Origin of the sequence: Pectobacterium odoriferum, assembly GCF_009931295.1 — a bacterium.
GTDB classification, from domain to species: Bacteria; Pseudomonadota; Gammaproteobacteria; order Enterobacterales; family Enterobacteriaceae; genus Pectobacterium; species Pectobacterium odoriferum.
The window spans coordinates 288357-403699 of record NZ_CP034938.1 but is presented as its reverse complement, the minus strand read 5'-3'; the positions used below and the strand labels follow the sequence as shown (position 1 = coordinate 403699).

The following is a 115343-nucleotide window of genomic DNA, read 5'->3' as shown; positions in this document are numbered from 1 at the left end:
ACAGCGCACGGATAGCAACGCGGCTAGCCATCTTTTCCATAGATACCAATTACGTGGCGAGCCTGAAACATCACAATCTGGCCGCACCGCACGCAGTCACTTCCCGTGGGGTCATTATCTAAAACACCTTCGTAAAACGCGTGATGCTTTTTCGTCACTCTGACCCACATCCTTTCCACCGATAGCTCATCCGCGCCTGCGGTTTTTTCCATACGGAAAATCAATTTAACAAAATCGTCGGGTGCTAATGATTCACGCACCGCATTGTCTGGAATCCAGAATGAGTCCGGGTACTCGCGGTTAAGCGCTTCGCCATCGTCCAGCTCGTAGCAGTCAGTTTCGTAAGTCGGTAATTTCATTACGCCTCATTGATACATCGCGCATACACCGCCGCGTCAGTATTGATAGCACACATACCGTTTCATTAAGAATTATTCATCATCGTTGCAACAACAAATGATAATGCTTAGCATATTGATAATAATTATCATTTCCACATGATAATTAATGTTATTCGACGCCTTGCATTTCCTTTGCAGACGTTAGCTACCAGCACGCCATGTTTCCCCCAACGCCGCTGGCCAGAACAACCCTTATAGCAGAGTATCATTATGTTAATTAACAAGAATTTAAATAAAATTCTTCTCACCGGCATCTTGACTGGCGTCGCGCTGAACAGCATGGCAGCGGATAGCACCACGGGCAACAACGCACTCAGCGGGAAGAATCCAGACAGTTCGGCGGCAAAAACGGGACAGACCGACGACGTGATGATAGTTAACTCGCCGAAAATCGAGAAAAAAGCGGGTTCAAGTACGACGCTAACAGCCGCAGACATGCAAAAAGAAGGCGGCAACAATTTTGGCACCATCATGCGTTATCAACCTCTGGTGAGCGCAACAGGTTCCAGCGGCGGCAGCAATACAGGGAAAAGCGGCTTCGACCGCGGCGGTTACACGGGCTATAACATTCGCGGCATTGAAAGCAACCGTGTGGCGATCGATACCGATGGCATCGCCCTGCCCAATGCCACGGGCCGTAGCTACGCTAGCCGTGCCGGATTCAATACGTTCGGTATGGGACGCGACTATATCGATCCTTACCTGTACAGCAGCGTCGATATTGAGTCAGGCGTCACCTCCGCAGAAAGTACTGTCAACGCACTCGGAGGCAGCGTCTCCTTTCGACCAAAATCTGCCGATAATTATCTGAAAGCAGGCAAGCAGGACTACTTTGGTTTCCAGAGTGACTACGATTCCGCCAACCATGGTTGGCATAATGGCATCACCGCTGCAGGCGGTGATGACGAACTGCGCGGCATTGTGGTGCTCAGCCGCCGCGACGGCCAGCAAACGCGTAATAACAGCGACGAGATCGCCGCTTACCCCGCCAACTGGCACTCTAACGCCATTTTGGCGTCCGGTATTTGGCAGGCCAACGACGAACATCAGCTCACTGGTACGCTGGATTATTACCATAAAACCAATCATACCCATTATGACTACTGGGGGAATCTGCCAAGCGGTAACAACACCATTTACGGCACGGCGCAACAGAGCAGCGAGACACGCCGCTGGACCGCCAGCCTGAAAGATCGCTGGACGCCCGTCAACAACACGCTGGTCGATTTGGTTGATAGCCGCATTTACTTCCAAAACAGCGAATCACACGACAATACCTGGCTGCCAGCAACCACGGGGATGGCGGCGGCAGATAGCCACCGGGTCTATTCCGACTACAATGTCACCACCTACGGATTCGATACCCATATGGTGAAAAGCTGGGATCGCCACGAGTTCAGTTGGGGTCTGAATGCCAGCCAAAGCAAAACAGAGCGTCCGTTCAGGCAATCGCCTAACCAAACGGGTGCGAATAACATCATGCAGCCAGAAGCCGATAGCAACAGCTACACCGTTGGCGGCTTCGTGCAGGATACCGTGACGTGGGATCTGGCGGGGCACGCTTTCTCGGTTGTTCCTGCCGTACGCGCCATTCATCAACGCACCAAACCGACCAATACGGTTCGTCTGAGCGGTGACGGCAGCGTCATCAATGAATCCGATGTCAACAAGCTGTACGGCAAAGCCAACAGTGATACGCAAATCCTGCCTTCTCTGAGCTTCCTCTATGACATCACCCCGACGCTGACAACCTATGTGCAGTACCGTCGCGGCGCGCAGTTCCCGGATGCCAGCCAGCTTTATGGCAGCACCAACCTTGACGCCAACTATGCCGGGCCGTCCCAGTATGCCTTTATCGGCAATAGCGACCTCAAAACGGAAACCAGCAACAACGTAGAATGGGGCTTAAAAGGTGAAGCGACGGAGGGAATCACCTTCCGTACCGCGCTGTTCTACAACACGTATAAGAATTTTATCGCCAACACCCGCTACCGTCGTAGCGCTAACCCCGATAAATTTACCAATGTTCCAAGTAACATCAGTACGATATATCAGGCGGAAAACCGCGATAAGGCTTATATCTACGGCGGCGAAGTCAGCAGTAAAATACAGCTAGGTACCTGGTTCCCGGCTGTTGATGGGCTCAGCACCACGCTGGCCTTTGGCTACACCAAAGGCCAATCGCAATCCCGCTACCTCGGCGACCGCTATGTCGACCTCGACAGCGTTGCCCCAATGAAAGCCGTGGTAGGTATCGCCTATGACGATCCTTCCCAACGCTACGGTGCTGCCCTGACCTCCACCTTCCAGAAAGGGAAACAGGCCAAGGATACCAGCCGCGAAAGCTATACCAATGCGGGTAATGCGATCCCCACTTCTAACACAGAGTATATGCGGATTCCCGGCTATGGCATGGTTGACCTGACGGCTTACTATCGCATCAGCAAGAACGTGAAAGTTAACGGTGGCGTGTATAACCTGACTGACCGGAAATATTGGGATTATCTCAGCAGTCGCCAGATTGAAACCAACGATCGGCAGGGACAGTATGACCGCGCACTCTCCGTGCAGCCTGGCCGTTCCTTCCAACTGGGTGTGAATGTAGATTTCTAATCCGCATCACTCACGCTGTCATTGAACAGGCGATGCCTCATTCGGGCATCGCCACCACTCAGACAAGAATGCGTACCATAATGCCAAGCGTTTAAGCATCGAGATACTCGGGGTGACCACAGGGGTGAGGCGTCCCTACTGGGAACCTCCCCCTGTGTTTCCCCTAATAACGGGCTTAAGTGAACAGCATCAAGAACGCACACCACGGCTTTCTTGCCTTTTTATTTTCCTCGATACGCTTATCCCGCCGCATTATTTCAATATGGTGTCTTCTTACCCTTGATTATTGATATTCAGTCAACAGTGTTATGCGCTAGCGCACATTTTTCTGCACCGCTCTCTCCTCTAGACTACGCCCAACATCTTCGTTGATAACCGATTCGAGAGCAGACCTATGCAGAACATTTTGCTAATTAATGCAGGCAAATCATTCGCCCACTCCAAAGGGGAGTTGAACCATACCCTTACCGATACCGCAGCCAGTTTTCTGCGCGATAAAGGCCACGACGTCCGTGTGACAGTCGTGGACAACGGCTATGATATTGAACAGGAAATTCAGAACTACCTGTGGGCAGATACTATCATTTACCAGATGCCGGGATGGTGGATGGATACGCCGTGGATCCTGAAGAAATATATCGATGAGGTGTTTACCGCCGGTCACGGTTCACTTTACGCCAGCGATGGCCGCAGCCGTTCGGATGCCAGCAAGAAATACGGTTCTGGGGGATTGTTGCAGGGTCGGAAATACATGCTGTCTCTGACGTGGAATGCGCCGCTGGAGGCCTTCGAGGATCCTGAACAGTTCTTCCACGGCGTGGGTGTGGACGGCGTGTATCTGCCGTTCCATAAAGCGAACCAGTTCATCGGGTTATCCCCACTGCCGACCTTCATCTGCAATGATGTGATGAAAGCACCGGACGTCCCCACTTATCTTGCAAATTATCGCCAGCACCTGGACGAACACGTTTCCTGATCGGCGTATTACTCGCCTCTCTACCGCTGTGGGTCACGCCTCACAGCGGATTTTCCGTGAGCTTTTCGCTCATAAAATCGAGAAAACAGGTAATACGCGCCGCCAGTTGGCTATTGCGATAATACACCGCGTAAACCGGCAGGCTGGCTTCCAGCGTTTCCCCAGTAAGGATCGGCACCAGCCGCCCCGCCGCCAGGTCGTCACGGATCAGGAAGTGAGACATACGCACAATCCCTTCGCCTTGCAGCGCAAGCTGACGCAATATCTCACCGTTTGATGCCAACAGCACCGGCGTGATGGGGTAGAAATCCTGCAGGCCATGCCGCAGCGGCCAGTGGTTCAGCGACTCCGACTGAGTAAACCCCAGACAACGATGACCGGCCAATGACTCGACCGTCGCAGGTGTACCATGCTGTTCTAAGTAGTCAGGGCTGGCGACGATGTGCAGCTTGCTTGCACCAAGCGGGCGGGCATGAATGGTAGAGTCTTTGAGCATGCCGATGCGAATCGCGATATCGGTATGTTGCTCCAGCAAATCAATAATGAAATCGTTGGTATTGAGTTCAAGAACGATCTTGGGATAACGGCGGCGAAATTCCGGCACCAGAGGCACAATCACATGCTGCATAAACGCCGAGCCCGAATTAACCCGCAGCCGTCCACTCGGTTGCTCATGGCGCAGCAGCACCTGCTCTTCGGCATGTTCCACCGCGTGAATCACGTCACGGGCGTGCTCAAGAAACATCATGCCTTCTTCGGAAAGCGAGAGACGTCGCGTTGTACGATGCAACAACGTCGTACCCAGCTTATCCTCCAAGCGCCGCAGCGCCCGGCTAATGCCCGACGTGGTTTGCCCAAGCTGTTCCGCGGCTGCTGTGATCGAACCGGTGTCGATCACCACCACAAAAGCCTGAAGTTCCTCAAGCGTGACTTTCATAAGCGAATATACCTGCTATGGTGAAGTCTGTTTATTCAGACGCTACACCCGTCATACGTCAAGCTGCATGTGTGTTGGCTGCACTGACTCACCCGAATCATTTACTTAAAATAACGCCATTCTTGTAAACCAATAGGCTTCATTCAATTTCAGCGTAAAACATTCAAAGGCCACCATAAATACGTGGCCTGAATCAGGAGAGCGATAACTACAAAAGGAAAAATCGGTAATACTCTCACTCACTTTCATCGTGAAAGGATGTTCAACATGTACGGGGATAAATCCGCACCATGCCTTTTTACATTTCTAGCGCTGCCATTTCGGCTTTGGCGGAATATAGGATAACGCTTTCTGAAGAAGGTCTTCGGGATCATGCGAAACAATCAGCATTTCAGAGTACTCCCGCTTCATGAAACCCTTACTGATCATCTTATCAATGAAGGCTAACAATTCATCGTAATAGCCGTTTATATTAAGAAAAGCACAGGGTTTATTGTGCAAACCAAGTTGTGCCCATGTCCAAACCTCAAAAATCTCCTCTAGCGTACCCGCTCCCCCAGGTAAAGCGATAAAGATATCAGCATGCTCTGCCATTAATGACTTTCTGGCATGCATATCTTTAACGACTTTAAGCTCATGCACTTCACGGTGGGCCAGCTCATGATCAACTAAGGATTGGGGCATGACGCCGATAACATGAACACCTGAAGATATCGCGGCGTCAGCGAGTGTTCCCATCAATCCAACTCGCCCACCGCCATAAACCAGGTCAACCTTTTCCCGAGCCATTGCTAAAACCAGGCTTTCAGTTTTTCTTACATATTCAGGATCTGTTCCGTGACTAGAACCGCAGAAAACAGCTGCTCGCATATTTGACCTTATTTCATCGTAATTATCGTTCTGTTAACAATAGTATTTATTAACATATCCAATTTATTTTTATGCCTTATAAATCAACTAGTTTTTAGATTAACGCATAATACCCCAGCTAAAACTAATAATACGCCGACCAGTCGCATTGGTGCAATGTCTCGTATAGGCAGTCCAAGAAGCCCGAATTTATCCAACAGTAAAGACATCGATATCTGTCCAAAAATGACCAGTGAAATCATGGCGGCGATGCCCAACCGGGGTGCAAGGAATGTTGTGCCAAAGACGAAAAATGCCCCCAAAAGCCCTCCTGATAGTAACCCTATACTGCTATGACGTAATTGAATCAATTGATTCCAACGTTCTCCCGATGCCGCGCATAGAAAGAAAAGACATAGAGTGCCAACAATAAATGAAACTAATGAGGCAAGCATCGTACTGCCGCCCAGTATAGATTTCAGTTGATTATTAACAGCCGATTGGGTCGCTATAGCAATACCTACGCTTACCGCTAAAAAGTAATAAATAAAGTTCAAGTTAGCTCCTATTAATTATGTTAGATATTTATTCCATCCTCGATCATAGCGTTAAGTTTAAAATAAGCAGTTATAACAAGGTGCTTAGGCGAAATGGGTGAAACCCGTCATTAGCTATCCTGGTTGGGTAAAGGCAATACCCCTTACCCAACCGAATAGGCTTTCTACTGGTAACACGGCTTTCCAGAATGATTCTTGTAATATGTTCAGATAAATAGTTAGCATTATCTGTATTCGATTATCGCCGATTTTTAACCCATTAAAGCTCGATATCGTAAATTCTGAAATTCCTTTTCAGAATATCAACACGTAGCACCATATTTATTGAGGTAGATCTGGATAGCATCGATTTTTTCTTGCTCTTGACCATTTTGCTGTAAACAACGGATAACGTGTTGAATGGTAGTGATAGAAAAAATAGTCAACCCTAAGCGTTCCATAGCAGCTTGTAATGCGGATTTCTCCGTATCCAGAGCGTATTCCTGACGATCTAATGCAACGAGATAAGCCAAAGGCTGTCCGCCTTGCGAACGGATTATCTCTATTGTGTCATCGATCGTCATTCCAGAGGTTATGACATCATCAACAATCATTACACTGGCGTTTGACAATTTCTCACCCACCAGAAGACCACCATCACCATATGACTTCACTTCTTTTCTATTAAAGGAATACTTAACTTCATAGTCGAAGTCACGTTGTAAAGCCAGAGCCGTCGCGACGCCCAACGGAATGCCTTTATACGCAGGCCCAAAAATTATATCGGGGCTCAAATTATTTTCCATAATAAATCGCGCATAAAAATGAGCGGTTTTATTTAACAGGCTAGCGCTGGATAATTTCCCAAAGTTAAAAAAGTAAGGGCTGATTCTAGATGACTTAAGCTTAAACTCACCGAATTCTATTACCTGACTATCAATTAAAAATTGCGCAAACTCATCCTGAGTGTTTTTCATAATATGAACCTATTACTTGACTGATCGTTTGGAATCCATCCTGCTTCATAAGATGCTCAATTTCAGATAGCATCTTCGGCAAAATGGCTGGACCTTCATAGATGAAGGCGGTGTATATTTGGCAAAGGCTTGCGCCTAAACAAAGACGTCTATAAGCTTCCGTACCACTATCAATGCCACCTGAAGCGATAATAGGTTTGTTGTGACCAATCGCATTAAAGACCCTCATAAGCATATCACGCGATCTTTCCTGTAACGGCTTACCAGACATACCGCCAGTTTGTAACTGTGGAGGGACCGCTGAAAAGTTATGCCTGCTAACGGTTGTATTACTCACAATGAGCCCATCAACTAAAGAGCTAGCCAGATAAGTAAGCAAGTTGGCTTCATCATGCGGATTCATATCGGGAGAAAGTTTGATGAGAATCGGACAGTCTATCCTTCTACCCAACCTCAACTGGTGTAATCTTTCTAACAGTGGATCAATGGTTTCAGCATGCTGTAAATCCCTTAATCCTGGGGTATTAGGCGAAGACAGGTTAATCGTTAAATAGTCGGCATAGTCTATTAACGTCTCCGCAGCGCACATGAAATCGTCAAGATAGTCTACAGAGTCCTTATTTTTTCCAATATTAACACCTAAAATAACGTCTTTTTTATGCTTGGCTAAACGCTGCTGGGCATATAACATGCCTTTAGAATTAAAGCCATAACGGTTGATGATGGCGCCCATATCTTTCAAGCGAAATAAACGTGGGCGGGGATTACCTGGCTGGGGTTTCGGCGTTATTGAGCCAACCTCAACAAAACTAAAGCCTAATTTACCCAGAGAATTATAAACCTCCGCATCTTTATCAAAGCCGGCACCAATACCTAAAGGATGAGCGAATTTTTTATTCCATATTGTCTGAGAAACTCCATCAGGTATAGTGATACGGCTTTCACATGGAAAATGACTCAAGCTAAAAACAGCAAGATGATGCGCAGTTTCTGGTGGAAGTCGGAGTAATGTTTTTCGACAGAATTCAAGAATCATTTTTCGGTTACCAGATTATCCTGAAATTCATTCAAGCTGATTTTTATTTGATTTTTTAATTGTTCAGCTGTCAGCAATTTTACATTTTTAGCTTCAAGCCAAGAATCATCATAAAATTGCTCAAGATAATTCACACCAGAGTCTGGTGCAATTGCCATGACCGAATTAAATTCAGGAAGCTGTAAAGCCATCAATGCTGAAAATATAACCACACCAGAAGAACCACCCAGCATAAGTCCGACATCTTTTGCGAGTAATCGACATAATGATATTGCATTTTGATCGCTAACGCTGTGGAGAAAATCAAATAAATCGAGGTCGGTGTTATCCGCTCGCCAGCTTAATCCCAGTCCGTTTAATAAGTAAGGATGGAAAGGTTTCCCAAAGATTGCCGATCCTGCAACATCACATGCCATAAATCGAACATGAGAGTGAACAGCCTTTACTCCCCTGGTAATTCCACCAAAATGTCCTCCCGTACTCACTGAACCAACTAACATGTCTACAGGGATTTCAAGGAATTCTCTTGCCGTGACTGCTTCATGAAATTCAGGATTATCTGGATTATCATACTGGTTGGTCCAATATGCACCGGGATGCTGATTCAGTAATGCTTTAACTCTCTCAATTCTAGCCTTTTGATATCCGCCAGAGGCATCAGGAGTCTCTACCACTTCCACTTCAGCGCCAAAAGCGGTAAACCAATTAAGTGAATTCTTGCTAACTTTTGGATCGACAACAATGATGAGATGAAACCCCATACTGGCGCTGAGCATGGCAAGAGATTTTCCCAAATTACCCGATGTTGATTCAATGACAATACCACCAGGTCGCAACTTACCGCTTTCAAATGCTTTATTAATCAATCCCAATGCAGTACGGTCTTTTATACTGAAATTTGGATTGAACTGTTCAAGTTTAATCAAAAGCTTTTTATTTTTTGGAACTAAAGGATGTTCAAGAGAAAAAACGGGGGTATTTCCAATCAGTTCACTAACATTAGTCACTGTATGCATATTCATATTTCCTTATAGAATTTTTAAGTTAGGCGCTGGGTTAGAAGTTAAAAAATGGTTGCCGGAAACGCCGACCAAAAGCGGATCTTCTATATGCAAGGCACCCATTCCAAATTCGTAGTAAGGTGTTTCAACTGACAAAACCATTCCTTCTTGTATAATATTTTCGTCAGAGGGACTTAATATTGGGAATTCATAGGGTTCTAAACCAATTGCATGCCCAACATGATGACGACGATATTCAGAAAAACCGGAACGGTGTACAACGTCCATAATATGGAAAAACACTTGCTTTCCTGTTTGCCCAGGCCGAATAAAATCAAGTGCCGATAACATTCCATTTTGCAGTGCCTGATAGCGCTTTTGTATAAAGGGCTCAACGCGTTCGATTGCATATACACGTGCAATATCGGACCAATAGCCTTGATAAACTGCGTCAGAATCAAACCAAAGAAGATCGCCTGATTCGAGACACCATTTTTCATTTTGTCGCCTCTGCCCACCGACTGCCGCTCGACCCACTTTAAGCATCGTCAAGGAAGGAAAAGCCCCTCTTTTTACAAGCGCCTGATTAAACCAACTTGCTATTTCAGCCTCATTAGAGCCTCTGCGGACTAACTTTATCGTCTCATAAATCGCCGCTTCATTAATCAAGGCCGACGTTGTCAGCATATCGACTTCTTTTGGTGTTTTACGCCCCCTTGCCTGACGTATGCCCTTAGATACGCCGCACCATTTAATACCGGGCAAGCTATTTTTAAGATAGTCCAGGGTCTGCAATGGCATACCATCTTCATCAAACCCGATACTGTTTATGTCACCATAATCCCGTATTTTGTAAATCAGCTTTTCTAAGGCTTCAGCAGGTGATGCCTTAGATAACTCGACATGACTAAGCTTCAGGAGTGCAGCTTCATCTTCGTTTAAGCAGGTTTGGCCATCATATTCACGGTAAAATGTCCCGTAAGGCTGAACATGTTGGACGGGAACATCCGCATCAAGCACCTGATCTATTTCGCCAATCGAATGCACGATGCTTACAGCACCGATGTCATACCGATGAAGTAATGCGTAGCATTGCCCATGGTAGGGATTCAACGTTTTAACAACGGGTGAAAAACCCGTGAAATAGTGAACATTTTCTTTGCTTGATCCGATTAATAAATCTATTTTTTCCCGTTCAAAAAGATCTCGGACTTGAGCCGTATCATAAGCCATTGTTAATAACCTTGAGCGTTTTCACGACAGCCGGAGCCATGAGTTCCGTGTCAGAAAGAGAAAACCATCCCAACTCACTGATTTCAGCGCATGGGGTGACTGGCGGTAAAAATGAGATGGTAAAAATGGACAGATGAACGCTATCGCTACCATCATGATTTGGTCCGGTTACCGTGGTCAGAAACGTCAATTCGGATGCAGTAACAGTTAATCCGAGTTCCTCTTCAAGTTCTCGTATTAATGTTTCTTTAGGGTTTTCCCCCGGTGATATTTTTCCACCAGGAAAATACCACACCGTATTATCCCGAACACGAACCAGCAACACTTTGCCTTGCTTGATATATGCCAAGCTAGCACAACGAATCATGATAAATTCTCTTGATATTATCGAGGTGCTTAAATAATTCACCTTTCGGGTAATTTAAATAATGCATTGCAGCTATTCTGATAGGGTCACCTGCATGATATTTTTCATAAACCATTTGCCTTTGCCCAAAACCATCGCCACTCAGATCCCAGGCTAAGTTCAGGAGAAAACACCTATCTTCAGCACTTATATTTTTATTTCTTAATGCTTCTTTAAGAATCGGTCCATTGTTATTTTCAAAATCCCCATGATGAGGGACAGCAAGCATTGAGCCCGCAGAGAGAGATTGAATGATATTCACCATCCGATGATACCACTTAGGAAAATGGTATCGGATGGCCTGAATAGCGTGAATACTCGGATTTAAAAGGTCGTTTTCTAAGGTTGCATCTTCTTCAGCCAACAAGATCGCGCCACGGACTAACTCCAGACTTGAAGTCATCTCTCCGAGTTGTTCTTGGACATTCAAGAAACTACCCAAGCCCATTTTATTAGCCAGTTCAATCGCAACACCGGTTAATAATTCAGCTTTGGCAAGCCCTCGAACAATTCCCTGATGCCCGTTATGGTTTCGGATTCTTGTCTTGTCATAAAATGAATTCGATTTTTCTACATCCCTGAAGACAAAGACATCACTCCACGGAATAAATACGTCCTCGAAAACCATATACGCATCCGACTCATCAAAAAGATTTGAAATTGGATGATCTAACAGGTTGTAACCATTATGGTTCAGAGGCTTTCGACAAATGAGCTTCACGCCCGGTACCGTAACCGGTACGGCAAATGCGAGGGCGAAATCCTCATCACCAGAGATCAATCCTGGCATATTAAAGACTAAGAGCTCATCGGCAATTGGAGCCAACGTCACTATCATTTTAGCACCGCGGACAACCATTCCTTTTGCATCATGGGAAATACAGCGAACCCCACAGTATTTGTTTTCTTGTAACCCTAGCTGAATACCCCTATCAATCTGAGGGTTAATTGCGCCGTGGCCTACAAACAAATTTTCATTTCGGCATCGTTCATAGTATTTGACTGCATTACTAGAAAAATCAGCGTATTGCCCCGCTCCAAGGACATGGGAATTTGTTGCCATAGCAGCTAAAGCACTATTGATGAAGTCCGGTGTTCTTCCCAACATACCAAATGATAAATCGGCAATGGCTTTATAACTTTTTCGCTTTCTCGCTAATTCCTCTCTGGTTTTAGGAGCAAGTGTACTGATATGATAATTTCTACCATTCTCTTCATAAGTGAACCGTTCAGGCTGCAACTCCTGAAGTTGATAGAATTCGGCAATGCTATCAATTGCACCTTGAAATGATGGTTCAGTAGATACGTCAGATATCAATTTAGAATCAATATAAACCTGCCGCGGACTTTTCAATCTGCGTAAATAATCTTCCTTTAACATAACAGCATCCTGATTAGCAATTGTCTGAAATAATTCTTCCTTCATTAACCCCTAGGGTATGAAGTTCATTTTTTATCAATTTGAAAAAATCCTTACCACTTCCTATATAAAAATTGGATAATAAAAAGTGAGACTGACTAATTTTTTCGACTGTTTTTTTTACAAACGATATGTCTCGATCTGCGTAACGACTGTGCATCGTGCTGAAATGGAAATTTTCATTTGAATCGAACATGTCATGAATATCTTTGTCAGTAAAATAATGATAGGAAGCTATGTAAATCCTAACCAAATACGTTTTATCGTTTAATTCTACCGCGTCGATCTGGCAGGGTTTTATTTTTATTTTTTGACTCAAAAATGACATAGTTTAGGTACTTTACCGTTTTTAAAACTAAAATAAATTATCTAATAATTAACAATGAAATTAATTAATAGTTGTTATTTCCATTATCGTCTCCCTGTTATTTACAGATCCAATTCATAAGACATATTTATAAATTACAAACCAATTTGAGTGAATCAAATTTAATTGATTTAAGTGCTATATAGGTCACATTTTTATTTCAATAAAAATGCAAACCAACAAAGGAAAAGCGATCAACATCACACTTAATGCTAGGTGAACTGGATTCTGGCTTTAATTCAAGAGGATGAGATCAACAAAAACCATATCCATTGAATGGTTTTACATCGTACAACCGTACTGACTCCTGAGTGCTAATGCACCACGGATGATGGTTAAAAGAATTGACTGGCATACTTATTAGTATGGTTCTAAAAATCAGATGTGTATGCGTACATCTGGAAAGGTTGAGGAAAGTAGGCAGGAATATCTGAATAACATCCGAAATGCAGGTAATGAATTGATTCTAAATATGATTCAACAAGGGCGACTCCTCCACCATCCGACTTATGGAAGGAAACCCCATGATGTTTTTACCATTGAAGCATTTCATTTTAGGAGCCGAAATAGACATAATAAACCGTCCCAAAAGCTCCCCAGCTTAAAAGACGGCTAATGTTTACCTTTTGTTCGAGTTATTCATCAAACTCGACGCTTGTTAGCGCTAGACCTCAATCTCCGCCTTATCGCCTTTCTCTTGCAGCCAGTTGCGGCGATCTTCCGAGCGTTTCTTCGCCAGCAGCATATCCATCATCGCCATCGTCTGATCCATATCCTCTTCGCTGATGGTCAGCTGCACCAGACGGCGAGTATTCGGATCCAGCGTGGTTTCGCGCAGCTGTAGCGGGTTCATTTCACCCAGACCTTTAAAGCGCTGCACGTTAGGCTTGCCTTTCTTGCGCTTAAGCTGCTCCAGCACGCCCGCTTTTTCCTCTTCATCCAGCGCGTAGTACACCTCTTTGCCCAGATCGATACGGTACAACGGCGGCATCGCGACATAAACATGCCCGCCCTGAACCAGCGCCCGGAAATGGCGAACAAACAGCGCACACAGCAGCGTGGCAATGTGCAGACCATCGGAGTCCGCATCCGCCAGAATACAGATCTTGCCGTAACGCAGCTGGCTGAGATCGGCACTGTCAGGATCGATACCGATCGCCACCGAAATATCGTGTACTTCCTGCGACGCCAAAACTTCATCGGAGGAGACTTCCCAGGTATTCAGGATCTTACCTTTCAGCGGCATGATCGCCTGAAATTCACGCTCGCGTGCCTGTTTCGCCGATCCGCCCGCCGAATCCCCTTCCACCAGGAACAGCTCCGTCCGGTTGAGATCCTGCGAGGTACAATCGGCCAGTTTGCCTGGCAACGCCGGCCCGCTGGTCAGCTTTTTACGCACCACTTTTTTGGCAGCGCGCATACGGCGCTGAGCGCTGGAAATAGCCAACTCAGCCAGCTGTTCCGCAGCCTGCACGTTCTGGTTCAGCCACAGGCTGAAAGCGTCCTTCACGACGCCGGACACAAACGCGGCACACTGACGAGAAGAGAGACGTTCCTTGGTCTGTCCGGCAAACTGCGGTTCCTGCATTTTGACCGACAGCACGTAAGCACAGCGTTCCCAGATGTCATCTGCACTCAGCTTCACGCCGCGCGGCAGAATATTGCGGAATTCACAGAATTCACGCATCGCATCCAGCAGCCCTTGGCGCAGGCCGTTAACGTGCGTCCCGCCCATCGGCGTCGGGATAAGGTTAACGTAGCTTTCCGTCAACAGCTCGCCGCCTTCCGGTAGCCAGAGCAGCGCCCAGTCTACGGCTTCCGTATCGCCAGTAATCGACCCCAGAAACGGTTTTTCCGGCAGCGTGATCAGGCCATTTACCGCCTCGCACAGGTAGTCATTCAGGCCATCCTGATAGCACCAGCGCTGCTCGGTGTTGTTAACTTTATCTTTGAAGATGATTTCCACACCGGGGCATAAGACCGCTTTGGCCTTCAGCAGGTGCGTCAAACGGGATACGGAAAAACGAGGGCTGTCGAAGAATTTTTCATCCGGCCAGAAATGCACGCGCGTCCCAGTGTTACGACGTCCACAGGTGCCAGTGACGGAGAGTTCCTGCACTTTATCGCCGTTTTCAAACGCGATGTCATATACCTGACCGTCGCGCTTAACAGTGACTTCAACACGGGTAGACAGGGCGTTCACCACGGAAATCCCTACGCCGTGCAAGCCGCCCGAGAATTGGTAGTTTTTACCGGAAAATTTGCCGCCCGCGTGCAGGCGACACAGGATCAGCTCAACGGCGGGTACGCCTTCTTCCGGGTGGATATCCACCGGCATCCCACGACCGTCATCAATCACTTCCAGCGACTGATCGGCGTGCAGAATCACATCAATACGGCGTGCATGACCCGCCAGCGCTTCATCAACGCTGTTATCTATGACCTCTTGTCCCAGATGGTTAGGACGCGTGGTATCGGTGTACATTCCCGGACGACGGCGCACCGGTTCCAGTCCGCTGAGTACTTCAATCGCATCAGCGTTATAACTTGATTGAGCCATAGTTTGCGTTAATTCTTTGAGTTCAGTGAATGGTGTTTAACGAACCGCTTTCAGCGATTCGTTTTTCAATGCATATGCGGCGATTCAGTCTGTCGTGAGCCCTAAAAAATTCACAATCGGTGTGAAAAAGCGCTCAAATCCGACAAAGGCATGGTTGCCCTCTGACTCCACAGTTTGACGGCAGGCCGTGTAATACGCGACTGCCTGACGATAGTCCAGAACCTCATCCCCTGTCTGCAACAGCAGCCAGAGCAAATCCGGCGATTCCAGTCGGTCAACCTGCATGACCTTCAGATCGTAAACGTGCCGAGACTCTAGCACATATTGTTCACCGGTGTAGGGGTTCTGATATTCTCCGAGATGGTCCAGCAACAGTTCAAACGGCTTCACCGCAGGATTCACCACCACGGCAGGCAGCATAAAACACTGGGATAACCAGGTGGCATAATACCCCCCCAGAGAAGAGCCAACAATGCCCACCGGACGACCGGCCCGCTCCATAATCAGCGACTCCATCATCTCAGCCGCCTCCGACGGATACGGTGGAATCTGTGGAATCACCATATCAATTTCAGGGTGCCGCTCTGCCAGCCACGTTTTCAGGGCCGTCGCTTTCGCCGACTGTGGCGTGCTGTTGAAGCCGTGCAGATAAAGAAGCGTTGGCATTAGTAACCGTCCGAATCCATGTCAGGCAGGAATTCGCTACCCGACAGACGATAGACCTCGGTTTCCAGACGGCCATCCGGCAGCAGGTCCAGATAGCGCCAGCCCGGCGCCACGTCATCAATGGTGAAGTTAGTGCAGTGTGGTTTGAACTGTACGCAGGTCGACGGCGTGGCCAGCAAGCGGCGGCCATGCCAGTCAAAATCCATCTCCTGATGAATATGTCCGCACAGTACGGTGTTCACCTGTGGATAGCGATCCAGCACCGCAGACAGATTATGCGCGTTACGCAGGCTATGCTGATCGAGCCAGGTACAGCCGGAAGGATGCGGATGATGGTGCAGCAGTAACAGCGTAAAGCGATCAGGCTGACTTTTCAGGCTGCGCTCCAGCCATTCAAGCTGGTATTCGCTCAGCTCGCCGTGTGGGACGCCAAATACCTGACTGTCCAACAAGATGATTTGCCACTTGTCGCCCAGCAGCACATGCTTGGACGGTGCAATACCGGCGTCAGCCAGCGCATCGACCATCGCCGGTTGGAAATCGTGGTTACCCGGAAGCCATACACAAGGTGCAGGGATCTGCACAATCCCGCGTGAAAAATGGTGATAGGCTTGCAGCGTGTGATCCTGTGCCAAATCGCCCGTCGCGACGATCAAATCAAACGCATCCTGCCGAGCCTTGATGGCATTCAGCACAGCGTGATAGCTACGATAGGTGTTGATACCCAGCAAGGTTTCATGCTCGCCCGCAAAAAGATGGGTATCAGTTATTTGTAAAATCCTGACTCTGGCGCCACTCGCCACAGGCAGTGTCAACAGGCTTTCCAAATGGTGTCCTTGGTTACGTAAATCTGTCTCTACCCGTCATCTTTCAAATTGCAGAATATGCTGCCTTCCCTTGTTGGCTCGACTGTCGCCGTCCTGCGTCTTGAAATCTATTGGGTATCAAAAACCGGTATCGACATCGAACCATACGCCAAACAATACTTTAGCCAATCAGCAAGAAACTGATTAATTTGATGCTTTTCGTCACGTTGATGTAACTTCTTATTAGGATAATCATAACGTGCTTTGAAACGAAAGATCTGCTGGCTGGCACACACTTCCGCAACCAACGCATCATGATACAACCTAACGCTCATCATTGGCAGGCTCCAATAGCTGACAGCGGGCGCCGTCTGCTTAATTTCGACCAATGAGGTGTAGCGAGTAGACTCAAGGATTGTCAGTTGATAGACCGCATTATTGACGTGATAAACCGCGATTTCGCCGACTTCATCAATTTTTGGCAGCAAACGCCGCAATTGCATGAAGTTGGTTTCACATAGCCTCATCATGGCCGGGAAATCCGGAGTATAACGTTTCATAAATTCACTCCACCCACTCACGTTTCAGTTCTTCATGGTGCAATGCCAACCATTGCAAGGCAATGACAGATGCGGCGTTATCAACAATACCTTCTTCAACCCATTGATAACTTTGTTTACGGCTCACCACATGTACGCGGATATCTTCATTCTCTTCCGCCAGGCCGTGAATGCCTTTCGCCGTACGCGTATCCACTTCGCCCACCATCACCGCCAGACGCTCGCTGGTGCCGCCGGGACTCGCAAGATAGTTGATTATCGGTCGGCAACGGCCAACCCTTAATCCGGCTTCTTCCTCTGCTTCGCGCCGCGCCACCTCTTCGTGGCTTTCTCCTGGCTCAATCATGCCAGCCACCAGCTCAAACAGCCAGGGAGAAGCACTGGTGTCGTAGGCAGCGATACGAATCTGTTCTATTAATACCACTTCATCACGCACCGGATCGTAAGGCAGCAACACTACAGCATGGCCACGCTCTAAAATCTCGCGGCTGACTTCACCGCTCATGCCGCCATTAAACAGGCGATGACGGAAACGGTAACGTTCCAGCGAAAAAAAACCGTCGTACAGCGTTTCACGTGCAATAATTTCTACATCATCTTTGGTGAAAGTAACCGGACCAGATACGGAAGACGCCATGGCAGTACTCCTGTAACAAGTATTAATGGAATCCGGTATTGTATGGCGGAATCCGCTATCATTATACTCATCATTGTTTTTGAACGTTTATTAGGCGTGACGTCGGCTAAGTGAGGGGGATTTCCCCCCCATTGCACCACTTTTCGGTGCCTTACTGAACAGAAAGACGCCACACTGAATCATCCAATGGGTCAATTTACCTGACTCTGTGGACATATTCCGCTGAAAGATGGCACGTTCAGCTACCTTATCCTATTGGCAGATTCTGATAGAATCGACAATTATTCGTCTACAGACAGCGCTACCATAGCGAGATTGCTGCACAACAAGGAATGCAAATGAAGAAATTGCTCCCTCTTCTTATTGGTCTGAGCCTGGGCGGTTTTAGCGCCATGAGTCAGGCGGAAAACCTGTTACAGGTCTACCAGCAGGCAAAAAGCACCAACCCTGATTTACGCAGCTCTGCGGCAACCCGCGACGCCGCGTTTGAAAAAATCAACGAATCACGCAGCCCGTTACTGCCGCAGTTGGGAATCAATGCAGGTTATACCTATAACAAGGGTTACCGCGACAGTAATGGCGTCAACAGCAACGAAAAAAGCGCTGCATTGCAGCTAACCCAGACGCTGTTCGACATGTCGAAATGGCGTGCGCTGACGTTGCAGGAAAAACAAGCGGGTATTGAAGACGTCACTTATCAGACCGCGCAGCAAAACCTGATGCTGAACACCGCAACCGCTTATTTCAACGTCCTGCGTGCGATTGACTCGCTGTCTTACATCAATGCGCAGAAACAGGCAATTTATCGTCAGTTGGATCAAACGACACAGCGCTTCAATGTAGGTCTTGTGGCGATTACTGACGTTCAGAACGCCCGCTCACAGTATGACAGCGTGTTGGCAAATGAAGTGTTAACGCGTAATACGCTGGATAACGCACTGGAATCATTGCGTCAGATTACCGGCAATTTCTACCCGCAGTTGGCCGGTCTGAATATCGAGCGTTTCTCTACCCAGAAACCTGAAGCGGTTAACAACCTGCTGAAAGAAGCCGAAAACCGCAACCTGAACCTATTGTCCGCACGTTTGAGTCAGGATTTGGCACGCGAGCAAATTCGCTCCGCCGAGACAGGCTATATGCCGACGTTGGATCTCACCGCATCAACGGGTGTGAGCGATACCCGCTATTCCGGCTCACGGACGAATGGCGGCAACTTTAGCGATACCGACGCAGGACAGCACAGAGTAGGCATCAATTTCACCCTGCCGCTCTACAGCGGCGGTGCGACTAACTCTCAGGTGAAGCAAGCACAGCACAGCTATGTTAGCTCTAGTGAATTGCTGGAAAGCGCACACCGTTCTGTGATTCAGACGGTACGTTCATCGTTTAACAATATTTCAGCATCCATCAGCAGCATCAATGCTTACAAACAGGCTGAAGTGTCTGCACAAAGCTCGCTGGATGCGATGGAAGCCGGTTATCAGGTAGGAACACGTACCATCGTTGACGTACTGGATGCCACCACCACGCTTTATAACGCCAAACAGCAGCTCTCTAGCGCACGTTATGATTACCTGATCAATCAGTTAAACATCAAGTCCGCACAGGGCACGTTGAGCGAAACTGACCTGCAAGCGCTGAATGCGTCACTGGGTCAACCGGTATCTACCACGCCGGCCGTAACCGACAACAGCGCTCCGCTGGCAACTACTGCCTCAGCACAACGTTAATCAGCTAGCCGCGTTTATCGATACAGATGGGGAACTACGGTTCCCCTTTTTTATGTCGATGTTTTTGCAGAACCACGCAACCTCATCAAGTTGCAGAAGACGTATTCACCTTTCATTAAGCGAAACGTTGCACAACATAATGTATAGCAACGTAAAGACGCCTTCAGTTACACCTATTGCCGCTTTAAATTCAAGCAGCGTTACCCTATCCTTAGGCACACTTATTTGTTATTGGCCGTGATGCTTTGATCTGGGATAAACACGATGAAACGTACAAAAAATATTAACCAGGAAACGTTCCGCAAGGAATGGCGGACGCACCGTCTGGCACCTGTTGCTTTGGCCGTCAGCGCCGTATTTTTCCTCGCTGGCTGCGAACAAACTGATGAAACCGTCTCCCTCTACCAGAATGCGGATGATTGTTCGTCAGCTAACCCGTCGATGGCAGCCCAATGCACCACCGCGTACAATAATGCGTTAAAAGAAGCAGAAAAAACGGCCCCGAAATACGCCACGAAAGAAGACTGCGTAGCGGAATTTGGCGAAGCGCAGTGTACTCAAACGCCTGCACCGGCACAGGCCGGTATGGCAGCAGAATCGCAGCAGGGTGGGGGTATGTCTTGGATGCCGTTGATGGCCGGTTACATGATGGGCCGAATGATGGGTGGCGGCGCCGGTTTCGCACAGCAGCCGCTTTTCAGTCCAAAAACGCCAGCCAGCCCGGCCAATGGTCAGTTCGTTGATGCCGCAGGTAAAAACTACGGCAACGCAACGACAGGCCGCTCAATGACCGTGCCTAAAACCGCATTGGCACCGAAGCCTGCAACCACCTCGACCATCACGCGTGGTGGCTTTGGTGAAACCGTCGCGAAGCAAAACAGCATGCAGCGCAGTAGCGCCAGTTCAAGTTCCAGCTCTTCCCGTAGCATGGGCGGCTGAGGACGTATTGAATGAAGCGGATAGATATTACAGCGCGTCCTGACTGGCAGGAAAAAGCCACCGAGTTTGGTTTTCGTTTCCACACCATGTACGGCGAGCCCTACTGGAGCGAAGAGGCTTACTACCAATTCACGCTTGCTCAGATCGAAGAACTGGAAGAAACCACAGCAGAACTGCATCAGATGTGTCTGCAAGTGGTGGAAAAAGTCATCAGCAGTGACGTACTACTCGCCAAATTCCGAATTCCCAAACACACCTGGGAATTCGTCAGACATTCATGGCGGACCAATCAGCCTTCGCTGTATTCACGCCTCGATCTGGCGTATGACGGCAAGTCCCCTGCAAAACTGCTGGAGAACAATGCCGATACGCCAACGTCGCTGTACGAAGCGGCCTTTTTCCAGTGGCTCTGGCTGGAAGATCAAATCAACGCCGGAAATCTGCCGCAGAATTCTGACCAGTACAACAGCATTCAGGAAAAGCTGATCGAACGTTTTGAAGAGCTAAAACTGAATCACGGCTTCGGCTTGCTGCATTTCGCCTGCTGTCAGGATACGGAAGAAGATCGCGGTACGGTGCAATACCTTCAGGATTGCGCGCTGGAAGCGGGTCTTCCGAGCGAGTTTCTGTACATTGAGGAAATTGGCCTCGGTGAGAAAGGCCAGTTTACCGATCCTGAAAATCAGGTGATTGGTAATCTGTTCAAGCTGTATCCGTGGGAGTTCATGCTGCGCGAGATGTTTTCCACCAAGCTGGAAGATGCGGGCGTGCGCTGGCTGGAACCGGCCTGGAAAAGCATCATTTCCAATAAAGCACTGCTGCCGATGCTGTGGGAAATGTTCCCTAATCACCCCAATCTGCTTCCTGCCTACTTCGCGGAAGATGAGCATCCCGAGCTGGACAGCTACGTCATCAAGCCGCTGTTTTCACGCGAAGGGGCGAACATCCAGATCGTCGAAAACGGCAAAGAGATTGCATCAGCCGACGGCCCTTACGGCGAAGAAGGGATGATCGTCCAGCAGTACCATCAACTGCCGAAATTCGGCGACAGCTACACGCTGATTGGTAGCTGGCTGGTGAACGATCAACCTTGTGGTATCGGCGTACGTGAAGATCGCGCCCTGATCACGCAAGATCTCTCGCGCTTCTATCCGCATACCATTCTGGATTAAGCATCAGAATATACTCTAAATAATTCGAGTTGCATGGCGGCGGCAAGAGAAGACATCCCGATGAGCTTACTCAGGTAAGTGATTCGGGTGGCGAAGCGCAGCCAACATGCATGCAGCTTGAAGTATGACGAGTATATAAGGCACGGCTCTCGCCGTGCCTTACTCATTTCTGTCGCAAAAAGCGTATTATCCCACCTGTACCGACAGCATACTCAGCGATCCCATTTCGAGCCCATCGACCGGAATGCTAATTGCCTCTTTGCCGTCCCAGCTTCCCAGCACATAGAGCAGCGGGAAATAGTGATCGGGCGTCGGGTTGGATAATGCGGCACCGTCATGCTGCATAAAATTAACCAACGGATGGTCGTCTCCCTGATAAGCCAGGTTATCACGCACAAATTGATTGAATGAGATGGCCCACGGATATGGCTCCGCGTCACCATCCCATTTCACCATCCGCAGGTTATGCACGACGTTGCCACTGGCCACAATCATGAAGCCTTCATCACGCAGTGCCGCCAGCTTGCGCCCTAATTCATAGTGATACGCACCAGGCTGCGTACCGTCCACACTCAGTTGCACAACGGGAATATCCGCATCGGGATACATCTTGATCAGCACGCCCCAAGAGCCGTGATCCAAACCCCATTGGCTTTGATCGGCAGTAACAGGATACGGTGCCAGCACCTGCTGGATTCTCGCCGCCAACTCAGGCGAGCCAAGGGCCGGATACTGGGTATCAAACAGCGCCTTCGGGAAGCCACCAAAGTCATGGATGGTGCGTGGGTTCTCCATCGCCGTCACGGCCGTACCACGGGTATACCAGTGGGCGGAAACCGCGATAATCGCCTTCGGACGCGACAGCGTCTCACCCAGCGTTTGCCATGCCTGAGTATACACATTGCTTTCCAACACGTTCATCGGGCTACCGTGGCCGAGGAACAGTGCAGGCATCCGAGAAATGTTGTTCATGATCATATCCTCTGAAAAATGTCAGCGAGCGTGCAGCCGCACGCGATGGCCTTACTTTACGCGCTTTATGACACAGAAAAAGTCAGAGTTATGTGATGGAGAACATCAATTAATTTGAAAGGTATTACACGGTAAGAAAAACCATCGACAAGGGATAGGACTCGCAAAAGACCAGATTAAGCAGAACGACCTTTAGTATCAGAATAAATCTGGCTACCTTCGCGCTTTCCAACGCCCATAACCATCACAGTAATGGTCTCATCCTGGACCAAATACACCAGCCTGTAGCCAGCGGACTTCAGTTTAATTTTATACTGGTCTTTACGGCCATGAAGTTGGGCTGAAGGAACACGAGGATTTTCCAAACGCTCAACCAGCTTTTTCTTGAACTGCTCTCGGACAGGGCGCCCTAATTTTTCCCATTCCTTCAATGCAGAAGGCACAAATTTTAACTTATAGGTCATCGGGCGAAATCTCTTCCGCGTCAGCTAGTTCTGACATCCGGTCATCAACGGTACGCCCCAGTTCGGCATCTTCAGCCAGTTCCATTAAATAAGCGAATACGGCAGGAGGCACACAGTAGAACACCGGCTCATTCCGGTTCAGTATAGCGATAGTTTCACCTTCAGCAGCCCGTACTGTACCCATTGGGTCACGTTTCAACTCAGTGATGCTGGCAGCGGTGTTAGTTAGGATATTAAAAGCCATAATCTCAATCACTCAATTCGGTTAGTCAAAGGTGACTTAAACATACTAATAATAGCACTTTTAAAAGCACTTATTATAGTATTTCCTAAGCATCGTTTTACACTGACCGTTAAGCCGCTTTCTTTCATAAAAAAGCAAAACCCCGCCGAAGCGGGGTTTCATGATGAAGGGAGTTGACCGTTAAGCCGGGTTCTGTCGTGGACAGTCATTCATCTAGGCCAGCAATCACTCACTGGCTCAAGCAGCCTACCCGGGTTCAGTACGGGCCGTACCATGTGAACCCCTATTTGGCCTTGCTCCGGGTGGAGTTTACCGTGCCACGAACTGTTGCCAGTCGCGCGGTGCGCTCTTACCGCACCCTTTCACCCTTACCTGATCCCACTTGCATGGGCCATCGGCGGTTTGCTCTCTGTTGCACTAGTCGTAGGCTTGCGCCTCCCAGGCGTTACCTGGCACCCTGCCCTATGGAGCCCGGACTTTCCTCCCCTCCACCTGTCTCCCCCGAAAGGGACGGCAGTGAAGCGGCGACTGTCTGGTCAACTCCGGCGCGGATGATAGGGCAAATTGCCCTACTTGTCATCCCCCGATTCACCGCTATCGCCTTCTTGCTCCAGCCCGTAGCGGTAAAGCGCGTTTTTCTTCACGCCGTGAATTTCAGCCGCCAGCGCAGCCGCTTTCTTCAGCGGCAGCTCAGCACGCAATAGTGCCAGCGTGCGCAACGCTTCTGCTGACAGCGCGCTGTCATCAATCTGATGCCCTTCTACAATCAGCACCATTTCCCCTTTGCGACGGTTCTCATCTTCTTTCACCCAGGCCAGCAGTTCGCCCACGGGCGCGCCGTGAATCGACTCCCAGGTTTTGGTGATTTCGCGTGCCAGCACCACGTAGCGCTCGGCTCCCAGCACCTCGCTGATATCCTGCAGGCTGTCCAAAAGACGATGTGTGGATTCGTAGAAAATCAGCGTGCGGGTTTCTTCTCCGAGCTCACGCAGCTTATCTTTACGCCCTTTCGTTTTGGCGGGCAGAAAACCTTCATAGCAAAAACGGTCAGACGCCAAGCCGGACGCGGAAAGCGCCGTGATCGCCGCGCACGCGCCCGGCAGTGGCACCACGCGAACGCCCGCTTCACGGCAGCGTCGAACCAAATGGTAGCCGGGGTCGTTAATCAGCGGCGTGCCCGCATCGGAAACCAGCGCGATGCTTTGTCCTGACTGCAATTTAGCCAGCAATACATCCGCTTTTTGTTGTTCGTTATGATCGTGTAATGCGAACAGTCGCGCATTAATCGCAAAATGTTGTAACAGCAGACCGGTATGGCGGGTATCCTCTGCGGCGATCAGATCAACGCTCGCCAATACCGCCAACGCACGCTGCGTGATGTCGCCCAGATTGCCGATTGGCGTGGGGACAATGTAGAGGGTAGATGCAGAAATGTCTGCTTGTTGGTCTTGATTCATTGTTTCATCCGGGTTGCCGATTTAATATTGAGCATCTTTAAAAAAAATCACTGGATACAGTATGCTTCCCTTTCATTTCGTCCGTACCCAGGCAGGGCGTGTTATCCCTGTTTTGTTAGCGGCACTGTTTCTCGCAGGCTGTCCAAGCCATGCACCGCAGAGCCCGCCACCCGAGGTTCAGGGCAAAGCTGACGCATCATCCGATTATTATCTGCAGCAGATGCAGCAAAGTAGCGATAATAACAAGGCTGACTGGCAATTACTTGCTATTCGTTCCCTGCTACAGGAAGGGAAAGCCCCTCAGGCAAGCCAGCAGTTCAACGCACTGCCAGAAAAATTGAGTGCGGCGCAAAAGCAAGAACAGCAGTTACTTAGTGCGGAACTGTCCGTCACCCAAAACAATATGGATGCGGCCAAAGCGGCGCTGAGCCAGCTTGATGTGGGCGCACTTTCCGATCAGCAGAAACAGCGTTACTACCAAACGCAAATCAAAACAGCACAAGGGCGTCCTTCCATTGAGCTGCTGCGGGCCTATATCGCCCAAGAGCCGCTGCTGAAAGGCGACGAGCATCAGATGAACCTCGATCAGACCTGGCTGGCATTGACGCAAATGTCACCGCAGGAGTCGAACTCACTGCTGATTAATGCGAATGAAAATGTGCTGCAAGGCTGGGTCGATCTGCTCAATAACTATCAGGATAACCGAACTTCTCCCGATCAGTTAAAGAGCGCGATTCAGGACTGGCAAACCCGCTATCCGCACCATCCTGCTGCAAAAACGCTGCCTACGCCGTTGAGTCAGGTCATTAACTACCAGCAGTCATCGGTGAACAGCATCGCATTGCTGTTGCCACTCAATGGTCAGGCGCAGGTTTTCGCCAATGCCATCCAGCAAGGCTTTAACGCAGCAAAGAACGGCCAGATAGCCACTGCTGCCGTCTCTGCCCCTGTAGCACCTTCAGCGGACGCTACGCAAACTGAACAGGTTACCCCACCGTCAGAGGGTCAGAGTGCCCAATCGCCCGCACCGTACAGCGATCAGGCGATAGCCTCCCCGACGCCTGCACCGGAAGCACAGGCGACCAGCGCTGGGCTGTCCAGTTCGCTCCCAGTCAAAGTGTATGACACCTCTTCACAGCCGCTGGCAAATATTCTCACGCAGGCACAGCAGGATGGCGCATCGCTGGTCATCGGCCCGTTGCTGAAAAATGAAGTGGATCAGTTGGCGAACAGCCAGTCACCGCTGAATATTTTGGCGTTGAACCAGCCGGAACACGTCGAAAATAGCTCTAACATCTGCTATTTCGCCCTCTCTCCAGAGGATGAAGCCCGAGACGCGGCAAAATTTATCCATCAGCAGGGTAAACAGCAGCCGCTGATCTTAGCCCCTCGCGGTGCGCTGGGCGACCGTATCATTAACGCATTCGCGCAGGCCTGGAACCAGCAAAGCGGCACCAGCTCGCTGCAACAGCGCTTTGGCAACACGGCGGAATTAAAGCAGGCCATCAATAGTGGCGCGGGCTTAAGCCTGAGCGGTCAACCCGTTAACGTGTCGCAGCAGCAAACACCATCGGGCACCACCATCGGCGGCTTAACCATTCCCTCTCAGGTTCAGCCTACGTCCAGTTCGTCCGTCAGTGGCAACATTGATGCGGTCTATATCATCGCAACGCCAGATGAGCTGGCGCTGATTAAGCCGATGATTGATATGCGTACCACGTCACGCGCACGTCCAGCGCTCTATGCCAGCTCACGTAGCTTCCAGGCTGGATTAGGGCCAGACTTCCGCCTCGAAATGGAAGGTTTGCAGTTTAGCGATATCCCGCTGTTAGCCGGCGCAAACCCGGCGCTGATGCAGCAGGTCAGCAGCCAGTTTAAAAACGATTACTCATTAGTCCGCCTGTATGCCATGGGGATGGATGCCTGGACGCTCGCCAGCCACTTTGGTGAAATGCGCCAAATTCCGGGTCACCAGATTCCTGGCGCAACGGGGATGTTAAGCGCAGGGCCGGATTGCACCATCAATCGGCAGTTAACCTGGCAGCAATATCGTCAGGGCCAACTGGTACCCGTTCTCTGAATCAGCGAGCGGCTGGTGCAGTTTACGAACAACAGGCCCGGCGTTATCTTGAACGCGCGGGCCTGACCTTCACCGCCGCGAATGTTACGCTACGCGGCGGCGAACTGGATTTGATCATGCGCGATCGCCATATTTGGGTGTTTGTTGAAGTGCGCTATCGGCGCAACGCCCATTTTGGCGATGCGGCAGCCAGCGTCACCCGACGCAAACAGCAGCGGTTGTTGCACGCCGCCACCGTGTGGTTGGCGCAACGAGGTGCCAGCTTCGACACGGTGGATTGCCGTTTTGACGTGCTGGCAATTACAGGCGAACAGTTCGACTGGCTCCCTAACGCCTTTGCCGCACAGGGATAACACATCCTTGATGAATTTCAATTTACGTAGGTTAATTCAACGTGCTGGATAGAATAAAAGTTTGTTTTACCGAGAGTATTCAAACGCAGATTGCAGCGGCAGAAGCCTTGCCTGACACCATTTCCCGCGGCGCAATTGTAATGGTGCAGTCTCTGCTAAACGGCAACAAGATTCTGTGCTGTGGTAACGGAACATCGGCAGCCAATTCGCAGCATTTTGCCGCCAGCATGATTAACCGCTTTGAAGCAGAGCGCCCAAGCTTACCGGCTATCGCACTTAATGCGGATAATGTGGTCTTAACTGCGATAGCCAATGACCGCTTGCATGAAGAGGTCTATGCCAAACAAGTCAGAGCGTTAGGTCAGGCTGGCGACGTACTACTGGCAATTTCAACCCGTGGCAACAGTCGCGATATTGTTAAAGCCGTAGAGTCTGCCGTTACCCGCGACATGACGATTGTCGCCCTGACCGGCTACGATGGTGGAGAACTGGCTGGGCTGCTCGGGCCGCAGGATGTGGAGATTCGCATCCCGTCACACCGCAGTGCTCGTATTCAGGAAATGCACATGCTGACAGTAAATTGCCTGTGCGATTTAATTGATAACACACTTTTTCCACACCAGAACGATTGAAGGAGCACTACATGAGGATAAGTTCTGCATTTGCCGTGCTGTCTATCGCCCTGCTGCTACAAGGCTGTGTCGGGGTTGTTGCTGTTGGCAGTGCTGTGGCAACCAAAACGGCCACTGACCCGCGTACCGTAGGCACGCAGGTTGACGATGGCACACTGGAAGTCCGCGTGACAAATGCAATCAGCAAAGACGAGCAGTTGAAAAAAGAAGCCCGTATCATTGCAACGGCTTATCAGGGGAAAGTATTGTTAACAGGACAGGCGCCGAGCACAGAAATGGCAAGCCGAGCTAAGCAAATCGCCCTCGGCGTGGACGGGGCAGCCGAAGTCTACAACGAGATCCGCCAAGGCACGCCGGTTTCAATGGGAACCGCCTCCATGGATACCTGGATCACCACTAAAGTTCGCTCGCAGATCCTGGCAAGCGACACAGTTAAATCCTCTAACGTCAAAGTCACAACGGAAAACGGCGAAGTCTTCCTGTTAGGTCTGGTGACACAGCGTGAAGGCACCTCCGCCGCAGAAATCGCCAGTAAAGTTGGCAGCGTGAAACACGTCACGACGGCCTTCACCTACCTGCAATAACGCGATTTTTTCTTTAAAAAACAAAAACCGCTGATGACTCCATCAGCGGTTTTTTTATCTCTGCGCTTTTTATCCCAGTTCAGGGACACGTATCTTTGCCCGATGAGATCGGGGCCCAAGAAAATTATGGCATAGCGGGGTTAAGCAGCCAGAGTGCACGGCGGGTTTCAACACTGATATGACTCGGTTCTTTATCACGCGCGCCAGCCTCGCCAGTAAGCAATTCCGCAAAGCCCGTCTGCTTGATTTGCGCCTGGTAACGCGGCGTTTTCAAGCCACGCTCTGCCTGCAATAACAGTGGAATAAGGCGGCTGCTTTGCCTGTCCATCGTCTTGCGCGGCCACGCTTTATTTTCATCCAGATACGGTGCCATAAAATCCAGCGCCTTTATCACACTGCTTCCCGTTGGCGTTTGGTACTGCCAGATATTCTCCCCGACACGGGAAGCTAACATCGCCATATCCGTTATCGCCTGAAGGTTGAAGTAGCTGTAATGGAAGGAACGGGTACGCGCCAGCTCTTCCGGCTGAGCACCATCTGGTTGCAGTTGGTGATCCAACTTCTCCCGTTGCAATTGCGCCATGGACTTCACCACGTCGATTTTCCCCAGATACCAGGCAATTCCCGCAACCTGTACGGCATACCAGCTACCGTGGTTGTTCTGGGCCGTTGCCTCTTTTTCCCCCAGTTTGCTGGTTTGCAGCCAGTGCAGATAATCGCTCATCCATTTCTGCATCTGCTGCTCATCCTGCGTCGTCCAGCCCGAAGCCTGACGCAGCATAATCAGCGAATCGACGATGCGGGTGGAAAAATAGCGCCCGTCCAGCACGCCTGAGCCCCTGCCCGGCGCGATGCCCGGCACACCCTGCGCAAAGTCGAGATTAGGGTTCATGCGCGTAGCAGGGTCAATAAACCAAGTACGGATCATCGACATGGCTTTATCGGCATAAGCCTGTTTACCAGAGAAATACCACGCCAGCGTCAACGCCTGCGTTTGGGCGGTGAATTTCGCCAGCCGAACACCGTCAGTCTCTTCATCCTTGCTGGCAGGGTTTACCTGCCCATCACGACGAATCCAAGGCAAGCCATCAGCTTTGTCGGGATCGGGCCACCAGTAGGCGCTGAGGCTCAAATAATCATGCTTTGAACCACTGGGTGGCGTGGATTTCTTTTCCGTCACGCTAGGGTTATCACTTTTCAGTGCGCGATCGGCTTCCGAAATAAGCTGTTCGTACGCCATCCGCGTCTGTGGCTTTTCCGTTTTCTGCTGTAACTGCTGTTTTACCGAGGATAGCTGAGGCTGCTGCAAGAAGGCGTAAGGATTATCGGGGGATGACACTTTAGGCTCCACGTCCGCACGGGCAACAGAAGCCACACAACACAATGCAACCAGTAAACCTGACCAATAACGTAACCGCATACTTTCTCCTGATGTCGAAAACACGACCGTTAACGCGAAAATTTTTCGGTATACTAACGAACAAAATTTATTAATTCAGATTGTTATCTCGCAAAAATGCGTCGCCGCCCATCTGCTTCATCTGGCGCAAAATCCACTGCTGGCGTTGAATAACATAGCCAGAGGGCGCATTTGCACGAAAGCGAATCGGGTTCGGCAACACCGCCGCCAGCAAGGCGGATTCGCTTGCCGTCAGCCTGCTGGCCGATTTATTGAAATAACGTCTGGCAGCCGCTTCCACGCCAAAAATCCCGGGGCCAAATTCAGCGATATTCAGATACACGGTCAGAATCCGCCGCTTTGTCCAAACCAGCTCAACCCCGGTGGTAATACCCGCCTCAAGCCCCTTGCGCACCCAGCTACGTCCATCCCACAGAAACAGGTTCTTCACCATCTGCTGTGACAGCGTAGACGCACCGCGAATCCGCTGCGTGTTGCGCTCGTTGTGCTTCAATGCCTGACCAATCGCATCAAGATCGAAGCCCCAGTGCTGAGGGAATTTTTGATCTTCCGCCGCCATTACCGCCAGCGCCATTTCCGGTGCGATCGCCTCCATTGCCACCCAGTCCGAATGGGCAACGTAGGAGAATTCGCCCTTCAACCATGCGCTGATCTGCCTGTCGACCATCACAGCGGAGAACGGTACGGGCAGGAAGGAAAACAACACAATGCCTGCCAGCCACGCTCCGATGACGACCAACACACTCCGGACAATCAGGCGCTTCAGCCACGTGAGTAAGCCTCCACGCCCTCGCTTCCACCTCATTCGGTGAGATCCAATACGCGAGCAACGAGCTTATCAATGCCTTTTGCCGCTTCGCTGATGGAGTTAGCCAGCATATAGGCCGGTGTCGTCACGATTTTATGTTCCTCATCAACCACGATATCATCGACCGGACAAACAACGTGGATACCGCCCATCTCCTCAACGGCCTCAGCGGTATCAATATCGTTACCAATGGTTACGCGAACAGGTACACCCAAAATCGTCGGCAACAGCGCAGGTGAGATGCAAATAAAACCAATTGGTTTATTCTGCTTATAAATTTCCTGTGTGAGTAATTGCAGCGTTTCATCAATCTGACATGCCGTTCCTTGTGTTGCGAAGTCACTTAAATTTTTCGCAGCGCCAAAACCACCCGGCACAATCAGTGCATCTAAGTCTTGTGCATTCGCGGTAGAAAGCGGCTGGATTTTTCCTCTGGCGATCCGTGCTGATTCTGCTAAAACGTTGCGATTCTCATCAGTTACATCACCCGTCAGGTGGTTAACCACCTGTAATTGCGGCTTATCTGGCGCAAAGCAAACCGCTTGTGCGCCCGCGCGATCCAGCGCAAGTAACGTCAATACGGCTTCATGAATCTCGGAACCGTCATAAACACCACAGCCACTAAGGACAATGCCGACTCGTTTCATCATCTTTTCCTTCATTTCATTACATCAACTAATTGATTTTTTAATTGACAAACACTAATCTACATCACACATTTTAATGATTCTTGTAACAAAGATTTCTACATTTGCTATTTTGTTGCTTGATGAAGATGTACAGTAGCGAGGTTTTAGTCGCTGTTGTAAGTTGTACTAGTAAGAACGTTGGTAGTAAAAACATAGTTAAGACACGAATATCCGCACTTGCGAGTTTACAAACCCTGAGATCTAAATGCAGGTGCATGTTTTCCCTGGTGTTGGCGCATAATTCGCGCACCCCGACTTCGGTCGGGGTCATTTTTTTCTACCGTATGAAAACGTGCAAAGCTCTCCCGCATTCCCGCCCCTCTTCAATCGTAAACACCACGAAATCTGACGCCGTTTTGCACTTTTTGCATGATATCGCGTGAGACGAAAAAATTTTCTAACCGTTTTGCTCGCCACGTCCCTGTGGCCGCAACAGACCGTATCAGGATTCTTTTTCTGCTTTTGCTACCCAATCACGCAGTACCTGAACGTCATGACGCCAGTCGTGCTTAAGCTCATCAACCCATTCCTGCACGTTATCCCACCATGCCGGTAGCGATGAGGTCTGAATCTGCTGGGCGACTTGTTGCAAATGCCGTAACCCGACGGAGCCCGCTGCCCCTTTAATTTTGTGCCCTTCTTCCGTAATGCCTTTCTGGTCACGTGCCGTCATATTGGAATCCAGAATCGCCAGATAACCCGGCATCATCTGCTCAAACATCTCCAGGCTCTGGTGGATCAATTTCGGCCCCACCAAATCCAGATACTGTTCCAGCATCGGGATATCCAGCAGATCGTCTTCTGCATTTGCCATTTCATCACCTTCCTCAACCACCGGTTCTTCCGTCCACACCGTATGAGTATCCCAGAATTGTTTGATGACGGCCGTCAGCGCTGGCACCGACAGCGGCTTGCTGAGCACGTCATCCATACCCGCATCCAGATATTCACGTTTATCTTTCAGTACGTTCGCCGTCAGCGCCACCAGCGGCGGCATGCTACGTTTGCCATAGCGTGAACGCAGCTGACGCGCCACGTCCAGCCCGGTCATATCCGGCAGTTGGATATCGAGCAGCACCAAATCGAACTCATCGGGATCGAACATGTCCAGCGCTTCCTGCCCAGTCATCGCGACATCCACACTGTTCCCCAGTTTTTCCAGCACCGAACGCGCGACCACCACGTTCAGTTCGATATCTTCCACCAACAGAACGTGCAGCGCCGGTAGCGGCAAATCATCGTCGTCTTCCAGACCGCTTCCCGCTTCATCGACGCTCGGTGCAATGACCGTCAGGGTAAAGCAGGAACCCTTGCCTTGCGTGCTGGAAACCTGAATATCGCCCCCCATGTTCTGTGCCAGACGCTTCGACACCGCCAGACCGATTCCCGTGCCCGTTGCGGGTTTCCCGCCGTGCTGGTCTTTGACCTGATAATACATGGCGAAGATTTTTTCCAACTCATCCGCCGGAATACCCATCCCGGAATCTTCCACCTCAAAGCGCAGGCGATCGCCTTTTTCATGCCAGACGCGCACCACAATTTCGCCTTTTTTGCCGTTCTCACCCTTCGGCGTGAATTTCACCGCGTTACTGAGCAGGTTCCACAGAATCTGCCGCAGGCGTGTTCCGTCAGTCATGACTTTCTGCGGCAAAGGCTGATGCTGGTCCATAATCAGCTTCAGGCCTTTCGGCTCCGCCAGCAGGCCGCCGAGGTTTTCCAGATCCACCAGGAAACCGGTGAAATCGATCGGTTGGTTATCCAGTTGCACCTTGCGGCGCTCCTGTTTGTCCATCTCGATTACGTCGTTAAAGATATTGCCCAGCGTAATCGCGCTGACGTGGATGGTTTTCAGGTATTTTTGCTGTTCAGGGTCAAGTTGCGTATCCAGCAGGATGCGACTTAACCCGACAATCCCATTAAGCGGCGTACGAAGCTCGTGGCTGATAGTTGAGATAAAGGTGGTCTTCTCCCTACTGGCGTTCTCTAACGCGTCCTGGTAACGCTTACGCTCCGTTATATCGCGTCCAAATCCCATCAGCCCGTGACGTTTGCCCATTCGGTCATAAAACGGCACCTTGCGCAGCTCAAAACAGGCTTTACGGCCATCGGGATAAACCAGCCATTGTTCATAGGTCAGAGAAACGTTGTGGCGGAACACTTTTTCGTCCGTCTCCATCACTTTCTCGGCAATATCGGGGGCATAAACATCTTGCGGCGTCAGGCCAATGAGCTGCTTCTGGCTTTTGCCCACCAGCAGTTCCATCGCACGGTTGCAGCCGGAGAATTCTTTCTCTTCGTTACGGTAGTAAACCAAATCCGGCGAGGCATCGAGGAACGAGCGCAGCAGCGCCGACTGTTGCTCCAGCTCAATCTGCGCCTGTTCGCGGCGGGACATTTCCTCTTTGAGTCGGCTCATCACCAGCACACGTGCGTCTTCCGCTTTGATACGGTCGGCGATTTCCTGATTGAGCTGCGCGATATTCTCCTGAAGCTGCGCATTCAGCTCCAGATCCCGGTGGCGCATTTCTTCCAGCTTCGCTACCAGCTTCGCCAGCCGCTGGCGCGACTCTTCAAGCTGTTCCACCACCACAGAGAGAAAATAAACGGCCCAGGGCGTAATCAACAGCCCGAAGAAAATGGAGCGGACGACGTCGATGTTTTCGACTTCCCCACTGAGCAACAGGGTGACCGCCATTTGCACGACCATCGCCAGCAGCACCAATACCGAGGCCAGCAGCAGTGAAAAACGGACAAGCCCCAGTTTTACCATCAAATCAACATAGTACTGAGCTAACAGACGAATTTGCTTCATAGCGATTTCCCTTAGTCACCAACCCGCGCATCATAACGTAAAATAGCGACTTATACGGCGCTACCCCGTAGATTCACAACACGAAATATCAGCCTCTAACGCCCGCGTCTTTTGACGCATCACATACTCGCGTAGCGGTAGGGCGTGCCCAGCGCGGAACCCTGTACGCCATGCGTTTGCAGATAGCGATCCAGCTCGACCATGCCCGTCCAGCGGTTTTCACACCAGAGCGGGGCCAGCAGGGTCGGGCGGCGGGCGCTGGCGGAAATGCGGTGATAAATCACATCCGGCGGCGTATGGCGAATCATCTCTCCCGCCGTCTCCACGTAGCGATCCAGCGCCAGCTCGGGCAGCCTTCCCGCTCGCCAGGCCTTCGCCATCGTGCTGCCTTCCACGATATGGAGAGGATGAAGTTTAATACCTTCCACGCCGGTCTCGATAACCTGCTCCAGCGTCGATAAACAGCGCTGTGCATCTTCTCCTGGTAAACCCACAATCAGATGGCTACACACCTTCAGACCGCGCTCACGCGCACGGCGGGTGGTTTCCTGATAGCAGGCGAAGTCATGGCCGCGATTAATCCGGTGCAGCGTTTTGTCATATGCGCTTTGCAGCCCCAGCTCCAGCCAGACCTCGTAACCCTGTTCATGATAGCGGGACAGCAAATCCAGCACCGCATCGGGCACGCAGTCGGGCCGAGTACCCACACAAAGCCCTACCATTTCGGCCTGCTTCAGCGCTTCCTGATACAGGCTTTCCAGCACCTGAACCTCGGCATAGGTACTGGTATACGCTTGAAAATACGCCAGATAACGTTTGGCTCGGTTCACCTTTCCCGCCTGCGCTTCCAACTGTTGTGCAATGCTGCGTTGCTGCATCTGCTCATCGGCAAACGAGGCCACATTGCAGAACGTGCAACCGCCTCGCCCCAGCGTCCCGTCGCGGTTTGGGCAATTAAATCCGCCGTGCAGCGTCAGCTTGTGAACCTTCTCGCCATAGCGGCGCTGAAGATTTCCGCCAAACATATTGATTAATTTTTGCAATTGCATATTCTAACCTGCTCCCTTGAGGAACAGCAGACTACCTTTCTCTCGCTCCCTTCGCGATGACCGCGATCAATCACACACATCCCAATGAAATGCATTTTTATTCGCTTTTAGTGAAAATAAACTCACATCTGTGTTAATTAATTTCTCTTATCCCGAATGCTCTCTTAATGAAAAGATGAAGCAATACTTAAAAATAGTTTCATGAAATCTAAAAGTAGCCATAAGCAGCATAATATGCTGCAACACAGAAATAACGTAGCACGGATAAGGGTTCCTGCGCTTTTGTATAGTGATACAGCTCACACTTCAATTAAACGCCATATTCATTTCTCGAGATAGTTTTTCTAAAAAAATCATTATCTTTCATAGGTATAATTAAAAATTATCGCTTATCAGCACATTTTACATTGGTATTTGACCTGAACAGGCTTTCTCGCTAATTTGGAAATCCGCTGGAAGCTTTCCTGACGGGTACACAACTCGTCATATTTATGCAGTAAATGAAGACTCCCTCTAAAAACAAGTCATTTACCACTTGTGAGACCGTCACGAGAGGCCGAAGAAGAGAGCGTACTACTAGCCGCTCAACGCCACGGTGCTTTCTCGCAGTAGGTTGTGAGAGTCACACAGAGCCTGGGGAGGTTCACTAACATGTTGTACGATGCATCCCAAGAGAGAGATAACTGTGGTTTCGGATTAATCGCCCATATAGAAGGTGAGCCGAGCCACAAAGTAGTGCGTACCGCGATTCACGCACTCGCACGCATGCAGCACCGTGGCGCAATCCTTGCTGACGGCAAGACTGGCGACGGCTGCGGTTTATTACTTCAGAAGCCCGATCGTTTCTTTCGTCTGGTGGCGGAAGAGCACGGCTGGCGTTTAGCCAAAAACTACGCCGTTGGCATGATGTTTCTCAATCAAGACGAAGAGCTGGCTCGCGCCACGCGTCGGATTGTAGAAGAAGAGTTGCAGAACGAAACGCTGTCCGTACTGGGCTGGCGTGAAGTTCCAACCAACCCGGATGTACTGGGGGAAATTGCCCTGTCGTCCATGCCGCGTATTGAGCAAATTTTCGTTAACGCCCCGGCTGGCTGGCGTCAACGTGATATGGAACGTCGCCTGTTCATGGCGCGTCGCCGTATCGAAAAGCGCATTGAAGATAAAGAGTTCTACGTTTGTAGTTTCTCCAATCTGGTCACGATCTATAAAGGCCTGTGCATGCCAGCGGATCTGCCACGCTTCTACCTCGATCTGGCCGATCTGCGTCTGGAGTCGGCAATTTGCCTGTTCCACCAGCGCTTCTCAACCAACACGGTTCCACGCTGGCCGCTGGCTCAGCCGTTCCGCTATCTGGCGCACAACGGCGAGATCAACACCATCGCGGGTAACCGCCAGTGGGCTCGCGCGCGTGCTTACAAATTCAAAACCCCGCTGATCCCAGATTTGCAGGATGCTGCACCGTTCGTCAACGAAACCGGCTCTGACTCCAGCTCGCTGGATAACATGCTGGAACTGTTCCTGAGCGGCGGGATGGATATCATCCGTGCCATGCGCCTGCTGGTTCCGCCAGCCTGGCAGAACAACCCAGATATGGATCCTGAGCTGCGCGCCTTCTTCGACTTTAACTCCATGCACATGGAGCCGTGGGATGGCCCTGCCGGTATTGTTATGTCCGACGGGCGCTATGCCGCCTGTAACCTGGATCGTAATGGCCTGCGCCCCGCGCGCTATGTCATCACTAAAGACAAGCTGATCACCTGTGCGTCTGAAGTCGGTATCTGGGATTATCAGCCGGACGAAGTGGTTGAGAAAGGCCGCGTCGGTCCGGGTGAGCTGATGGTGATCGACACCCGCAGCGGCCGCATCCTGCACTCCGCCGAAACCGATGACGATTTGAAAAGCCGCCACCCTTACAAAGAGTGGATGGAGAAAAACGTTAAGCGCCTGGTGCCGTTTGAAGAGTTGCCAGACGAGCAGGTTGGCAGCCGTGAATTCGACGATGAGCTGCTGGAGACCTTCCAGAAACAGTACGGTTACAGCAGCGAAGAGCTGGATCAAGTCATCCGCGTGCTGGGTGAAAACGGTCAGGAAGCCACGGGTTCGATGGGCGATGATACGCCGTTCGCCGTGCTGTCCAGCCGTCCACGCATCATTTATGACTACTTCCGTCAGCAGTTCGCGCAGGTGACCAACCCGCCGATCGATCCGTTACGTGAAGCGCATGTGATGTCTCTGGCGACCAGCATTGGTCGCGAGATGAATGTCTTCTGTGAAGCAGAAGGTCAGGCTCACCGTCTGAGCTTTAAATCGCCGATCCTGCTTTATTCTGACTTCACACAGCTGACGTCACAGGATGAGCTGCACTATCGCGCCGACACGCTGGATCTGACGTTTGATCCGTCGCAGCAAACGCTGCAACAGACCATCGAGAAACTGTGTGACGAAGCTGAAAACAAAGTCAGAGACGGTGCCGTTCTGCTGGTGCTGTCTGACCGTGGCATTAGCGAATCACGCTTGCCTGTCCCTGCGCCGATGGCCGTGGGCGCGGTTCAGCGCCGTCTGGTCGAAAAGAGCCTGCGCTGTGATGCCAACATCATTGTTGAAACCGCCAGTGCGCGCGATCCGCACCACTTTGCCGTGCTGTTAGGCTTTGGTGCAACGGCTATCTATCCTTACCTCGCCTACGAAACGCTGGCGCGGATGGTCGATAACCACACCATCGACAAACCTTATCGTGCCGTGATGCTGAACTACCGTAACGGCATCAATAAAGGCCTGTACAAGATTATGTCCAAGATGGGCATCTCGACGATTGCATCTTATCGCTGTTCCAAGCTGTTTGAAGCCGTGGGCCTGCATAAGGATGTGTCGACGCAATGCTTCCTGGGCGTCGTCAGCCGCATCGGCGGGGCAAACTACAGCGACTTCGAACAGGATCTGTTGAACCTGTCCAAGCGTGCCTGGCTGAAACGTAAAACGTTGGAACAGGGCGGCCTGCTGAAATTTGTTCACGGCGGTGAATACCATGCCTACAACCCGGATGTCGTCACCACGCTGCAAACCGCAGTGAAATCCGGTGAGTACAGCGATTACGAGCAATACGCCAAACTGGTTAACGAGCGCCCAGCAGCGACCTTACGCGACCTGCTGGCACTGAAACCGCAAGAAGGCGCGTCTATCGCGATCGACAGCGTTGAACCGGCCTCTGAAATGTTCAAACGCTTCGATACCGCGGCCATGTCCATCGGCGCACTCAGCCCCGAAGCCCATGAATCGCTGGCTGAAGCGATGAACGGACTGGGCGGTTTCTCCAACTCCGGTGAAGGCGGTGAAGATCCGGCGCGTTACGGCACTAATAAAGTGTCCCGTATCAAGCAGGTTGCTTCTGGTCGCTTTGGTGTGACGCCAGCCTATCTGGTTAACGCCGATGTGATTCAGATTAAAGTGGCACAGGGCGCGAAACCGGGCGAAGGCGGTCAGTTACCGGGTGATAAAGTCACGCCGTACATTGCTCGTCTGCGTTATTCCGTGCCGGGCGTGACGCTGATTTCACCACCGCCGCACCACGATATTTACTCTATTGAAGATCTGGCTCAGCTGATTTTCGATCTGAAACAGGTCAACCCGAAAGCGATGATTTCGGTAAAACTGGTGTCCGAACCGGGCGTCGGGACTATCGCTACGGGCGTTGCCAAGGCGTACGCCGACCTGATCACTATCGCTGGTTACGACGGTGGTACGGGTGCCAGCCCGCTATCCTCCGTGAAATACGCGGGTTGCCCGTGGGAACTGGGTCTGGTTGAAACGCAACAGGCTTTGGTCTCCAACGGCCTGCGCCACAAAATCCGCCTTCAGGTGGACGGTGGCTTGAAAACCGGTCTGGATATCGTTAAAGCGGCGATTCTGGGCGCAGAAAGCTTCGGCTTCGGCACCGGACCGATGGTTGCGTTGGGTTGTAAATACCTGCGTATCTGTCACCTGAATAACTGTGCAACGGGCGTTGCAACGCAGGATGAGAAGCTGCGCCGCGATCACTACCACGGCCTGCCTGAGCGTGTAACCAACTACTTCCACTTCATCGCACATGAAACTCGTGTGTTGATGGCAGAACTGGGCGTCAGCCGTCTGGTGGATCTGATTGGTCGTACCGACTTGCTGGTTGAACTGGACGGTTTCAGTGCGAAACAGAACAAACTGGATCTGTCTCCGCTGTTGCACGCAGCACAGCCTCAGCCGGGCAAAGCGCTGTACTGTACTGAAAGCAATCTGTCGTTCGATAAAGGCTTGCTGAACAAAGAGCTGCTGGCTCAGGCACAGCCGCATATCGATTCGAAGCAGGGCAAAGCGCTCTACTTCGATATCCGTAACACCGATCGCTCCGTCGGCGCGACGCTGTCCGGTGCGATTGCCGAGAAACATGGCGATCAAGGACTGGCAGGCGATCCGATTAAAGCGCACTTCTCCGGTACCGCAGGACAGAGCTTTGGCGTCTGGAACGCAGGCGGCGTGGAGCTGAAATTAACTGGCGATGCCAACGACTACGTGGGCAAAGGCATGGCGGGCGGCAGCATCTCCGTACGTCCTCCGGTGGGTTCAGCCTTCCGCAGCCACGAAGCCAGTATCATCGGTAACACCTGCCTCTACGGCGCTACCGGCGGTAAGCTGTTTGCCGCAGGCCGCGCAGGTGAGCGTTTCGCCGTACGTAACTCCGGCTGTATCACCGTGGTAGAAGGCATCGGCGATAACGGCTGTGAATACATGACGGGCGGTATCGTCTGCGTGTTGGGTCGTACCGGCGTGAACTTTGGCGCAGGGATGACTGGTGGGTTCGCCTACGTGCTGGATGAAGATGGTGAGTTCCGTAAACGCGTTAACCCAGAACTGGTAGAAGTGCTGGATGTGGAAGAGCTTGCTATTCATGAAGAGCATCTGCGTGGTCTGATCACCGAGCATGTGCAGAATACCGGTTCACACCGCGGAGAAGAGATCCTTGCTAACTGGCCGACCTGGGCACCGAAGTTTGCTCTGGTGAAACCGAAGTCAAGTGATGTGAAGGCATTGTTGGGTCACCGTAGTCGTTCCGCAGCCGAGCTGCGGGTTCAGGCGCAGTAAGAGGTCATCATGAGTCAGAATGTTTACCAGTTTATCGACTTACAGCGCGTTGATCCGCCCAAGAAACCGCTAAAGATTCGTAAAATTGAATTTGTTGAGATCTATGAACCGTTCTCAGAAAGCCAGTCCAAAGCGCAGGCAGACCGCTGCCTGGCGTGTGGTAACCCTTACTGTGAGTGGAAGTGTCCGGTACATAACTACATCCCGAACTGGCTGAAGCTGGCGAACGAAGGCCGCATTATCGAAGCGGCTGAGTTATCGCACCAGACCAACAGCCTGCCGGAAGTCTGCGGTCGCGTATGTCCGCAGGATCGTCTGTGTGAAGGATCTTGTACGCTGAATGATGAATTCGGCGCGGTCACCATCGGCAACATCGAGCGCTATATCAATGACAAAGCGATAGAGATGGGCTGGAAGCCGAGCGTTGCCAACGTCAAACCGACTGGCAAGCGCGTCGCCATCATTGGCGCGGGCCCGGCAGGACTAGCGTGTGCCGACGTGCTGGCACGCAGTGGCGTACAAGCTGTCGTCTTCGATCGTCATCCTGAGATCGGTGGCCTGCTGACCTTCGGTATCCCTTCTTTCAAGCTGGAAAAAGAAGTGATGGTGAAACGTCGTGAGATCTTCACTGAGATGGGCATCGAATTCCGTCTGAATACCGAAGTCGGCAAAGACGTGCAGATGAAAGCGCTGCTGGACGAGTACGATGCGGTATTCCTCGGCGTCGGCACCTATCAGTCTATGCGTGGTGGATTGGACAATGAAGATGCTCAGGGCGTCTACGACGCTCTGCCGTTCCTGATTGCCAACACCAAGCAGCTGATGGGCTTTGAAGCCGCCGTTGACGAGCCTTACGTCAGCATGCAGGGTAAACGCGTTGTCGTGCTGGGCGGTGGTGACACTGCGATGGACTGCGTGCGTACCTCGATTCGTCAAGGTGCAACGCACGTGACCTGTGCCTATCGTCGTGATGAAGAGAACATGCCGGGTTCTAAACGCGAAGTGAAAAACGCGCGTGAAGAAGGCGTCGAGTTCAAATTCAACCTACAACCGTTAAGCGTCGAGATCAATGGCGCGGGCAAAGTGTGCGGTGTGAAAATGGCGCGTACTGCGCTGGGCGCACCGGATGCCAACGGCCGTCGTCGTCCTGAAATCGTAGAGGGTTCCGAGCACGTTCTGGAAGCCGATGCGGTCATCATGGCGTTCGGCTTCCGTCCGCACAAAATGGCATGGCTGGCAGAACATGACGTCAAGCTGGACGATCAAGGTCGCATTGTCGCGCCAGAAAGTTGCAATAACGCGTTCCAGACCAGCAACCCGAAAATTTTTGCGGGCGGTGATGCAGTACGTGGTTCCGATCTGGTGGTGACAGCCATCGCAGAAGGCCGTAAAGCCGCTGACGGCATCATGAACTATCTGGAAGTGTAGAAACGCATCACATCTCTTAAGGGCAGCGCTGGCTGCCCTTTTCTTTTTCCGGCTTTACCTGAAACAGCCGATGGCAACCCGTTAAGCGTTTTCCTTCGGAATTTCACACCAGACAGGCTAATAAACCCTTTCTCTTTCCACTGCGTTCTAAAGAATTTTTCGTAATAAACCCTACAATATGACGCTAAAGGCCTACACTTATCTCCGGCATGTACTTGTCATTATTGAAATTGGATTTCATTAAGGAGGAAATATGACAGTCGAAGTGGCTCTTGTAACAGGAGGCGGTCAAGGTATTGGCCGCGCTATTGCTCTCAGACTGGCGGCAGACGGTTTTGCCGTCGCCATCGTGGACTATAATCAGGAAACGGCGCGCAGTGTCGCACAGGAAATCGAAAAATCTGGCGGACAGGCCATCGCACTACAGGCAGACGTCGCGGATCGTGAAGCCGTTTTCGCTGCCGTTACAGAAGCCAAAAAGCACTTTGGCGACTTTAACGTCATCGTTAATAACGCTGGCATTGCCCCTTCAACTCTGATTGAAGACATCACGCCAGAAATCGTCGATCGCGTTTATAACATTAACGTCAAAGGCGTTATCTGGGGAATTCAGGCCGCTCTCGATGCCTTTAAATCTCTGGGGCACGGCGGCAAAATTATCAACGCCTGTTCGCAGGCTGGGCATGTGGGCAACCCCGAACTCGCCGTCTACAGCTCAAGTAAATTCGCAGTTCGTGGCTTAACGCAAACGGCCGCACGCGATTTAGCGCCGCTGGGCATCACGGTCAATGGCTACTGTCCGGGTATCGTAAAAACGCCAATGTGGGATGAAATTGATCGGAAGATCTCTGAATCCGCAGGAAAACCGCGTGGCTATGCGACGGAAGAATTCGCCAAACGCATCACGCTGGGCCGCCTCTCCGAACCAGAAGATGTCGCTGCCTGCGTGTCCTATCTGGCAAGCCACGATTCCGACTACATGACGGGACAGTCGCTATTGATTGATGGCGGAATGGTGTTCAATTAACACGATGCTCAATTAAGAACATATTCAATTAACGGCACGAAATAAAAAGGGCACTGGTAAAGTGCCCTTAGAAACAAATTACTTCACGACCCGTAGCGACGGTCGGCCACCTTTAGGTGGCTGCGGTGGTTCATCATCAGAACCAGAGCCATCGTCAGGTGCTTCAGAATCAGGTGAGCTATCGACAATCGACATGACCGTCCCTGAAGCGGGTGCACCTTCCTGAAAGTCTTCGTATTCACCTGCGGATTCGTAAGCAGGTTCGGACTCAAACATCGTTCCAGCCCCGTTCTCACGAGCATAGATCGCCATGACGGCCGCCATTGGTACATAAACCTGACGCGGTACGCCACCAAAACGGGCATTGAAACGAACGCTGTCATCAGCTAACTCAAGGCCGCCAACAGCGCGCGGTGCGATATTCAGCACGATCTGGCCGTCACGGGCGAACTCCATCGGCACCATAACATCCGGCAGAGTAACATCTACCACCAGATGAGGCGTTAATTGGTTATCCAGCAACCAATCATAAAAAGCCCGTAATAAATACGGACGACGCGGAGACAGTTGAGACAACGCCATACGGTTTAACCTCGGGTTTGCAAACGCATTTCACGTTCCACTTCCGTCAGGGAAGCCAGGAACGCATCACGCTCAAAGACGCGAGTCATGTAGCCTTTCAGCTCTTTCGCGCCCGAACCACTCAGTTCAATGCCTAACTGCGGCAAACGCCACAGCAGCGGAGCCAGATAGCAATCCACCAGGCTGAACTCTTCGCTCATGAAATAAGGCGCTTCATTGAATACTGGGGCAATGGCCAGCAATTCTTCACGCAATTGCTTACGTGCCGCATCCGCTTCCTGAGCGCTGCCGTGCGTAATTTTTTTCAACAAAGAATACCAGTCGCTCTCAATGCGGTGCATCATCAGGCGGCTGTTACCGCGCGCAACCGGATAGACAGGCATTAACGGCGGATGAGGAAAGCGTTCATCCAGATACTCCATGATAATACGTGATTCATAGAGCGTCAGTTCGCGATCGACCAGCGTCGGCACGGAACCATAAGGATTGAGGTCAATAAGATCCTGAGGCAGATTATCCATGTCCACCTGTTCAATCTCGACACTCACACCTTTTTCCGCCAATACAATGCGAACCTGATGGCTAAAAATGTCGGATTGACCAGAAAACAGCGTCATTACCGAACGTTTGTTGGCAGCGACAGCCATGAAAACCTCCAAGTTTATTGAGAAAATATGGCGAATAACCTCGCAGTGAATAACCTGCAAACCGCTATTCGAAATTCTGCTCGCCAATGTGTAAACGTCACCTGACAAAATCCGGCGTTTTAAACAGCTACACGAGAGCTGGCACACAGGCATAAAATCGGCGAATAGTTTATCAGATTTTGTTCGTTTTGTGGGGATATAAGCGCAACTTCGTCGCTAACATACGGAAAGTACAGCGTATATTTCGAGGAAATTTATTTTTAGGCATAAAAAACCCAGTGACCAGCACCGGGTTTTTTGCATTGATTTCGCTGCAAAGCAGCCAGAAATTAACGCTTGGAGAACTGAGGACGACGACGTGCTTTACGCAGACCGACTTTCTTACGTTCAACCTGACGAGCATCACGAGTAACGAAACCAGCTTTACGCAGTTCGCTACGCAGAGACTCATCATACTCCATCAGAGCGCGGGTGATACCGTGACGGATCGCACCAGCCTGACCAGAGATACCACCACCTTTAACGGTGATGTACAGATCAAATTTACCAACCATGTCGACCAGTTCAAGCGGCTGACGAACTACCATGCGGGCAGTTTCGCGACCGAAGTACTGTTCCAGACTACGCTGGTTGATAACGATGTTACCGTTGCCCGGTTTGATGAACACGCGAGCGGCGGAGCTTTTGCGGCGACCAGTGCCGTAGTATTGATTTTCAGCCATTGCCTATAATCCCGATTAAATGTCCAGAACTTGCGGTTGCTGTGCCGCGTGATTGTGCTCGGTGCCCGCGTAAACTTTCAGTTTACGGAACATAGCACGACCCAACGGGCCCTTCGGCAGCATGCCTTTAACCGCGATTTCAATCACACGCTCAGGACGGCGGGCAATCATCTCTTCAAAGGTCGCTTGTTTAATACCACCGATGTGACCGGTGTGATGATAATAAATCTTGTCAGTACGCTTGTTGCCAGTTACAGCAACTTTGTCAGCGTTCAGAACGATGATGTAATCACCCGTATCAACGTGCGGAGTGTATTCCGCTTTATGCTTGCCGCGCAGACGACGAGCCAGTTCAGTAGCGAGACGGCCTAAAGTTTTACCGTTCGCATCAACAACGTACCAGTCGCGTTTTACGGTCTCTGGTTTAGCTGTAAAAGTTTTCATTAAAAGCTTACCCAATAATTAGTTACACGTTGGTGAACACCCAAACGCTCGAAAACAGTTGAGGCTCACACGACCATCAAGTCCAGCAAACCTACCCCTTCGAATAGCCATTGCCGGCACTATAAAGTTTTTGGGAAAAAAACTTTGTTGTAACGTGGGGTCGCAGGATTATAGAGAAGTCTTTCCCAAAGATCGACCTTTTTTCACACGCAAACGACTAAAAAACCACAGCCTGCGTTACGCCAAATGTGGCTGCCGTAAGTACTCTTCGCTTTGCATTTCCTGCAAACGGGATAAACAGCGCTGGTATTCAAATTTCAGGTGCTCTCCCTGATAGATTTCAAACATCGATGCCTGCGCAGAAATAATCAATTTGATACGGCGATCGTAGCACTCGTCCACCAGCGCCAGAAAACGGCGGGCGGTATTCTCTTCTTTCGTTTCCATCACCGTCACATTGTGCAGCAGCATCGTGTGGTAGAGGCGCGAAAGCGCGATGTAATCATTCTGGCTACGCGCTTCTGTACACAGCGTGTGGAAATCGACGGCCAATACGCCGTCGCTCACGCCAAGTGTCGATAACGGACGATGATTGATCTCCAGCACCGGCCCTGGCGTCTGCCACTGTTTCCCAGTCAGACGGGTAAACATCTGCTGCATCGCAGCATCCGTCTCTTCATTTAGCGGTGAGAGATAAAGGTGTGCCTGTGTCAGCGTGCGCAGACGATAATCGATACCCGCATCAACATTACGTACTTCACAATACTGTTTAATTAACTCAATCGCAGGAAGAAAACGCGCGCGTTGTAATCCATTGCGATAGAGATCGTCCGGCGGAATATTCGATGTTGCCACCAGCGCAATGCCGCGAGCAAACAGCGCACGCAGCAGTTCAGCCAACAGCATCGCATCGGTAATATCAGAGACGAAAAACTCATCGAAGCACAGCACATCCGTTTCGGCTTTAAAACCGTCAGCCACTTTCTCCAGCGGATTTTCCTGCCCCTGAAACTGGTTCAGCTCTTCATGCACACGCAGCATAAAACGATGAAAGTGCAGGCGCATCTTGCGCTCAGCGGGCAAGCTGTGGAAAAACATATCCATCAGCCAGGTTTTACCTCGCCCGACGCCGCCCCACATGTACAGCCCTTGGACCGGTGCAGGTTCCCGTTTATTACGCCGCCCCAACCAGCTACGCCATTTCCCCACGCGGTCAGATGTCCTCGCATCACCATCAGCAGCACGTTCACATAACGCCTGATGTATCGCTTCCAGACGCACAACGGTTTGCCGCTGCACCTCGTCCGGCTGATATTCACCAGCGGAAAGTGCCTGCTGGTAAAGTGCCAAGGGTGTTGTTTGCTGCTGTGTTGTCTGTGGAATAACCATAGCCATCGCAATTCCTGAGAAAAAAGTTAGTCGTATTTTGCTGTGTGTTGTCGTCGATTTAAGCCGTAATCGTCGCAGTTAACAACCTTGATGTCTGCGGTAGGTCAACATTCCTTTCTGTCATCAAGTATCAGGATTCCACTCAGGCAAGGTTAACGGTTATAGTGACTATTATTAAGTGAGAAACCCTACGGGACAACGACGTCAAAATAGGAGCTATTATGACTTGGGAGTATGCGCTGATAGGTTTAGTTGTCGGTATTATTATTGGTGCTGTAGCCATGCGCTTTGGTAACCGTAAGCTGCGGCAACAACAGGTCTTGCAGAATGAGCTGGAGAAAAGCAAAACCGAACTGGAAGATTATCGCCAGGAATTGGTGGGTCACTTCGCACGCAGTGCGGAGCTGTTGGATAACATGGCGGATGATTATCGTCAGCTTTATCAGCACATGGCGAAAAGCTCCAATAATCTGTTACCTCACGTTCCCGGTCAGGATAATCCGTTTAAATACCGTCTGACCGAATCAGAAGCGGATAACGATCAGGCTCCGGTGAACATGCCGCCGCGCGATTATTCAGACGGTGCCTCAGGCCTGCTACGGGGCGAACATCCGATTCGCAAGTAATTCAGTTTCCCCTAGCGTGAGGCTTTTCGCCTCACGCTTTCCCTTCTCTTGTTCTACGCTTAAAACGCTTGTACGTTTAAGATGCGTACCACAGGCTGCCATCGCCCAATCGCACACTAAAATAGCGATAGTTACAATCTGCTGACGAAACAGCAGTGAACTTTACACATTGATCGCCAGTCTGACTCTTCACCGTGTCTTTAAGTTTATATATCATCGTTTTATTCATCCGCAGGCCGTGAGAGAGTTAATAACAATGAAAAAAACATCATTACTATTTAGTGCACTGGCAATGAGTATCGGTTTGACCCTGTCCACGCTTCCCGCAGCGAATGCTGCGCTGCCTGCCGTGGTTCAAGGCCAACAGACGCCAAGTCTGGCTCCAATGCTGGAGAAAGTCTTGCCAGCCGTCGTCAGCGTGCACGTTGAAGGTACACAGGTACAGCGTCAGCGCGTACCGGAAGAGTTCAAGTTCTTCTTTGGCCCTAACTTCCCGACGGACAAACAAAACTCGCGTCCGTTTGAAGGACTGGGTTCGGGCGTCATTATTGATGCTGCAAAAGGTTACGTGCTCACCAACAATCACGTGATCAATAACGCCGACAAGATCCGCGTCCAGCTTAATGACGGACGTGAATATGAGGCGAAATTGATTGGTCGCGATGAGCAGACCGATATCGCCCTGCTACAGTTGAATGACACCAAGAATCTGGTCTCTATAAAAATGGCCGATTCCGATCAACTGCGCGTTGGTGATTTCGCCGTTGCCGTGGGTAACCCGTTCGGCCTTGGTCAGACTGCAACGTCCGGTATTATCTCCGCACTGGGACGTAGCGGCCTGAATCTTGAAGGGTTGGAAAACTTCATCCAGACCGATGCGTCCATCAACCGCGGTAACTCCGGCGGTGCGCTGGTGAACCTCAACGGTGAGCTGATCGGTATCAACACCGCGATCCTGGCTCCAGGCGGCGGAAACATCGGTATCGGCTTCGCGATCCCCAGCAACATGGCCCAGAATCTGGCGCAGCAGTTGGTAGAATTTGGCGAAGTGAAACGTGGGCTGCTGGGTATTAAAGGCAGTGAGATGACGTCTGAGATGGCGAAAGCCTTCAACGTCGACGCGCAGCGCGGCGCCTTCGTCAGCGAAGTCTTACCGAAATCTGCCGCATCCAAAGCCGGTATCAAGGCGGGCGACGTATTGACGACGCTGGATGGTAAACCGATCAGCAGCTTTGCAGAACTGCGGGCCAAAGTCGGCACCACCGCACCGGGCAAGACCGTGAAAATCGGTCTGCTGCGTGATGGCAAACCGCAGGAAGTGTCCGTCGTGTTGGATAACAGCTCATCGGCATCAACTAGCGCTGAAACGCTTTCACCGTCATTGCAGGGTGCTTCTCTGACCAATGGCCAATCGAAAGACGGCAGCAAAGGTGTGCAAATTGATAACGTCGCTAAGGACACACCTGCCGCGCAGGTCGGTCTGCAAAAAGGCGATATCATCATCGGCGTAAACCGCGAGCGCATTGAAAACATCACGCAACTGCGCAAACTGCTGGAAGCGAAGCCTTCCGTTCTAGCCTTGAATATCGTCCGAGGCGAAGAAACGATTTATCTGCTGCTGCGTTAATCGCTTGCCGTCTTTTTCGGCAGCTTAACTGGCCAGAACATCGCTAATGTTAAAAAATCGGACACCGAGCCATGCGGTGTCCGAACTTCTCGTGATATCCTCCCATCATCTCCCTTTTCCACAGTAAATCACGGCCATGCTTGCTAAGTTATTACGTTCAGCGCTCTTTGGTGCCCTCGTCGCCGGTATTATTCTGGCCGTACTGCCCTTTGTCGGGTCTGGTACGTCGTTTCTGAAAGGCAATGACAAAAATACTGATGGTTCACCCATAAGCTACCATCAGGGCGTCAGCCGTGCAGCGCCTGCTGTGGTGAATGTTTATAACCGGGTTGCCAAGGAGGGTAAACCCAACGAAGTCGCCATTCATCCTCTCGGGTCCGGCGTCATCATGAATGAAAAAGGGTACATTTTAACCAACAAGCATGTGATTAATAACGTGCAACAAATCCAGATAGAGCTATCAGACGGCAGGCTGTACGAGGCCCGCGTGATCGGTTCCGATAGCCTGACTGATCTGGCCGTGTTGCAAATTGATGGCGTCAATCTGCCCGTTATTCCCATGAATCCAGACCGTATACCGCACGTCGGCGATGTCGTGATGGCGATCGGCAACCCTTATAATCTAGGGCAAACCGTCACGCAGGGCGTCATCAGCGCCACTGGCCGCGTCAGCCTTAGCACTTATGGTCAGCAAAGAAGCCAGGTAGGACGCCAAAACTTACTGCAAACCGATGCGTCAATTAACCACGGGAATTCCGGTGGTGCGCTGGTCAATACGCTCGGTGAACTGGTCGGTATTAACACCCTCTCGTTTGATAAAAGTAGCAACGGCGAAACGCCGGAAGGCATTAGCTTCGCCATTCCCGTCGCGCTAGCGACTAAGGTGATGGGCAAGCTGATTCGCGATGGCCGCGTGGTGCGTGGCTATATTGGCGTCAACGGCGTACAGATCGAAAATATTGAGAACAGCACGTTGACCAACAATCGTGATGCACAGGATAGATTAAGCGGTATTCTCGTTCAGACCATCGATCCCGGCGGCCCAGCGGATAAAGCGGGTATTCGTGTCGAAGACGTTATTGTTAGTGTGAACAATAAGCCTGCACGCTCGATTATTGAAACCATGGAGCAGGTTTCGGAAATACGCCCGAGCACTGTCATTCCGGTTACGATTGTGCGTGATAAAAAACAAATCACGCTGCAAATGATGATTCAGGAATTCCCTACCCAATAATGGCATGTAAGATCGGTCGATAGAGTCACATCGGCAGGTAAACAAGAAGCCGGGTGGGAACCCACCCGGCTGGCAAACCTAATTGTGAAGATGAAGCAGTTGAAACACTTACTCGTGCTCTTTAACGCGCTCGATATTCGCACCTAACGCACGCAGCTTATCTTCGATGCGGTCATAGCCACGATCGATGTGATAAATACGATCCACTATCGTCACACCTTCTGCGATACAACCGGCTAATACCAGACTGGCTGATGCACGTAAGTCGGTCGCCATCACCTGCGCACCAGACAGCTTATCAACGCCGTGGCAAATCACCGTATTGCTCTCAATTTCCGCCTGTGCGCCCATACGAATAAGCTCAGGTACATGCATGAAGCGGTTTTCGAAGATGGTTTCGGTAATCACACCCGTGCCTTCCGCGACCAGGTTCAGCAAGCTGAACTGCGCCTGCATATCGGTCGGGAACCCCGGATGCGGCGATGTGCGAACGGTAACCGCTTTTGGACGCTTACCGTGCATATCCAGACTGATCCAGTCTTCGCCAATTTCGATCTCCGCGCCCGCTTCGCGCAGCTTCGCCAATACCGCATCCAACGTATCAGGACGAGTATTGCGACAGATAATCTGACCGCGAGATACCGCAGCCGCGACCAGGAATGTCCCAGTTTCAATACGGTCAGGCACCACGCGGTAGACACCGCCGCCCAGACGCGCAACACCTTCAATGGTGATTTTATCTGTGCCTGCACCGCTGATTTTCGCACCCAGCGTATTCAGGAAGTTTGCCGTATCGACAATCTCTGGTTCACGCGCCGCGTTCTCAATAATCGTGGTGCCTTCCGCCAGCGTCGCTGCGCTCATGATAGTCACCGTGGCACCCACGCTCACTTTGTCCATCACGATGTGCGCACCTTTCAGGCGGCCATCAACCGTCGCTTTGACATAGCCTTCTTCCAGTACGATCTGCGCACCAAGCTGCTCAAGGCCGTAAATGTGCAAATCTACCGGGCGCGCGCCAATCGCACAGCCGCCAGGCAGTGAAACCTGACCTTGACCAAAACGCGCCACCAGCGGCCCTAAAGCCCAAATAGAGGCGCGCATGGTTTTCACCAGATCGTACGGCGCGCAGAACACGTTTACATCGCTGGCATCCACATGGACGGAACCGTTACGTTCAACGCGCGCACCCAACTGACCCAGCAGCTTCATGGTGGTATCAATATCGCGTAGTTTCGGTACGTTCTGAATTTCTACCGGCTCTTCTGCGAGTAACGCAGCGAACAGGATGGGCAACGCAGCATTCTTGGCGCCGGAAATGGTCACTTCCCCCGCTAAGCGGGTTGGGCCCTGAACACGAAATTTATCCATAGTCTTTGTATCTCGATGTCTTAATTCAATATGTCGTCACACTGATACCGGCAGTTTATTCCCACTCGCACGGGGAATACTTAGAAGCCGTTCAGTTTACGGTCGCGTTGCCACTCTTCCGGCGTATAGGCCTTGATCGACAGCGCATGAATACGGTTATCCGCGATGTACTCCATCAGCGGCGCATAAACAGCCTGCTGTTTTTTTACTCGGCTCATTCCAGCAAAAAGTCCGCCCACTACGATGACTTGAAAATGGCTGCCATCACCAGAAACATGGGCTTCTTCCAATGCCAATGCGTTCATCAGCACGTCTTTAATTTCGTTATTTTCCATCGCTCTCGATTTCTATGTCAGGGGGAGATGATTTACAGGGAGGTATCTTAGATGAATATGGCGCTATCTTAAACAAAGAATGCGCCCCTTCAGACGATGCCTAAAGGGGCGAATCCAGCAACCAGCGTTACCGTTTAAGACACAGGAATGATTTCATTCAGGTTATAGAGCGCAATGAGCGTTTTTAGCCGATCGCTGGCACCGACAATCGCTATCTCTTCGCCTGAAGACCGCGGCTGATAAACGTGCATTAGCAATGCTAACCCGGCAGAATCAACACGATTTAATCCAGACACATCCAGCGTCGTTTTACCCGCCAGTAACGATTCACGCTGCTGCCAGAACGGTAACAGCGTTTCACGATCCAGATCGCCCGTTAACGCCAACGTGGAGCCCTGCGCCTGCCAGTTCAATGCGTTCGCCATGTTCACACCCACATTACTTTTTCTGATCCAACGTGATGGCCTGCTTCGCTGAGGATTCGAGCTGTTTAGTCAGGCCATCCACGCCGTTCTGACGCAGTACTGCCGCCCACTCGTTCTGTTTAGTGGTGATCATACTGACACCCTCAGCAATCATGTCGAACGCCTGCCAGTTACCAGTTTTGCTGTTCTTACGCCATTGGAAGTCCAGACGTACCGGAGGGCGGCCGCCGTTATCAACAATGTTCACGCGAATGGAAACGATATCAGTATTGCCCAGCGGCTGTCCCGACACAATCTGATAGGTTTGCCCGTTATACATCGCCAAAGCCTGCCCGTAGGCCTGTTCCAAATAGGCTTCAAACGCTTTGAAATAGGCATCACGCTGTACCGGTGTCGAGTCTTTGTAGTAACGCCCCAACACCAGCGCACCGGCGTATCTCACCTGGACATACGGCAGCAGCTCTTCACGTACGATAGTACGCAGATAGTCAGGATTTTGTTTGATCTTTGGCTGTTCGTTCTTCAAGCGGTTAAACGTTTTTTCCGCCGCTTCATTCATTAAACTGTAGGGATTCGTTTGGTCCGCCGCGTTGGCTAATGGCGCGACCACCAGTAAAGCCACCATCAGTAAACGTTTAAACATGCAGATATCCTCTTATTATGAATGTGAAGGAACAGGTTCGTTGTTGTGTTCGGGGGTTGCCGCAGGCTCGGCTCCGGGTTCCGTACCTGATTGACCGGCATTATCTTCGCTATTGCTACCGCTCTTATATAGGAATTGGCCGATGAGGTCTTCAAGCACCATCGCTGACTTGGTGTCCTGAATCACACCACCGTCTTTCAGGATCGCGGTGCCCATTTCCTCATCTTCAAACCCAATGTTCAGTGCCAGATACTGTTCGCCCAGCAAACCGGAAGTTCGAATAGCCAGGGAACTGGTATCAGGAATATGATCGTAGCGCTGCTGAATATCCATCGCCACGCGCGGCAGGTACGTTTTCTCGTCCAGCGAAATATCCGCTACGCGGCCAACAACCACGCCGCCAATTCTGATCGGAGAACGCGCTTTCAGTCCTCCAATGTTGTCAAACGTCGCATACAGGCGATACGTTGGCTCGCTACCGATCGATTTGAGATCGGCGACTTTCAGGCATAAAAATAGGATGGCTGCCAGCGCGATCAACATAAACACACCAACCCAGACTTCAGTTTTCTTTGTTTGCATCGACTCAGTTCCCAAACATCAGTGCTGTCAGCACAAAATCCAATCCCAGTACCGCTAACGACGAGTGCACGACGGTTCGGGTCGTTGCACGGCTGATCCCCTCAGACGTCGGGATCGCGTCATAGCCGTTAAACAGTGCAATCCAGGTCACGGTAATCGCAAATACGATACTTTTAATCACGCAGTTCAAGACATCCTGACGCCAGTCAACCGCGCCCTGCATGGCAGACCAGAAGAACCCGCTGTCGATGCCTTTCCAGTCCACACCGACCAACGCGCCTCCCCAAATCCCTACGGCGACAAAAATCACCGCCAGCAGCGGCATGCTGATTAACCCCGCCCAGAAGCGCGGTGCGACAACGCGGCGCAGCGGATCGACCGCCATCATCTCCATGCTGGAGAGCTGTTCCGTTGCCTTCATCAGGCCGATTTCCGCCGTCAGCGCGGAACCCGCACGTCCGGCAAACAGTAGTGCCGTCACCACCGGACCAAGTTCACGCAGCAGCGACAGCGCCACCATCATGCCTAGACTGGCCTCGGCGCTGTAAGTCGTCAGGATGATATAGCCCTGCAACCCCAGCACCATGCCGATAAACAGACCGGAAACCATGATGATCAGCAGCGACTGCACGCCAACGCTATACAGCTGTTTCACCAACAGCGGCCACTGTTTTCTGAATTCGGGTTTACCCACCAGCGCATTAAATAGCATCAGCCCGGCGCGCCCAAACGAGGCACTAGTGGAGATTCCCTGACGCCCCAACGACGCCAACGTCCGTAATAACATGACTGCGTTAACCCCCTGAACCTAGCAGCGACGTTTTATAGTCACCTGCTGGAAAACGGAAAGGCACTGGCCCGTCGGCGATACCATCCAGGAACTGACGAACCTGCGGGTCATTGTTCGCCCTCAGTTCATCCGCCGTTCCTTCAGCCACCACCCGCTTGTCGGCCACGATATAGGCGTAATCGGCGATGCTCATCACCTCTGGCACATCGTGAGAAACCACAATGCAGGTCACGCCCAACGCATGGTTCAGCTCGTCGATGAGCTTAACCAGCGTCCCCAGTGTGATCGGATCCTGCCCGACAAAAGGCTCATCAAACATAATCAACTGCGGGTCGAGCGCGATGGCTCTCGCCAGCGCCGCACGTCGCGCCATGCCGCCGGAAAGCTCCGCTGGCATCAGCTCGGCGGCTCCACGTAACCCCACGGCTTCCAGTTTCATCATCACGATGCTACGCAGCAGGGATTCCGGCAGTCGGGTATGTTCGCGCAGCGGCCAGGCGACATTATCAAACACGTTCAAATCGGTGAATAACGCGCCGGACTGAAACAACATGCTCATTTTCTTGCGCGCGTTGTACAGTTCACTGCGCGACAGCGTCGGGATATTCTCGCCATCAAACCAGATTTCACCGCTGTCCGGCGGTAGCTGCCCGCCAATCAGGCGCAGCAATGTGGTTTTACCGATACCGGAAGGCCCCATGATCGCAGTGACCTTACCTTTAGGCACATTCAGCGTGATGTCTGTAAAAATCTCTCGCTCTCCGCGCCGAAAGCTAAGACCACGGATCTCGACCAGATTAGTTGCCTCATGGTTCATTGTTTCCATTCCTTACCCATCAGTACGCTCATAAAGAGGTCTTTTCACTCCAGCCTAACGGCTGGCTTGCATCAAGGTGCGAGTTTTACAAAAACTTACCGTAAGTTCTTGTCCAAAATGGCGGCACAAACCGTTACTGGGTTTTACTTATCGCGACAGGTTTTACTTTTTCGCCCAGCACCGTCAGAATTAGCACTCATCACAGAAAATGCTTTTTGTGCGAAAATCGTCCAAAAATACTGACTTATTCGACAACAGGCCGGTGATTATACACTAAATAATTCGAGTTGCAGGAAGGCGGCGACGCAGCGATAAACTCGTCAAAGACGAATTTGAGCAGCCAAAGGCTGACCTCTGGTGAGAGACAATATGTCTCTCATTCATCCCCAGGAGCTTACATCAGTAAGTGACTGGGGTGAGAGAGAAAAGCCAACGCACATGCAGCTTGAAGTATGACGGGTATATATCCTATTAAAGGACGCTGCATGCTTTTTGCAACACTACTCTTGTTCGTTGGTTTGCTATTACTGGTTTACGGTGCCGATCGTCTTGTCTATGGTGCCGCCGTGCTTGCGCGTTCTCTTGGCTTACCTCCTTTCGTTATCGGCATCACCATTGTCGGCTTCGGCACCTCGCTACCGGAGTTGATCGTTTCGGTTACTGCCGCGTTGAACGATCAGAACGATATGGCCGTCGGTAATGTTCTGGGATCCAATATCACCAATATTTTACTCATTCTCGGCAGCGCGGCACTCATTCGCCCGCTAACGGTACATTCGGCCATTCTGCGCCGGGAATTGCCGCTCATGTTGTCCGTCACTTTATTGTGTGGCGTTTTACTGCATGATAGCTACCTGAGCCGCACCGACGGCATAATGCTGCTCTCTGCCGCCATTCTGTGTCTGGTGTTGATACTTCGCATGTCACAACAGGCGCAGCGGGAAGGCGGCGATAGCCTGACTCGCGAACAGCTAGCAGAACTCCCGCAGGATGACAGTAACCAAATGGTCGCCGTGCTGTGGTTGATTCTCGGCATGATTATTTTACCCATGGCCGCCCGTATGGTGGTGGATAACGCCACCGTCATTGCACGCTACTTCAACGTCAGCGAGTTGACGATCGGGCTGACTATATTGGCGATCGGCACCAGCCTGCCTGAGCTTGCTACTGCCATCGTCGGGACGCTGAAAAAAGAAGATGATATTGCGCTGGGCAACCTGATTGGCTCGAACATTTTTAATATCGCGATTGTTCTGGGCGTACCTGCTCTGCTCTCGCCGGGCGCCCTGAACCCTCAGGTTTTTCAGCGCGACTATTGGGTCATGCTGGCGGCAAGCGTGCTGTTAACCGCACTGTGCCTCAGCAAAAAACGCCGTATAGGGCAGGGCGCAGGCGCATTATTATGCTGCGCGTTTATTGTCTACCTTACGGTGTTGTTATGTTTTTCATAAAAAGTTGTTCCGTTTTTCATCATAATCAGGACTATTGGTATGTCACAGTTTGAACAAGATGCTCACCTAAAACAGCAGTCTGACCGTGCACTATCCGATCATGCACCACAAGCCGATCACACGCGGCAAAAGGCTCATGAACTACCAGCCGATTTCGATTTCCAGCAGGCGGGCAAGCAGGTACTGAGTATCGAACGCGATGGGCTTGCGCAATTAGACCAGTACATTGATGACAATTTTACCCTCGCCTGCAAAAAGATATTTCACTGCGAGGGCAAAGTGGTGGTGATGGGGATGGGCAAATCTGGCCACATCGGCTGCAAGATTGCCGCGACCTTCGCCAGCACTGGTACGCCTGCTTTTTTTGTTCATCCCGGTGAAGCCAGCCACGGTGACCTCGGCATGGTGACGCCGCACGATATCGTGATCGCCATTTCCAACTCTGGCGAGTCCCATGAAATTCTGTCGCTAATTCCCGTTCTGAAACGCCAGAAAGTGTTCCTGATCTGTATGACCAGCGCACCGGAAAGTACGATGGGGAAAACGGCGGATATTCACCTGTGTGTTCATGTCCCACAGGAAGCCTGCCCGCTCGGCCTGGCGCCCACCTCCAGCACCACCGCGACGCTGGTCATGGGAGATGCGCTGGCCGTAGCCTTGTTACAGGCACGCGGCTTTACCGCAGAAGATTTCGCCCTTTCTCACCCCGGTGGCGCACTCGGCCGCAAACTTTTACTGCGCGTCAGCGATATCATGCATTCGGGCGACGAAATTCCCCATGTCCCACACAATGCCTCATTACGTGATGCCCTGGTGGAAATTACGCGCAAAAATCTGGGTATGACGGTAATCTGCGAGGCGGATATGAAAATTCAGGGCATCTTTACCGATGGTGACCTGCGCCGCATCTTCGACATGAATATTGACTTGAACAGCGCGCGCATTGCTGATGTGATGACCGCAGGCGGCATCCGGGTCGCACCGCAAACGCTGGCAGTGGATGCACTTAACCTGATGCAGTCGCGCCACATCACCTCAGTGCTGGTGGCAGAAAACGATCGTCTGGTCGGGATCGTCCATATGCACGATATGCTGCGGGCTGGCGTGGTTTAAAAAGAAAGGATGATAGTGAATGAGTGAAGTCAGGGCGCAAACCGATACCTGCTATGGGCCTGTCGATCAACAGGTACTGGATAAAGCCCGTGAGGTTCGCCTGTTAATCTGCGACGTTGACGGTGTGATGTCCGATGGTCTGATTTATATGGGCAACCACGGCGAAGAGCTGAAAGCCTTTAACGTCCGCGATGGCTATGGTATTCGCTGCTTGCTGACCTCTGATATTGAGGTTGCCATCATTACCGGGCGTTCAGCAAAATTGCTGGAAGATCGGTGTAAAACGCTGGGCATTAACCATCTTTATCAGGGGCAATCGGATAAGGTTTTGGCCTTCAACGATCTGTTGGATAAACTGTCAGTAACGGCAAATCAGGTGGCGTATATCGGCGACGATATGATCGACTGGCCAGTAATGGCACAGGTCGGGCTGAGCGTTGCCGTAGCTGATGCTCATCCGCTGTTATTGCCGCGCGCAGATTATGTCACCCGCATTGCGGGAGGCCGTGGCGCCGTACGTGAGCTGTGTGATTTGATTCTGTTCTCGCAGGACAAGCTGGAGCATGCCAAAGGGTTGTCAATATGAGTAAAACCAAGCGTTGGCTCACCGCTTTTCTGGCTCTGTTGGTGCTTATTCTCATCGGCTGGAATATTGCGGATGAGGACACGGTAGCAGCACCGGATGCAAACGACCCCGCCGTGCCGGTTTATACCAGCGAAAAGACCAACACGCAGGTATACAGCCCCGCTGGTAAGCTGAGCTACAGACTGATTTCGGAAAAAGCGGAGTATTTCAACGACGAGCAGTTGAGCTGGTTTACGACTCCCGTTGCCACGCTGTTCAATGAACAGGGCACGGCAACCTGGTCAGTACGCGCCGATCGCGCCAAGCTGACAAAAGACAAGATGCTCTATCTGTACGGCAACGTTGAGGTGAATAGCCTAGCGAAAGACACACAGCTTCAGCGCATCACAACGAATAATGCCCAGGTGAATCTGGTCACACAGGACGTCTCTTCCGATGATGAAGTCACCCTGTACGGTGCCAGCTTTACCTCAAGCGGAATGAAAATGCGCGGGAATCTGCGTAACAAAACGGCCGAGTTGATCGAAAAGGTAAAAACCTCTTATGAAATCCAAAACCAATAATCTCATGCGTAACACCCTGATCGCCAGCTCGCTGTTCGCCGTCAGCATTTCCGCCTTTGCCGTTACCGGCGATAGCAACCAACCTATTCGCATAGATTCAGCACAGCAATCTCTGGACATGCAGGGCAACACGGTGACGTTCACTGGTAATGTTGTCGTGAAGCAAGGGACGATTGAAGTAAAAGCCGACAAGGTCGTCGTGACGCGTCCACAGGGCACGCAAGGCAGTGAAGTGGTGGAAGGTTACGGCAACCCCGTGACGTTCTACCAGATGCAGGACAACGGCAAGCCGGTAAAAGGTCACGCGCAGAAAATCCGCTACGAGCTGGCCACTGACTTTCTGGTGCTGACAGGCAATGCCTATCTGGAACAGCAGGACAGCAATGTCAAAGGCGATCGCATCACTTATCTGGTGAAACAGCAGCAGATGGAAGCGACCAGCGACAAAGGAAAACGCGTGACAACGGTGTTGGTCCCTTCTCAGCTTCAGGAGAAAGAGAACAAAAGCCAGCCTTCTCGTTCTCAGCAACCGCAACCACGGGTCACTGAATAAGTTATGGCAACATTAACCGCAGAAAATCTAGCCAAGGCGTACAAAGGCCGCAAAGTCGTGGAAAACGTCAGCCTCACCGTGAATTCTGGTGAAATCGTCGGCCTGCTCGGGCCGAACGGTGCCGGCAAAACGACAACGTTCTACATGGTGGTGGGCATCGTCCCGCGTGATGAAGGACGCATCGTCATTGACGACGATGACATCAGCCTGCTTCCTTTGCACGAACGTGCGCTGCGCGGCATCGGCTATCTCCCGCAGGAAGCCTCTATCTTCCGCCGCTTAAGCGTTTATGACAATCTGATGGCGGTGTTACAGATCCGTAAAGATCTGACGACCGAACAGCAGGAAGATCGTGCCAATGAGCTAATGGAAGAATTCCATATTATTCATTTGCGCGATAGTCTGGGACAATCGCTGTCCGGTGGAGAAAGACGCCGCGTAGAGATTGCGCGTGCGCTGGCAGCGAATCCGAAGTTCATCCTGCTGGATGAACCGTTTGCGGGCGTAGACCCGATCTCCGTACTGGATATTAAAAAAATCATTGAGCATCTGCGTGACAGCGGGCTTGGCGTGTTGATTACCGATCATAACGTCCGCGAAACGCTTGATGTCTGTGAACGAGCCTACATCGTGAGTCAGGGTAACCTGATCGCCCACGGTTCACCGACCGATATTCTGGCCGATGAACAGGTAAAACGCGTGTATCTGGGCGAAGGCTTCCGACTCTGATAGGGTAATATTTTATCTTTGCAGTACTTATGGGACGTTAGCGCGATTTATGAAGCAAGGTTTGCAACTCAGGCTTAGCCAGCAACTGGCCATGACCCCACAGCTCCAACAGGCGATCCGCCTGTTGCAACTGTCCACGCTTGAATTGCAACAGGAGATTCAACTGGCGTTAGAAAGTAATCCGTTGCTCGAACAAACGGATCAGCACGACGAAATCGAGTCATTTGAAAAGGCAGACAGCGATTCGCTGGATACCGGTGAAGCCCTTGAACAAAGAGATATGCCGGAAGAATTGCCGCTCGATGCCACCTGGGATGAAATCTACTCCGCAGGCACACCGTCGGGCACCGGCACCGACTATCGCGATGAAGAACTGCCTATTTATCAAGGCGAAACCACGCAAACGCTTCAGGATTACCTGATGTGGCAGGTTGAGTTGACGCCGTTTTCCGACACCGACGCGGCTATCGCGACCTCTATCGTCGATGCAGTGGACAACACCGGCTACCTGACCGTACCGCTACAAGACATTCTTGACAGCATCGGTGACGACGACGTGACGCTGGAAGAAGTTGAAGCCGTACTCAAACGCGTGCAGCGCTTCGATCCCGTTGGCGTCGCCGCCCGCGACCTGCGCGATTGTCTGCTAGTGCAGCTTTCTCAGTTCGCCGATAACACGCCACGCCTGACCGAAGCGCGCCTGATCGTCAGCGATCATCTCGATCTGTTAGCCAACCATGATTTCCGCAGCCTGATCCGCATCACGCGCCTGAAAGAAGAGGTGCTGAAAGAAGCACTGGCGCTGATCCAATCGCTCGATCCCCGTCCAGGGCAATCGATCAACACGGGTGAATCCGAATACGTCATCCCTGACGTGCTGGTACGTAAAGTTCAGGGAATCTGGTCCGTTGAACTGAACACCGACAGCGTTCCCCGTTTGCAGATTAATCAGCAATACGCTGCGCTGGGCAACAGCGCACGCAACGACAGCGACGGACAGTTCATCCGCAGCAATCTGCAAGAAGCGCGTTGGCTCATCAAAAGCCTGGAAAGTCGCAATGACACGCTGCTGAAGGTGACACGCTGTATCGTCGAGCAGCAGCAGGATTTCTTCGAGCAGGGCGAAGAATTCATGAAGCCCATGGTACTGGCAGACATCGCGCAGGCGGTGGATATGCATGAATCCACCATCTCACGCGTGACGACACAAAAGTTCCTGCACAGCCCACGCGGCATTTTTGAGCTAAAATATTTCTTCTCCAGCCACGTTAATACCGATAGCGGCGGAGAAGCGTCGTCAACGGCAATCCGCGCGTTGGTGAAAAAGCTTATTGCAGCGGAAAACCCCGTGAAGCCACTGAGCGATAGCAAGCTGACAGCGCTGCTCTCCGATCAAGGCATCATCGTGGCGCGTCGAACCGTTGCAAAATACCGAGAGTCTTTATCTATCCCACCATCGAATCAGCGTAAACAACTGATTTGATCTCAACAGAGAAGGAAGACACTATGCAGCTCAACATTACCGGACACCATATCGATATCACTGAACCACTGCGTGATTTTGTGAATGGCAAGTTTGCCAAATTAGAGCAGTATTTTGACCGGATTAATCAGGTCAATGTGGTATTGAGAGTGGAAAAAGTTCAGCAAATTGCCGAGGCCACGCTCCACGTTAATGGCGGCGAGCTGCATGCAACCTCAGAGGCGGAAGATATGTACGCCGCGATAGATTTATTGATCGATAAGCTGGCGAGACAGCTCAATAAGCATAAAGATAAACTCAAGCAGCACTAATTTTCTCCTTTGCCGTTTGGCAAAGGAACAAACTCGGCCCATCCATCGGGTGGGTCGGGATCACCAGAAGTGAAAGCGTCGTTAAGTGAAAATAAAATGAACCACGATCCCGTATTGCAGCTCAGCACCGTATTACGTCCTGAGTGCACCCGAAGCACCGTCCACTGCCAGAGTAAGAAACGGGCATTGGAAATTATCAGTGAGCTCGCCGCCAGGCAGCTTAACATTCCTTCGCAGATTATCTTTGATGCCATCCTGACCCGAGAGCGGATGGGCAGCACGGGAATCGGCGGCGGCATTGCCATTCCCCACGGCAAGTTGGAAGACGATAATGCGCTGGGCGCCATCGGTGTTTTCATCCAGTTAGAGCAACCGATCGCTTTCGATGCCATTGATAATCAGGCCGTTGATCTGCTTTTTGCCTTGCTGGTTCCGGCGGAACAATGTAAAACCCATTTGCATACCCTGTCGCTTGTTGCCAAGCGGCTGGCGGATAAAACGGTTTGCCGACGCCTGCGTGCAGCGCAAAGCGATGAAGAGCTGTACCAGATTATGACGGAAGCTGGTTAAGCCGGATGGTTGTCATGTTCACGATGACGGGCGATTCGCGGTGGATTCAGAGAATGCTTGCAATCCATGCGCTAAGCCGTCATTTTTTTAGCTATACATCACTTTATAAAAACAGTGGCAATGAAAATTCGCCATCACGTTGCCAGAGGGGAGTCGTCAGATGGTGCTGATGATTGTCAGTGGTCGCTCAGGTTCAGGGAAATCTGTCGCCCTGCGCGCACTGGAAGATATGGGGTTCTACTGCGTAGATAACCTGCCAGTGGTTCTACTGCCAGAACTGGCTAATACGCTTGCGGCACGTAACATTTCCGCAGCAGTCAGCATTGACGTGCGCAATATGCCGGAATCCCCAGAGATCTTCGAGCATGCCATGGAGCAACTGCCACCCAGCTTCTCGCCTCAACTGCTGTTTCTGGATGCCGATCGCAATACGCTGATTCGTCGCTACAGCGACACCCGTCGCCTTCACCCGCTCTCCAGCAAGAATCTGTCACTGGAAAGCGCCATTGATGAAGAAAGCGACCTACTGGAGCCGCTGCGTTCACGTGCCGATCTGATTATCGACACCTCAGAGATGTCGGTACATGAGCTGGCCGAAATGCTGCGTACCCGACTACTCGGCAAGCGAGAACGCGAGCTCACGATGGTGTTCGAATCGTTCGGCTTCAAGCACGGCATCCCTATTGATGCGGATTACGTCTTTGACGTACGTTTCCTGCCGAACCCGCACTGGGATCCGAAACTGCGCCCGATGACCGGCCTGGATAAGCCCGTTGCGTCTTTCCTCGACAGGCATACCGAAGTTCACAACTTTATCTACCAGACTCGCAGCTATCTGGAACTGTGGCTGCCGATGCTGGAAACCAATAACCGCAGCTATCTGACTGTCGCCATTGGCTGTACCGGCGGCAAACACCGTTCCGTCTACGTTGCTGAACAGCTGGCAGACTACTTCCGCTCACGCGGTAAGAACGTACAGTCACGCCACCGTACGCTGGAAAAACGTAAACCCTCGTAATAGTCAGCAAACCAGTACAGTCAGGTAATCTATGACAGTTCGGCAAACGGTTGAAATCAAAAACAAGCTGGGCATGCACGCTCGCCCAGCCATGAAGTTGTTCGAGCTGGTACAGAGCTTTGATGCAGAAGTGATACTGCGTAATGACAGCGGCACCGAAGCCGAAGCCAGCAGCGTGATTGCCATGCTGATGCTGGACTCGGCCAAAGGGCGTCTCATTGAGGTGGAAGCCACTGGCCCGGATGAAGAACAGGCGCTTGCCGCCGTCATCGGGCTGTTCGAAGCCGGGTTCGACGAAGACTAGCTATTTCCTTAGCAGACTATATACAGACCTTCGTGACAAGGATCGCTTCACTTTCCCTTCCGAACCTCCTACTATCTATCTATATAAATCATAATATTTTCTTATACCCCCTGCTCCTTTGGGCGCGGGGGGTTATTTTTATATCATCTGAAAATACCAACTGGAGAGGAGTATGACGAAACCTAACCTGACAATCAGTGAACTGGATGCAGAACGTCTGGATAAGTTATTGGAGCAGCCCGCCTTTGCGGACAGCGATATCGCACAGGCGTTGAATGAGGAGCTGGATCGGGCGGACATTCTGCCTTCGGCATCGATTCCCTCACATGTCGTCACCATGAATAGTCGGGTGCGTTTCCGCGATCTGAATACCAACGAAGAGCACATCCGCACGCTGGTTTATCCAGCCGCAGTGAAGGACAGCAAAGAACCGCTGTCGGTGATGGCTCCGCTGGGTGCGGCACTATTGGGAATGCATGTGGGAAATTCTATCACCTGGCAATTGCCAAACGGTGAAGAAACGCGAATTGAAGTACTAGAACTACTCTATCAGCCAGAAGCTGCGGGCGAGTACCACCGCTAAGTCAGAGATAGAGTAACAGCCGTCGGACACTGCCGACGGCGACGGTTACTCACGAAGAGCAGGCTTATTCCCCTGCGATCTTCATCGCTGGCAGCAGAACGGAACCACATTGGATATTGCTTCGGGTTTCGATATCATTCCCCACCGTCACAATATTACGCAGCATGTCTTTCAGGTTACCCGCGATGGTAATCTCGCTGACCGGATATTGAATTTCACCGTTTTCGACCCAAAAACCGGATGCTCCACGGGAATAGTCACCCGTCACACCGCTTACCCCCTGCCCCATCAGTTCGGTCACCAACAGGCCTTTGCCCATCTGTTTCAACATACCGTTGAAATCCAGACCCTGTCCGGCAATCCGCCAGTTATGAATACCCCCAGCATGGCCGGTGCTCTGCATGCCCAGCTTACGCGCGGAGTAGCTTGTCATGAGCCAGGTCTGCAACACGCCAGCCTTCACAATTTCACGCGCCTGCGTCCGCACGCCTTCACTGTCGAACGGCGTAGAGGCCAGCCCTCTCAGCAGATGCGGTTGTTCCTCAATCGTCAGCCACTCCGGCAGAATCTGCTGACCCAGCTTATCCAGCAGGAAAGTGGATTTACGATAAACGCTGCCGCCGCTGATGGCGCCAACCAAATGGCCAAACAGGCCCGTCGCCACTTCCGCAGAGAACATCACCGGAGCCTGCATGGTGGGCAGTTTACGCGGTGACAAGCGGGATAACGTGCGGCGCGCGCACTCTTCGCCTACCCATTCCGGGCTGCGCAAGTCATCCAACGCACGGCCGACGGTATAGGCATAATCCCGCTCCATATCGCCATTCACTTCGGCAATCACACAGCTGGACATGGAGTGACGGCTAGAGCAGTAACTTTTCAGCAGGCCGTGACTATTGCCGAACACCTTCACGCCGTAGTGGCTGTTAAAGCTGCCGCCTTCGGTGTTAGTAATGCGCTTGTCAGCCTGTAACGCCGCCTGCTCTGCGCGAGCGGCTAATTCAATGCCGCGATCCGCATCCAGTTCGGTTGGATGGAACAGATCCAGATCCGGCGCGTCGAACGCCAGAAGATCCCGATCCGCCGGGCCAGCAAAAGGATCGACAGAGGTATAACGCGCAATATCCAGCGCGGCCTGTACGGTACGGGCTATCGCATCCGGGCTGAGATCGGTAGACGATGCACTGCCTTTACGCTGTTGGTGATAAACCGTGATACCCAACGCGCCATCGCTGTTGAATTCAACATTTTCAACCTCACCATAACGGGTACTGACGCTAATGCCCGTCGTTTTTGACACCGCGACTTCTGCCGCATCAGAACCGGCACGCGCCAGTTCCAGCGCCTGAGCCACCGCGAGCTCCAGCGCTTTACGCTGCTCTGCAACCTGAGTAGTTATCGTCATTGTTCTGCCATAATGAGTGGAAGAAAGCTCACCATCATCATCCCCGCAACGAGCACAAAAGGGGCGTATACTCTATACACTTCGCGCAGCCAACACAGGTAACGTGAAGTATGAGGAGTATAAAATGGTGTAGCATAATGCTTTCTAGTCTAACAGGATCTACGGACAATTTCGCACAAAGCCCAAACCTGTTAGTATCAGCCTCTTTTTTCTGGTGGGCACGCTGTTCACCATCCCGGAGCCGCTACACGTAGCGTTACGAATTGCTCCTGGACACTTTTTAGGAGCCAACCATGAAGCAAAAATACGAAGACTGGCTGAACGACGTCCCCGATAACCAAGAAGACGACGAAGATGATGAAATTATCTGGGTCAGCAAAAGTGAAATAAAGCGCGATGCCGAAGCGCTGAAAGATCTCGGCGCGGAACTGGTCGAGCTGGGCAAAAACGCCCTGGAGAAGATCCCGTTGGACGACGATCTGCGTGCGGCAGTGGAACTGGCGCAGCGGATCAAGAAAGAAGGCCGCCGCCGTCAGCTACAGCTGATTGGTAAAATGCTACGCGCCCGCGATCCAGAGCCGATCCAAACCGCGCTGGATAAGCTGAACAACCGTCATAATCAGCAGGTGGCGTTATTCCACAAACTGGAACAACTGCGCGACCGTCTAATTGAAGAGGGTGACGATGTGGTCCCCGATATTCTGGCGCTGTATCCTCACGCTGACCGTCAGCAGTTGCGTTCTCTGGTGCGCAATGCGCAGAAAGAGAAAGCGACGAATAAGCCGCCGAAATCTGCCCGCCAGATCTTCCAGTATCTGCGCGAACTGGCTGAGACCACAGACTAACGGCGATCGTGGGATGAGGAGTCTACCTCACTCATCCCATGTATTATCGGTAGCTCGTTGAGCCCACGATCCATTCCGATCGTGACAGCATCCCAGATTACAACCCGCCCAAATGCCAGGTTTTCACTTCCAGAAACTCGTCCAGCCCCAAAACAGAGCCTTCGCGGCCTAATCCTGACTCCTTCACACCGCCGAAGGGTGCTAACTCGGTTGAAACCGCGCATTCGTTAATGCCAATCATGCCGCTCTCCAACGCTTCTGCTACGCGGAACACACGCTGCAAATTCTGGCTGTAGAAGTAGGCGGCCAGACCAAATGGCGTATTGTTGGCGCGCTGAATCACCTCTTCTTCCGTTTTGAAACGGAAACAGGGAGCAACCGGACCAAACGTTTCTTCCTGCGCCAGCAGCATCGCTTCGTTGGCATCAACAATCACCGTCGGCTCAAAGAAGCTGTGGCCCAGCTTGTGCCGTTTACCACCAACAAGCGCCTTGCCTCCCTTTTCCACCGCATCATTGACGTGCTTTTCCACCTTCTCAACGGCAGCATCGTCAATCAGTGGACCGAGCACGACGCCGTCATCCATACCGTTGCCGACCTTCAGCTTTTTCACTTCTTCCGCGAGCAGAGAGACAAACTCATCGTAGACGCCATCCTGAATATAAAATCGGTTGGCGCTGACACAAACCTGACCCGCATTGCGGAAGCGGTTAGCGATCGCGCCTTTTACCGCGGCCTGAATATCTGCATCATCAAACACGATATAAGGTGCGTTGCCGCCCAGCTCCATCGACACTTTCTTCATCGTATCTGCGGCGTTGCGCACCAACGTTTTCCCTACTTCTGTCGAACCAGTGAAGGAAATTTTGCGCACTTTATCGCTCGCCATGACGGTATCGCTAATCGCCTGCGTGTCGCCCGCCACGCCGTTGAGCACGCCATCCGGCACACCCGCCTGCTGTGCCAACGCCAACAGCGCAAACGCAGACAGCGGCGTGTTGTTCGCGGGTTTGATGACGCCAGTACATCCCGCGGCCAGCGCTGGCCCCAGCTTACGCGTCAGCATCGCCAGCGGGAAATTCCACGGTGTAATAGCGACAACAACCCCAACGGGTTCACGCGTGGCGTAAATCTTCGATCCGGGTTTCGCAGGCGGAATAATCTCACCGTTAGCCCGTTTTCCCTGCTCAGCAAACCACTGGATGAAATTCGCCGCGTAGACGACTTCACCTTCGGCTTCCTGCACTGGCTTACCCTGCTCAGCGGTCATCAACTCCGCCAGATAGCGTTTATTTTCCAGAATCAGTTCGTACCAGCGATACAGAATTTCAGACCGTTCCTTCGCGGTTTTACGCTTCCAGGCAGGAAAAGCGGCATAGGCGGCGTCAATCGCTGCCTGCGTCTCTTTCTTTCCCGCTTTCGCTACGCTGGCAATCGATTCACCCGTCGCCGGATTCACAACCTCGAAGGTGGTTCCGCTCTGCTGCCATTTCCCCGCAGCAAAGTAGCCGGTTTTAAACAGTTCATGATTCTGCAAATTTTGTCCTGACATCGTGTTACCTCCTGAAAAGGGTCATATTCCATGACGTTATGAGGGAAGTTATGGATAATTCAGTATAGAAGGGATGGGCACGGCCTGCGGCACTCTCGGATTAATCGTTAGTGTTATCGCACCGTCTCGCCCACCGAGGTTAGCTGCTTAGCGCATGCTGATAATCACGCAGAATCCCGGTTAGTCGCCCTACAGGCGCCGTCACGCTCGGGGGAAGTTGCTGCTCTGTCAGCATCTGCTGATAACGTTCAAGCTCGTCCAACAGCTGCGTGAAATAGCGGCTGCGCGTGGTATCACGTCGGGCTGAAATTACCTGCTCCGCGGTTGCACGAATCTGACGATGAAAGGCAGACAGCGCCGCGTCTTGCGGAATATTCAGCGTTCTCAAACGTTGGTGCATGATGATCAACCACAGCGCAAGGCGATACTTGGCTATGTCGTCAGGGAAGCGGCTCAGCAGCAGGAACAGCTGTTGATACAGCGCGGGCAGGTGATTTTCTTTGCGACGCACCGTGTTGGTCGTCAGCGCCGAGACCGCGCCATACACAAAGCGGTTCAACAACGTTCTCCCCGTATGTGCCTTGGTGTTATCCCGGATCAGCAGGATCACCATCAACGCCAGAAAACAGCCGATGATCTGGCCGATCGCGCTGTCCAGAAACTGGCTGATGTTGAACGTCATCGGGTTATCCAGTACCAGAATATTGATCGTGCTAGCCAATGCACCCAGCGAACCCAGCCGACGCTTTTGTACCTCAAGCCCGAGGAAGAAAGCCATCGCTCCCAGACTCAGGCACAGCAGCAGCATGCTTTGCTGCGTTGACGGCAGGATAAACATGAACATCAGTGCACCCAGCGGCAGCGCGTAGATCGTCCCAAAAAGAAAATCCTTCGCCATCATCTGTGGATTCGGCAAACGCATGGCAAGCGACGTCACCACCGCAATCATCACCATACACACACTGCCGGAAGTCCAGCCGGTGCTTAGCCAGAACAGGCAGCCCAGCGCCGTCGCCACGCCAGTGCGTAAACCGTTGATCATGGCATGATGGGTTTCAGCCGAAGGCGCTTTAATTTCCACCTCGCTGTTCAGCACGTCAGCTTCTATCGTATTAATACGCCCGTTAGTCTGTACGCCCTTCGCCAACAGCAGATAGCGCGTTGCCGCGCCAACCCAACTGACCAACGTAGGCGGCACATCACGGCTATCCGCCGCAATCAAGTGGCGTAATGCTTTCACACGGCAATGCACATCGCGGAGCGACTCAACAGGCTGCTCCAGCACCAGTTTCAGGCTGCTTTTTACGGGGGGCGGGACATCCTGCAACATCAGATAGGTTTCACACGCCTGTGTGATCATCGTGAGCGATTGCGTATGCAGCGATGTTAAGCGGCGATTGCTGTTCTGCCAGCGTGAAGACTCCAGCATCAGGCTGCTGTGCATGCCGTTCAGCGCGGTCGTTTTACGCACCAGCGCGTGCCATGCCGCGTCTATCGCTTCTTTCTCCGCCCCGCTCATGCTGAGTTGCAGTAGCCGATACTGATCCACCAGCAGTTCACCGATGCTACGGTCAACATCCTGCTTGATCGAACGTGGCGAAAACAGTAAATCCGCCAAAATGGCACAGACGATGCCCAGCACAATCTCGCTACAGCGTTCCACGGCAAACTGCGGCGTCAGCAACGGCGTTCCCTGCGTCGATACAATAATAATCAGCGCGGTATAACCCGCCAGCCCGAAGATATAGGCGTTTTCGACTTTAACCAGCGAGGAAACCCAGGTGCAAAGCCCTGCCCAAATACAGCACAGCATCAACATCACGACAGGTGCACGAACGGTGGCGATAATGATGACAAGTGCACCGATACAGCCGATAAACGTACCAATAATACGCAGAATACCACGATGACGGATCGCGCCAGAAAACGGTTCACCGCCCGCAGCGAACGCTGGGCCAGCGGCGACAATCGCTGCCGTCAGCACCGACCAGCGCGGCGTTTCCAACTGGAGGTGGAAGCCCAGAAACAGGGACAGCACAATCGCAAAGCTCAGCTTGAAGGCAAAGCGAAAACGCGCAAACTTCGGTGTGGTATAGAATCTGGATACTGTCAACGACGGGGTTTTCATCATCGCCTCACTTAGCCAAACTCACGCAGGCGATAAAGCAGGCGAATGAGCGGCGACGGTTTTTTGTCGTTGTTGACCTGCTCGCCGGTAATCACCACGGTCGCTGTCGTGCCAGCCGGATAGAGATCGCCCATTTGTCGATCGAGACGGATTTTTACTGGCACGCGCTGCGCCAAACGCACCCACTCCAGATTGGAGTCCACGTTAGCCAAGCCTTTCGTGTTCGCACCGTTGCTGCTGTTATTGACCCCAGCCGCCACGCTATCCACCGTACCGTAGAATATCTTTTCGCTACCCAACGGGGTGATTTCCGCACGATAACCACGGCGAACACCTTCAAGTTTGGTCTCTTCCATGTACGCCAGAAGGTAAAACGAATCCTTTTTCACCAGCGCCACCGCCGTATTACCGCGTTCGATAAACTCACCGCTTTGCACATGCAGGTTGGTGACCCAGCCATCGGCAGGGGCGCGTACCACGGTACGTTCCAGCTCCAGTTTCGCCAGCGATAATACCGCCTGCGCTTTAGCAAGCTGGTGCGTGGCGGTTTCCAATGCATTACTGGATTGATCGATATTTTCCTGCGACATCGCACTGATGCCCAGCCGCGCCCGACGACCGGATTCCCGGCGTTTTTCCGTCACTAGCGCCTGATAGTAGGCAACATCCGCTTCCGCCTGCGCCACGGCCTTGTGGTAGCGCGGCTGGTCGATGACAAACAGCACATCACCTTTGTTTACCAACTGATTGTCCGTGACGCGAACATCGGTCAATAACCCGCTGACATCTGGTGCGATCGCCACCACATCTGCCGTAAATTTGGCATCACGCGTCCAGGGAGATTCGGTATAGAACGCCCAGACACGGAAGATTGCTACAATCGCACACAGCACAATCACCAGCGTGATGACCACACGGCTCAGTTTTTTGATCAGCACGGCCTGCTGTCTAAACAAGGGTAAAAAGAAAGCTTTCACAGACACCTCACAGACCGTAACGGAACAGTAAATAAAACAGACAGCAGAACAGCGCGCTGTTAAACAGCGCAGGGTGCCAGACGAAGTCATAGATACCCGTCGGTTGCAGCAGGCGGTTCACGACAAAGAACAGGGTCAACGACACCAGCAAGACAAAAAATACGGGGGGAAATGACAGCCCGAACAGCACCATAACCGGGAGTGAACTCATCCTCTTTTCCTTTTTCTAATCGATAACGGTAGCGAGCAGGTGTGCTACCGGGTGGTAAATTATGTCGTCTGGCGCGGCCTTTCAGCACCGACAACAAAGCCTCATCCCGCAGGCGAGCAGCCAACGGATGGGATAACGTTAAACTGATGAATAGCGATGTCAGCGGGGGCTGACTAACGATGGGAAATCAGCGTATTACTCTAATTGGGTAAATAAACACAATCATTGAATGGCTCTGTTCTGCCCAGAACCACCGGATAGGCTATATTATGGATGCTTATTATCACCTTATCTACATAGTGTGATCTAAATCACTTTTAAGCCAGAGTGAATAATGGAAAGACTAAAGAGTATGTCGGTATTTGCCCGCGTGGTGGAATTTGGTTCTTTTACCGCTGCCGCCCGCCAGTTGCAGATGAGCGTATCCGCCGTCAGCCAGACCGTCACCAAACTTGAAGATGAGCTACAGATTAAGCTGCTTAATCGCAGTACGCGCAGCATTGGTTTGACGGAGGCGGGGAAAATTTACTACCACGGCTGTCGCCGCATGCTGCATGAAGCGCATGAGGTCCATGAGCAGCTTTATGCCTTCAACAACACGCCGATCGGCACGCTGCGCATCGGTAGTTCTTCCACGATGGCACAGAATGTGTTGTCCACCATGACTGCCGCGATGCTGAAGGAATATCCCGGTCTATCCGTCAATCTGGTCACCGGCATTCCCGCTCCCGACCTGATTGCCGACGGGCTGGATATCGTTATCCGCGTCGGTGCGCTACAGGATTCCAGCCTATTCTCAAAACGCTTAGGATCGATGCCGATGGTGGTCTGTGCCGCGAAAAGCTATCTGGCACAGCACGGTACGCCGGATAAGCCAGCAGATATGGTGAATTTTTCCTGGCTGGAATACAGCGTGCGGCCCGACAGCGAATTTGAGATCATCGCCCCGGAAGGCATTTCGACTCGCGTCACACCACAAGGGCGCTTTGTCACTAACGACCCGCAAACGCTGGTGCGCTGGCTCAAGGCCGGTGCGGGCATCGCGTACGTGCCGCTCATGTGGATCGTGGACGAAATCAATCGCGGCGAAATTGAGATCCTGTTCAATCGCTACCACTCCGACCCGCGTCCGGTCTACGCGCTCTACACCCGCAAAGACAACCTGCCGCTAAAAGTACAGGTCTGCATTAATTACATGACGGAATACTTCAAAAACGTCGCCCTGACATATCAGGGCTATCGGCAGAATCATAGCGAGGAAAAAAAGTAGGTTTTGCAAAGAGGAAAATGCGAGGCGTTTCCCTCTTTCATACAAAACACATCCCGATCCCATCATCCTTGCGTTATATCTCTTCCCTTCGTTCAGGAAAGTAAAATCACATGGATAACGTACGAATAAATTCGTACAATGCAGGTGAGAGATGGGATTCAAGGATGCCAAAAAGCAGCTTATTGTCTGTTTGCAGTCAGGTAATGTGCTGCATGAGGCCAGAGGGAATATCAGCACGAAGAATTTACTGGCAACCGGACAAATATCAATAACAGAACTCATTGATATTATTTATCAATCTTCGGGGGTCGTCTTACTCCTCTTCACTCCACCATTTTGCAGCGCATATTGATGTTCATATCATCCGCTGCCGCCATCGGGGAATACCGTGGTATATCAAATGGTATTTTACCGAGCCGGATTGTGTCTTTATTAGCGTCCACCATTGAGGCGATGACATGAAAATTTTCAAAGTCGGCGATACCCAGTCCACTCTCTGTAACACATGCCAGTCACTTGAAACTGCGACGTTTCAGCTTAAAGACGTCCCATTCAACGATAACAGCAGCGTGGTGAGACAAGTTTTGGTTGGTGTTTGCGAACGCTGCGGGAGTGTTACCATTATCCCCCATCAGTCTACACCCATGATTAAGAAAGCACTGGATGTGCAGCGTAAAGCGCTGGAAAGCAGGGTCCCCGCGCACATGATAGACATCCTGAATCTGGCAAGTTGCGAATTAGGTGGGGAACCGGATTTTATTCCCACGCTGATGAAATATTATCTGCATACGTTGGCGGCTGATCGCGCAGCGGCAAAAGATATCCCGCGTTTTCTGCAAAGTGATTTGGCAAAAGGAAAATCCGAGAAACGCCTTTCGCTTAAAGGCAGACATGTCGCGACAGACATTGACGTACTAAAAGCCACGACAAACATCTCCAGCACAACAGACCTGTTAAAAGGCATTGTTCTCAAGATTAAGGAAGACGTTTTGGTACAGCGGGATGAAATACACATCAAGCAGCTCAAATCGATTATTGCGGCAGTGTCCTGATATCGTGCTCCACAACATAACAACCCCAGAAAAAAACCGCGCTAATAAAGCGCGGTTTTAAAGGGATCTAGGGATATCAGCACGAATTACGCAGTGCCGCCGACGGTTAGGCTTTCCAGTTTCAGCGTAGGCTGACCCACGCCGACAGGCAGGCTTTGCCCTTCTTTTCCGCACACGCCGACGCCGTTATCCAGCGCCAGATCGTTGCCGACCATCGAGATCTGCTGCATCGCTTCAATGCCGGAACCAATCAGCGTTGCGCCTTTAACCGGCGTGGTGATACGGCCTTTTTCGATCAGGTATGCTTCGGATGTCGAGAAGACGAACTTGCCAGAGGTGATATCGACCTGACCACCGCCAAAGTTTGGCGCATACAGACCGTATTCGACGCTGGAGATAATCTCTTCCGGCGTGGACTTCCCAGCCAGCATGTAGGTGTTCGTCATGCGCGGCATCGGCAAGTGCGCATAAGATTCGCGGCGACCGTTGCCCGTTGGCGCAACGCCCATCAGACGAGCATTCATCTTGTCCTGCATGTAGCCTTTCAGAATACCGTTTTCGATCAGGACATTGTATTGCCCCGGAACGCCTTCATCGTCCATCGAAACTGAACCGCGACGTCCGGTCAGCGTGCCGTCATCCACCACCGTGCACAGCTCTGACGCAACGAGTTTCCCCATCTGCCCGCTGAATACTGACGTACCGCGACGGTTAAAATCGCCTTCCAGACCGTGTCCTACCGCTTCATGCAGCAGCACACCCGGCCAGCCAGCACCCAGCACCACAGGCATTGGCCCCGCAGGTGCCGCCACCGCCGACAGGTTAACCAGCGCCATACGCACGGCTTCTTTTGCCCAGGCATCGACGCGTGCTTCGCCGTCAGCCACTTCCCAGAAATAGTCATAGCCGCCACGCAGGCCGCCGCCGCTGGAACCACGTTCACGTTTGCCCTCAGATTCAACCAGCACGCTGATCGACAAACGCACTAATGGCCGCACATCCGCCGCCAGCGTACCGTCCGTCGCTGCCACCAGCACCAGCTCATACACGCCGGTCAGGCTGGCTGACACTTCCTGCACGCGCACATCTGCGGCACGCGCGACCGTGTCGGCACGCTGCAACAGCGCAATTTTGTCCTCACGCGTCAGGCTATCCAGCGGGTTCAACGTTGGATAAAGCGCATGATGCGATACCGCTCCCAACGTGTGCGCCGTGCCTGTACCCTGTTCCCGCACAATGCTGCGTGCTGCCTGCGCGCTCTGGTGCAATGCGTTCAGCGTGATCTGATCGGCATAAGCAAACCCAGTCTTTTCACCATCAATCGCACGGATACCCACGCCCTGATCGATATTGTAAGAACCGTCTTTAATGATGCGATCTTCCAGTACCCAGGACTCATGGTAGCTGGACTGGAAATAGAGATCGGCATAGTCCAGTCGACGCTCATTAAGCGACCCCAGCACAGCGGCGAGATCGTCAAGATTCAATTTGTTGGCGGTGAGTAACTGCTCACTGACAAACGAAAGGCTCATAGTTTTTCACTCTTTATCAGATAATCGGCTGAGTACGCTGCGCTGCCCTAACGGCATTATTCGCCTTTCTTCTTGTTCGGCTCACGCAGCACTTCCTGAATCTTTGGCTGATCGAGGCTACCGGAAATCTGGTAGCGAATCAGCGAAATCTTGTTCCATAGCGGTGCCAGCACTTTACTGGCAGCAAACACCGCGGCCCCGACAACCGGGTTAACGGCAAATGCGGTCGCCACCCCCACCGTTGCGGAAATTTCTGGGGCGATAACCGCTTCCATATTGACCTGTCGCTTAGCGAGATCGAGATCGCCTTTTATCGCGATATCGGCCTCCAAACCGTCGACCAACATATCATCAGTATGCAACACGCCGTCTTTAATCCATGCGGTGCTGCGAATCGAGTCAAAGTAAAACCCGCGACCAAACGTATCGCTAAAATCGAACCGCAGCTTACGCATCAACGCATCGAAGCTCAATAAACGCAGCAACTGGCCAGCCTGACCGGCACCGACCTCGGCAATTTCACCTTTACCGATGCGTGTGTGCAATATTCCGCTCAGGCTGGCAATATCCGGTGCCCAAGGCGTACCGCGCCAGTACAGATCGTAGTCCACATCGAAAGAACCAGCTTTCAGCGGTGAATCAACGCCAAACCAGTTAGCGTTCTGCTCCAGGCTATCACCTGTCAGACGGCCTTTTAACGCCGTCCGCACGCCTTCTGCGTTTTCCTGCCAGGAACCGTTTACCGTCAGGCGAGCTTTGCCTGTATCAATAATACCGTCTGCCAGCGTTAATTTTTCCTTTTCTGGCAGCAGCGTTCCCTGAATACGTCCCATATTCTGCCCGAGAATCCAGCACTGGCGACAGTTAACCGCCAGCGACGGCCAGTCCTCAAAGCTGATGCTCGGGTCGTTTAGCGGCGATTTTTTCTCTGCTAATGCTACTGGGTTGGTCGCTTCATTCCCTTTCCACTGAGGATTGTAGTAGAGATAATTGATGTCGCTGCGCCACATGCCGCGATTGGGTATCTCAACCATTCCGTCAATTTCGCGTCCTTTTGCCTGCACTTCACTGCCAGCAAGCGTAGTTTTACGCGTAATTTCCAGATCGTGCCACTGTTGCCCCAGCAACTGTAGCTCAGGCGTCCGCAGCGTCACGGCTTCAGGAAAACGAAGAGAACTATGTGCCTTTTTCCCTTCCGCTGGTGTCGAAGCACGCAGTGAAGGCAGAAGCCCCAGCCAACTTTCAGCATCCAGCGGCGGAAGATCGAGCACCAGCGAGGAATCCTCTGGTAACGCAGGCGCCGCCGTTGCCGCGTTCTGCCAGCTTGCCCGTGCCAGCATCACGGTGTCGCCTTTCAGCAGCCATTGGCTATTGAAACGGTTATCGTTGCCCACTCGCCCTTGCATGGAAAAACCATTCAGGTTACCGCTGGCTTTTACCTCCAGTGGCAGGCTCTCGCCATCAGGTTTACTGAGCGGGTTAGGTAAGTGACTACTTACTTTATTTAAATCAGCTTGTACATCAATATCATAAGTCGTTTTACCAGAATGCGGCAGGTTGACGGCAACCGAACTCTTCCAGCCTGCCGTGCCAGACAGGGCTTTGCTTGCCGATGCCGGTAAACCGGGCAAGAGCGCAGGCTGCCAGTCGCCCTGCAAGCCAACATTCACCAGAAAAGCCTTCGCGTGCTCTTCTGTCGTGAAATTGACCGCCATTGGCTGATTCAGCCAATTCGCCTGAAGGGTTTCACTGCGTAAGTTGCCGTTCTCATAGCGGAACTTACCCGTGAGATTCTTAATCGTGGTATCCAGCGGCTTGATGTAGAGGCTGTTATTGTTCAGCGTAATATCGCCACTGGCGCGGACATCGTCACCAGCAAGCGGGATATCCAGATGCAGCGTCCCTTTCACCGGCCCGCCAATTTTCAGCTCGTCCAGTGCCGTGCCCAGCGAGGATTTCAGCGGCGTCTGATGAAAGTAGTTCCCCACCTCTGGCCCCGGACCGTCCAGTTCGCCATCGACGAGCAGCATCTCTTTTTCATAATCGGGAATGACCGCACTAATGTTTTTGCCTTCCACTTTGCCCAGCCAGGTTTGTGGTGCAAACATCCACAGGCCGTTGTTAGCAAAGTCCAGATTGATATCCAGCGGCGTCAGCGCAGGCCAGCCCGGCTGAAATTCGAAGGTAGCCTCTTTAACCGGCACCCAGACTTCAAACTGGCCTTCGTTGTGCGTATACGGGAAATGCTGCGGATTGCCAGCAAAGATCAGCGTCGCGTTATCAACACGGCCGCCCTTCAGCGCACCGCTCAGATAGTCCACCAGCTCGGTGCCCATAAACAGTTCGGGATAATAGCGCCAGGCATCAGCCGCATCGGTCAGTCGAATCCCAGCCAGAATATCCAGCTTCGGTTCCTGCTTGGCGGGCTGTTCATAGCGGAAATCACCGTTAGCCCATAGCGATTTCGCCTGCACGTCCAGCCCATGACTCCAAAGCGACAGGCCTTGCGCATCATTACGCCAGTCTATCGTGCCGCTGGCCTGCTTGATTTCCAGCGGCGCGCGGAACATATCGACATAGGGCAGCGTGCTCTGCTTTAACGCGATGCTGACCTGACCGCGTTCGGCACTACCGCGCGCAGAGCCGGAGAAATGATCGACGCCCGGCAGCAATTTCCACTGCTTCCAGCTCACATCCTGCCAGTCGGCCTGAAAGCGGCTTCGCTCCGGCTGTTGCAGAGGGATATCGACAGCAACAGTATTCAATGTTCCCGTCGGTTGCAGTTCATCCCAGCGCGCTTTCAATTCTGGCGTCGTGCCGGACAGCAGCGGAAGCAGCGTGCTTACTCGCGCCAATGCCAAGTTGCTGGCTCGAACGCGCAGCGCTTCCTGCCGATCTGGCCCTAACATGTGTTCATTCTTTGGCAGCCAGAGCGCGGAGAGCCGACCTTTCGGCCAGGCGACACCATCCGTTGCCAGATTCAATTCAGGCACATCCACCTGCCAGCCATTTTCCTGACGGCTGACGTGCAGCGTCATATCATCCACATTCAGACGATGTGCATCACTGCCTTCACCCCAATTCGCCGTACCCTGATTGAGGAGCACATCGCCACTGTGGATGTCGCCATCACGAACGTTGAGCCATGCCGCCAGACTAAAATCAGCGCTTTCCAGCCCAGTGTTGTTTTTCATCCAGCGGCTGAGCCAGGGCTTCATATCGATATTGTCAGCCTTCAGATAGAACATGCCGTTGCTGAGCAGCCCCTGCTCATCGCGCAAATCCATACGCATCTGCACCACGCCGTGCTGGCCGTTAAAACTCGACAGGCTAATCAAGCCTTCCGCACGATGGCGCTTTTCGGAATTCAGCCAGGTCAGTTGAGGAATGCTCAGCTCCGCGCGGGAACCGGAAGGCGTAAGAAAGGTAATGTGGCTATCACGCAGGTCAAAGTGGTCAAACTGACGCAGGAAAAGATCGCTGACCTTTCCTGACTCCATCAGCTTGCTATCCTGCTGCTGCCCAGTAAATTGACTATTAATATCGAGCTTTAACTGGTGAAACGTGAGATCGCGAAACTGCCAGCGCCCGTGCAACAGTGACTGCCACACATCCAACGCTAGCGTAATGCGATCAACCTGCCAGTCCGATTCCGGCAGGGACGTGCGAAGCTTTTCAATTTCTAGCGTGGGGCCAAAGGACTCCCAGCGCCCCGTCATCGAGCCGATCTCTAACGGAACACCGGCAGCAGACTGCGCCCAGGCCACCAGCTGTGGCCGGAAGTGATCGAGCTGTGGCAGCACCAGTCTTAAGCCGCTGACTAACAGCGCTACCATCACGACAAGAGTGGCACCCGTGATGATAAGTATTCCGGGCAGTCGCCTCACTAATTTCTCCTTCTTTCGTCGCCGACGACGAGCGCACGAATTTACATCATTACGACGTCAAACTGCTCCTGGCTATACAGGGGTTCGATTTGTACTTTGACCTGTTTGCCGACGAAAATTTCAACCTCAGCTAACGCGTGCGACTCTTCACTTCTCAACGCTTCCCCGACTGCCGGTGAGGCATAGACCAGGAAACGATCGGTGTCATAAGCGTGGTGGACACGCACGATTTCACGCATGATTTCATAGCAAACGCTTTCTACCGTCTTCACCGTGCCACGACCATGACACGCCGGGCATTCATGACACAGCACGTGTTCGATACTCTCACGCGTGCGTTTGCGCGTCATCTCCACTAATCCTAGTTGAGAGAAGCCGCTAATACTGGTTTTAACCCGATCTTTACTCAGCGCCTGCTCCAGTGAATGCAGCACCCGCCGACGGTGATCTTCGTTATTCATATCGATGAAGTCGATAATAATGATCCCGCCGAGGTTACGCAGACGCAGTTGTCGTGCAATCGCCTGCGTCGCTTCCGTGTTGGTATTGAAAATGGTTTCATCCAGATTGCGGTGGCCGACGAATGCCCCCGTGTTGATGTCGACGGTGGTCATCGCTTCTGTCTGATCGATGATCAAATAGCCGCCAGACTTCAGTTCAACCTTTCTGTCCAGCGAACGCTGGATCTCATTTTCCACGTCAAACAGGTCAAAAATCGGCTGTTTACCCGCATAGTGTTCAAGTTTGCGGGTCATTTCCGGGATATATTCGGAGGTAAATTCCAGCAGCGCCTCATATGTCAACCGAGAGTCAATCCGAATGCGATCCAGCGCGGCGCCAGCAAAATCACGCAAAATACGCTGGGCGAGCGCCACTTCACCGTAGAGCTTACATTTGGTCTGGTTGCGCTTTTTGCGCTCCATCACCTTGCCCCACAGACGCTTCAGAAACGCCGCATCCTGTGAAAGCTCTTCTTCACCGATGCCTTCCGCGGCGGTACGAATGATAAAACCACCGTCATCATCGCAATACTCAGCGACCGTTTTCTTTAAGCGCTCGCGTTCCGCTTCGCTCTCAATCCGCTGTGACACGCCAACGTGCGATGCGCCGGGCATAAACACCAGATAGCGCGACGGCAGCGTGATATCCGTCGTCAGACGTGCGCCTTTGGTTCCCAGCGGATCTTTGACCACCTGCACCATGAGATCCTGCCCCTGGCGTACCAGTTCGGCGATATCACGGACGTGAAAATTCTTCTGTTCGTCACCGGCAACGCATTCGGTGTGCGGCATGATATCGGACGCGTGCAGGAATGCCGCTTTATCCAGGCCGATATCCACAAACGCCGCCTGCATGCCCGGCAGGACGCGACTCACGCGGCCCTTATAAATGTTGCCGACAATGCCGCGCTTCGCATCGCGCTCAATATGAATTTCTTGCAGAATACCGCCGTCGATATAGGCAACGCGCGTCTCTGATGGTGTAACGTTTACCAGTAACTCAGCAGTCATGTTTTCCTCTTGCACTCCGCAACGCAGCAAAATTACTGAATAGCTCATGGGTTTCTACCAGCGGCAGCCCAACCACCGCGTAATAGCTCCCGTTAAGTGACCGGACAAAGCATCCACCTTTGCCCTGAATACCGTAAGCCCCAGCTTTATCCATCGGTTCACCGCTGGCGATATACCGTTCGATATCCTGCTGCGAGAGCGGACGGAAGACGACATCGGTTATCACCAGACAGCTCAAGACATCGTCTTTATCTGCCAGCGCGACGGCCGTCATCACCTGATGTGATTTCCCGGACAACTGACTCAGCATCTCTGCCGCATGGGCTTCATCCTGCGGTTTTTCTAATACCTGACCGTTCAGTACCACAATGGTGTCGGCACCCAGAACCGCTAAATCGGACGGTGCAACCACGACACCGGCGGCCGCTTTCTCATGCGCCAGACGCCGGACATACACTTCCGCCGCCTCCTCCGGTAACCGCTGTTCTTCCACCGCGACATTCAGTACAGAAAAAGGAATATCGAGCTGCGTAAGCAGTTCGCGACGGCGGGGAGAAGCGGAGGCCAGATAAAGCTGAGTCATGAATCACCTTATTGCACAGTAAACTGACGACGAATTTTACGCATCAGCAGAAACAGCCACGGCCAGAGTACGCCATCAACGACGCTATTCCAGAATGTTTCCGGTCGAAAAGAGACATTAATAACTAAAAATTCTGCCCAGAATACCGTGAGGTCCATCAGCAGCGACAACAACATGACGATTAACGCCTGCTGCCATAGCGCCATATTTCGGAATAGCTGGAATTTAAAGGCGACCAAATAAGCAATAATGCTCAGCGCCAGCGCCCGTACTCCCAGTGTAGACCCAAGAATCAGATCCATAATCAGACCTAATATAAATCCTGTGCCGACATTCACCCGATGTGGCAATGCCATCACCCAGTAAATGAGGAACAGCGTCAGCCAGGAGGGGCGAAACATGTAGATTTCATCCGGCCACGGCATAATCTGCAAAACCATGGCGATCAGAAAAGAAAGCCAGATAATCCAGTTGCCATGCCTACGATAACGGTTCATTGGCGGCCTCTCTGCGGCTCGGCGGTGGGCGTAGCGGTATCAGGAGGAAGCGGCGGTCCCATGTCGTCAGGCGACGGTAAAACCTGCGGCATCATCTGCATCAGGCGCTCATTGGCAACCCGATGCACTTCCGCTGGCGGCAACGCCGTATTGGAGTTGTTTTCCACGCCCCACAGTAATAACAGATAACGCAGGCGCTGTAGCCCCGCGGTCGGACGTGCCTGAATAATCGTATAGGCTCGCTGCGTATCGGCCTTGACCGATGACACAACACCAACGGGATACCCTTCGGGGAAACGACCGCCCAGACCCGATGTGACCAGTACGTCACCCACTCGGATGTCGGTATTGTTAGGCAGGTGTTCCAGTTGTAGATCGTCGGCGCAGCCATTACCGGCGGCAATCACACGGATATCATTGCGTAGCACCTGAATCGGCAACGCGTGGGAAACATCACAAATCAACAAAACCCGACTGGTAAACTGACCAACCGCCACAACCTGACCCACCACGCCTTTATCGCTGATGACCGGTTGCCCTTCATACACGCCGTTCGCCTGACCTTTATCAATCACCACCTGATCGCTGTAAGGGTCGGTTCCGGCAGACATCACCTGCGTCACCATTTTCTGCTCATCCTGACGCAGCGGCGAGCCGAGCAGTTCACGTAACCGCGCATTTTCCTGCTTGAACTGGCCTAGCAGCAACAGGTCACTGTTTTTCATCAACAGTTCCTGACGCAGCGCGGTATTTTCAAGGCTTAATTGCTCACGGGTTGCCAGCGAGGCAGACATATTGTCCAAAACCTGACGGGGTCCATTCGCCAGAAAGTAGAATGGGCTGACAGTGGTGTCCATGTACGTTCTGATTTTGACGAACGAACCGAGCCGACTGTCCGCAACGATCACGACAATCGCGGTAACGACAGCAAGAAAAAGTCGTAATTGCAGGGAAGGCCCCCTGCTAAAAAGCGGCTTCATAAAATTTGCGTATTCCTCGACAGCAACCTCAAATCGCACCTGGCGATTTTTAACGTCACAAAGCGGCGCCCCGTAGGGCTACAGGCAAATAAAAAAGGGGTAACCACGAGAGATGAAAAACGCAGGCGTTCATCCATCAGGTCCCCCCTTTTCCAGACAGGATTACTCCTCGCTGAACAAATCGCCACCGTGCATGTCGATCATTTCCAGCGCCTTGCCGCCGCCACGGGCAACACAGGTCAGTGGATCTTCAGCCACCACAACCGGAATACCGGTTTCTTCCATCAGCAAACGATCCAGGTTACGCAGCAGCGCACCGCCGCCGGTTAGCACCATACCGCGCTCGGAAATATCGGAAGCCAACTCTGGTGGGCACTGTTCCAACGCCGCCATGACCGCGCTGACGATGCCCGTCAACGGTTCTTGCAGCGCTTCCAGAATTTCGTTGGAGTTCAGCGTGAATCCACGCGGTACACCTTCAGCAAGGTTACGGCCGCGCACTTCAATCTCCAGCACTTCGTCGCCCGGATAAGCGGAGCCGATTTCATGCTTGATACGTTCTGCCGTTGCTTCACCGATCAGTGAGCCATAGTTACGGCGAACGTAGTTAATGATCGCTTCATCAAAGCGGTCACCACCAATACGTACAGAAGAGGAGTACACCACGCCGTTCAGCGAGATCACCGCGACTTCCGTGGTACCACCACCGATATCCACAACCATGGAACCGGTCGCTTCGGATACTGGCATGCCAGCACCAATCGCAGCCGCCATCGGCTCTTCGATCAGGAACACTTCACGGGCACCGGCACCCAATGCGGATTCGCGAATAGCACGACGCTCAACCTGCGTTGCGCCTACCGGAACACACACCAGCACGCGCGGGCTCGGACGCATAAAGCTGTCGCTATGCACTTGCTTGATGAAGTGCTGCAACATTTTTTCTGTGACCTGGAAATCGGCAATCACACCGTCTTTCATCGGGCGAATCGCCACGATATTCCCAGGCGTTCTGCCTAGCATCTGCTTAGCGTCATGGCCGACTGCTGCCACGCTCTTTTGAGAACCAGCACGATCCTGACGAATCGCAACCACAGAGGGTTCATTCAGTATGATGCCCTGCCCTTTAACATAAATCAGGGTATTGGCGGTACCCAGGTCGATGGACAAGTCGTTGGAAAACATGCCACGAAATTTCTTAAACATAACTAAAGGATAATCCTGCAAGCTGGGGGCGAAAAATAAATCCGCCTACTTTACCAACCACACGAAGCAGCGACAAGGCACGAAAAGGGTCTGCTTCGGTGAAAATAAGTCTGCGTTGCGCACGTCGGCGTCAGGGAGAAAGGCACAACATGCTCTCTCCTCAGGCGGCAAGGCATCTTACCACTGTCCACCCGACAGAATTGCGCTAACACAGGACATAAAATCTAACATTTAATCGGATTGCCGCTAACGTAAGCACACACTAACCGATTTAACAACCGCCTCATTCTACGTCAATTTGAACGGGACGTTTATATTAAACACGATGCCGCGGTGAATATTTTTTCAGCTCATCCGTTACAGGGACTGATGCGGCAAAAAAAATCACCTTGCCCACCATAAACTCCCTTGCCCAACAGCATCCGCCATTCCTCTTTGGTTCGCACGCCAGCGGCAAATACCCGCGTTTGCGTGCCTTTACAGGCCTCAGTCAAGCTTTGTACAAACAGCTGATTTTCCGGGCGGCGCTCAAGACTGCGGACCAAACCGGGATGAAGCTTGATGATCTCCACGGGGAGTGACTTGATGTACGTCGTACTGACCAGCGTCAAACCCGCCTGCGTGACCGCCAGACGACAGCCTAATCCCAGGATCAAATTGAGAACTGGGCGCAGGCGGCCGATATATTGACAGACATCTGCCTCTGCAAGTTCAAATAAAATGCACTGTCGCTGCGTTTTCGGACATTGCAGTAAGACTTCCTTCAGCCAGCGCAGGAAAGGTTTCTGCAAAAGTGAGTCTACACTTACCGGTAAAGCCAGTGTTTCTCCGGGCCAGCTCGCTGACAAATCAATAATTCGTGCCACAAGCTGCCGATCATAGCTAGCTGCCAGCCCCAGTTGTTGAACCAGCGGCATATATTCCGCTGCGAGCAATTCCTGTTCTCCGTCGTAAATCCGGCTCATCATTTCACGATGATGTACCACACCCTCTTTGGTGACCGCAGGTTTCTGATACAACCGCGGGCCGCCGCGGGCCAGCGTCTGTTCCAGCAAGGTACGCCATTTCACGCTGCCGCGCCCTTTGTCTGGCACCTGCCTGTCAAACACGCACCAGCTGTTACCCCCCTGCAACACCGCATTGCGCGTCGCGTCTTCCACGCTCTCCATCACTTGCTCGGCGCTTTGCCCGCCGCGATAGGCACAAATACCAATGTGGAGAACCTCCTCGCGATCGATCAACGGACAGGCGGGGAGAATATCGATAGATTTCACCAGCTGCGTGGCAATCGCATTGGCTTCCTTTAGCGTGCTGTGGGGGAGTAATACCGTGAAATCGCTGCTGAAATAACGCGCCAGCAGCGCAGAGGGATAGCGCATGACAAACGTCGACAACAGGTTGACCAGTGTGAAACGGTATTCCTGAAGCACACTGGTGTAGTCGTGCGTTTCTTGCAAGGTTTCAAAATCAGGTACACGAATCATCATGACGACGCCGTGCGTCCCTACCTCTTCGCCATCTTCCAGCTGTGTGGTCAGTTGATTATCAAAAAACAGACGATTACTCAGCCCGGTTTCAGCGTCCTGCGCGGCGAAAGCGCGGATTAAGGTATCAACCCGCCCGCGTTCCTCACGCGCTTCCACTAAATCAGACAACAGTTGATCGAGCGCTCCGCTGGTATTAACTGGCCATTCACGTACCGACCCCTGCATAACAGATTCACGCTCGCCCTTGAGAATACGCCGTGCGCGCTTTTCCAGTTCTTCCTGTCCGGCAGCCTGACGGCGCAACCAGCGAATGGAGAAGTACAGCATCAGGAGCATCAGGCCCGCAGCGAGCAACACCGACAGCGTCGATACCACGAAGCGCGGTAAACCAATCAGCGGATCGACATATTTTAAGGCGATCGCCATGTTCGTATGGTGCATCAGCGGAAATTCGACCTCATGATAGAGGTGCGTGCGTTCCCAGCCGGCCTCGGGCAGCTGTATTGAATAGAGGGGCGAATCGTTATCCCGGATCTCCAGCACGATAATGCCTGCCGTTTTCATCATTCCTGGCAGCCAATATTGGATGTTTTCGGGCGATTGCACTAATAACGCCTGATCGATGCTGGCCGTGACCTCGCGCAGCTGTTGCTCGGTTCGCAACTGGCTATAATAACAGAGACTAAATATGCTACTGAAAAACATAAGAAAAATGGCGAGAACCGTCAGCAATGCTATGAGTATCGAGAACCTGGTCGTAAATCCCATCCCTGCGTCCTATTCCAGATAATTATTATTTCTGCGAGTTTGTTGTTTTTTATCAGTTCGCATAGGCCAGCTACATAGTACCTTCATTAACAACAGTACCTTATTAACAAATAGTACCTGTAATAACTATAGTCGTTAATGACTTCCCCATATTTAATCCTGCTACAGGAGATAGCCCATGCAGGCTTTAGTTCTTGAACAGTCAGACGGACTGACCCACGCTCAGATTCGCGAGATTGACGCAGAGCAGCTTCCCGCCGGGGATGTAACTGTTGATATCAGTTGGTCCGGTATTAACTATAAAGATGCGCTTGCCATTACTGGCAAAGGCAAAATTATTCGTCACTTCCCGATGGTTCCAGGGATCGATTTTGTCGGAACCGTGCGTCATAGCGACAGCGATCGGTTTGCCGTCGGTCAGCCCGTCATCCTGACGGGTTGGGGCGTAGGTGAAAACCACTGGGGCGGCTTGGCACAACAGGCGCGTGTGAAGAGCGATTGGCTGGTCCCTCTGCCCGCGTCGCTGGATGCGCGTAAAGCTATGATTCTTGGCACAGCAGGCTTTACCGCGATGCTGTGCGTGATGGCGCTGGAAGACGGCGGCATCACCCCGGAAAGCGGCGACATCATTGTTACGGGCGCCAGCGGCGGCGTCGGCAGCACGGCAGTCGCCCTGCTTGCAGAGCTAGGCTATCAGGTTACTGCCGTCAGCGGCCGTGCCGACAACACTGATTATCTGAAAAAATTGGGTGCCAAACAGGTGTTGGATCGCAGCGAATTCAGCGGCAGCCCTCGCCCGCTAGAGAAACAACGTTGGGCTGGCGCGGTTGATACCGTCGGCGACAACGTGCTGGCGACGCTGCTGGCGCAGATGGATTACAACGCGACGGTTGCCGCGTGCGGTCTGGCTGGCGGTATTGCTCTGCCAACGACCGTGATGCCATTTATTTTACGCAATGTTCGCCTGCAAGGCGTGGATTCCGTGATGGCACCACTGGCGCGCCGTCAGCAAGCGTGGGAGCGTCTGGCTGCCATCCTGCCTGAGTCGTTCTATCAGCAAGTCACGCAGGAAATCGGGTTGGAAGACGTCCCTGCCGCTGCCGCTGCCCTGCTGGAAAACAAAGTCACTGGCCGTACGCTGGTGAAAATCAGCTAACACTTTTCGTTGACGTATTAATTTGCGGAACGAAAACGGTGATAATGGAATAGAAGAGTAAAGCGTCCGCGACAGGGACAAAGGCGTCAGGAACGCCTTTGAACGTCGCTTGCGACGGCCCTGAAAGGGTGAATCTCAGGGATGAGATTCATATCTGCGCGGCTCGAGCGTACATGGATGTATTCACAGCGTCTTTACGATCTATCCATTATCATCGCCCAACGCATTATCAGTAATCTTGAGCGCTGTTACACCCTGCAAAAAAGTATTTCATCTCTCCTGTCGCAGTTTCTACCGCAAGTCATCTATAACTAAGTGAACGGTAAGCATTAAAAACGCCACTTTGCGTCAACAATAATAATGACTGGCGGGAGTTCACATGCACAAACATCGCAAATTCACGGAAGCCGACGTTACCCCAGAATCCCTCTTCTATCAGCGTCGGCGCGTATTAAAAGCGCTGGGTATTTCCGCTGCGGCGCTCTCACTGCCGTTTTCTGCACAGGCTGACCTGCTGGCCTGGTTTAAAGGCGGCGATAAACCCAAAGCGCCACCGGGTAAACCGCTCACATTTAGCCAACCCGCCGACTGGAAGCTCGATCTGCCGCTCACGCCGGAAGATAAAGTTACGGGCTATAACAACTTCTATGAATTCGGGTTGGACAAAGCCGATCCGGCGGCCAATGCGGGCGGGTTAAAAACCGAAGGCTGGACCGTTAAGATAGACGGTGACGTCGCTAAGCCTCTCACGCTGGATATCGACGATTTACTCAAACGCTTTCCGCTGGAAGAACGGATCTACCGTTTCCGCTGCGTCGAGGCATGGTCGATGGTGATTCCGTGGGTCGGCTTTGAGCTGGCCAAGCTGATTAAATTCGCCGAACCCACCAGCAACGCCCGATACGTGGCGTTTCAGACGCTTTACGACCCAGAGCAGATGCCAGGGCAAAAAGATCGCTTCATGGGCGGCGGGCTGGACTATCCCTATGTAGAAGGGCTACGGATGGATGAAGCCATGAATCCCCTGGCGCTGCTTGCCGTCGGCGTCTACGGCAAGACACTACCGCCGCAGAACGGTGCGCCCATCCGGTTAGTTACACCGTGGAAATACGGCTTCAAGAACATCAAATCCATCGTACATATCCGGCTCACTCGTGAGAAGCCGCCCTGCACGTGGAATCTGGCGGCCCCAGACGAGTATGGCTTCTATGCCAACGTTAACCCGCATGTGGATCATCCCCGCTGGTCGCAGGCGACAGAGCGCGTCATTGGCTCAGGTGGTTTGCTTAACGTTGAACGTCAACCCACGTTGTTGTTCAACGGCTATGCCGATCAGGTCGCCTCGCTGTATCGCGGCCTGAATCTGCGCGACAACTTTTAGCTAATAACACAAAACATCTAACTAATAACACAAAACTTCTCGCTACAGCATCCTGTCAGGATAGGGATCCACATCAGTATGAGACTGACGTTACAACACATTAACGGGCTAAAAGTGCTACTCCATCTGGCTGGTTTTCTGCCGCTGCTGTGGCTGATATTGTCAGTCGACCAAGGGTGGTTCAGCGCGGACCCCGCCAAAGATATCCAGCATTTTACCGGGCGAATGGCACTGAAATTGCTGCTGGCGACGCTGTTGGTCACGCCACTGGCGCGCTACGGTAAACAGCCACTGCTGATTCGTTGCCGACGCCTCCTCGGGCTGTGGTGCTTTTTCTGGGCGACGTTGCATCTGGTGAGCTATGCGCTGCTGGAGTTGGGTCTGGATCATCTGGCGCTGCTGGGGAAAGAACTGATATCCCGACCGTATTTGACGTTGGGAATCATAAGCTGGCTGATTTTGCTGGCGCTGGCGGTGACATCACCACAGATAATGATGCGCAAGTTGGGATCGCACTGGCAAAAACTGCATAATTTCGTCTATTTAGTCGCCATCCTTGCGCCTATCCACTATCTTTGGTCAGTTAAAACGCTCTCCCCACAGCCTATTTTGTATGCGCTCGCGGCGCTGATATTGCTGCTTTTGCGTTATAAAAAATTTCGCCAATGGTGGCGCTAAACGCCGCAGCAATACAGGAAAAGCTGGTTACGGACCGCAGTGAAATTCACGCCTTCTCACGGTCTGGTGCAGGAATATCTCCGCAGATAAGACCAGTATTTAGCTGCGAATTGCCACGATATGGTTATAATGCACGACTTTAATTTCTCGGGCTGGACAATTTGCGTCACGAAAGGTGACAAACGAATAGCTTCGCGCTATTTTGTGCGACACGGTTTTGGCAATCTTGGTCAATCGCGGGAGATAGCAGCACAATGGCAGAAAAGTTTCACATTTTGCTCTTGAACGGTCCAAACCTGAATCTGCTAGGAACCCGAGAGCCCGACAAATACGGTAACACGACGTTAGCAGACATTGTCAGCGAGCTGGAAACACAGGCGCAGGCATTGAACGTGAAGTTTTCCCATCTGCAATCCAATGCGGAACATGTCCTGATCGATACCATCCATCAGGCCAGAGGAAACACAGACTTCATTCTGATTAACCCAGCGGCATTTACCCACACCAGCGTTGCGCTGCGTGATGCCCTGCTGGCGGTCGCGATTCCGTTTATCGAAATTCATCTGTCCAACGTGCACGCACGTGAGCCTTTTCGTCATCACTCCTATCTTTCTGATGTTGCGGTAGGCGTGATATGTGGCCTGGGGGCAGATGGTTATCAGTATGCTTTACAGACGGCGGTAAAACGCCTGTCAACTTCCAATTAAACAAAAGAGTACGGAACCACATCCATGGATATTCGTAAAATCAAAAAACTGATCGAACTGGTTGAAGAGTCCGGCATCGCCGAACTGGAAATTTCTGAAGGTGAAGAATCAGTACGTATCAGTCGTGCCCCAGCAGCGGTTAACTACCCGATGATGCAACAGGCTTACGCTACGCCAATGATGCAGCCACAGCCTGCTCTGGCTGCCGCCGTTGCACCAGCGCCAGTAGACGCTCCTGCCGCACCGGCTGCCATCAGTGGGCACATCGTTCGTTCTCCAATGGTTGGAACCTTCTATCGCACCCCAAGCCCAGATGCTAAAGCGTTCGTGGAAGTGGGTCAGCGCGTCAACGTTGGCGATACCCTGTGCATCGTCGAAGCCATGAAAATGATGAACCAGATCGAAGCCGACAAAGCGGGCGTGGTTAAAGCCATTCTGCTCGAAAGCGGTCAGCCGGTCGAATTTGACGAGCCACTGGTTGTCATCGAATAACGAGGCTTATCATGCTAGATAAAATCGTTATCGCTAACCGCGGAGAGATCGCGCTGCGTATTTTGCGTGCCTGTAAAGAGCTGGGCATCAAAACCGTCGCCGTTCACTCCAGTGCGGATCGCGATTTGAAACACGTATTGCTGGCGGACGAAACCGTGTGTATCGGCCCGGCTCCGTCAACAAAAAGCTATCTGAACATCCCTGCGATTATTTCCGCTGCGGAAATCACGGGTGCCGTCGCGATTCACCCTGGCTACGGTTTCCTGTCCGAAAATGCGGATTTTGCCGAGCAGGTTGAACGCTCCGGCTTTATCTTCATCGGCCCACGCGCAGAAACCATTCGCCTGATGGGCGACAAAGTGTCTGCCATCACCGCAATGAAAAAAGCGGGTGTTCCGACCGTACCAGGCTCTGATGGCCCTCTGACCGACGACATGGACGCTAACCGTGTTCATGCAAAACGCATCGGCTATCCGGTCATCATCAAAGCCTCTGGCGGCGGCGGCGGTCGTGGTATGCGCGTCGTGCGCAGCGACAAAGAGCTGGAACAGTCCATCAACATGACCCGTGCGGAAGCCAAAGCGGCTTTCAACAACGACATGGTCTACATGGAAAAATATCTGGAAAACCCACGTCACGTGGAAATTCAGATTCTGGCTGATGGTCAGGGCCACGCCGTCTATCTGGCCGAGCGTGACTGTTCCATGCAGCGTCGCCACCAGAAAGTAGTGGAAGAAGCGCCAGCACCGGGCATTACGGACGAACTGCGTCGTAATATCGGCGAACGCTGCGCCAAAGCCTGTATCGATATCAACTATCGTGGTGCGGGTACGTTCGAGTTCCTGTACGAAAACGGTGAGTTCTACTTCATTGAAATGAACACCCGTATTCAGGTGGAGCATCCAGTTACCGAGATGATTACCGGTGTGGATCTGATCAAAGAGCAGTTGCGCATTGCTGCTGGTCAACCGCTGTCCATCAAGCAGAAAGACGTCAAGGTTCGCGGCCATGCGGTAGAATGCCGTATCAACGCGGAAGACCCGAACACGTTCCTGCCAAGCCCGGGTAAAATCACGCGTTTCCACGCGCCGGGCGGCTTTGGTGTTCGTTGGGAATCGCATATTTACGCCGGTTATACCGTACCGCCGTATTACGATTCCATGATCGGCAAGCTGATCACCTACGGCGAAACCCGCGAAATCGCGATTTCCCGTATGAAGAACGCGCTGGCTGAACTGATCATCGATGGCATCAAAACCAACATCGAACTTCAGATGAAAATCATGAGCGACGAAAACTTCCAGAGAGGTGGCACTAACATCCACTATCTGGAAAAGAAACTCGGCTTGCAGTAAACACTGCACGATTTCAGTCGTGACAATCTCAAAGGTCGGTGAAAGCCGACCTTTTCTTTTTCTGTGAATTCTTACTAGTCAATTGGCCCACATGCCGTAAAATTCGCGCTTTCGTCATCACGACGTTCATAACGATATCTATACCCTAAATAATTCGAGTTGCAGGACAAAACGTTAACGTTTTGAACAACGCAAAGCGTTGACCCGTCGGGGCGAGTATTTAAGAGCAGCCAACAAACCGGCAGCTTGAAGTATAACGGGTAAATGCTCCCATTTACGGTGGAGAAGAACATGGATACACGCTTTCCTCAGGCGCACAAAGAGGCCCGCTGGGCTTTCGGCCTGACGCTGGTTTATTTAGTGGCCTGGGCGCTTGCTGCCTATTTGCCAGACAACACACAAGGGATAACCGGCCTTCCGCACTGGTTTGAGATGGCCTGCCTGCTGCTGCCGCTCGTGTTTACGCTGCTGTGCTGGCTGATGGTGCGCGTCATTTTCCGCGATATCTCACTGGAGAGTGACGATGCAAATTGAAATTTTATTGCCGCTGATTGGCTACCTGCTGCTGGTTTTCGGGCTGTCGGTCTATGCGTACCGTCGCCGTCAGGCGGGTAACTTTCTTAACGAGTATTTCCTCGGCGGCCGCTCAATGGGTGGGTTTGTTCTGGCGATGACGCTCATCGGCACTTACGTTAGCGCCAGCTCGTTTATCGGCGGGCCGGGTGCGGCGTATAAATACGGGCTGGGCTGGGTGCTGCTGTCGATGATCCAGCTTCCCACCATGCTGCTGTCGCTCGGGATTCTGGGGAAAAAGTTCGCCATTTTGGCGCGGCGCTACAACGCCATCACGTTGAACGACATGCTGTACGCTCGCTACAACAGCCCGCTGCTGGTCTGGTTCGCCAGCATCAGCCTGCTGGTCGCGTTTATCGGTGCCATGGCCGTGCAGTTCATCGGCGGCGCGCGTCTGCTGGAAACCGCAGCGAACATCCCTTATGACATCGGCCTGCTGATTTTCGGCGTCACCATCGCGCTGTACACCACGTTTGGCGGCTTCCGCGCCAGCGTGCTTAATGATGCGATGCAGGGCATCGTTATGTTGATCGGCACCGTCATCCTGCTGGTCGGCGTGATCTATGCCGCCGGCGGTTTACACAGCGCAGTCGATAAACTGCAACAAATCGACCCGATGCTGGTATCGCCACAGGGCAGCAACGGTATTCTGTCGATGCCGTTTATGGCCTCATTCTGGGTGCTGGTCTGCTTCGGCGTCATCGGCTTGCCGAACACCGCCGTGCGCTGCATCTCTTATCGCGACAGCAAAGCGCTGCACCGTGGCATTATCATCGGCACCATCGTCATCGGCATCCTGATGCTCGGCATGCACTTGGCCGGTGCGCTGGGCCGCGCCGTGATGCCAAACCTGACGATTCCCGATCAGGTTTTACCAGCGCTGATGGTCACCGTATTACCGCCGCTGGCCGCAGGGATCTTTCTCGCTGCGCCAATGGCCGCTATCATGTCCAACATTAATGCGCATTTGCTTCAAGCCTCCGCCACGATCATCAAAGATCTCTATCTCAGCGTGCGCCCGCAGCAGATCCATAACGAACGCCGCATCAAGATCCTGTCCAGCATGACCACCCTGCTGTTGGGCCTACTGGTGCTGCTGGCCTCCTTACGGCCACCAGATATGATCATCTGGCTGAATCTGCTGGCGTTTGGCGGGCTGGAAGCGGTGTTCCTGTGGCCGCTGGTGCTGGGCCTGTATTGGGAACGCGCGAATGCCGCGGGTGCGCTTAGCGCCATGTTCACTGGCGCAATTTGCTATACCTTACTGGCCAGCTTCAATCTTCAACTGGCTGGATATCACCCGATTGTGCCATCGCTGTTACTCAGCCTGATGGCGTTTATTATTGGCAACCGCTTTGGTCATAACCCACCAGCGCCGGTTGCCGCTTCATCTTCACTTTAAATGTAATAGAGACTGCTATGCCGTGGATTCAACTGAAAATAAACACCTCAGGAAATGTTGCAGAACAACTGGGTGACGCCATGATAGAAAGCGGTGCGGTATCCGTTACGTTTCAGGATACGCACGATACCCCCGTGTTTGAGCCACTGCCGGGCGAGACCCGCCTGTGGGGCGATACTGACGCGATTGCGCTGTACGATGCCGAAACCGATATGAACGCGGTTATCGCGATGCTGGAGCAAGAGCCGCTGCTGGGCGTGGGTTTTAAACACAAGATCGAGCAGTTGGAAGACAAAGACTGGGAACGCGAGTGGATGGATAACTTCCACCCGATGCAGTTCGGCAAACGTCTGTGGATTTGCCCGAGCTGGCGTGAAATTCCTGACCCGAACGCCGTCAACGTGATGCTCGACCCCGGTCTGGCGTTCGGCACTGGCACCCACCCAACAACCGCACTGTGCCTGCAATGGCTCGACGGGCTGGATCTGGAAGGGAAAACCATCATCGATTTTGGCTGTGGTTCCGGCATTCTGGCGATTGCCGCCCTGAAACTGGGTGCAGCACGCGCTATCGGGATTGATATCGATCCGCAGGCGATTCAGGCCAGCCGCGACAACGCACAGCGCAACGGCGTCTCCGAGCGTCTGGAGCTTTATCTGCCGAAAGACCAGCCTGCTGACCTGTCTGCCGATGTCGTCGTCGCCAACATCCTTGCTGGCCCGCTGCGCGAACTGGCACCGCTGATTAGCGATTTACCTAAAGCAGGCGGTCACCTCGGCCTGTCCGGTGTACTGGCTACGCAGGCCGATGGCGTCGCAGAAGCCTACGCAGACAAGTTCACGCTTGATCCGGTGGCAGAACGCGAAGAGTGGTGCCGCATTACCGGTCAACGCCGCGCATCGTAATAACATTATCCCGCGAGTCCCGCCCACCGTATGTGCAACGGTGGGCACCTTTCTTCTTGCTATATCTCACGATTGATCCCCATAAACAGGCGTATTATGCCCTAAATAATTCGAGTTTCAGGACAAAAACGGCAAGGCGTTTTTGAACAGCGCTTGCGCTGACCCCGAAGGGGTGAGGCCATAGGGCCGAATAACGCGGCAAGCGAGGGAATCCGATGAGCTTACTCAAGTAAGTGATTCGGGTGAGTAAGCGCAGCCAACGCACATGAAACTTGAAGTATGACGGGCAGATGCAGTCCGGCAAGCGACTGGACGTCACTGCGCCCAGCGCTCAACGATGCCATATCATTATTTTCAAGGGATGAAAAATGAAAGGTAAACTCTCTATCGTATTGATGCTATCCGCCTGCTCTTCCGCCTTGGCGGCCGAGCCGGTGCACTGGGGCTACGAAGGCAACGGCGATCCCGCACACTGGGGAAAGCTGTCTCCAGACTTCTCGCTATGTGAAACGGGTAAAAACCAATCTCCCATCAATATCCGCCAGGCACTGAACGCTCAACACGCCCCCTTACAGCTGGCTTTCCAGCCTGGGACACAGCAAATTATCAACAACGGGCATACCGTTCAGGTTAACGTTGGCCCGGGGAATACGCTGGTATTGGATAACGAGACATTCACCTTGCAGCAGTTTCACTTTCACGCACCGAGTGAAAATGAAATTGATGGTAAACAGTTCCCGCTGGAAGGCCATTTTGTCTATAAAAACGCAAGCGGTGCGCTCACCGTTATCGCGCTGATGTTTCAGGAAGGAGAAAGCAATCAGCCGTTAGCCATGACATGGCAGCAGATTCCGGCTCAGGTTAATCAGGCACAGGACGTGCGCACGCCGATAGCAATTCAGGCCCTGTTACCGATGTCATTAAACTACTATCGGTTTAGTGGGTCGCTCACCACGCCACCGTGTTCGGAAGGCATTCGCTGGCTCGTGCTGGATCATCCCGTCACCGCCTCCGCTGAACAAATAAACCAGTTCCGCTCGGTCATGCATCACGCCAATAATCGCCCCACACAGCCGCTTAATGGCCGAATCATCATCCATTAAGCCACTCCGCGAGGCTGGTCAGACGGTCTGTCGGCCAGCCTCGGGTAAATCGGTACCCTTTTTTGCCGCATTAACCAACGTATTTCACTGATAACGCATTGATAGCCTGCTGTATCTCCACTAAAAATGACCGCGCGTGCAGATAAAATTCTGTAAACAGATGATTATTTCCCAGAACAAAAAATCGACACAAAAATATAACTAGCTGTTAAATATGAATAATATTTTTATACGTCTTTATGAAGTGCATTTTCATTGATCGATAGCCATAAATTGGTCAAAGTTTGGCCTTTCATCTGGCGTAAAAAATGCGTAATATACGCGCCCTTGCAGGCACAGTATGGTCAATTTTTGTCTATGCACATTGGACAATTTCAGCTTAGTAATCGCTTGATAGCAGCCCCAATGGCTGGTATTAGCGATCGCCCATTTAGAGCACTCTGTCATGCGATGGGCGCTGGAATGACCGTGTCTGAAATGCTTTCTTCTAACCCAGAAGTGTGGCGTTCAGACAAGTCGCGTTTGCGAATGGTACATAGCGATGAACCGGGTATCAGAGCCGTGCAGATTGCCGGTTGTGACCCCGATGAGATGGCGGCGGCAGCGAGAATCAACGCTGATTCCGGCGCGCAGATCATTGACATCAATATGGGCTGTCCGGCGAAGAAGGTGAACCGCAAGATGGCAGGATCTGCGTTATTGCAGTATCCGGATTTGGTAAAACAGATCCTCTCTACGGTAGTGAAAGCGGTAGACGTACCGGTAACACTGAAGATCCGAACCGGTTGGGCACCAGAGCACCGCAACTGTGTAGAAATTGCCAAATTGGCTGAAGACTGTGGGATTCAGGCGTTAACCATTCACGGACGCACACGTGCGTGTCTGTTCAATGGTTTCGCCGAATACGACAGCATTCGGGCAGTTAAGCAGGCCGTTTCCATTCCTATTATTGCGAATGGCGACATTACAGACCCGCATAAAGCCAGAGCGGTTCTTGACTACACTGGGGCTGACGCCCTGATGATAGGACGAGCCGCTCAGGGAAGACCCTGGATCTTTCGGGAAATCCAGCATTATCTGGACACTGGGGAGTTGCTGGCACCAATGCCGTTGGCAGAGGTCAAGCGCTTGTTGATCGAGCACATACGGGAATTGCACGACTTTTATGGTCCAGGCAAGGGATTTCGTATCGCTCGTAAGCACGTATCCTGGTATCTCCAGGAGCATGCCCCAAACGACCAGTTTAGGCGCACATTCAACGCCATTGAGGATGCCAGCGAGCAGCTGGAGGCGTTGAAGGCATATTTTGAAAATCTTGCGTAAACAGAAAAAGAGCTGACAGAACTATGTTCGAACAACGCGTGAATTCTGACGTACTGACCGTTTCCACTGTAAACTCTCAGGCTCAGGTAACCCAAAAACCCCTGCGCGACTCGGTTAAACAGGCACTGAAGAACTATTTTGCTCAATTGAACGGTCAGGATGTAAGTGACCTGTATGAGCTGGTACTGGCTGAAGTTGAACAGCCACTGTTGGACATGGTGATGCAATACACCCGCGGTAACCAAACCCGCGCCGCCCTGATGATGGGCATCAACCGCGGTACTCTGCGTAAGAAATTGAAAAAATACGGCATGAACTGATACTAATCAGTTAAGCATTTGAAAAAAGGCGCTTTACCTTTCTGGTTAAGCGCCTTTTTCTTTGTTGTCTATTTAGGCAGTAGCCTGAGCGGTAACATGCAAGTATCCCTGTAGAACAAACAATCCGCTTTTAGAGTTCTTACAGAAAACTAACCAATTCCAACGAAGGGGATCACTAGGTCAAACGCATGGTACATCCGCAAAATTCAGCCGCCCCGACGACAAAAAGCCGTCGGATTGAGCATCAACCAATCCAGAATCACAGCACCTCAATCAGCTCGAACTCTTCAAACACTAGCAGCATATCCGGGGCGAAGGTGCCTTCTCGTTCGAAAAACGCCTGATGCGCTTGCTGCCAGAAAGCCAGGCTTTTGTCTCCCTCACCTTCTTTCGCTGCCATCTCCGCCGTCACATCACAGTAGCGCACCAGCGTTAACGAGCGTGTCCGAATTACGCAGGAAGGTTGTCCGGCACCATCCAGAACAATGTTGTAATCACCGACCTGCGGCGTTTCCTCGTTTTTGAATGCGTGATACGAGCTACAGGTTGCCGCTTTATGCCCTTCACGCACCCGTTGCAGCAGTTCATTCGCCAGTTCGGGGCTGTCGCCAAATGACCAGCGCAGCGCGTCTGGGTATTTTTCTAATCCTTTTTTGCTCATCATCTTCCTCGGTTTATACGGCTATCATTGCTCTCTTTTATTACGCAATCATAGCCTTAAAGCGACCATCAAGTAATATCCACTTCCACCCAAAGCGCGGCATGGTCGGACGCGGCAATGTCCCATGATGTCACTTCGGGTAACGGCATCACCGGTTCAGCGCCTTCTTTGGCAGCAATAGACTTTTTCTGGCAAAAACGCTGGCGATTGCTCACCAGCGTTTTTTACCTCTCCCTCGCCGACTAAACCGTCGATTTCTCACCACTATACTGATGGCGTCACAATAACCTCATAAGTCCCTCGGTATGTGCCCAGTGGGTAAGTTTCAGTACGGCTGCTGGAAGCAAAATGCACCCTAACGCCTTTTGACGGATCGTCAATATCCTGCAAGGTTTTATACACTTTCTGGTTATTGAGAGGGTAGTTGGCGGCCACATGTGTGCCATCTACCCGTATCCAGGCGGTGTTGAGCTTCATGATGTCATTATGTTCTGAGATTATCCCGCCGGCGGCAGGCTCACGCAGCGACAGAGACACTGAACTTGCATTACCAACAAACTGAAACACGGGTGTAGCACTTTCCATAAAGCCATTTTTATCTGCCAGTTTGAGGGTGATAACACTATTCGTGACATCTTTACCTTCCACAAAAACGCGCACGCTAGTACTAACATCGGCCTCCACATCAATAGAGGTCTTCACTGTCTCAGCCAGCGGAGTGGCGCTAATTAACATCAGCACCAGTGCTGTTGGCAGGTATCGATATTTCATGTTTATACTCCTTTAACTTTTCGGCGTAATCACTGCCGTAACCGTGTCCAACAAGCGCTCGCCAGCGTCGATACCGCGAGTATCCCTCCCTAGCAAGGAAAATTGCACATTCAGCACGTCTGATGTCATCTCTCCTGCGGGGATCTGCCCATGATACGCACTGCTCGGCCCGACCTCTTTGCCACCGACACTGATGCGATAGGGAATGAACTCCCCATTTGAGGATGTGCGCAAGCGGTACTGGTAATCTTTCTTTTGTGATGATTCAAACGTCAGCGCATAGGGAATGACCGAATTCCCGGCTTGCCGCGTTTTACTGATACGCAGTTTTGTCGCAGCATTGACATCGTGAATATCACCGACCATTCCCAGCCTGATATCCGGTTTTTCAAAAGACGCCGTCAGGGTCGGTAACTGGGCTTTTAGTACGCTTAAGTCAAGGTAAAGCGAATAGACATCCGTGCCCTCGCCCTCAGAACGAAAGCTCACACTGCCAATTTGCTGACGCAAACCATCACCAATTTTGCCCCACCAGTCGACACTGCGCATCGCTGCATTGTTTTCCACCCTGACGGAGACGCGCCTCGGTTGCTCCGGTCCGTCCAACAGCACGGATTCTCCGCACGACAATCGGCTTCCCTCTTGCGCAAAAGCGAACGTCAACTGCAATGATTCCAACGCGAGCGCACTCCCTGCGCAATGTCCCCCGCCACCGGGCATCGCCTGTACCGTTAACGATTTTCCCGCCTTTTGCATAAAGGTGAATACCCCTTTTTCACCTGCGCTGGCAGTGCCTTCCGTAAGCATTATCAAAGAACCATCAGGCTGGGGCTGCATCACCAAAGCCCCATCAGCCAATGCCAGCGAAGGTAAAAGCGCCAAGATTAAACATTGAATTCGCATCATCACTCCTTATGCTGGCACTGTTCATAGACTTGTAATTTTTTGTTCAGCTCGAACGTCAACGTATTATTGACTGTCAGCGTACGGCTATTACCTGGATAGACATTAAACTGGGATGGGTATTTCTTCCCATCCACCACCAGATTACGCAGTTCACTGCGCACATTACCGGTAGCCGTCAGCGCCCACTGCTGGCGATTGCAACTCACTGTAATCGCTTGACGATGCTCCCCCGTGGGCAGGTAGCGTACTAATACGTCATAACCAATGGCGAAACGAACCTTACCTTTATCCAGTTCCTGCTCTGGATAGCTGGGACGAACGCGCAGACGATAAACCTCTTCTTTTTCAACGGGTTTTAGCGGCATAATTCGTACTTTACGCTCTTCACCAAAGGGAACGACCAAGCGAGTCGGAGAAAAAACCAGATGAGGGTCGGGTAAACCCAGCACCTTTACCCGCTGTTCTTCCCCATCCCCAGGGTTGGGCACATGAAAAAGTTCCAGGGTGACAAATTCATACGCCTGCTTACTGGCATCATTTTCCTCTACAGAATCCTTGGCCTTGTGCATGGATTTCACGATGATGTAATTATCACGCGGCGTCTCCTCACGGATCTCTTTCACCACAGGAAAGACTTCTATTGCCTGTGCGCCGTTCAGCGCAGCCAACCCAATCAAACTTAACGATAATGTTGCCCATTTACTGAACTTCACAATTAACCTCACGAATCTGCATAATGCCCTGAGTCACCCTGACGTTTTGTTCCAGCAATGGACAAACGTAGTTCTGACCCTCTTTTTTAACGGTTAACGATGTCAGCCGTTCGTCAGTTTTCAGGGAGAAATCCCCAACAAACAGCCCTTCTTCATCAGATAGCGAATTCCCCCCAACGACTCTGGCATTGGTGAGCGGCTGTCCATTCACGTAAAGCCGTCCCGTCACTGTCTGATTGCGAGTGGCGGAAACATCGACGCGATAGACTTGGCCAGGCATTGCCCAGGTGGATGGCGCTTTCACATCCAAGTTGTAGAATGTATTGGTTTTACCGGTGAATAACTGCTCAACGTTAGGATCTATCTTCTGATAAGAATCAATAGCGAGAACGGTTTTCTTCCCGCCCTTCACAACGACCGATTGCATATTACGGTTACGTGTCTCGAAGAAATCGCCTTCCGGCAATGCCGTCGCGTCGATGATTAATGCAGAAGAGGTATCCCCTTGGCTCCACGCGATATCACCATCACCGGCGACAAAGCCACCACGTTGGGAGAGGTAATACTGTTGGTAACTGTCTTTGCCAAATGAACGGGAGATGCCCGCAGCGCTATGGCCCAGGCGGTTGTTCATCGTGACCCCTAGGTTGCCACTGCTTTCACCGATGGAATCACTATTGACGCCTGCATTCAGGGAGTATTTACCGCCCTTATCAAAATTCGGGTTATCGAGATTCAGAGCGTAGTTAGCGCCGTAAAGGTTGTTACCGCCACTATTGAGACGAGAGCGTAGATATAGGGATTGATAGTGGTTATAACTCCGTTCACGCATACCAAGCGAAAACTGGGCAAAGACGCGATCTTCACTGTTGACTCTGCGCGGCTGGTGGTGAGTAACAGTGTTAACACCACGGTAATAGCCGAGATCGACCCGTAGATTCATGTTCTCCAACAGCCCAAAATCACGGCTCAGATTAACGTCCCAGGTTTCAAAGGTATTTTTATTCTGACGCCCATACTCCTGATAGAGCGTATTCATGCCATAGCTCATGCCCAGTCCAATGTTCCAGGGCAAAAAGGTACTGGCACTGAATTGCAGGTAGTTATAGTCGTAGGTGGGTACAATACCGAAGCGGCGAAAATCCTGCCTATCACCACGAAAACGGTTTTCCCTGTAGCTCAGGTTCAGCCCAAGCTGAGAGAAATTTTTTGAGATACCGGCCTGATAACCGGAGCTACCATTGGCGCTGTATATGCCGTCAAGGTAGAGCCGCTCGGCAATCCAGGAATTAATAGGGATATCAACACTGGTATTGGCGTAATGCTGATAGCCATCCATCAGCCATCCTCCACCCAAAGTCAGCGCCGACTCCGTGGTATAGCCCAGCGTTGTACTGACGAAATGGTTATTACTGACGTCCTGTTTCCAGGCACTGCAATGGTCGCAGTTTTTTGAGCTATAACGGCTATAAAATTTACCTCTATAGGCGTCGTAACGTCCCCCTTGTATCAGGAACTCCACATCCCCCGAACGAAACATCCCATTACGTTTGAAAAACGGCTGTACTTTTTCTTCTCGGACGCCATTAGCCAGCCGAGAAACCATCACCACATTGTAGCCCCCACTCGGCCAACTGCGAGTATCCAGATATTGCAGGCCTGCGGGGAACTGCTGTATGTCGATAAGACGCCCGTTGCGATAAACTTCGACCGTGCCAGCCTGCGATAAATAGAGACTGACTGGAGATGCAGCACCGGAGCCGGAATCAAGGTAATTGTCCGACAGATACCCCAACGCAACACCATCAAAGCTGATGGAATTAAAAAAGCTGAACGCCATTGAAGGCGTACTGGATGTGAAGTTATCACTTATCCGCTGGCGTCCCGCTTTATACCGAAGATCCCGACTTTCCAAATACAACGCCAGCTCATCCAGACTAAAATCAATATCTTTGGTGTAACTCCAAGAGCTCTTTACATAACTATTACCCGTCAGGTTGAGTGTTTCATTCGCTGAAACGCTAAGACTGTCACCCCAAGAGTCTGAAAGGTAATTAACATTATGGTTATGGACAAAGCCGGCATGGCTACGATGCGGTATATAGACCTTGTCATACGTTTTTTTGCTCGATGTAAAGTAGGAGTCGGGAAAGACTAACCTCAATGTGCTGTTAGCCTCATCAAGTTCGACAGCGATGTGATCGCCTACAGTCCCCTGTCGATTGATACGCTTTAACGGTGCAGAGAGTTTCTTGAGTAATACATCCGACGTGAAAATCAGCGGTGGCATATCAACAGCAGTAATTTTCTCAACGAGAATACCTGGCGAGGCCAATAAAACCTCATTTCTGTCATACTCAACGGAAAGTGATGTAATAGAGAGATCGTTATAAATAACGTCAACAATACTGTTATTTCTGGCATCAAAAATATCTTCAAATCCAACCGGAACCTGTACCGAATTTGATGCATTCGATGTTGAAATACCCGCAGCGACCATGACACCACATATAACTATGCTGATTGTTATATTTTTATTCATCATTTCCTGCTCATATTTATCAAATCACTGGAGTTACCATCAATGTGAACGTATTGGCATACGTTCCTTGGCTATAATGATCAATCGAATGTTCTGAAGAAAACCGAACCTTGACGCCATTAGTCTGATTTCCATCTGTGACACTCTTCAGCACCGGAACTATTAATTTTTTATTGACTGCGCTATCGGTTCCATTAAAAGAAAACGAACCTTGCAGATTGATACTTTTCCCGTCACCGCTAACCGGCATCAACTCAAAAACATTATCAAAAAAAACAATCTCCGCTTTATCCACATTCCCTACGACATAGAAATACCCTGATTCTTTCGTGAATTTTTTCGACAAGCCATCCACTTCTAGCGGGAATGGCAATATTTCACCCGTGACAGGTTTATTCTTGTAATAGAGTGTTACTTTGGCACTAGATTCCGCAGAAATCTCAAGAGAAAGATGAGAATTAGTTAGGCTAAATGCAAGCTGACTCCATAATAGAAGCACTGCACCAACTGCAGATGAATAATTATGATATCTCATAAAATAATTAGGGGTAATCTTTCGATTACCCCTCCTTAATATTAAACCTTAGCGGCTACGTTAGCGTATACCACTCCAGTGTACTTCCCAGTACCTAATTTTTCATATTCGCCATCAGAAACGAATTTAAATACGATCGGCAATTCTGCATGGTTTGCACTTACTGCTTTCAAGGAAAATTCTTTCGATTCACCAGAATTGACATAATTCTGCGCACCAGCTTCCGTGATGGTGTTAATTTGATAGGTTAATGAGCTCAGGGTGTTTCCATCAGTACCATATAGCGTAAACTTGCTGCCATTTGCACTCTGGCTGTCGTCCAGCGTTAATGAGACCTTGAGATTACTCACATTATTATTCCATAGTTTTAATGGAATAGTTTGTGCTTCCATCTTCCCTGATGGTGCTGGTTCTAAAACAACATCTAATTCAGTCACCGGGCGACCACTTGGATCGGTTAGTCTGGCAGAGTCAGGGACATTAGCACTCACGTTGAATTTAGTATCGTAATTCCCCGGAGTTGCTGCAAACGCGGCTGATGAAGCTAACAATCCAGCCATGGCGGTCATCAAGAGTTTAGTTTTCATATAGCATTCAATCCTTATGTTCTCATGTATTTGCAGAAACAGACTGATACGTCTGTATTATTACGGCATCGTGAAAAACGATACCCACTGAACCGCCAATTTTTATTACTACGTACGTAACTACTACCGTGACTACGGTAATAACGCAGTTAAATAAACATCGACAACTCACGAACAAAATAATAGGTGCGATAAGAAATTAATTCCTTAGATCCATCTTATTTATTCTCAAAAAAACAAACCTTTTTCTTAATGATAAAAAAATAAGGTAAAAGAAAAAATCTAAAGATGAAAATTAATCATTCAATCTTTCAGGATATTACGCCCCACCTCCTCAAAAACAGCCCGTCGTAAATAGACTTCCAGCTGGTGTACATTATGCGAAAGATAAAAATTATTTTTTCCAACACACGTAGCCCAATCATACGTAGGATTATATTTGATGCCGACAAACGCAATTTTCCCCACATGATCATCAGTAGTCAGTACCCTACGTATTTTTTCACACATTCCAGCCTGCATCAGCTTAGGGGTTATCAATACATCCTTCGGCTCATCAGTACCATCAGAGACGACAACTAAGACTTTTCGAGATGCAGTTCCGTTCGCCAAATAAGGTACAGCAGCCAAGACCCCATTGCTGACCAGCGTGAAACCACTGGCTTCCATCCCTTGAATCTGGCGAATATCTTCCATATTGGAAGTCAGCGGAACACGCCAGCTTCTGCTTTCCTTTAAACAAGCGCTACCACTGACGTTACTGAGTGGGAGGTTAATATCCTTAACTTGCCGGGGTATCGCTGCTACCGTTGCAGGAAAATTAATATACTTTTCAAAGTCGGTTGTTGGGCCATCAGCCAGTATAGACTTCGGCATCGGACGGTGAGTCACTAATGGGAAATCACAATTCCCTCCTTTTTTGGCTCCCCATCCAAATGGAACAAAACCGACCTTATTATTGATATTGTCCTGAAACAGTTCTCTAGAGAGCGTTAAAATAATCCGTTTAAGTTCGCCCAGTTTGGTTCCTGCATCGAATGGACCATTCATTGATCCAGAAAAATCTGTTACGAAAACAACATCCATATTAGAACGATGTTTCCGTGCGGCTCCATTACCACCAATCACGACTTGCTTATCAAAACTGGGAAATAGCAATGAAGAGAACCACGAGTCTTGTAGAGTTTGCCCACTCACTCGGTATTCAACGTACTGATTACCCTTGCTGAATCCCCCTTTTACCACGACTGTCGGGGTAAAAACCGCCACATCATGTCGCATATAGGCACGGAAGTAATTGCTGGATAAGGTGTAGTTGCGCTCTGCTCCCTCACCGTTATCTTCCGCAGTTAACGCCAGCGCAGCCTGTTCCATTGCATCTGAAAGCCGCGCCCGCTCAGTGATATAACGCGGCCCATCTATCGCAAAAGCGGCTATCCCCAGTAACATCCCCGCCATCATCACGAAACTGACAGCAAATGCGCCACGCTCATCGAGGTAAAAACGTCGCCCCTCCATTAACAATTTTGAATACAAAGACATAGTTGCTCCTTTATCTTCACGCTCATTCTCAGTGTCTCCTTGCCATCGGCCAAACAGATCAAAAACGGCAGCGCTTCTGGACGGTAACGCGCCGTCCCCAATCCTTGACGATCGGGGATATAGGTAAGCTCGCCGGAAAAATTTACTTCACGTGGGTTAATATCAAAGACCTCAACGGCAAGACGTTCACGCAGCGTCGGGCTGTAAAACAACATCTGATTTATCGTATTCACCAGTTGGCTCTGCGCTGGCTGAGAAGAGTCTATAAACATCACCGCTTTCTCCTGCGCGGCCAATCCCCCTGACATGAATAGCAAGATCAGACATGGCATCCTCATGATCACCTCACCATTACAATAGCGAACGAAGACATGACCGGTTCCTCACCTAGCCCTGCGGTTAGTCGGGTAAACCAGCTGATGGTCGGCAAGCATACGGATACCTGATAAAGTGGAACCCAGCGGCCATAGCTCCCCCTTGGAGACAGATAAGTGAGCTGATTCAACGGTTGAGGTGCCTGGCACTCTCCCCCGCTGCCAGCCTGCCAGGTGCGATATAGCTTCACGGTTTGAGAAGTATCAGTCAGACTATCAGGCTGATTGAAATGCACTTCTTCTACCCTCACTCGGAGCTTGGACAGATCGGCATCCGTGTGCATATCACGCAACATTCTGACCGCCAATTGCAGCGACTGCTCAATATCCCTTTGTTCAAGCTTTTCGCGCTCATCAAAAAGCTGGTTCCTCTCACGCAGTACCCCCGCTACCGAGTAAGACACGCGATCCAATTTACCAACCATGGCCTGTCTCATCACGAGGTCTGATATAAAAAAAATCATGAAAATCAGAGCAATAGATATAATAACAAACTCAATCGCCACGGCACCTCGTCGATCACCAAGAAAATTTGCTACGTTCAAATTCCTGAACAAAGATCACCTCACGATTCATTAAGCTATCGGCCCAGAAATGGGGAAAAGGGAAAAACATGGGTTGGTAACGGTAGGACAACTGATAACGCGCCAGCGGCTGGTTTCTCGTGCTGCTCCCCCCCCCCGTCCTGACCATGTCATCGATTGACTTGGCATAGCCGAGATTGATGGATACGGCATCTTTGTGTGTTAAAAATCCCCATAAAGAGCCCCCCGATCCATAAGGCGTTTTTCAAATCGGCTACGGTATCCGCCATCCAGGTTTTCTGGCGCGTTTTTGGCATCTTTCGCCGCTTCAGAAACGGCCAAATCGATAACCGATGAGACATAGGCAAGCCGGGCACATTCGATCATAAACAGCACCATAATAATGAACACCATCACCGTCAGCGCAAATTCGATGGTCGCAATACCACGGCAGTCCTTAATCAGAGACAAACGCAGCACTTTGCTTTTCCACTTAGCTAGCATTAACTCCTCCTTTACTCAGCGTTATCCCCGCTAGGGCATCAATCAGCTCATCCGGGTTACGGGAAAGGTTTTCATTTTCAATAATGGTACGCGCATAGCGGCGATCGCCGACTTTCACCAAAGAAACCACCAAATTACGCAGCATTTTCTCTGCTTTCCTGCCACGCAAATATTGCGGCAACAGCAGACCTACTGAATCCTGATAACGTCCGTCCATCATCGCGATCATCGCCAAATTATTGAGTGCAACATCATCCTCGATAAACAACGCACGTGATTTATCAATAGCCTGCTGACCCTCATTTAATTTTCCTGACAGCGCTAACGCCACGCCGCGCAGGTTATAGGCTTCAGCACTCTGCGGAGTGTTCTGCAACATTTTATCCGTCACTCGCACCGCCGGGCCGTAGTCGCCCAGCGCGATCATATTTTTCGCCTGTAACATATATACTTTCATATCCGGCTTTGCGTTCAGCGCCTGTAAATAATACAGTGATGATTTATAGTCACCGGCTAAATAATAATAATTTGATAATTTTAATCTAGTGTCATAGTTATCATTAACTTTCATCCAATTTCTATAAAGATTAATGAGCCCGTTATAATTCTTAGTCTTTAATAAAATATCTTCTTGAGAAACAACTTTATCGCTACTTTTCGGTGTACTCATCACACACCCAGAAAGAAGAAAAGCGCTTATAACCAGAGAAACTATCTTTTTAGAATATTGCATTTTTCATAATCCTTAAAATACCAGGTGCAGCAATAAGTATGGTGATTGGAAACATGATGAAAATAATTAAGGGCACGCTCATTTTCGCCGAGAGACTCCCTATTTTTTCTTCAGATTCTAGAAGTTGCAGATCGCGAATGTCTTTCGATAAATCGATAAGGCCCTCATAAAGTGAAGTACCATAATGCACACTTTGCTGGAGTGCAGAGCAAAACATTCGCATCTCGGTCATATCCATGGCTCTATACAGTTCTAACAGCGCTTCCTCTAGTCCACTTACCTCCGCACGTTTTATTAAGTGACGCATCAAAGAAGACAGATTTTCGTCTAGATCACCAGAGCGTTCGGAAACAAACTTAATTGCACTCTCAACAGTCATACCCGCCTGAACACACACCGCAGTCAGATCAACGAAATAAGGTAATGCATCTAATATCCGCTTCACTTTCGTCTTTACCATTGAGCCGATTAACATCGCTGGCATCACAATAACCAAAATAAGAATCAACATCATAATCATTGCTAGGCCCTGGCTTCCCACAGGCAATATGCCAAGTTGCTGGGTAACAAATAGCAGAACTCCGCTCCCTCCCCATAGGCGTAATTTAATCGTTAGGCTATCTTCTATTCTCTGCAAAAATATCATTAATGAGCTGTTATCAATAATAATGCGACGGTAATCTAATATCGGTTGTACGCCTTGTTTATTTCCGACATCCTCCGTTTCAACGGAATTACGTCTTTTCGCAAAAGTCCAGTACCTGAATAACGCAACAGAAAATATAAAAGTCCCAGTCAGCAGCAAAAAACCATATAACGTGGCATTCATTACACAGCCCTCTTGACGAGAATAAAAATAATGATCATACCAATAACTTCACTGCCGATGACGTAATACAAAATCAAACGCCCCACAGGATCGTTGATAATAAAATCGAAATTCTCTGGGCTTAAATATTTCATACTGAGCAAAAAAAACAGAGGGATAGCCGCCACAATTTTGGCTGACATACGTGCTTCGGAGGTCATTGCCGCCTTACGTCGTGCCATATTCTTGCTGTTAGTAATAATGCGAGACAAACGTCCGATCAAGACGCGCATCTGGCCGCCTCGCTGCAAACTCACCAGCATGACAACCACGAAAAAATAAAACTCACGATAGCGGTAGTCCAACCAGGCATCCCTGAATACCCGTTCCGGTTCCTCCCCCAAATTCAGGCGCCGATCAATACGATTAAACGTCTCTCCCAATTCGCCTTCAACCGACTGACCACAGCGGTGCAGGGCCTGATGAACACTATTCCCAGCCGAGATGGATGCATTAATTACAGCCAGCACTTCTGGAAAGCGATCATCAAAGTAACGACGATGCAATGACCGACCGATATAGATCTGCGCACAAAATACGCATAGCAACAGAGCTGGGAAAAATAGCACCATATCTATATCTAAAAAGTTGGCATTAAGTAGCAATAGCCCCACGATAAAAATCATCGCCGCAATCGCCCCTTTGATTCCCTTCCAGGTTCCATTGCCTAAGGCGTATCGCCGCCATTCAATCCACAATGGGTTAACATATTTCCGCCACAACGAAGAACTGGCATTCACCTCCTCATACGCCACAGTCAGAGAACCAGACAGTTTTTTCAGACGAAAATAATTAATAAGCAGCAGGGCTAACCCGAGTATCAGGATAAAGTAATCCATGCGCTACTCCATGCCGAAAATTTGTTTCAACTCTCGGTTTAAGTTAAACATGATGGAATTTCTCATCACGGCAGAACGCATCAACAAACCATGATTCACAAATTCCCCTTTTATTGCTCCCTGTTCATCTCGCTCAGATTGGCTTTCAAAAGAGAAAATATCCTGAAGAATAACGCAGTCTCCTTCAATGCCCATAACCTCACTAATGTTCATTATTTTTCGAGAACCATCATTTAATCTTGTTGCCTGAATAATAATGTTGACAGCGGAGACAATATTGCGCCGGATCGACTCGATAGGAATGTTCATTCCAGCCATCATCACCATGTTTTCCAAACGAGAAATAGCATCGCGCGGATTATTGGCGTGAAGCGTAGACATGGAACCATCATGGCCGGTATTCATCGCCTGTAGCATTTCAAATGATTCTTCACCGCGACACTCCCCCACGATGATGCGATCTGGCCGCATCCTCAGAGCATTAACCAACAAAGAGCGCATCGTGATCTGTCCCGTGTTTTCTACCCCTGCCAGACGCGTTTCCATCCGCAGAACGTGCGGCTGCATTAAACGCAGTTCAGCCGCATCCTCCATCGTGATAATTCGCTCTCCTGGATCGATATATTTGGACAATGCATTTAACAGCGTGGTTTTTCCTGAGCCAGTTCCCCCGGAAATAATAATATTTAACCGGCAACGCGCGGCAATAATGAGAAAATTGGCCATTTGTCCACTCATCGCACCAAACCGGATCAGGTCCGCCAATTCGATATTGCTTTTACTGAACTTACGAATGGAAATCGCAGTGCCATCCAGTGCGATAGGCTGAGTCACTACATTAAGACGGCTACCATCCGACAGGCGGGCGTCTACCAGCGGTTGACTTTCATCCAGTCGTCGGCCCACTTTCTGAACCAAACGTTTAGCGATATCAGTCAGTTGTGCATTATTGATAAAGCGAAGATTGGTTAGCTCTAACTTACCACACCGCTCGATAAATATATTTTCAGGGCCATTAACCAAAATATCGTTGATAGTTTCATCTTCAAGCAGCGGACGTATCGGACCAAATCCCATAATCTCATCAGCCATACACTCCGCCATTTGCAACTGATCGTGGTTATTAATATAGATATTTTGCTGTTCGACTACCCGCTCCAGCAGCCGATTCATTTCTATTAATAACTGAGAACGGTCATGTATAAGATGTTCCAGTTTATTCAGTTCTATATTTTTAATTACGCCATCACGCAATATTTCTTGTAATTCAATGCTCATATCCATTTAGGACTTCCTTTTTAGTTCTGTCGGCCAGCCAAATCGAATTCCTTTTTCTTCAGTAGATCCACCTAATATCTGTTGAAGCAACATTTCCAATTGATTTCTTTTTGAGCGCAACCCAAATACTGAAAACCAGATATCCGTATATGAAGAACACCAAGGAAAAATAATATCCACCTTACGTCCCAACAATAATTGCAGATCCTCCACATCCAGCATATTTGACGTAACAGGCCGACTATCCTTCAGGCAGAGCAACAGACGCCGGGGCGTATTGTGAGTACGGCTGATAGCATCGTGTATCTCAATAATCTGCCGCACCATCCGCACTGATGCCATCGAACGATCCAGCGTAAGAACCAAACATGCAGTACACTCTACGATCTGCCGCAGGTGCTCTTTTTCTGAAGAGTTGATCGACTCTTCAAAAATAACGAAATTGTATTTCTCGAAAGGTTCGTTACCCAGATCTGGGAAAGTCGTATCCGTCCAGCTCATCGCATCCAGGTTTTGGCTAATGGGTGTCAGGCTCTGGGTAAACTTTTTTTCAAATAACAGATCGATATCATTTGAGCCGGATTTTCCCTGAATAAACAGCGTGGGTTTTTGGCGTAGCTGCACCAGCCGATTAACTAATTGATAGGCAAGAGTGGTATTACCGACCCCTCCCTTACAGCCTAGAATCCCGATATTGACCGATGAGCGGCGAACTTTCACCGCAGCCCCTGAGATAGCAGCCGGTATTAACTCTTCAGCCTGAGCATGAAGGTAGAAATAATGAATACCATAGCGAGCAAACTCCTGCGCCATAGTGATTGAATCACTGTCTCCCACCGCGCAGCACCAAACGCCACGCGGCACAAAACCCTTAATCGACAGGACGACATCATCAACCTGATACGATGCTCCTATATCAATAATGACACCCCAGGAATGCGCAGAAAGCGATATATCACTCACCTGCCCTGGTCGCCATGCTACATGTTCAATTTTACTGAAGCCAGCCTGACTGAGTCTTTGGCCGATCTGCTCATTAACCACATCGCGGATGGAAAGAATATAAAACACCTTATCCGCAGGAGATGCTTTCTCTTCTTTTTTTTGGGGAAATAACAACATCATCATTATCCTTAAAGATGAAACTTATTTGGGTTGATGATGATGCTGCTACGAGTATTATTTACAGCGCACCCCAGCTCATCCCTATTATTAAATCGATAATTTTGCGCAGCGTAATTACATTCAGGCAGCCGGAGAACAACCTGACGAATCCATATATTCAGCCCACTGACGGCCTCCCGTTGATAACCACCACTTTCCTGTATTAGCAAAATACGTTCCGGTGAGATCCCTTTTCCAATCAGCATGCTGCGCAACGTCTTCGCACTACTGGCGAAGCGCCCATCCGCCCATACCAGCCGGATAATGTCCGAAAAGCCTTTTCCAGTCTGCGCCATAATTTGGCCTGCCATGACCTCAAGCGCTATCTGGCCAGTTTCATTTAATTGCAGCTTATGCTCATTAACACGCGGGATTCCCCGTGAATCTGCATGAGCAGTCGACATCATTGCAATAACGGTAAATAACAGAAAATAAAGCGCCTTCATTTAATAAATCCCCCCTGTTCAATAAATTCTTGAGCAAGTTTGCGATCGCGAAAGTTGCTGATGCCATCGACATTGAAAAAACGAGCCCAGGTAGAAGTACGTTGAAAATCGGGCAAAACGACGTCCCGCGCGCCTACCGGTTTGACGAGGTTCACCGTCGCGACCACGACGAGTTCTCCACGACGACGGGAGGTTTCCGCATGACGGAATAGGGAGCCTAAAATAGGAACATCGCCGATAAACGGCACTTTGGACAACGCTTCACGTTCGTTATTGCTGATAAGCCCGCCCAGCAAAAAGCTCTCACCATCTGCTAGCTCTACGGTAGTACGGGCACGGCGCGTTTGGAACGTGGGGAAACTGAAGTTGGCGTTAGAACCAAAGGTTTTGTCTATATTGCTGACCTCTTGTCCCAGCACGATACGAATACGGTTGTTGTTACTGACTTTGGCACCGACATTGAGCTTGATACCAAACTCTTTGTACTGCACGTTAGTCCCGTTGTTGTTGCTGGATGTGACAACCGGCACCTCACCGCCGACCAGAAATTCCGCCGTCTCTCCTGAAAGCACCGAAAGATTGGGTTCCGACAGCACTCGGGCGACAGAATCATTACTGATGGCGTGCACCAGACCAGTCAAGGTATCAGCATCAAACTTAGTAAAGCGGAATGTCCCTGCCGCTGCCCCAAGCGTTCCCCAATCAATACCGATGTTATCAGTGAATTCTTTGGTCACTTCTACTACTGACAGCTTTACATTGACCTGATTAGTGGTATGCAACCGTAGCTTATTAATCACGCCCTTATAACTCACCTCCTGTAACCAGGTACTGTTGCCTTGCTCCGTACCGCCGCCAAAGCGGCTGTCACCACCAATAGCTGAAGCATCCTTTTTCGTTACTATTTGCTGAGCACCAACGCCTTCCCCCACGATCTGATACACCCTATCGCGGTCTTCTTCTGTCGCGACGGTGCCGCTAATCACATAGCTTTTCCCCATGTTTTGAATGGTGACTTGGCTATCCGGTGCAATCTCCGTGATATGCTTTTGTAATCCACTTAGCAGCCCATCAACGACCAGCGTCTTTTTCATGATTTGTTCGCCATTTTTATCGAACACTGCTAACTCGGATCGGCCTTTATCTTGCGCATAGATAATAAGCCCGCGATCGCCAATCAATTCATAATCCACCACGTTAGGCGCCGAGATAAATACGGTATCGATATCTTCTTTTACCTGAATGTTTTGTGCTTCCCCCGGAGCCATATATATCTCTAGTGCATAGCTGGCAGGCACTAGAACCATTGCCACCAACGCCACAGAGATACGAAAAAGAGTGGCCATAGACCCTAACCAGCAGATCGACCATTTATGCTTTTTCATAAAAATCATCATTTCCCTCCCCTTAATTCGTTAACCTCTTTGAATTGAGGTAAAACCTCATCAGTTTTTATTTTATTCTTATTAGCCATGCTGCTCTCAGCAGGGAAAAGTAAAATCTCCCCCGTATTCTCAACAACTCTCATATCAGCCAATTGTTTTTGATTCATACGTAAAATAATTTTTCCAACATATTTTTTATCATCAAAAGAGTTGTCATTATCTTTTTTATCCGATCGCTGAATATTAATAATGCTCAATGGGCTAGTGATTCGACCCAAGGCATATTTATACATAGAGGGTCCGGCACCATTGCCGCCGCCACCTTCTTGTAATTGCATCAACTCATCATTATTCCCTCTCATTTTATTCACATCAATAACTCGGATGTAAAGTACAACCTTATCGCCAATAGATAATGAGGAAAGCAAATGCTCTTCCTGAGGAGTAACCTGATAACCGTAAGGTAATTCATCTTTTCTAAGGCTATTCATAAGGAATGTTTTACTCATCGGTGATTCAACTGACTTAGCAATAATTCCACTATTTTTAGCAAGATGATTACGGACTAAGAAGCCATTAAGGTTGGATGACCCAAGAGTCAAAATATCTCTTTCATCATCACTACCTTTATCAACCTCAATAGTTCTCAAACGATAATCATTAACATCAATAATGTCATAAGGATTGAGATCTCGTAATGCTTCAGCAATAGTGATGGACTTTGTATTAACCGTTGCAACCTCAGATTTAGGGCTGTCATCAGCCCCACCTCTAAAAATCCCCACCACTCCGATAGCGATTACTGCTACAGATAAGAAAAATAACACTCTGTGATTCATTAATACTCCTTTTTCAATGAATGGTTACATCGACATATTGAACAGCAAAGTAAAAAGAAACGCTGATGAGATAGCGACTCCGTATGGAATACCAAAGCGTCGTATTGAGTCATTAAAAATTATCAGACAGGCTATCGCGATCACCCCGCCAAAAAATGCAGTAAAAAATAAAAAGAAAGCCAGTGATGAATCGGACAATCCGAGAGAAAGTACCGCCATCAATTTCACATCACCGCCACCAATAACATCGAAGAAAAATAAAAAATACCCGACTAACAGTATACTGAGTGCAGCGGTAAAATTGGGTAACGCTTGCTGGGTAACTGCCAAAGACAAGATAATAATTAACAATAGCAACAGGCTTTTATGGGATATTATTCGCAAACGAACATCCT

General features: G+C 51.0%; 111 protein-coding genes, 1 other RNA gene and 1 pseudogene (1 of these 113 only partly in view). 42 read left to right on the top strand and 71 right to left on the bottom strand.

Translation table 11 applies throughout. The annotated features are described in order from the left end of the window. Positions 1-23: 23 nt before the first annotated feature. Positions 24-359 (bottom strand): DUF2314 domain-containing protein, encoded by a 336-nt coding sequence (locus EO763_RS01805; RefSeq protein WP_039539440.1) that lies wholly within the window; start codon positions 357-359, stop codon positions 24-26. A gap of 252 nt (positions 360-611) precedes the next feature. Here EO763_RS01805 and EO763_RS01800 point away from each other — a divergent pair, with 252 nt between their 5' ends. Next, a complete protein-coding gene (locus EO763_RS01800; protein ID WP_161527890.1) occupies positions 612-3014 on the top strand; it encodes a TonB-dependent receptor domain-containing protein in 2403 nt (800 codons plus the stop codon). A gap of 394 nt (positions 3015-3408) precedes the next feature. Beyond that, positions 3409-3990 carry an NAD(P)H-dependent oxidoreductase gene (locus tag EO763_RS01795; RefSeq protein ID WP_161527889.1) on the top strand — a complete coding sequence of 194 codons (582 nt, stop codon included), beginning with the start codon at positions 3409-3411 and terminating at the stop codon, positions 3988-3990. A gap of 40 nt (positions 3991-4030) precedes the next feature. On the opposite strand, the gene EO763_RS01790 is transcribed toward EO763_RS01795, so the two are convergent. The 14 genes from EO763_RS01790 to nudF form a co-directional block, all read right to left on the bottom strand. Continuing rightward, positions 4031-4927, bottom strand: a complete 897-nt coding sequence (locus EO763_RS01790) for a LysR family transcriptional regulator (RefSeq protein WP_161527888.1) — start codon at positions 4925-4927, stop codon at positions 4031-4033. A 306-nt stretch (positions 4928-5233) separates the two neighbouring features. Beyond that, a complete protein-coding gene (locus EO763_RS01785; protein WP_161527887.1) occupies positions 5234-5797 on the bottom strand; it encodes an LOG family protein in 564 nt (187 codons plus the stop codon). Positions 5798-5880: 83 nt separating this feature from the next. Next, positions 5881-6333 carry a DMT family transporter gene (locus EO763_RS01780; protein ID WP_161527886.1) on the bottom strand — a complete coding sequence of 151 codons (453 nt, stop codon included), beginning with the start codon at positions 6331-6333 and terminating at the stop codon, positions 5881-5883. Between the two features lie 302 nt (positions 6334-6635). Then, on the bottom strand, positions 6636-7289 hold the full coding sequence (gene pyrE / locus EO763_RS01775; RefSeq protein WP_161527885.1) for an orotate phosphoribosyltransferase: 654 nt from the start codon (positions 7287-7289) through the stop codon (positions 6636-6638). Further along, complete coding sequence (locus EO763_RS01770) at positions 7270-8325, bottom strand: quinone-dependent dihydroorotate dehydrogenase (protein ID WP_161527884.1); 1056 nt, start codon at positions 8323-8325, stop codon at positions 7270-7272. Before EO763_RS01770 ends, pyrE begins: the two co-directional genes overlap by 20 nt. Beyond that, entirely contained in the window at positions 8322-9341 is a 1020-nt protein-coding gene (locus EO763_RS01765; protein WP_103160126.1) for a cysteine synthase family protein, read from the bottom strand. Before EO763_RS01765 ends, EO763_RS01770 begins: the two co-directional genes overlap by 4 nt. Before the next feature lie 12 nt (positions 9342-9353). Then, positions 9354-10559, bottom strand: a complete 1206-nt coding sequence (locus tag EO763_RS01760; protein WP_161527883.1) for a M24 family metallopeptidase — start codon at positions 10557-10559, stop codon at positions 9354-9356. Continuing rightward, complete coding sequence (locus EO763_RS01755; RefSeq protein ID WP_161527882.1) at positions 10549-10926, bottom strand: NUDIX hydrolase; 378 nt, start codon at positions 10924-10926, stop codon at positions 10549-10551. Before EO763_RS01755 ends, EO763_RS01760 begins: the two co-directional genes overlap by 11 nt. Then, the gene (locus EO763_RS01750) at positions 10910-12391 is read right to left on the bottom strand and encodes a 4-hydroxyphenylacetate 3-hydroxylase family protein (RefSeq protein ID WP_208851976.1); all 1482 of its coding nucleotides are present in this window, start codon (positions 12389-12391) and stop codon (positions 10910-10912) included. Before EO763_RS01750 ends, EO763_RS01755 begins: the two co-directional genes overlap by 17 nt. A 1025-nt stretch (positions 12392-13416) precedes the next feature. After that, positions 13417-15312, bottom strand: a complete 1896-nt coding sequence (gene parE / locus EO763_RS01745) for a DNA topoisomerase IV subunit B (RefSeq protein ID WP_039493019.1) — start codon at positions 15310-15312, stop codon at positions 13417-13419. A gap of 84 nt (positions 15313-15396) precedes the next feature. Next, positions 15397-15978 (bottom strand): esterase YqiA, encoded by a 582-nt coding sequence (gene yqiA, locus EO763_RS01740; RefSeq protein ID WP_161527881.1) that lies wholly within the window; start codon positions 15976-15978, stop codon positions 15397-15399. After that, on the bottom strand, positions 15978-16805 hold the full coding sequence (cpdA, locus tag EO763_RS01735; protein ID WP_161527880.1) for a 3',5'-cyclic-AMP phosphodiesterase: 828 nt from the start codon (positions 16803-16805) through the stop codon (positions 15978-15980). The genes yqiA and cpdA overlap by 1 nt, the downstream gene beginning before the upstream one ends. 107 nt (positions 16806-16912) lie before the next feature. Next, entirely contained in the window at positions 16913-17344 is a 432-nt protein-coding gene (locus EO763_RS01730; RefSeq protein ID WP_005975547.1) for a DUF1249 family protein, read from the bottom strand. Positions 17345-17348: 4 nt separating this feature from the next. Next, positions 17349-17981 (bottom strand): ADP-ribose diphosphatase, encoded by a 633-nt coding sequence (nudF, locus tag EO763_RS01725; RefSeq protein WP_161527879.1) that lies wholly within the window; start codon positions 17979-17981, stop codon positions 17349-17351. A gap of 338 nt (positions 17982-18319) precedes the next feature. On the opposite strand from nudF, the gene tolC reads away from it, so the two are divergent. From tolC to EO763_RS01710, 3 genes are all read left to right on the top strand, one after another. After that, positions 18320-19711: an outer membrane channel protein TolC gene (gene tolC, locus EO763_RS01720; RefSeq protein WP_161527878.1), complete on the top strand. Its 1392-nt coding sequence runs from the start codon at positions 18320-18322 to the stop codon at positions 19709-19711. A gap of 264 nt (positions 19712-19975) precedes the next feature. After that, a complete protein-coding gene (locus EO763_RS01715; protein WP_010297420.1) occupies positions 19976-20650 on the top strand; it encodes a DUF1190 family protein in 675 nt (224 codons plus the stop codon). 11 nt (positions 20651-20661) lie between these two features. After that, positions 20662-21822, top strand: coding sequence for a glutathionylspermidine synthase family protein (locus EO763_RS01710; RefSeq protein WP_161527877.1), 1161 nt, complete (start codon positions 20662-20664; stop codon positions 21820-21822). A 186-nt stretch (positions 21823-22008) separates the two neighbouring features. On the opposite strand, the gene ygiD is transcribed toward EO763_RS01710, so the two are convergent. The 5 genes from ygiD to rsmI form a co-directional block, all read right to left on the bottom strand. Continuing rightward, positions 22009-22794, bottom strand: a complete 786-nt coding sequence (ygiD, locus tag EO763_RS01705; RefSeq protein WP_161527876.1) for a 4,5-DOPA-extradiol-dioxygenase — start codon at positions 22792-22794, stop codon at positions 22009-22011. 176 nt (positions 22795-22970) lie between these two features. Beyond that, positions 22971-23258 carry a type II toxin-antitoxin system RelE family toxin gene (locus tag EO763_RS01700; RefSeq protein WP_161527875.1) on the bottom strand — a complete coding sequence of 96 codons (288 nt, stop codon included), beginning with the start codon at positions 23256-23258 and terminating at the stop codon, positions 22971-22973. Beyond that, the gene (locus tag EO763_RS01695; protein WP_161527874.1) at positions 23248-23502 is read right to left on the bottom strand and encodes a type II toxin-antitoxin system Phd/YefM family antitoxin; all 255 of its coding nucleotides are present in this window, start codon (positions 23500-23502) and stop codon (positions 23248-23250) included. Before EO763_RS01695 ends, EO763_RS01700 begins: the two co-directional genes overlap by 11 nt. 165 nt (positions 23503-23667) lie before the next feature. After that, positions 23668-24046, bottom strand: an RNA gene (gene rnpB, locus EO763_RS01690) — RNase P RNA component class A. A 25-nt stretch (positions 24047-24071) separates the two neighbouring features. Continuing rightward, on the bottom strand, positions 24072-24959 hold the full coding sequence (rsmI, locus tag EO763_RS01685) for a 16S rRNA (cytidine(1402)-2'-O)-methyltransferase (protein ID WP_039493033.1): 888 nt from the start codon (positions 24957-24959) through the stop codon (positions 24072-24074). Between the two features lie 61 nt (positions 24960-25020). On the opposite strand from rsmI, the gene EO763_RS01680 reads away from it, so the two are divergent. From EO763_RS01680 to dolP, 4 genes are read left to right on the top strand one after another with little or no spacing between them, the layout of a single operon-like run. Next, positions 25021-27039 carry a penicillin-binding protein activator gene (locus tag EO763_RS01680; RefSeq protein ID WP_161527873.1) on the top strand — a complete coding sequence of 673 codons (2019 nt, stop codon included), beginning with the start codon at positions 25021-25023 and terminating at the stop codon, positions 27037-27039. Continuing rightward, a complete protein-coding gene (locus EO763_RS01675; protein ID WP_425281360.1) occupies positions 27036-27392 on the top strand; it encodes a YraN family protein in 357 nt (118 codons plus the stop codon). Before EO763_RS01680 ends, EO763_RS01675 begins: the two co-directional genes overlap by 4 nt. A gap of 41 nt (positions 27393-27433) precedes the next feature. Next, on the top strand, positions 27434-28024 hold the full coding sequence (gene diaA / locus EO763_RS01670) for a DnaA initiator-associating protein DiaA (RefSeq protein ID WP_161527872.1): 591 nt from the start codon (positions 27434-27436) through the stop codon (positions 28022-28024). A gap of 11 nt (positions 28025-28035) precedes the next feature. After that, positions 28036-28608, top strand: coding sequence for a division/outer membrane stress-associated lipid-binding lipoprotein (dolP, locus tag EO763_RS01665; protein WP_103861636.1), 573 nt, complete (start codon positions 28036-28038; stop codon positions 28606-28608). Between the two features lie 124 nt (positions 28609-28732). On the opposite strand, the gene EO763_RS01660 is transcribed toward dolP, so the two are convergent. The 5 genes from EO763_RS01660 to mnmL form a co-directional block, all read right to left on the bottom strand. Then, entirely contained in the window at positions 28733-30028 is a 1296-nt protein-coding gene (locus tag EO763_RS01660) for an alginate lyase family protein (protein WP_161527871.1), read from the bottom strand. 70 nt (positions 30029-30098) lie between these two features. Beyond that, positions 30099-30833: a monofunctional biosynthetic peptidoglycan transglycosylase gene (gene mtgA / locus EO763_RS01655; protein WP_161527870.1), complete on the bottom strand. Its 735-nt coding sequence runs from the start codon at positions 30831-30833 to the stop codon at positions 30099-30101. Further along, the gene (elbB, locus tag EO763_RS01650) at positions 30830-31483 is read right to left on the bottom strand and encodes an isoprenoid biosynthesis glyoxalase ElbB (RefSeq protein ID WP_039493043.1); all 654 of its coding nucleotides are present in this window, start codon (positions 31481-31483) and stop codon (positions 30830-30832) included. The genes mtgA and elbB overlap by 4 nt, the downstream gene beginning before the upstream one ends. A 484-nt stretch (positions 31484-31967) precedes the next feature. Next, entirely contained in the window at positions 31968-34337 is a 2370-nt protein-coding gene (gene arcB / locus EO763_RS01645) for an aerobic respiration two-component sensor histidine kinase ArcB (protein WP_161527869.1), read from the bottom strand. A gap of 119 nt (positions 34338-34456) precedes the next feature. Beyond that, positions 34457-35386 carry a tRNA modification radical SAM protein MnmL/YtqA gene (mnmL, locus tag EO763_RS01640; protein WP_161527868.1) on the bottom strand — a complete coding sequence of 310 codons (930 nt, stop codon included), beginning with the start codon at positions 35384-35386 and terminating at the stop codon, positions 34457-34459. A 651-nt stretch (positions 35387-36037) separates the two neighbouring features. Between mnmL and gltB the strand changes: the two genes are divergently transcribed. The 3 genes from gltB to EO763_RS01625 all read left to right on the top strand — a co-directional run bounded on the left by gltB (position 36038) and on the right by EO763_RS01625 (position 42953). Continuing rightward, entirely contained in the window at positions 36038-40498 is a 4461-nt protein-coding gene (gene gltB, locus EO763_RS01635; RefSeq protein ID WP_161527867.1) for a glutamate synthase large subunit, read from the top strand. A 9-nt stretch (positions 40499-40507) separates the two neighbouring features. Beyond that, the gene (locus tag EO763_RS01630) at positions 40508-41926 is read left to right on the top strand and encodes a glutamate synthase small subunit (protein ID WP_161527866.1); all 1419 of its coding nucleotides are present in this window, start codon (positions 40508-40510) and stop codon (positions 41924-41926) included. A 253-nt stretch (positions 41927-42179) separates the two neighbouring features. Further along, positions 42180-42953: a (S)-acetoin forming diacetyl reductase gene (locus EO763_RS01625; protein WP_161527865.1), complete on the top strand. Its 774-nt coding sequence runs from the start codon at positions 42180-42182 to the stop codon at positions 42951-42953. Between the two features lie 78 nt (positions 42954-43031). Here the strand turns inward: EO763_RS01625 and sspB are convergent, their stop codons facing one another. The 5 genes from sspB to zapE all read right to left on the bottom strand — a co-directional run bounded on the left by sspB (position 43032) and on the right by zapE (position 46737). Continuing rightward, the gene (gene sspB / locus EO763_RS01620) at positions 43032-43535 is read right to left on the bottom strand and encodes a ClpXP protease specificity-enhancing factor (protein ID WP_010296690.1); all 504 of its coding nucleotides are present in this window, start codon (positions 43533-43535) and stop codon (positions 43032-43034) included. A gap of 5 nt (positions 43536-43540) precedes the next feature. Then, complete coding sequence (gene sspA / locus EO763_RS01615; protein WP_039493053.1) at positions 43541-44182, bottom strand: stringent starvation protein SspA; 642 nt, start codon at positions 44180-44182, stop codon at positions 43541-43543. Positions 44183-44511: 329 nt separating this feature from the next. After that, entirely contained in the window at positions 44512-44904 is a 393-nt protein-coding gene (gene rpsI / locus EO763_RS01610) for a 30S ribosomal protein S9 (protein ID WP_010280182.1), read from the bottom strand. Between the two features lie 15 nt (positions 44905-44919). Continuing rightward, a complete protein-coding gene (gene rplM / locus EO763_RS01605) occupies positions 44920-45348 on the bottom strand; it encodes a 50S ribosomal protein L13 (protein ID WP_005975488.1) in 429 nt (142 codons plus the stop codon). A 237-nt stretch (positions 45349-45585) separates the two neighbouring features. Continuing rightward, positions 45586-46737 (bottom strand): cell division protein ZapE, encoded by a 1152-nt coding sequence (gene zapE / locus EO763_RS01600; protein WP_161530318.1) that lies wholly within the window; start codon positions 46735-46737, stop codon positions 45586-45588. Positions 46738-46958: 221 nt separating this feature from the next. Between zapE and zapG the strand changes: the two genes are divergently transcribed. From zapG to degS, 3 genes are all read left to right on the top strand, one after another. Further along, positions 46959-47363 carry a Z-ring associated protein ZapG gene (gene zapG / locus EO763_RS01595; RefSeq protein ID WP_039493055.1) on the top strand — a complete coding sequence of 135 codons (405 nt, stop codon included), beginning with the start codon at positions 46959-46961 and terminating at the stop codon, positions 47361-47363. A 256-nt stretch (positions 47364-47619) separates the two neighbouring features. Continuing rightward, positions 47620-48990 (top strand): serine endoprotease DegQ, encoded by a 1371-nt coding sequence (gene degQ, locus EO763_RS01590; protein WP_161527864.1) that lies wholly within the window; start codon positions 47620-47622, stop codon positions 48988-48990. A 136-nt stretch (positions 48991-49126) separates the two neighbouring features. Further along, the gene (degS, locus tag EO763_RS01585) at positions 49127-50224 is read left to right on the top strand and encodes an outer membrane-stress sensor serine endopeptidase DegS (RefSeq protein ID WP_161527863.1); all 1098 of its coding nucleotides are present in this window, start codon (positions 49127-49129) and stop codon (positions 50222-50224) included. Between the two features lie 108 nt (positions 50225-50332). On the opposite strand, the gene murA is transcribed toward degS, so the two are convergent. The 7 genes from murA to mlaF all read right to left on the bottom strand — a co-directional run bounded on the left by murA (position 50333) and on the right by mlaF (position 55187). Beyond that, on the bottom strand, positions 50333-51595 hold the full coding sequence (gene murA, locus EO763_RS01580; RefSeq protein WP_039354621.1) for a UDP-N-acetylglucosamine 1-carboxyvinyltransferase: 1263 nt from the start codon (positions 51593-51595) through the stop codon (positions 50333-50335). An 80-nt stretch (positions 51596-51675) separates the two neighbouring features. Further along, positions 51676-51930, bottom strand: coding sequence for a BolA family iron metabolism protein IbaG (gene ibaG, locus EO763_RS01575; protein ID WP_010280170.1), 255 nt, complete (start codon positions 51928-51930; stop codon positions 51676-51678). Between the two features lie 134 nt (positions 51931-52064). After that, positions 52065-52355, bottom strand: coding sequence for a lipid asymmetry maintenance protein MlaB (gene mlaB / locus EO763_RS01570; protein ID WP_161527862.1), 291 nt, complete (start codon positions 52353-52355; stop codon positions 52065-52067). A gap of 13 nt (positions 52356-52368) precedes the next feature. Then, positions 52369-52998: a phospholipid-binding protein MlaC gene (gene mlaC, locus EO763_RS01565; protein ID WP_161527861.1), complete on the bottom strand. Its 630-nt coding sequence runs from the start codon at positions 52996-52998 to the stop codon at positions 52369-52371. A 15-nt stretch (positions 52999-53013) separates the two neighbouring features. Further along, positions 53014-53580: an outer membrane lipid asymmetry maintenance protein MlaD gene (gene mlaD / locus EO763_RS01560; RefSeq protein ID WP_161527860.1), complete on the bottom strand. Its 567-nt coding sequence runs from the start codon at positions 53578-53580 to the stop codon at positions 53014-53016. A gap of 4 nt (positions 53581-53584) precedes the next feature. Beyond that, positions 53585-54367 carry a lipid asymmetry maintenance ABC transporter permease subunit MlaE gene (gene mlaE, locus EO763_RS01555; protein ID WP_010280162.1) on the bottom strand — a complete coding sequence of 261 codons (783 nt, stop codon included), beginning with the start codon at positions 54365-54367 and terminating at the stop codon, positions 53585-53587. A gap of 7 nt (positions 54368-54374) precedes the next feature. Further along, on the bottom strand, positions 54375-55187 hold the full coding sequence (gene mlaF, locus EO763_RS01550; protein WP_039493064.1) for a phospholipid ABC transporter ATP-binding protein MlaF: 813 nt from the start codon (positions 55185-55187) through the stop codon (positions 54375-54377). 485 nt (positions 55188-55672) lie between these two features. Between mlaF and EO763_RS01545 the strand changes: the two genes are divergently transcribed. The 12 genes from EO763_RS01545 to rnk all read left to right on the top strand — a co-directional run bounded on the left by EO763_RS01545 (position 55673) and on the right by rnk (position 64451). Further along, positions 55673-56638: a calcium/sodium antiporter gene (locus tag EO763_RS01545; RefSeq protein ID WP_161527859.1), complete on the top strand. Its 966-nt coding sequence runs from the start codon at positions 55673-55675 to the stop codon at positions 56636-56638. Between the two features lie 39 nt (positions 56639-56677). Continuing rightward, a complete protein-coding gene (gene kdsD, locus EO763_RS01540; RefSeq protein ID WP_161527858.1) occupies positions 56678-57751 on the top strand; it encodes an arabinose-5-phosphate isomerase KdsD in 1074 nt (357 codons plus the stop codon). Positions 57752-57770: 19 nt separating this feature from the next. Further along, positions 57771-58337: a 3-deoxy-manno-octulosonate-8-phosphatase KdsC gene (gene kdsC, locus EO763_RS01535; RefSeq protein WP_010296644.1), complete on the top strand. Its 567-nt coding sequence runs from the start codon at positions 57771-57773 to the stop codon at positions 58335-58337. Further along, positions 58334-58900, top strand: a complete 567-nt coding sequence (lptC, locus tag EO763_RS01530) for an LPS export ABC transporter periplasmic protein LptC (RefSeq protein WP_039493069.1) — start codon at positions 58334-58336, stop codon at positions 58898-58900. The genes kdsC and lptC overlap by 4 nt, the downstream gene beginning before the upstream one ends. Then, on the top strand, positions 58881-59453 hold the full coding sequence (gene lptA, locus EO763_RS01525) for a lipopolysaccharide ABC transporter substrate-binding protein LptA (RefSeq protein WP_039493071.1): 573 nt from the start codon (positions 58881-58883) through the stop codon (positions 59451-59453). The genes lptC and lptA overlap by 20 nt, the downstream gene beginning before the upstream one ends. 3 nt (positions 59454-59456) lie before the next feature. Next, the gene (gene lptB, locus EO763_RS01520; RefSeq protein WP_010296638.1) at positions 59457-60182 is read left to right on the top strand and encodes an LPS export ABC transporter ATP-binding protein; all 726 of its coding nucleotides are present in this window, start codon (positions 59457-59459) and stop codon (positions 60180-60182) included. 49 nt (positions 60183-60231) lie between these two features. Beyond that, positions 60232-61665, top strand: a complete 1434-nt coding sequence (gene rpoN / locus EO763_RS01515) for an RNA polymerase factor sigma-54 (RefSeq protein ID WP_161527857.1) — start codon at positions 60232-60234, stop codon at positions 61663-61665. Positions 61666-61688: 23 nt separating this feature from the next. After that, positions 61689-61976, top strand: a complete 288-nt coding sequence (hpf, locus tag EO763_RS01510; RefSeq protein ID WP_039354590.1) for a ribosome hibernation promoting factor — start codon at positions 61689-61691, stop codon at positions 61974-61976. A 96-nt stretch (positions 61977-62072) separates the two neighbouring features. Continuing rightward, positions 62073-62546, top strand: coding sequence for a PTS IIA-like nitrogen regulatory protein PtsN (gene ptsN / locus EO763_RS01505; RefSeq protein WP_039279069.1), 474 nt, complete (start codon positions 62073-62075; stop codon positions 62544-62546). A gap of 160 nt (positions 62547-62706) precedes the next feature. Further along, positions 62707-63564 (top strand): RNase adapter RapZ, encoded by an 858-nt coding sequence (rapZ, locus tag EO763_RS01500; protein ID WP_010296630.1) that lies wholly within the window; start codon positions 62707-62709, stop codon positions 63562-63564. A gap of 31 nt (positions 63565-63595) precedes the next feature. Beyond that, positions 63596-63868 carry a PTS phosphocarrier protein NPr gene (gene npr / locus EO763_RS01495; protein WP_010296626.1) on the top strand — a complete coding sequence of 91 codons (273 nt, stop codon included), beginning with the start codon at positions 63596-63598 and terminating at the stop codon, positions 63866-63868. A 172-nt stretch (positions 63869-64040) separates the two neighbouring features. Further along, positions 64041-64451, top strand: coding sequence for a nucleoside diphosphate kinase regulator (gene rnk, locus EO763_RS01490; RefSeq protein ID WP_039493076.1), 411 nt, complete (start codon positions 64041-64043; stop codon positions 64449-64451). 64 nt (positions 64452-64515) lie between these two features. On the opposite strand, the gene pmbA is transcribed toward rnk, so the two are convergent. Continuing rightward, complete coding sequence (gene pmbA, locus EO763_RS01485) at positions 64516-65856, bottom strand: metalloprotease PmbA (protein ID WP_161527856.1); 1341 nt, start codon at positions 65854-65856, stop codon at positions 64516-64518. A 293-nt stretch (positions 65857-66149) separates the two neighbouring features. Between pmbA and yjgA the strand changes: the two genes are divergently transcribed. After that, complete coding sequence (gene yjgA, locus EO763_RS01480) at positions 66150-66701, top strand: ribosome biogenesis factor YjgA (RefSeq protein WP_010296620.1); 552 nt, start codon at positions 66150-66152, stop codon at positions 66699-66701. A gap of 97 nt (positions 66702-66798) precedes the next feature. Here yjgA and EO763_RS01475 read toward each other — a convergent pair whose 3' ends face one another. The 4 genes from EO763_RS01475 to aaeX all read right to left on the bottom strand — a co-directional run bounded on the left by EO763_RS01475 (position 66799) and on the right by aaeX (position 71569). Next, the gene (locus EO763_RS01475) at positions 66799-68253 is read right to left on the bottom strand and encodes an NAD-dependent succinate-semialdehyde dehydrogenase (RefSeq protein WP_103971340.1); all 1455 of its coding nucleotides are present in this window, start codon (positions 68251-68253) and stop codon (positions 66799-66801) included. A gap of 139 nt (positions 68254-68392) precedes the next feature. Beyond that, a complete protein-coding gene (gene aaeB, locus EO763_RS01470; RefSeq protein ID WP_161530317.1) occupies positions 68393-70381 on the bottom strand; it encodes a p-hydroxybenzoic acid efflux pump subunit AaeB in 1989 nt (662 codons plus the stop codon). An 11-nt stretch (positions 70382-70392) separates the two neighbouring features. Continuing rightward, a complete protein-coding gene (aaeA, locus tag EO763_RS01465) occupies positions 70393-71358 on the bottom strand; it encodes a p-hydroxybenzoic acid efflux pump subunit AaeA (protein ID WP_161530316.1) in 966 nt (321 codons plus the stop codon). A 7-nt stretch (positions 71359-71365) separates the two neighbouring features. Further along, on the bottom strand, positions 71366-71569 hold the full coding sequence (gene aaeX, locus EO763_RS01460; RefSeq protein WP_005975424.1) for a p-hydroxybenzoic acid efflux pump operon protein AaeX: 204 nt from the start codon (positions 71567-71569) through the stop codon (positions 71366-71368). Between the two features lie 334 nt (positions 71570-71903). Between aaeX and aaeR the strand changes: the two genes are divergently transcribed. Further along, positions 71904-72839, top strand: coding sequence for an HTH-type transcriptional activator AaeR (aaeR, locus tag EO763_RS01455; RefSeq protein ID WP_161527855.1), 936 nt, complete (start codon positions 71904-71906; stop codon positions 72837-72839). A 458-nt stretch (positions 72840-73297) separates the two neighbouring features. Beyond that, entirely contained in the window at positions 73298-73891 is a 594-nt protein-coding gene (locus tag EO763_RS01450; protein ID WP_161527854.1) for a hypothetical protein, read from the top strand. Between the two features lie 86 nt (positions 73892-73977). Here EO763_RS01450 and tldD read toward each other — a convergent pair whose 3' ends face one another. The 8 genes and pseudogenes from tldD to csrD form a co-directional block, all read right to left on the bottom strand. Then, positions 73978-75423, bottom strand: a complete 1446-nt coding sequence (gene tldD / locus EO763_RS01445; RefSeq protein ID WP_161527853.1) for a metalloprotease TldD — start codon at positions 75421-75423, stop codon at positions 73978-73980. A 56-nt stretch (positions 75424-75479) separates the two neighbouring features. After that, complete coding sequence (gene yhdP, locus EO763_RS01440; RefSeq protein WP_161527852.1) at positions 75480-79310, bottom strand: AsmA2 domain-containing protein YhdP; 3831 nt, start codon at positions 79308-79310, stop codon at positions 75480-75482. Positions 79311-79351: 41 nt separating this feature from the next. Then, positions 79352-80821: a ribonuclease G gene (rng, locus tag EO763_RS01435; RefSeq protein WP_039493089.1), complete on the bottom strand. Its 1470-nt coding sequence runs from the start codon at positions 80819-80821 to the stop codon at positions 79352-79354. After that, positions 80811-81404, bottom strand: a complete 594-nt coding sequence (locus EO763_RS01430) for a Maf family protein (protein WP_161527851.1) — start codon at positions 81402-81404, stop codon at positions 80811-80813. The genes rng and EO763_RS01430 overlap by 11 nt, the downstream gene beginning before the upstream one ends. 8 nt (positions 81405-81412) lie before the next feature. Continuing rightward, positions 81413-81901, bottom strand: coding sequence for a rod shape-determining protein MreD (gene mreD, locus EO763_RS01425; protein ID WP_012772977.1), 489 nt, complete (start codon positions 81899-81901; stop codon positions 81413-81415). Continuing rightward, positions 81898-82881 (bottom strand): rod shape-determining protein MreC, encoded by a 984-nt coding sequence (gene mreC, locus EO763_RS01420; RefSeq protein WP_039470319.1) that lies wholly within the window; start codon positions 82879-82881, stop codon positions 81898-81900. Before mreC ends, mreD begins: the two co-directional genes overlap by 4 nt. 162 nt (positions 82882-83043) lie before the next feature. Further along, on the bottom strand, positions 83044-84087 hold the full coding sequence (gene mreB / locus EO763_RS01415; RefSeq protein ID WP_010300322.1) for a rod shape-determining protein MreB: 1044 nt from the start codon (positions 84085-84087) through the stop codon (positions 83044-83046). A gap of 316 nt (positions 84088-84403) precedes the next feature. Next, a pseudogene (gene csrD / locus EO763_RS01410) lies at positions 84404-86342 on the bottom strand (RNase E specificity factor CsrD). A 178-nt stretch (positions 86343-86520) separates the two neighbouring features. Here csrD and acuI point away from each other — a divergent pair. The 12 genes from acuI to fis all read left to right on the top strand — a co-directional run bounded on the left by acuI (position 86521) and on the right by fis (position 97737). Next, entirely contained in the window at positions 86521-87498 is a 978-nt protein-coding gene (acuI, locus tag EO763_RS01405; RefSeq protein WP_161527850.1) for an acrylyl-CoA reductase (NADPH), read from the top strand. Between the two features lie 379 nt (positions 87499-87877). Beyond that, complete coding sequence (gene msrP, locus EO763_RS01400; RefSeq protein ID WP_039507255.1) at positions 87878-88879, top strand: protein-methionine-sulfoxide reductase catalytic subunit MsrP; 1002 nt, start codon at positions 87878-87880, stop codon at positions 88877-88879. Positions 88880-88957: 78 nt separating this feature from the next. Next, the gene (msrQ, locus tag EO763_RS01395) at positions 88958-89557 is read left to right on the top strand and encodes a protein-methionine-sulfoxide reductase heme-binding subunit MsrQ (RefSeq protein WP_161527849.1); all 600 of its coding nucleotides are present in this window, start codon (positions 88958-88960) and stop codon (positions 89555-89557) included. A gap of 254 nt (positions 89558-89811) precedes the next feature. Continuing rightward, complete coding sequence (aroQ, locus tag EO763_RS01390; RefSeq protein WP_010300311.1) at positions 89812-90264, top strand: type II 3-dehydroquinate dehydratase; 453 nt, start codon at positions 89812-89814, stop codon at positions 90262-90264. Between the two features lie 24 nt (positions 90265-90288). Beyond that, on the top strand, positions 90289-90756 hold the full coding sequence (accB, locus tag EO763_RS01385; RefSeq protein ID WP_161527848.1) for an acetyl-CoA carboxylase biotin carboxyl carrier protein: 468 nt from the start codon (positions 90289-90291) through the stop codon (positions 90754-90756). Between the two features lie 11 nt (positions 90757-90767). After that, a complete protein-coding gene (accC, locus tag EO763_RS01380; RefSeq protein WP_039493097.1) occupies positions 90768-92111 on the top strand; it encodes an acetyl-CoA carboxylase biotin carboxylase subunit in 1344 nt (447 codons plus the stop codon). A gap of 291 nt (positions 92112-92402) precedes the next feature. Then, the gene (locus EO763_RS01375; RefSeq protein WP_005975355.1) at positions 92403-92645 is read left to right on the top strand and encodes a YhdT family protein; all 243 of its coding nucleotides are present in this window, start codon (positions 92403-92405) and stop codon (positions 92643-92645) included. Further along, on the top strand, positions 92635-94086 hold the full coding sequence (gene panF / locus EO763_RS01370) for a sodium/pantothenate symporter (protein ID WP_039507251.1): 1452 nt from the start codon (positions 92635-92637) through the stop codon (positions 94084-94086). Before EO763_RS01375 ends, panF begins: the two co-directional genes overlap by 11 nt. 17 nt (positions 94087-94103) lie before the next feature. Beyond that, a complete protein-coding gene (gene prmA / locus EO763_RS01365) occupies positions 94104-94991 on the top strand; it encodes a 50S ribosomal protein L11 methyltransferase (RefSeq protein ID WP_161527847.1) in 888 nt (295 codons plus the stop codon). Positions 94992-95359: 368 nt separating this feature from the next. Further along, positions 95360-96094 (top strand): carbonic anhydrase, encoded by a 735-nt coding sequence (locus EO763_RS01360; protein WP_161527846.1) that lies wholly within the window; start codon positions 95360-95362, stop codon positions 96092-96094. Between the two features lie 357 nt (positions 96095-96451). Beyond that, positions 96452-97417, top strand: coding sequence for a tRNA dihydrouridine synthase DusB (dusB, locus tag EO763_RS01355; protein ID WP_010300275.1), 966 nt, complete (start codon positions 96452-96454; stop codon positions 97415-97417). Between the two features lie 23 nt (positions 97418-97440). Next, positions 97441-97737, top strand: coding sequence for a DNA-binding transcriptional regulator Fis (gene fis / locus EO763_RS01350; RefSeq protein ID WP_005975342.1), 297 nt, complete (start codon positions 97441-97443; stop codon positions 97735-97737). 259 nt (positions 97738-97996) lie between these two features. Here the strand turns inward: fis and EO763_RS01345 are convergent, their stop codons facing one another. From EO763_RS01345 to EO763_RS01250, 21 genes are all read right to left on the bottom strand, one after another. Further along, positions 97997-98398, bottom strand: coding sequence for an ASCH domain-containing protein (locus EO763_RS01345; RefSeq protein ID WP_161530315.1), 402 nt, complete (start codon positions 98396-98398; stop codon positions 97997-97999). Between the two features lie 68 nt (positions 98399-98466). Then, complete coding sequence (locus EO763_RS23225) at positions 98467-98613, bottom strand: hypothetical protein (RefSeq protein ID WP_167521821.1); 147 nt, start codon at positions 98611-98613, stop codon at positions 98467-98469. A 49-nt stretch (positions 98614-98662) separates the two neighbouring features. Then, a complete protein-coding gene (locus EO763_RS01340) occupies positions 98663-99169 on the bottom strand; it encodes a hypothetical protein (protein WP_161527845.1) in 507 nt (168 codons plus the stop codon). Positions 99170-99181: 12 nt separating this feature from the next. After that, positions 99182-99976, bottom strand: a complete 795-nt coding sequence (locus EO763_RS01335; protein ID WP_208851975.1) for a hypothetical protein — start codon at positions 99974-99976, stop codon at positions 99182-99184. 98 nt (positions 99977-100074) lie between these two features. Next, the gene (locus EO763_RS01330; protein WP_161527843.1) at positions 100075-100788 is read right to left on the bottom strand and encodes a fimbrial biogenesis chaperone; all 714 of its coding nucleotides are present in this window, start codon (positions 100786-100788) and stop codon (positions 100075-100077) included. Then, the gene (locus tag EO763_RS01325) at positions 100775-103288 is read right to left on the bottom strand and encodes a TcfC E-set like domain-containing protein (RefSeq protein WP_244322042.1); all 2514 of its coding nucleotides are present in this window, start codon (positions 103286-103288) and stop codon (positions 100775-100777) included. The genes EO763_RS01330 and EO763_RS01325 overlap by 14 nt, the downstream gene beginning before the upstream one ends. Positions 103289-103349: 61 nt before the next feature. Further along, positions 103350-103865: a hypothetical protein gene (locus EO763_RS01320; protein ID WP_161527842.1), complete on the bottom strand. Its 516-nt coding sequence runs from the start codon at positions 103863-103865 to the stop codon at positions 103350-103352. Between the two features lie 41 nt (positions 103866-103906). Then, positions 103907-104452: a hypothetical protein gene (locus EO763_RS01315; protein ID WP_161527841.1), complete on the bottom strand. Its 546-nt coding sequence runs from the start codon at positions 104450-104452 to the stop codon at positions 103907-103909. Between the two features lie 303 nt (positions 104453-104755). Continuing rightward, entirely contained in the window at positions 104756-105994 is a 1239-nt protein-coding gene (locus tag EO763_RS01310) for a TadE/TadG family type IV pilus assembly protein (protein ID WP_161527840.1), read from the bottom strand. Continuing rightward, the gene (locus tag EO763_RS01305) at positions 105970-106326 is read right to left on the bottom strand and encodes a hypothetical protein (protein ID WP_226311051.1); all 357 of its coding nucleotides are present in this window, start codon (positions 106324-106326) and stop codon (positions 105970-105972) included. The genes EO763_RS01310 and EO763_RS01305 overlap by 25 nt, the downstream gene beginning before the upstream one ends. A gap of 8 nt (positions 106327-106334) precedes the next feature. Beyond that, complete coding sequence (tadF, locus tag EO763_RS01300; RefSeq protein WP_244322041.1) at positions 106335-106874, bottom strand: tight adherence pilus pseudopilin TadF; 540 nt, start codon at positions 106872-106874, stop codon at positions 106335-106337. Between the two features lie 240 nt (positions 106875-107114). Next, on the bottom strand, positions 107115-107396 hold the full coding sequence (locus EO763_RS23470) for a TadE/TadG family type IV pilus assembly protein (protein WP_244322040.1): 282 nt from the start codon (positions 107394-107396) through the stop codon (positions 107115-107117). Further along, a complete protein-coding gene (locus tag EO763_RS01290; protein ID WP_161527838.1) occupies positions 107386-108129 on the bottom strand; it encodes a tetratricopeptide repeat protein in 744 nt (247 codons plus the stop codon). Before EO763_RS01290 ends, EO763_RS23470 begins: the two co-directional genes overlap by 11 nt. Next, complete coding sequence (locus EO763_RS01285) at positions 108116-108958, bottom strand: type II secretion system F family protein (RefSeq protein ID WP_161527837.1); 843 nt, start codon at positions 108956-108958, stop codon at positions 108116-108118. The genes EO763_RS01290 and EO763_RS01285 overlap by 14 nt, the downstream gene beginning before the upstream one ends. Continuing rightward, a complete protein-coding gene (locus tag EO763_RS01280) occupies positions 108958-109836 on the bottom strand; it encodes a type II secretion system F family protein (RefSeq protein ID WP_161527836.1) in 879 nt (292 codons plus the stop codon). Before EO763_RS01280 ends, EO763_RS01285 begins: the two co-directional genes overlap by 1 nt. A gap of 3 nt (positions 109837-109839) precedes the next feature. Beyond that, entirely contained in the window at positions 109840-111120 is a 1281-nt protein-coding gene (locus EO763_RS01275) for a TadA family conjugal transfer-associated ATPase (protein WP_161527835.1), read from the bottom strand. Continuing rightward, positions 111121-112242 carry a CpaE/TadZ family protein gene (locus EO763_RS01270; protein ID WP_161527834.1) on the bottom strand — a complete coding sequence of 374 codons (1122 nt, stop codon included), beginning with the start codon at positions 112240-112242 and terminating at the stop codon, positions 111121-111123. It abuts the gene before it with no gap. Positions 112243-112247: 5 nt separating this feature from the next. Further along, positions 112248-112724: a hypothetical protein gene (locus tag EO763_RS01265; RefSeq protein ID WP_161527833.1), complete on the bottom strand. Its 477-nt coding sequence runs from the start codon at positions 112722-112724 to the stop codon at positions 112248-112250. After that, complete coding sequence (locus tag EO763_RS01260) at positions 112721-114070, bottom strand: type II and III secretion system protein family protein (protein WP_244322039.1); 1350 nt, start codon at positions 114068-114070, stop codon at positions 112721-112723. The genes EO763_RS01265 and EO763_RS01260 overlap by 4 nt, the downstream gene beginning before the upstream one ends. A 47-nt stretch (positions 114071-114117) precedes the next feature. Further along, on the bottom strand, positions 114118-114948 hold the full coding sequence (locus EO763_RS01255) for a pilus assembly protein CpaB (protein WP_161527832.1): 831 nt from the start codon (positions 114946-114948) through the stop codon (positions 114118-114120). 24 nt (positions 114949-114972) lie between these two features. Beyond that, positions 114973-115343, bottom strand: partial view of a prepilin peptidase gene (locus EO763_RS01250; RefSeq protein ID WP_161527831.1) — the 3' portion only. 64 nt of this gene lie beyond the right edge of the window; the window shows 371 of its 435 coding nt (coding positions 65-435); its start codon lies off the right edge, out of view; its stop codon occupies positions 114973-114975.

What these genes read in the sequence shown, in the direction of transcription:
- elbB (WP_039493043.1), bottom strand. Translation starts at nt 31,483, where the DNA reads ATGAAACGAGTCGGCATTGTCCTTAGTGGCTGTGGTGTTTATGACGGT.
- kdsC (WP_010296644.1), top strand. Translation starts at nt 57,771, where the DNA reads ATGAGTGAAGTCAGGGCGCAAACCGATACCTGCTATGGGCCTGTCGAT.
- rpsI (WP_010280182.1), bottom strand. Translation starts at nt 44,904, where the DNA reads ATGGCTGAAAATCAATACTACGGCACTGGTCGCCGCAAAAGCTCCGCC.
- EO763_RS01375 (WP_005975355.1), top strand. Translation starts at nt 92,403, where the DNA reads ATGGATACACGCTTTCCTCAGGCGCACAAAGAGGCCCGCTGGGCTTTC.
- EO763_RS01765 (WP_103160126.1), bottom strand. Translation starts at nt 9,341, where the DNA reads ATGCATACAGTGACTAATGTTAGTGAACTGATTGGAAATACCCCCGTT.
- degS (WP_161527863.1), top strand. Translation starts at nt 49,127, where the DNA reads ATGCTTGCTAAGTTATTACGTTCAGCGCTCTTTGGTGCCCTCGTCGCC.
- mlaD (WP_161527860.1), bottom strand. Translation starts at nt 53,580, where the DNA reads ATGCAAACAAAGAAAACTGAAGTCTGGGTTGGTGTGTTTATGTTGATC.
- dolP (WP_103861636.1), top strand. Translation starts at nt 28,036, where the DNA reads ATGAGGATAAGTTCTGCATTTGCCGTGCTGTCTATCGCCCTGCTGCTA.
- EO763_RS01630 (WP_161527866.1), top strand. Translation starts at nt 40,508, where the DNA reads ATGAGTCAGAATGTTTACCAGTTTATCGACTTACAGCGCGTTGATCCG.
- zapG (WP_039493055.1), top strand. Translation starts at nt 46,959, where the DNA reads ATGACTTGGGAGTATGCGCTGATAGGTTTAGTTGTCGGTATTATTATT.
- ibaG (WP_010280170.1), bottom strand. Translation starts at nt 51,930, where the DNA reads ATGGAAAATAACGAAATTAAAGACGTGCTGATGAACGCATTGGCATTG.
- EO763_RS01805 (WP_039539440.1), bottom strand. Translation starts at nt 359, where the DNA reads ATGAAATTACCGACTTACGAAACTGACTGCTACGAGCTGGACGATGGC.
- aaeX (WP_005975424.1), bottom strand. Translation starts at nt 71,569, where the DNA reads ATGAGTTCACTCCCGGTTATGGTGCTGTTCGGGCTGTCATTTCCCCCC.
- EO763_RS01450 (WP_161527854.1), top strand. Translation starts at nt 73,298, where the DNA reads ATGAAAATTTTCAAAGTCGGCGATACCCAGTCCACTCTCTGTAACACA.
- mreD (WP_012772977.1), bottom strand. Translation starts at nt 81,901, where the DNA reads ATGAACCGTTATCGTAGGCATGGCAACTGGATTATCTGGCTTTCTTTT.
- EO763_RS01700 (WP_161527875.1), bottom strand. Translation starts at nt 23,258, where the DNA reads ATGACCTATAAGTTAAAATTTGTGCCTTCTGCATTGAAGGAATGGGAA.
- ygiD (WP_161527876.1), bottom strand. Translation starts at nt 22,794, where the DNA reads ATGAACAACATTTCTCGGATGCCTGCACTGTTCCTCGGCCACGGTAGC.
- EO763_RS01660 (WP_161527871.1), bottom strand. Translation starts at nt 30,028, where the DNA reads ATGCGGTTACGTTATTGGTCAGGTTTACTGGTTGCATTGTGTTGTGTG.
- EO763_RS01715 (WP_010297420.1), top strand. Translation starts at nt 19,976, where the DNA reads ATGAAACGTACAAAAAATATTAACCAGGAAACGTTCCGCAAGGAATGG.
- gltB (WP_161527867.1), top strand. Translation starts at nt 36,038, where the DNA reads ATGTTGTACGATGCATCCCAAGAGAGAGATAACTGTGGTTTCGGATTA.
- hpf (WP_039354590.1), top strand. Translation starts at nt 61,689, where the DNA reads ATGCAGCTCAACATTACCGGACACCATATCGATATCACTGAACCACTG.
- pmbA (WP_161527856.1), bottom strand. Translation starts at nt 65,856, where the DNA reads ATGACGATAACTACTCAGGTTGCAGAGCAGCGTAAAGCGCTGGAGCTC.
- mlaF (WP_039493064.1), bottom strand. Translation starts at nt 55,187, where the DNA reads ATGAACCATGAGGCAACTAATCTGGTCGAGATCCGTGGTCTTAGCTTT.
- mtgA (WP_161527870.1), bottom strand. Translation starts at nt 30,833, where the DNA reads ATGAGGTGGAAGCGAGGGCGTGGAGGCTTACTCACGTGGCTGAAGCGC.
- ptsN (WP_039279069.1), top strand. Translation starts at nt 62,073, where the DNA reads ATGAACCACGATCCCGTATTGCAGCTCAGCACCGTATTACGTCCTGAG.
- tolC (WP_161527878.1), top strand. Translation starts at nt 18,320, where the DNA reads ATGAAGAAATTGCTCCCTCTTCTTATTGGTCTGAGCCTGGGCGGTTTT.
- EO763_RS01265 (WP_161527833.1), bottom strand. Translation starts at nt 112,724, where the DNA reads ATGAAGGCGCTTTATTTTCTGTTATTTACCGTTATTGCAATGATGTCG.
- EO763_RS23470 (WP_244322040.1), bottom strand. Translation starts at nt 107,396, where the DNA reads ATGCTAGCTAAGTGGAAAAGCAAAGTGCTGCGTTTGTCTCTGATTAAG.
- acuI (WP_161527850.1), top strand. Translation starts at nt 86,521, where the DNA reads ATGCAGGCTTTAGTTCTTGAACAGTCAGACGGACTGACCCACGCTCAG.
- rplM (WP_005975488.1), bottom strand. Translation starts at nt 45,348, where the DNA reads ATGAAAACTTTTACAGCTAAACCAGAGACCGTAAAACGCGACTGGTAC.
- mlaB (WP_161527862.1), bottom strand. Translation starts at nt 52,355, where the DNA reads ATGGCGAACGCATTGAACTGGCAGGCGCAGGGCTCCACGTTGGCGTTA.
- msrQ (WP_161527849.1), top strand. Translation starts at nt 88,958, where the DNA reads ATGAGACTGACGTTACAACACATTAACGGGCTAAAAGTGCTACTCCAT.
- rng (WP_039493089.1), bottom strand. Translation starts at nt 80,821, where the DNA reads ATGACTGCTGAGTTACTGGTAAACGTTACACCATCAGAGACGCGCGTT.
- sspB (WP_010296690.1), bottom strand. Translation starts at nt 43,535, where the DNA reads ATGGCGTTGTCTCAACTGTCTCCGCGTCGTCCGTATTTATTACGGGCT.
- EO763_RS01680 (WP_161527873.1), top strand. Translation starts at nt 25,021, where the DNA reads ATGCTTCCCTTTCATTTCGTCCGTACCCAGGCAGGGCGTGTTATCCCT.
- aroQ (WP_010300311.1), top strand. Translation starts at nt 89,812, where the DNA reads ATGGCAGAAAAGTTTCACATTTTGCTCTTGAACGGTCCAAACCTGAAT.
- nudF (WP_161527879.1), bottom strand. Translation starts at nt 17,981, where the DNA reads ATGGCGTCTTCCGTATCTGGTCCGGTTACTTTCACCAAAGATGATGTA.
- arcB (WP_161527869.1), bottom strand. Translation starts at nt 34,337, where the DNA reads ATGAAGCAAATTCGTCTGTTAGCTCAGTACTATGTTGATTTGATGGTA.
- lptC (WP_039493069.1), top strand. Translation starts at nt 58,334, where the DNA reads ATGAGTAAAACCAAGCGTTGGCTCACCGCTTTTCTGGCTCTGTTGGTG.
- kdsD (WP_161527858.1), top strand. Translation starts at nt 56,678, where the DNA reads ATGTCACAGTTTGAACAAGATGCTCACCTAAAACAGCAGTCTGACCGT.
- EO763_RS01320 (WP_161527842.1), bottom strand. Translation starts at nt 103,865, where the DNA reads ATGAGATATCATAATTATTCATCTGCAGTTGGTGCAGTGCTTCTATTA.
- EO763_RS01625 (WP_161527865.1), top strand. Translation starts at nt 42,180, where the DNA reads ATGACAGTCGAAGTGGCTCTTGTAACAGGAGGCGGTCAAGGTATTGGC.
- sspA (WP_039493053.1), bottom strand. Translation starts at nt 44,182, where the DNA reads ATGGCTGTCGCTGCCAACAAACGTTCGGTAATGACGCTGTTTTCTGGT.
- EO763_RS01345 (WP_161530315.1), bottom strand. Translation starts at nt 98,398, where the DNA reads ATGAGCAAAAAAGGATTAGAAAAATACCCAGACGCGCTGCGCTGGTCA.
- EO763_RS01770 (WP_161527884.1), bottom strand. Translation starts at nt 8,325, where the DNA reads ATGATTCTTGAATTCTGTCGAAAAACATTACTCCGACTTCCACCAGAA.
- EO763_RS01255 (WP_161527832.1), bottom strand. Translation starts at nt 114,948, where the DNA reads ATGAATCACAGAGTGTTATTTTTCTTATCTGTAGCAGTAATCGCTATC.
- EO763_RS01695 (WP_161527874.1), bottom strand. Translation starts at nt 23,502, where the DNA reads ATGGCTTTTAATATCCTAACTAACACCGCTGCCAGCATCACTGAGTTG.
- EO763_RS01785 (WP_161527887.1), bottom strand. Translation starts at nt 5,797, where the DNA reads ATGCGAGCAGCTGTTTTCTGCGGTTCTAGTCACGGAACAGATCCTGAA.
- EO763_RS01795 (WP_161527889.1), top strand. Translation starts at nt 3,409, where the DNA reads ATGCAGAACATTTTGCTAATTAATGCAGGCAAATCATTCGCCCACTCC.
- EO763_RS01260 (WP_244322039.1), bottom strand. Translation starts at nt 114,070, where the DNA reads ATGGCCACTCTTTTTCGTATCTCTGTGGCGTTGGTGGCAATGGTTCTA.
- rsmI (WP_039493033.1), bottom strand. Translation starts at nt 24,959, where the DNA reads ATGAATCAAGACCAACAAGCAGACATTTCTGCATCTACCCTCTACATT.
- murA (WP_039354621.1), bottom strand. Translation starts at nt 51,595, where the DNA reads ATGGATAAATTTCGTGTTCAGGGCCCAACCCGCTTAGCGGGGGAAGTG.
- tldD (WP_161527853.1), bottom strand. Translation starts at nt 75,423, where the DNA reads ATGAGCCTTTCGTTTGTCAGTGAGCAGTTACTCACCGCCAACAAATTG.
- EO763_RS01335 (WP_208851975.1), bottom strand. Translation starts at nt 99,976, where the DNA reads ATGCTTACGGAAGGCACTGCCAGCGCAGGTGAAAAAGGGGTATTCACC.
- mreB (WP_010300322.1), bottom strand. Translation starts at nt 84,087, where the DNA reads ATGTTTAAGAAATTTCGTGGCATGTTTTCCAACGACTTGTCCATCGAC.
- dusB (WP_010300275.1), top strand. Translation starts at nt 96,452, where the DNA reads ATGCACATTGGACAATTTCAGCTTAGTAATCGCTTGATAGCAGCCCCA.
- EO763_RS01340 (WP_161527845.1), bottom strand. Translation starts at nt 99,169, where the DNA reads ATGAAATATCGATACCTGCCAACAGCACTGGTGCTGATGTTAATTAGC.
- degQ (WP_161527864.1), top strand. Translation starts at nt 47,620, where the DNA reads ATGAAAAAAACATCATTACTATTTAGTGCACTGGCAATGAGTATCGGT.
- EO763_RS01305 (WP_226311051.1), bottom strand. Translation starts at nt 106,326, where the DNA reads ATGCCATGTCTGATCTTGCTATTCATGTCAGGGGGATTGGCCGCGCAG.
- EO763_RS01730 (WP_005975547.1), bottom strand. Translation starts at nt 17,344, where the DNA reads ATGAAACGTTATACTCCGGATTTCCCGGCCATGATGAGGCTATGTGAA.
- fis (WP_005975342.1), top strand. Translation starts at nt 97,441, where the DNA reads ATGTTCGAACAACGCGTGAATTCTGACGTACTGACCGTTTCCACTGTA.
- mreC (WP_039470319.1), bottom strand. Translation starts at nt 82,881, where the DNA reads ATGAAGCCGCTTTTTAGCAGGGGGCCTTCCCTGCAATTACGACTTTTT.
- EO763_RS01430 (WP_161527851.1), bottom strand. Translation starts at nt 81,404, where the DNA reads ATGACTCAGCTTTATCTGGCCTCCGCTTCTCCCCGCCGTCGCGAACTG.
- rpoN (WP_161527857.1), top strand. Translation starts at nt 60,232, where the DNA reads ATGAAGCAAGGTTTGCAACTCAGGCTTAGCCAGCAACTGGCCATGACC.
- npr (WP_010296626.1), top strand. Translation starts at nt 63,596, where the DNA reads ATGACAGTTCGGCAAACGGTTGAAATCAAAAACAAGCTGGGCATGCAC.
- EO763_RS01315 (WP_161527841.1), bottom strand. Translation starts at nt 104,452, where the DNA reads ATGAAAACTAAACTCTTGATGACCGCCATGGCTGGATTGTTAGCTTCA.
- EO763_RS01325 (WP_244322042.1), bottom strand. Translation starts at nt 103,288, where the DNA reads ATGGTCGCTGCGGGTATTTCAACATCGAATGCATCAAATTCGGTACAG.
- aaeB (WP_161530317.1), bottom strand. Translation starts at nt 70,381, where the DNA reads ATGAAAACCCCGTCGTTGACAGTATCCAGATTCTATACCACACCGAAG.
- lptA (WP_039493071.1), top strand. Translation starts at nt 58,881, where the DNA reads ATGAAATCCAAAACCAATAATCTCATGCGTAACACCCTGATCGCCAGC.
- parE (WP_039493019.1), bottom strand. Translation starts at nt 15,312, where the DNA reads ATGGCTCAATCAAGTTATAACGCTGATGCGATTGAAGTACTCAGCGGA.
- accB (WP_161527848.1), top strand. Translation starts at nt 90,289, where the DNA reads ATGGATATTCGTAAAATCAAAAAACTGATCGAACTGGTTGAAGAGTCC.
- msrP (WP_039507255.1), top strand. Translation starts at nt 87,878, where the DNA reads ATGCACAAACATCGCAAATTCACGGAAGCCGACGTTACCCCAGAATCC.
- EO763_RS01310 (WP_161527840.1), bottom strand. Translation starts at nt 105,994, where the DNA reads ATGTCTTTGTATTCAAAATTGTTAATGGAGGGGCGACGTTTTTACCTC.
- EO763_RS01275 (WP_161527835.1), bottom strand. Translation starts at nt 111,120, where the DNA reads ATGGATATGAGCATTGAATTACAAGAAATATTGCGTGATGGCGTAATT.
- aaeR (WP_161527855.1), top strand. Translation starts at nt 71,904, where the DNA reads ATGGAAAGACTAAAGAGTATGTCGGTATTTGCCCGCGTGGTGGAATTT.
- rapZ (WP_010296630.1), top strand. Translation starts at nt 62,707, where the DNA reads ATGGTGCTGATGATTGTCAGTGGTCGCTCAGGTTCAGGGAAATCTGTC.
- EO763_RS01290 (WP_161527838.1), bottom strand. Translation starts at nt 108,129, where the DNA reads ATGCAATATTCTAAAAAGATAGTTTCTCTGGTTATAAGCGCTTTTCTT.
- rnk (WP_039493076.1), top strand. Translation starts at nt 64,041, where the DNA reads ATGACGAAACCTAACCTGACAATCAGTGAACTGGATGCAGAACGTCTG.
- yqiA (WP_161527881.1), bottom strand. Translation starts at nt 15,978, where the DNA reads ATGCCAACGCTTCTTTATCTGCACGGCTTCAACAGCACGCCACAGTCG.
- EO763_RS01760 (WP_161527883.1), bottom strand. Translation starts at nt 10,559, where the DNA reads ATGGCTTATGATACGGCTCAAGTCCGAGATCTTTTTGAACGGGAAAAA.
- EO763_RS01800 (WP_161527890.1), top strand. Translation starts at nt 612, where the DNA reads ATGTTAATTAACAAGAATTTAAATAAAATTCTTCTCACCGGCATCTTG.
- mlaE (WP_010280162.1), bottom strand. Translation starts at nt 54,367, where the DNA reads ATGTTATTACGGACGTTGGCGTCGTTGGGGCGTCAGGGAATCTCCACT.
- prmA (WP_161527847.1), top strand. Translation starts at nt 94,104, where the DNA reads ATGCCGTGGATTCAACTGAAAATAAACACCTCAGGAAATGTTGCAGAA.
- EO763_RS01270 (WP_161527834.1), bottom strand. Translation starts at nt 112,242, where the DNA reads ATGATGATGTTGTTATTTCCCCAAAAAAAAGAAGAGAAAGCATCTCCT.
- yjgA (WP_010296620.1), top strand. Translation starts at nt 66,150, where the DNA reads ATGAAGCAAAAATACGAAGACTGGCTGAACGACGTCCCCGATAACCAA.
- zapE (WP_161530318.1), bottom strand. Translation starts at nt 46,737, where the DNA reads ATGGTTATTCCACAGACAACACAGCAGCAAACAACACCCTTGGCACTT.
- mnmL (WP_161527868.1), bottom strand. Translation starts at nt 35,386, where the DNA reads ATGCAATTGCAAAAATTAATCAATATGTTTGGCGGAAATCTTCAGCGC.
- EO763_RS01360 (WP_161527846.1), top strand. Translation starts at nt 95,360, where the DNA reads ATGAAAGGTAAACTCTCTATCGTATTGATGCTATCCGCCTGCTCTTCC.
- EO763_RS01790 (WP_161527888.1), bottom strand. Translation starts at nt 4,927, where the DNA reads ATGAAAGTCACGCTTGAGGAACTTCAGGCTTTTGTGGTGGTGATCGAC.
- EO763_RS01285 (WP_161527837.1), bottom strand. Translation starts at nt 108,958, where the DNA reads ATGAATGCCACGTTATATGGTTTTTTGCTGCTGACTGGGACTTTTATA.
- pyrE (WP_161527885.1), bottom strand. Translation starts at nt 7,289, where the DNA reads ATGAAAAACACTCAGGATGAGTTTGCGCAATTTTTAATTGATAGTCAG.
- EO763_RS01475 (WP_103971340.1), bottom strand. Translation starts at nt 68,253, where the DNA reads ATGTCAGGACAAAATTTGCAGAATCATGAACTGTTTAAAACCGGCTAC.
- EO763_RS01280 (WP_161527836.1), bottom strand. Translation starts at nt 109,836, where the DNA reads ATGGATTACTTTATCCTGATACTCGGGTTAGCCCTGCTGCTTATTAAT.
- EO763_RS01545 (WP_161527859.1), top strand. Translation starts at nt 55,673, where the DNA reads ATGCTTTTTGCAACACTACTCTTGTTCGTTGGTTTGCTATTACTGGTT.
- EO763_RS01750 (WP_208851976.1), bottom strand. Translation starts at nt 12,391, where the DNA reads ATGAAGGAAGAATTATTTCAGACAATTGCTAATCAGGATGCTGTTATG.
- EO763_RS01710 (WP_161527877.1), top strand. Translation starts at nt 20,662, where the DNA reads ATGAAGCGGATAGATATTACAGCGCGTCCTGACTGGCAGGAAAAAGCC.
- EO763_RS01755 (WP_161527882.1), bottom strand. Translation starts at nt 10,926, where the DNA reads ATGATTCGTTGTGCTAGCTTGGCATATATCAAGCAAGGCAAAGTGTTG.
- lptB (WP_010296638.1), top strand. Translation starts at nt 59,457, where the DNA reads ATGGCAACATTAACCGCAGAAAATCTAGCCAAGGCGTACAAAGGCCGC.
- panF (WP_039507251.1), top strand. Translation starts at nt 92,635, where the DNA reads ATGCAAATTGAAATTTTATTGCCGCTGATTGGCTACCTGCTGCTGGTT.
- accC (WP_039493097.1), top strand. Translation starts at nt 90,768, where the DNA reads ATGCTAGATAAAATCGTTATCGCTAACCGCGGAGAGATCGCGCTGCGT.
- mlaC (WP_161527861.1), bottom strand. Translation starts at nt 52,998, where the DNA reads ATGTTTAAACGTTTACTGATGGTGGCTTTACTGGTGGTCGCGCCATTA.